This is a genomic window from Blautia sp. 210820-DFI.6.14, from assembly GCF_020558815.1.
Lineage (GTDB): Bacteria > Bacillota > Clostridia > Lachnospirales > Lachnospiraceae > Blautia_A > Blautia_A obeum.
In genome coordinates this window covers 1-88,544 of record NZ_JAJCKS010000013.1, presented here as the reverse complement: position 1 = coordinate 88,544, position 88,544 = coordinate 1, and the positions used below count along the sequence as shown (strand labels likewise).

General features: G+C 41.5%; 79 protein-coding genes, 4 pseudogenes and 1 riboswitch. Of the genes and pseudogenes, 65 read left to right on the top strand and 18 right to left on the bottom strand.

All coding sequences use genetic code 11. The features are described from left to right. Positions 1-203 precede the first annotated feature (203 nt). The 12 genes from LI112_RS10950 to LI112_RS10895 all read left to right on the top strand — a co-directional run bounded on the left by LI112_RS10950 (position 204) and on the right by LI112_RS10895 (position 17,515). Positions 204-1,754, top strand: a complete 1,551-nt coding sequence (locus LI112_RS10950; RefSeq protein ID WP_117593103.1) for a polysaccharide deacetylase — start codon at positions 204-206, stop codon at positions 1,752-1,754. Between the two features lie 20 nt (positions 1,755-1,774). Continuing rightward, a complete protein-coding gene (locus LI112_RS10945; RefSeq protein ID WP_055066251.1) occupies positions 1,775-3,121 on the top strand; it encodes a polysaccharide deacetylase family protein in 1,347 nt (448 codons plus the stop codon). Positions 3,122-3,147: 26 nt separating this feature from the next. Continuing rightward, the gene (gene tig / locus LI112_RS10940; RefSeq protein WP_227190703.1) at positions 3,148-4,449 is read left to right on the top strand and encodes a trigger factor; all 1,302 of its coding nucleotides are present in this window, start codon (positions 3,148-3,150) and stop codon (positions 4,447-4,449) included. After that, positions 4,446-5,549, top strand: coding sequence for an N-acetylglucosamine-6-phosphate deacetylase (gene nagA, locus LI112_RS10935; RefSeq protein WP_227190702.1), 1,104 nt, complete (start codon positions 4,446-4,448; stop codon positions 5,547-5,549). Before tig ends, nagA begins: the two co-directional genes overlap by 4 nt. A 138-nt stretch (positions 5,550-5,687) precedes the next feature. Next, a complete protein-coding gene (locus LI112_RS10930) occupies positions 5,688-7,148 on the top strand; it encodes a polysaccharide deacetylase family protein (protein ID WP_227190701.1) in 1,461 nt (486 codons plus the stop codon). Between the two features lie 235 nt (positions 7,149-7,383). Beyond that, entirely contained in the window at positions 7,384-9,270 is a 1,887-nt protein-coding gene (gene glgB / locus LI112_RS10925) for a 1,4-alpha-glucan branching protein GlgB (protein WP_227190700.1), read from the top strand. Between the two features lie 189 nt (positions 9,271-9,459). Next, complete coding sequence (locus LI112_RS10920; RefSeq protein WP_022387919.1) at positions 9,460-9,693, top strand: hypothetical protein; 234 nt, start codon at positions 9,460-9,462, stop codon at positions 9,691-9,693. Positions 9,694-9,879: 186 nt separating this feature from the next. After that, positions 9,880-11,067, top strand: coding sequence for a CobW family GTP-binding protein (locus LI112_RS10915; RefSeq protein WP_117628044.1), 1,188 nt, complete (start codon positions 9,880-9,882; stop codon positions 11,065-11,067). Between the two features lie 21 nt (positions 11,068-11,088). Then, positions 11,089-12,042, top strand: coding sequence for a GTP-binding protein (locus LI112_RS10910; protein WP_005426265.1), 954 nt, complete (start codon positions 11,089-11,091; stop codon positions 12,040-12,042). An 18-nt stretch (positions 12,043-12,060) separates the two neighbouring features. Further along, entirely contained in the window at positions 12,061-12,639 is a 579-nt protein-coding gene (gene pth / locus LI112_RS10905; RefSeq protein WP_005426267.1) for an aminoacyl-tRNA hydrolase, read from the top strand. After that, a complete protein-coding gene (gene mfd, locus LI112_RS10900) occupies positions 12,636-15,962 on the top strand; it encodes a transcription-repair coupling factor (RefSeq protein WP_117639175.1) in 3,327 nt (1,108 codons plus the stop codon). Before pth ends, mfd begins: the two co-directional genes overlap by 4 nt. 140 nt (positions 15,963-16,102) lie before the next feature. Next, complete coding sequence (locus tag LI112_RS10895) at positions 16,103-17,515, top strand: FKBP-type peptidyl-prolyl cis-trans isomerase (protein WP_227190699.1); 1,413 nt, start codon at positions 16,103-16,105, stop codon at positions 17,513-17,515. 139 nt (positions 17,516-17,654) lie between these two features. Here LI112_RS10895 and LI112_RS10890 read toward each other — a convergent pair whose 3' ends face one another. Beyond that, positions 17,655-18,800, bottom strand: coding sequence for a DUF4317 domain-containing protein (locus LI112_RS10890; protein WP_227190698.1), 1,146 nt, complete (start codon positions 18,798-18,800; stop codon positions 17,655-17,657). Positions 18,801-18,816: 16 nt separating this feature from the next. Continuing rightward, positions 18,817-19,203 (bottom strand): DUF6483 family protein, encoded by a 387-nt coding sequence (locus tag LI112_RS10885; RefSeq protein WP_022387911.1) that lies wholly within the window; start codon positions 19,201-19,203, stop codon positions 18,817-18,819. 217 nt (positions 19,204-19,420) lie between these two features. On the opposite strand from LI112_RS10885, the gene LI112_RS10880 reads away from it, so the two are divergent. Together LI112_RS10880 and LI112_RS10875 are read left to right on the top strand one after the other, a co-directional pair. After that, positions 19,421-21,580 carry a diguanylate cyclase gene (locus LI112_RS10880; protein ID WP_227190697.1) on the top strand — a complete coding sequence of 720 codons (2,160 nt, stop codon included), beginning with the start codon at positions 19,421-19,423 and terminating at the stop codon, positions 21,578-21,580. 12 nt (positions 21,581-21,592) lie between these two features. Next, a complete protein-coding gene (locus LI112_RS10875) occupies positions 21,593-21,943 on the top strand; it encodes an Hpt domain-containing protein (RefSeq protein ID WP_227190696.1) in 351 nt (116 codons plus the stop codon). Positions 21,944-21,994: 51 nt separating this feature from the next. On the opposite strand, the pseudogene LI112_RS18525 reads toward LI112_RS10875, so the two are convergent. Then, positions 21,995-22,270 (bottom strand): annotated as a pseudogene (locus LI112_RS18525) (branched-chain amino acid transporter permease); the annotation flags it as partial. A 2-nt stretch (positions 22,271-22,272) separates the two neighbouring features. Next, a complete protein-coding gene (locus LI112_RS10865) occupies positions 22,273-22,971 on the bottom strand; it encodes an AzlC family ABC transporter permease (protein WP_044925879.1) in 699 nt (232 codons plus the stop codon). Between the two features lie 100 nt (positions 22,972-23,071). Between LI112_RS10865 and LI112_RS10860 the strand changes: the two genes are divergently transcribed. The 3 genes from LI112_RS10860 to LI112_RS10850 are packed head-to-tail and all read left to right on the top strand — an operon-like array spanning position 23,072 to position 24,919. After that, positions 23,072-23,389 (top strand): PadR family transcriptional regulator, encoded by a 318-nt coding sequence (locus tag LI112_RS10860; RefSeq protein WP_005426283.1) that lies wholly within the window; start codon positions 23,072-23,074, stop codon positions 23,387-23,389. Beyond that, positions 23,386-23,994 carry a DUF1700 domain-containing protein gene (locus LI112_RS10855; RefSeq protein WP_022387908.1) on the top strand — a complete coding sequence of 203 codons (609 nt, stop codon included), beginning with the start codon at positions 23,386-23,388 and terminating at the stop codon, positions 23,992-23,994. The genes LI112_RS10860 and LI112_RS10855 overlap by 4 nt, the downstream gene beginning before the upstream one ends. Next, positions 23,978-24,919: a DUF4097 family beta strand repeat-containing protein gene (locus LI112_RS10850; RefSeq protein ID WP_005426286.1), complete on the top strand. Its 942-nt coding sequence runs from the start codon at positions 23,978-23,980 to the stop codon at positions 24,917-24,919. Before LI112_RS10855 ends, LI112_RS10850 begins: the two co-directional genes overlap by 17 nt. An 85-nt stretch (positions 24,920-25,004) precedes the next feature. On the opposite strand, the gene LI112_RS10845 is transcribed toward LI112_RS10850, so the two are convergent. The 3 genes from LI112_RS10845 to LI112_RS10835 form a co-directional block, all read right to left on the bottom strand. Then, positions 25,005-25,751 (bottom strand): amino acid ABC transporter ATP-binding protein, encoded by a 747-nt coding sequence (locus LI112_RS10845; protein ID WP_044925881.1) that lies wholly within the window; start codon positions 25,749-25,751, stop codon positions 25,005-25,007. After that, positions 25,738-26,415 carry an amino acid ABC transporter permease gene (locus LI112_RS10840; protein ID WP_334290510.1) on the bottom strand — a complete coding sequence of 226 codons (678 nt, stop codon included), beginning with the start codon at positions 26,413-26,415 and terminating at the stop codon, positions 25,738-25,740. The genes LI112_RS10845 and LI112_RS10840 overlap by 14 nt, the downstream gene beginning before the upstream one ends. Positions 26,416-26,524: 109 nt before the next feature. Then, positions 26,525-27,370 (bottom strand): transporter substrate-binding domain-containing protein, encoded by an 846-nt coding sequence (locus LI112_RS10835; RefSeq protein WP_227190695.1) that lies wholly within the window; start codon positions 27,368-27,370, stop codon positions 26,525-26,527. 258 nt (positions 27,371-27,628) lie between these two features. On the opposite strand from LI112_RS10835, the gene LI112_RS10830 reads away from it, so the two are divergent. The 4 genes from LI112_RS10830 to LI112_RS10815 all read left to right on the top strand — a co-directional run bounded on the left by LI112_RS10830 (position 27,629) and on the right by LI112_RS10815 (position 31,708). Beyond that, positions 27,629-28,498 (top strand): carbon-nitrogen hydrolase family protein, encoded by an 870-nt coding sequence (locus tag LI112_RS10830; protein ID WP_117739504.1) that lies wholly within the window; start codon positions 27,629-27,631, stop codon positions 28,496-28,498. 181 nt (positions 28,499-28,679) lie between these two features. Next, positions 28,680-29,249: a TetR/AcrR family transcriptional regulator gene (locus LI112_RS10825; protein WP_005426300.1), complete on the top strand. Its 570-nt coding sequence runs from the start codon at positions 28,680-28,682 to the stop codon at positions 29,247-29,249. Between the two features lie 27 nt (positions 29,250-29,276). Beyond that, entirely contained in the window at positions 29,277-30,152 is an 876-nt protein-coding gene (locus LI112_RS10820; protein WP_118236153.1) for a DegV family protein, read from the top strand. Between the two features lie 182 nt (positions 30,153-30,334). Then, positions 30,335-31,708 (top strand): sodium-dependent transporter, encoded by a 1,374-nt coding sequence (locus LI112_RS10815; protein ID WP_129795879.1) that lies wholly within the window; start codon positions 30,335-30,337, stop codon positions 31,706-31,708. A 94-nt stretch (positions 31,709-31,802) separates the two neighbouring features. Here LI112_RS10815 and LI112_RS10810 read toward each other — a convergent pair whose 3' ends face one another. Continuing rightward, complete coding sequence (locus tag LI112_RS10810; protein WP_118393282.1) at positions 31,803-32,657, bottom strand: YitT family protein; 855 nt, start codon at positions 32,655-32,657, stop codon at positions 31,803-31,805. A gap of 34 nt (positions 32,658-32,691) precedes the next feature. Beyond that, entirely contained in the window at positions 32,692-33,252 is a 561-nt protein-coding gene (locus tag LI112_RS10805; protein ID WP_022387900.1) for a prolyl-tRNA synthetase associated domain-containing protein, read from the bottom strand. Positions 33,253-33,313: 61 nt separating this feature from the next. Between LI112_RS10805 and LI112_RS10800 the strand changes: the two genes are divergently transcribed. Then, positions 33,314-33,454: a hypothetical protein gene (locus tag LI112_RS10800; RefSeq protein WP_227190694.1), complete on the top strand. Its 141-nt coding sequence runs from the start codon at positions 33,314-33,316 to the stop codon at positions 33,452-33,454. 90 nt (positions 33,455-33,544) lie between these two features. Next, complete coding sequence (locus LI112_RS10795) at positions 33,545-34,321, top strand: sulfite exporter TauE/SafE family protein (RefSeq protein WP_005426316.1); 777 nt, start codon at positions 33,545-33,547, stop codon at positions 34,319-34,321. A gap of 54 nt (positions 34,322-34,375) precedes the next feature. On the opposite strand, the gene LI112_RS10790 is transcribed toward LI112_RS10795, so the two are convergent. Genes LI112_RS10790 through LI112_RS10780 form a run of 3 tightly spaced genes read right to left on the bottom strand, consistent with a single transcriptional unit; the run spans position 34,376 to position 36,731 of the window. Continuing rightward, entirely contained in the window at positions 34,376-34,810 is a 435-nt protein-coding gene (locus LI112_RS10790) for a MarR family winged helix-turn-helix transcriptional regulator (protein WP_118393284.1), read from the bottom strand. A 38-nt stretch (positions 34,811-34,848) separates the two neighbouring features. Next, positions 34,849-36,057 (bottom strand): cell wall metabolism sensor histidine kinase WalK, encoded by a 1,209-nt coding sequence (locus LI112_RS10785; RefSeq protein WP_227190693.1) that lies wholly within the window; start codon positions 36,055-36,057, stop codon positions 34,849-34,851. After that, complete coding sequence (locus LI112_RS10780) at positions 36,054-36,731, bottom strand: response regulator transcription factor (RefSeq protein WP_005426319.1); 678 nt, start codon at positions 36,729-36,731, stop codon at positions 36,054-36,056. Before LI112_RS10780 ends, LI112_RS10785 begins: the two co-directional genes overlap by 4 nt. 238 nt (positions 36,732-36,969) lie before the next feature. Here LI112_RS10780 and LI112_RS10775 point away from each other — a divergent pair, with 238 nt between their 5' ends. From LI112_RS10775 to LI112_RS10730, 10 genes are all read left to right on the top strand, one after another. Further along, entirely contained in the window at positions 36,970-38,130 is a 1,161-nt protein-coding gene (locus LI112_RS10775) for a TlpA disulfide reductase family protein (protein WP_227190692.1), read from the top strand. 51 nt (positions 38,131-38,181) lie between these two features. Continuing rightward, positions 38,182-38,334: a CD1871A family CXXC motif-containing protein gene (locus LI112_RS10770; RefSeq protein WP_117593229.1), complete on the top strand. Its 153-nt coding sequence runs from the start codon at positions 38,182-38,184 to the stop codon at positions 38,332-38,334. Beyond that, positions 38,327-39,187 carry a 4Fe-4S binding protein gene (locus LI112_RS10765; RefSeq protein WP_227190691.1) on the top strand — a complete coding sequence of 287 codons (861 nt, stop codon included), beginning with the start codon at positions 38,327-38,329 and terminating at the stop codon, positions 39,185-39,187. Before LI112_RS10770 ends, LI112_RS10765 begins: the two co-directional genes overlap by 8 nt. A 142-nt stretch (positions 39,188-39,329) precedes the next feature. After that, the gene (locus tag LI112_RS10760) at positions 39,330-40,667 is read left to right on the top strand and encodes a TrkH family potassium uptake protein (protein WP_055066235.1); all 1,338 of its coding nucleotides are present in this window, start codon (positions 39,330-39,332) and stop codon (positions 40,665-40,667) included. 14 nt (positions 40,668-40,681) lie between these two features. Continuing rightward, entirely contained in the window at positions 40,682-41,329 is a 648-nt protein-coding gene (locus LI112_RS10755; protein ID WP_022387926.1) for a TrkA family potassium uptake protein, read from the top strand. A 20-nt stretch (positions 41,330-41,349) separates the two neighbouring features. Continuing rightward, positions 41,350-43,104, top strand: coding sequence for a DUF4118 domain-containing protein (locus tag LI112_RS10750; RefSeq protein WP_022387925.1), 1,755 nt, complete (start codon positions 41,350-41,352; stop codon positions 43,102-43,104). Next, positions 43,097-43,798, top strand: a complete 702-nt coding sequence (locus LI112_RS10745) for a response regulator (protein WP_055055936.1) — start codon at positions 43,097-43,099, stop codon at positions 43,796-43,798. Before LI112_RS10750 ends, LI112_RS10745 begins: the two co-directional genes overlap by 8 nt. Positions 43,799-43,894: 96 nt before the next feature. After that, complete coding sequence (locus LI112_RS10740) at positions 43,895-44,782, top strand: putative ABC transporter permease (RefSeq protein WP_022388930.1); 888 nt, start codon at positions 43,895-43,897, stop codon at positions 44,780-44,782. Between the two features lie 480 nt (positions 44,783-45,262). Further along, the gene (locus tag LI112_RS10735) at positions 45,263-45,718 is read left to right on the top strand and encodes a MarR family winged helix-turn-helix transcriptional regulator (RefSeq protein WP_173898536.1); all 456 of its coding nucleotides are present in this window, start codon (positions 45,263-45,265) and stop codon (positions 45,716-45,718) included. Beyond that, the gene (locus LI112_RS10730) at positions 45,705-47,060 is read left to right on the top strand and encodes an MATE family efflux transporter (protein WP_173898538.1); all 1,356 of its coding nucleotides are present in this window, start codon (positions 45,705-45,707) and stop codon (positions 47,058-47,060) included. The genes LI112_RS10735 and LI112_RS10730 overlap by 14 nt, the downstream gene beginning before the upstream one ends. Here the strand turns inward: LI112_RS10730 and LI112_RS10725 are convergent. Then, on the bottom strand, positions 47,041-48,402 hold the full coding sequence (locus tag LI112_RS10725) for an MATE family efflux transporter (protein ID WP_044925669.1): 1,362 nt from the start codon (positions 48,400-48,402) through the stop codon (positions 47,041-47,043). The two genes, LI112_RS10730 and LI112_RS10725, sit on opposite strands and share 20 nt — an antisense overlap. A 500-nt stretch (positions 48,403-48,902) precedes the next feature. Here LI112_RS10725 and LI112_RS10720 point away from each other — a divergent pair, with 500 nt between their 5' ends. The 12 genes from LI112_RS10720 to LI112_RS10665 all read left to right on the top strand — a co-directional run bounded on the left by LI112_RS10720 (position 48,903) and on the right by LI112_RS10665 (position 61,821). Beyond that, positions 48,903-50,375: an aminotransferase class I/II-fold pyridoxal phosphate-dependent enzyme gene (locus LI112_RS10720; protein ID WP_005424862.1), complete on the top strand. Its 1,473-nt coding sequence runs from the start codon at positions 48,903-48,905 to the stop codon at positions 50,373-50,375. A gap of 2 nt (positions 50,376-50,377) precedes the next feature. Next, the gene (speE, locus tag LI112_RS10715) at positions 50,378-51,232 is read left to right on the top strand and encodes a polyamine aminopropyltransferase (protein ID WP_044925671.1); all 855 of its coding nucleotides are present in this window, start codon (positions 50,378-50,380) and stop codon (positions 51,230-51,232) included. Between the two features lie 3 nt (positions 51,233-51,235). Continuing rightward, the gene (gene speB, locus LI112_RS10710) at positions 51,236-52,093 is read left to right on the top strand and encodes an agmatinase (protein WP_005424870.1); all 858 of its coding nucleotides are present in this window, start codon (positions 51,236-51,238) and stop codon (positions 52,091-52,093) included. A 47-nt stretch (positions 52,094-52,140) separates the two neighbouring features. Beyond that, entirely contained in the window at positions 52,141-53,400 is a 1,260-nt protein-coding gene (locus LI112_RS10705; RefSeq protein ID WP_005424872.1) for a saccharopine dehydrogenase family protein, read from the top strand. Then, positions 53,400-54,614, top strand: coding sequence for a carboxynorspermidine decarboxylase (locus LI112_RS10700; protein WP_005424874.1), 1,215 nt, complete (start codon positions 53,400-53,402; stop codon positions 54,612-54,614). The genes LI112_RS10705 and LI112_RS10700 overlap by 1 nt, the downstream gene beginning before the upstream one ends. A 173-nt stretch (positions 54,615-54,787) precedes the next feature. After that, on the top strand, positions 54,788-56,329 hold the full coding sequence (locus LI112_RS10695) for an ABC transporter substrate-binding protein (RefSeq protein WP_005424878.1): 1,542 nt from the start codon (positions 54,788-54,790) through the stop codon (positions 56,327-56,329). Between the two features lie 74 nt (positions 56,330-56,403). Beyond that, positions 56,404-57,417 carry an ABC transporter ATP-binding protein gene (locus LI112_RS10690; protein ID WP_005424880.1) on the top strand — a complete coding sequence of 338 codons (1,014 nt, stop codon included), beginning with the start codon at positions 56,404-56,406 and terminating at the stop codon, positions 57,415-57,417. Continuing rightward, positions 57,410-58,321, top strand: a complete 912-nt coding sequence (locus LI112_RS10685) for an ABC transporter ATP-binding protein (protein WP_044925672.1) — start codon at positions 57,410-57,412, stop codon at positions 58,319-58,321. Before LI112_RS10690 ends, LI112_RS10685 begins: the two co-directional genes overlap by 8 nt. Next, the gene (locus LI112_RS10680) at positions 58,321-59,325 is read left to right on the top strand and encodes an ABC transporter permease (RefSeq protein ID WP_055066513.1); all 1,005 of its coding nucleotides are present in this window, start codon (positions 58,321-58,323) and stop codon (positions 59,323-59,325) included. The genes LI112_RS10685 and LI112_RS10680 overlap by 1 nt, the downstream gene beginning before the upstream one ends. Next, a complete protein-coding gene (locus tag LI112_RS10675; protein WP_227190689.1) occupies positions 59,322-60,209 on the top strand; it encodes an ABC transporter permease in 888 nt (295 codons plus the stop codon). Before LI112_RS10680 ends, LI112_RS10675 begins: the two co-directional genes overlap by 4 nt. A gap of 476 nt (positions 60,210-60,685) precedes the next feature. Further along, the gene (locus LI112_RS10670; RefSeq protein WP_118393291.1) at positions 60,686-61,264 is read left to right on the top strand and encodes a chromate transporter; all 579 of its coding nucleotides are present in this window, start codon (positions 60,686-60,688) and stop codon (positions 61,262-61,264) included. Next, positions 61,261-61,821, top strand: coding sequence for a chromate transporter (locus LI112_RS10665; protein ID WP_118236042.1), 561 nt, complete (start codon positions 61,261-61,263; stop codon positions 61,819-61,821). Before LI112_RS10670 ends, LI112_RS10665 begins: the two co-directional genes overlap by 4 nt. Before the next feature lie 37 nt (positions 61,822-61,858). On the opposite strand, the gene LI112_RS10660 is transcribed toward LI112_RS10665, so the two are convergent. From LI112_RS10660 to LI112_RS10650, 3 genes are read right to left on the bottom strand one after another with little or no spacing between them, the layout of a single operon-like run. After that, positions 61,859-62,680: a hypothetical protein gene (locus LI112_RS10660; RefSeq protein ID WP_227190688.1), complete on the bottom strand. Its 822-nt coding sequence runs from the start codon at positions 62,678-62,680 to the stop codon at positions 61,859-61,861. 45 nt (positions 62,681-62,725) lie between these two features. After that, positions 62,726-63,355, bottom strand: a complete 630-nt coding sequence (locus LI112_RS10655; protein WP_117593174.1) for an SdpI family protein — start codon at positions 63,353-63,355, stop codon at positions 62,726-62,728. Further along, positions 63,339-63,623: an autorepressor SdpR family transcription factor gene (locus LI112_RS10650; RefSeq protein WP_055066517.1), complete on the bottom strand. Its 285-nt coding sequence runs from the start codon at positions 63,621-63,623 to the stop codon at positions 63,339-63,341. Before LI112_RS10650 ends, LI112_RS10655 begins: the two co-directional genes overlap by 17 nt. A 97-nt stretch (positions 63,624-63,720) precedes the next feature. Here LI112_RS10650 and LI112_RS10645 point away from each other — a divergent pair, with 97 nt between their 5' ends. The 16 genes and pseudogenes from LI112_RS10645 to LI112_RS10575 form a co-directional block, all read left to right on the top strand. Further along, positions 63,721-64,284: a glycoside hydrolase family 36 N-terminal domain-containing protein gene (locus tag LI112_RS10645; RefSeq protein WP_227190687.1), complete on the top strand. Its 564-nt coding sequence runs from the start codon at positions 63,721-63,723 to the stop codon at positions 64,282-64,284. A 228-nt stretch (positions 64,285-64,512) separates the two neighbouring features. Next, complete coding sequence (locus tag LI112_RS10640; RefSeq protein WP_055057085.1) at positions 64,513-65,613, top strand: glycerol dehydrogenase; 1,101 nt, start codon at positions 64,513-64,515, stop codon at positions 65,611-65,613. A 97-nt stretch (positions 65,614-65,710) separates the two neighbouring features. Further along, positions 65,711-66,814, top strand: coding sequence for an ROK family transcriptional regulator (locus LI112_RS10635; RefSeq protein WP_022388150.1), 1,104 nt, complete (start codon positions 65,711-65,713; stop codon positions 66,812-66,814). A 251-nt stretch (positions 66,815-67,065) separates the two neighbouring features. Then, the gene (locus LI112_RS10630) at positions 67,066-68,094 is read left to right on the top strand and encodes a zinc-binding dehydrogenase (RefSeq protein ID WP_005424911.1); all 1,029 of its coding nucleotides are present in this window, start codon (positions 67,066-67,068) and stop codon (positions 68,092-68,094) included. A 32-nt stretch (positions 68,095-68,126) separates the two neighbouring features. Further along, complete coding sequence (locus LI112_RS10625; RefSeq protein ID WP_005424912.1) at positions 68,127-69,503, top strand: MFS transporter; 1,377 nt, start codon at positions 68,127-68,129, stop codon at positions 69,501-69,503. Positions 69,504-69,870: 367 nt separating this feature from the next. Beyond that, positions 69,871-70,080: pseudogene (locus tag LI112_RS10620) on the top strand (MATE family efflux transporter); the annotation flags it as partial. A 272-nt stretch (positions 70,081-70,352) separates the two neighbouring features. Then, a riboswitch (cyclic di-GMP riboswitch) is annotated at positions 70,353-70,428 on the top strand. Positions 70,429-70,586: 158 nt separating this feature from the next. After that, positions 70,587-71,402, top strand: a complete 816-nt coding sequence (locus LI112_RS10615) for an ABC transporter substrate-binding protein (RefSeq protein WP_227190686.1) — start codon at positions 70,587-70,589, stop codon at positions 71,400-71,402. Beyond that, complete coding sequence (locus LI112_RS10610) at positions 71,386-73,548, top strand: ATP-binding protein (protein WP_227190685.1); 2,163 nt, start codon at positions 71,386-71,388, stop codon at positions 73,546-73,548. The genes LI112_RS10615 and LI112_RS10610 overlap by 17 nt, the downstream gene beginning before the upstream one ends. Before the next feature lie 30 nt (positions 73,549-73,578). Beyond that, complete coding sequence (locus tag LI112_RS10605; RefSeq protein WP_227190684.1) at positions 73,579-75,429, top strand: extracellular solute-binding protein; 1,851 nt, start codon at positions 73,579-73,581, stop codon at positions 75,427-75,429. A 5-nt stretch (positions 75,430-75,434) separates the two neighbouring features. After that, the gene (locus LI112_RS10600) at positions 75,435-78,386 is read left to right on the top strand and encodes a response regulator (protein ID WP_227190683.1); all 2,952 of its coding nucleotides are present in this window, start codon (positions 75,435-75,437) and stop codon (positions 78,384-78,386) included. Between the two features lie 143 nt (positions 78,387-78,529). Then, positions 78,530-80,026, top strand: coding sequence for an HD domain-containing phosphohydrolase (locus tag LI112_RS10595; protein WP_227190682.1), 1,497 nt, complete (start codon positions 78,530-78,532; stop codon positions 80,024-80,026). Between the two features lie 106 nt (positions 80,027-80,132). After that, positions 80,133-81,488 carry an MATE family efflux transporter gene (locus LI112_RS10590; RefSeq protein ID WP_055066527.1) on the top strand — a complete coding sequence of 452 codons (1,356 nt, stop codon included), beginning with the start codon at positions 80,133-80,135 and terminating at the stop codon, positions 81,486-81,488. A 19-nt stretch (positions 81,489-81,507) separates the two neighbouring features. Further along, the gene (locus tag LI112_RS10585; RefSeq protein ID WP_044925110.1) at positions 81,508-81,987 is read left to right on the top strand and encodes a GNAT family N-acetyltransferase; all 480 of its coding nucleotides are present in this window, start codon (positions 81,508-81,510) and stop codon (positions 81,985-81,987) included. Between the two features lie 202 nt (positions 81,988-82,189). Next, the gene (locus tag LI112_RS10580; protein WP_005423125.1) at positions 82,190-82,411 is read left to right on the top strand and encodes a hypothetical protein; all 222 of its coding nucleotides are present in this window, start codon (positions 82,190-82,192) and stop codon (positions 82,409-82,411) included. Between the two features lie 171 nt (positions 82,412-82,582). Next, positions 82,583-82,759, top strand: a pseudogene (locus tag LI112_RS18520) (MATE family efflux transporter); the annotation flags it as partial. After that, a pseudogene (locus LI112_RS10575) lies at positions 82,736-83,260 on the top strand (CoA ester lyase); the annotation flags it as partial. The pseudogenes LI112_RS18520 and LI112_RS10575, both read left to right, overlap by 24 nt. Before the next feature lie 231 nt (positions 83,261-83,491). Here the strand turns inward: LI112_RS10575 and LI112_RS10570 are convergent. Then, positions 83,492-83,941, bottom strand: a complete 450-nt coding sequence (locus tag LI112_RS10570) for an Rrf2 family transcriptional regulator (RefSeq protein WP_173904962.1) — start codon at positions 83,939-83,941, stop codon at positions 83,492-83,494. Positions 83,942-84,168: 227 nt separating this feature from the next. On the opposite strand from LI112_RS10570, the gene LI112_RS10565 reads away from it, so the two are divergent. After that, entirely contained in the window at positions 84,169-84,795 is a 627-nt protein-coding gene (locus LI112_RS10565) for a DUF3786 domain-containing protein (protein ID WP_005423133.1), read from the top strand. On the opposite strand, the gene LI112_RS10560 is transcribed toward LI112_RS10565, so the two are convergent. Continuing rightward, positions 84,717-85,364 (bottom strand): TetR/AcrR family transcriptional regulator, encoded by a 648-nt coding sequence (locus LI112_RS10560; RefSeq protein WP_005423137.1) that lies wholly within the window; start codon positions 85,362-85,364, stop codon positions 84,717-84,719. The genes LI112_RS10565 and LI112_RS10560 overlap by 79 nt on opposite strands. 168 nt (positions 85,365-85,532) lie before the next feature. Here LI112_RS10560 and LI112_RS10555 point away from each other — a divergent pair, with 168 nt between their 5' ends. From LI112_RS10555 to LI112_RS10545, 3 genes are all read left to right on the top strand, one after another. Then, positions 85,533-86,303, top strand: a complete 771-nt coding sequence (locus LI112_RS10555; protein ID WP_227190681.1) for an AAA family ATPase — start codon at positions 85,533-85,535, stop codon at positions 86,301-86,303. 85 nt (positions 86,304-86,388) lie between these two features. Continuing rightward, positions 86,389-87,321, top strand: coding sequence for an AAA family ATPase (locus tag LI112_RS10550; protein ID WP_138343773.1), 933 nt, complete (start codon positions 86,389-86,391; stop codon positions 87,319-87,321). Between the two features lie 6 nt (positions 87,322-87,327). Next, positions 87,328-88,500, top strand: a complete 1,173-nt coding sequence (locus LI112_RS10545) for a hypothetical protein (RefSeq protein ID WP_227190680.1) — start codon at positions 87,328-87,330, stop codon at positions 88,498-88,500. The last annotated feature ends 44 nt before the right edge of the window (positions 88,501-88,544 follow it).

The following is an 88,544-nucleotide window of genomic DNA, read 5'->3' as shown; positions in this document are numbered from 1 at the left end:
TGTTCTGAGGGAATTTATTGATCGGGGTGTAACATATGTTTGACAAACCTACAATTCATAAAATTCCATAAAGAACAGGAAAAGTTGTAGCAAAGGTACAGAGAAACAGGTATAATAAATTTACGGTTTTTAGAAAAATCTGAAAGATAAATTTATTTGTGGGTACACTAAGAATTACAGAACAAAGGTCCTGGAGAGTTAGTATGGAGAAGAAAAACGACAGAAATAAAAATACCAGTCAGAATAAACTGTATTCAGATGAAATAAAAGAAATGGAACGTTTGTCAGAAGAGCAGGAAAAGGCACTTCGCGAGAGACGCCAGGCAAGAAAACACCGCATAAAAAAGCAGGAACGAAGAAAAAAATTGATCGTATTGGGAAGCATGGCCGTTGTTACCGTAGTGGTAGCAGTGAGTGCAGTCACCGGAATCGTCAGTTTTGTGACCAGAGAAAGCAGGCAAAGTCAGGTTTCATCAAAAAAATCAGCAGAAAAGGACTCATCGGAGCCGACTTTGACAGATTCGGTGAAACAGAGTCGTTCAGATCTGGAAGTGGATGAGAGAACCCCGGAGGAAATTCTGGCAGATGCGAAGCTTCTCGCGGTACAATATGATTATGACAAGGCAATCAGCCTGCTTCAGAAATACAGTGGCTATAAAAAGAATACAGAAATGCAGGATGCGGTAAAACAATATGAAGAAATAAAAGCTTCCTGTAAGTCCTGGCCACTGGAAGAAGTTACACATGTTTTTTATCATACACTGATAAAAGATCCATCTAAAGCATTTGATGGAGACTATAAAGAAGCTGATTACAATCAAGTTATGACAACGATCGATGAATTCAACAAGATTACAGAGACTATGTATGAGAAAGGCTATGTCATGGTCAGTATCTATGATATGGCTAAGGCAGATGCTGATGGCAATATAACAGAAGGAGAGATCCTTCTCCCGGAAGGGAAGATTCCGTTTGTTCTTTCACAGGACGATGTCTGTTATTATCATTATATGGATGGTGATGGATATGCATCGAAGCTGGTTGTTGATGAGAATGGAAAAATCCGGAACGAATATATAGAGGATGATGGAAGCGTTTCTGTCGGAGATTATGATATGGTTCCGCTGATCGACCGTTTTGTAGAAGAACATCCGGATTTTTCATACAGAGGGGCAAAAGGAATCGTGGCACTTACCGGTTATAATGGTATTCTAGGATATCGTACAGACCAGAGCTATGAGACACGTCCGGATGATCTGGATGCCAATAAGGTTGAATGGCTGGATGCACATCCTGATTTCAGCCTGGCGAAAGAAAGAGAGGGCGCCAAGAAAGTCGCAGATGCCATGAAAGCAGAGGGATGGCTTTTTGCAAGTCACACCTGGGGGCATCAGAATGTAGGGCAGATAGGACTGGAAACACTTCAGACCGATACCCGGAAATTCAAAGATAATGTAGATCCGCTGATCGGAGGTACAGATATCATTATATTTGCGTTTGGTACAGACCTCTGTGGACCGGAGGATTATCACGGCGATAAATTCGAATATTTAAAAGGTGCAGGATACAATTATTTTTGCAATGTAGATTCAAGTAAATATTATGTACAGATAAGAGAGCGGTATTTCCGTCAGGGGAGAAGAAATTTGGACGGATACCGTATGTATTACCACCCGGAGCTTCTGGAGGATCTTTTTGATGTAAAGAGTGTTTTTGATCCGGTAAGACCGACACCGGTGCCGCCAATGGCATAACTGATAAAAGGGGATAAAGAATGAAAAAAAGAGCATTAATACTTACAGCAGTACTTACTGCAGCAGCACTGACAGGGGGAAGTGGTTATCTGCCGGTTACAGACGGCATAAGATCTAAAATGATACAGAACGTTTATGCAGATGCAGAGGATTCAAAAGAATCTGCAGACACAGAAACTTCTGATTCTGTGCTTGATCAGGCAGCGATCATGTATCAGCAGTATAATTATGATGAGGCAATCAAATTGCTGAAAAAGCAGGATGATTTTACAAAAAATAAAGATTACATGGATCTTGCTGCAAAATGTCAGATTGCGAAAAAATCACTGGTTGAATATCCTCTTGAAAAAATCACACATGTATTTTTTCATACATTGATCGAGGACACATCCAGAGCATTTGATGGAGATTCAAAATCCGGAAATTATAATCAGGTCATGACAACAGTCAGTGAGTTTAATAAGATCATTCAGATCATGTATGACAAGGGCTATGTACTGGTAAGTCCACATGATATGGCAACGGTAAATAAAGACGGTACGATGAGCAGGGGCAAGATCATGGTTCCGGAGGGTAAGATTCCGTTTGTCCTTTCGCAGGATGATGTCAGCTATTACCATTATATGGACGGCGATGGCTGTGCATCCAAACTTGTACTTGACGAGAATGGAGAGGTAAAGAACGAATATGTTGATGCTGACGGAAATGTTTTAGTCGGAGATTATGATCTGGTACCGCTTCTGGATTCTTTTATCAAAGAACATCCGGATTTTTCCTATCATGGACGTAAGGGAATCCTTGCGATGACCGGTTATAACGGAGTACTGGGATACAGAACAGACAGTGCATATAAGACCGGCGAAAACCTTCAGGATGACCAGAAGAAATTCCTGGAAGATCATCCTGATTTCGATTATGACCAGGATGTAAAAGATGCGACCAAAGTGGCAGATGCCATGAAGGCAGAGGGATGGGAATTCGCAAGCCATACCTGGGGACATATGAATGCAACAGAGCGTTCTGCTGAGGATCTTAAGACAGACGATGAGAAATGGAAAGCAAATGTAGCCCCGATCCTTGGAGATACAGATATGATCATCTTTGCGTTTGGTGCAGATATTGGTGACTGGGAAGGTTACTCTTCTGATAATCCGAAATTTCAGTATTATAAGAGTGCGGGTTATGACTACTTCTGTAATGTAGATTCCAGTCAGTACTTTGTACAGATCACAGATCAGTATTTCCGACAGGGAAGAAGAAATCTGGATGGTTACAGAATGTATTATAACCCGGATATGCTGAGCGATCTTTTTGATGTATCTGAGGTATGGGATTCTTCCAGACCGACACCGGTACCAGAAATGTGATATGCAGATTTGAAAGGAGTTTTATTATGAAGAAAAAAACAGTTGCAGCGATGTTGGTAATGTGCATGGCTTTATCTGCTACAGCATGTGGCGGATCTGATACAAAAGAAACCAAAACCGAGACAACACAGGATACAGGGAATAAAAAAGATTCTGCATCCTCAGATAAAAAAACATCTGCTTCGGCAGTCAGACTGGTGTCTGTTTCTGATGTTTCAAAATATGTTACGATTGGAGAATATAAGGGACTGACACTGGACAGAGCATCGGTTACTGTAACGGATGATGATGTACAGGCAGAGATCGATTATAATCTTGAAGAAAAAGGAACAGAGGTAAATGACGGAACAGTAGAAGAGGGCGATTCGGTAACGATTAATTTTACCGGAACGATAGACGGAAAAGAATTTGATGGGGGTTCTGCAGAAGATTATGATCTTGTGATTGGCGAGGGCGGAATGATCGATGGATTCGAGGATGGAATCATTGGCATGAAAAAGGGAGAGACAAAAGAACTGGACCTGACTTTCCCGGATGATTACTATGAAGAATCTGTTGCCGGTAAACCGGTTGTGTTTAAAGTTACGCTGCAGAAGTTCGCGCGGCCTTCCGAACTGAATGATGAGTGGGTAGCTGCCAATACAGAATACAAGACAGTTGACGAGTATCGTGCAGCCGTCAAAAAAGAACTCGAAGAAAATGAGACAAAATCAGCAGATTATGATCTTTACAGTAATGCCTGGAGCGAAGTACTCGCAAATTCTGAAGTAAAAGAATATCCGGAAGAAGATGTGGATAAGGCGGTTGAATCATACAAAAAACTCAATGAAAATTATGTCAAAGAAGCAGGTATGGAAATGTCTGATTTCCTTAAGGCTCAGGGAATGTCTGAAGAAGATTATGAGGAAGACTGCCAGCAGTATGCAGAATCCAAAGTGGAACAGAACCTTATTGTTCAGGGAATCATGGATGCAGAAGGACTCAGCCTTGATGATGACGATATACAGACATTAAAAGACGAACTGTTATCAGAATATGGTTATGAGAGTTTTGATCAGCTGGTTGCATATTATGGTGAACAGGAAGTAAATGAATCACTGGCACTGATGCGTGTGGAACGTTTTATAGTGGATAATGCGACAGTAAATGAAACTTCTGCAACAGAAGCTGATGTGGCAAATGAAGATGCAGATCCGGAAAGTGAAGACACAGGAGTTGATGCTGCAGAAGACACTATAGAAGATAATGCGTCAGAGGAAGATAGCAGTGACACTGCAGAAGAAAGTGAGGAAACTGCATCGGAAGATGATGTGGCAAATGAAGGATGATCATAAAAAATGGAAATGTTTTTCAGGAAGATGGAAGTTTTTGCAAGGAAACACTTTATATCAGAAATCACAGACTGACAGAGGCATTTGAAGCAACCGCTGAAGAGGAAGTTATAGATGCCGAGGGTCTTATGGTGATTCCCGGTCTTGTGGATATCCACAGCCATGGAGCATATGGGGAAGATTTTTCTGACGGTGATCCGGAAGGTCTGAAAAAAATCTTAAGATATGAGAGACAAAGTGGAATAACATCATATTGTCCGACTTCCATGACACTTCCGAAGGAACAGCTTAAGAAGATTTTCAAAGGGATCAGGGAAGCAGAAAAGTCCGGCGATGGAGCAACGGTTGCAGGTATCAATATGGAAGGACCGTTTCTGGATCCTGTTAAGAAGGGCGCACATGTCGAAGAATGGATCACGGAACCGGATGCAGATTTTGTAAGGGAATTGAATGAAGTATCCGGTGGAAGGATTAAACTGGTAACGTTGGCACCGAATGTCAGCGGTGCGATGGAATTTATCAGGAAAATGCAGAGTGAAGTACAGATATCTCTGGGACATACAGCGGCAGATTATGAATGTGCGTCAGAAGCAATGGCACTGGGGGCACATCATGTAACGCATCTTTATAATGCGATGCAGCCGTTGGCCCACAGAGAACCGGGACTGATCGGAGCTGCAGCAGATGATCCGGAATGTATGGTGGAACTTATCTGTGATGGTTACCATATCCATCCATCCGTGATCAGAACAACATTCAAAATGTTCGGATCGGAAAGAGTGATTCTGATCAGTGACTCCATGCGTGCAACAGGGATGAAAAACGGTACATATGAGCTCGGCGGACAGGAAGTAACTGTGAAGGACCGCAAGGCAGTGCTGAAAGACGGAACACTGGCAGGATCTGCGACAAATCTGTTTGGCTGTATGTGCAAGGCAATAGAATTTGGTGTGCCTGTAGACCAGGCGATTTTTGCAGCCACGAGAAATCCGGCAAGAAGTATTGGGATTTATGACAGAACAGGGTCTGTTCATACAGGTAAAGAGGCAGATCTTCTTCTGGTAACAGAGAATTTTGAATTAAAAAGAGTTATCTGATATACCTGCTGAAGTATTGAATCATCATTCACAGAATAACTTGATTTAGTTCAGGAATTGTGATTGTATTTCAGAATTAAATGCGTTATGATAATAAATAGACAAAAAAGTTATAGAAAAATACAGCAGGTGGAGTAGATGGATAAAAGGGTATTGCGTGAACGAATGCGCAAAAAGCAACAGCAGATAAGACGTCGTCAGATGATGAAAAAAGGCGCGTATATTGTTGCAATAATTCTCGTATTTGTCTTTGTGATACGAGGAATCATTCTTCCGGTCATTAATCGGGTCGGAGGGAAAAATACAGATAAACCGGCACAGGTACAGGCAGAAACAGATACGAATGCGAATACCAATACGGGAGATTCAGGAACTGAGACACAGATAGAAAAAGACACAAATGCAGCAATCCGTAAACCGCTGAAGGGTGCGAGTGATCTGACAAAGGCTTCACAGCTGACTGCTGGCTGGCATGAGGATGAGAACGGAAAATGGTATCAGAACTCGGATGGTACATATTATGCAGGCGGCCTGCAGGAAATAGATGGTTCTACATATTATTTTGGAGACAATGGTTATACACAGACCGGCTGGGTAAGTGTTGGTTTTGATGACTATTATTTCAGTGATGACGGAACGTATGATCCGAGTCAGCATAAGACAAGAATTGCATTTACGTTTGATGATGGCCCGGGAGAGTATACAGACCAGCTTCTGGACTGCCTGGAACAGAATAATGCACATGCGACATTCTTTATGCTCGGACAGAATGTTGAGAACTGGCAGAGCGAAGTTCAGCGAATGGTAGACATTGGATGTGAGATCGGATCTCATTCCTGGGATCATCTGAATCTGTATGATCTTGATATGGATGCAGTTGCCAAAGAGTTTTCAGATACAGATGCAGCTCTGGAGAAGGCATGTGGACAGAAGGCAAGTGTTGCCAGAGCACCATATGGAAACTGGAGTGATGATATCATTGCTACTGTACAGAAACCATTCTTTACATGGTCGCTGGATTCTCTTGACTGGAGTTATAAGGATGTTGACAAAGACTATAATGAGATTATGAACGGAGATCTTACTGACGGTTCGATCATTCTGATGCATGATATTCATGAGCCATCCGTACAGGCTGCGATCAAGATGATTCCGGAACTTGTGCAGAAGGGTTATAAGCTGATGACTGTCAGTGAGCTTGCAGCAGCCAAGGGAGTTACTTTACAGAATGCAAACTATTCTGATTTCTGGGACAGTTCACTTCAGAAGGGTATCGTTGCAGGATATAACAGTGGTTCTTCTGACGGAAGCAGTGATGGTACAGCGGTATCAGATGGTACTACCTCAGATGACGGTTCTGATGTAAGTGATACAGGCTCTTCGGACAGCAGTGATGTCAGTGATGGAAGTGATGAGAGTTCCGACAGTTCTTCCGGAGATGACAGCTCAGGAGGCGATGACTCTTCCGGGGATGGAAGTTCATCAGATGACAGTTCCGGAGATAACAGCTCAGACGATGGATCTTATGATGACAGTTCCGGAGACGGAAGTGATTATGCAGATGAGGACTCCGGAGATGGGTATGATACAGGATATTAATTCTATATAAAATAAGAATCCACAAAAGAGGACAAGTTCGAAAGCGCAATCGGACAAGTCCTCTTTTTTGTGTACTTGTAATTTCTTATTTTAATTGACGGGAACATTATGGATTGGTATAATATGTCTATAAAAATGCAAAATATCAGCATAATAAATGTGCATAATGCTGATGGGAGGCGCAGAGTTGTGAAGAGTGCCGGAATAAAATAGCTGTTAAGGGAGGTACGTTTGAATGGGAGAGAAGTTGCAGTTTACAGAGCTGGATCAATATCTGTTCGGACAGGGAACCCATTATGACATTTACAGGAAATTAGGAGCCCATCCGACGATACAGAGGCGTAAGAAAGGTGTATATTTTGCTGTGTGGGCACCAAATGCCAGATCAGTTTCTGTTGTTGGAGAGTTTAATAACTGGAATACACAGGCAAATCCAATGAAGAAAGTCGGACCAATTGGGGTATATGAGACATTTATACCCGGAGCAAAGGTTGGAGATCTCTATAAATTCTATATTATCGGCTATCATGGCGAAGAATTATACAAAGCTGATCCATATGGCAATGAAGCAGAACTGAGACCTGGCACTGCATCCAGAATTGCGGACATTTCTGATTATAAATGGAAAGATACTACCTGGATGAAAAGACGTCCGGAATTTGATGAAATCAGAGAGCCTATGGCCATTTATGAGGTACACCCTGGTTCCTGGAAGAAACATGAAGCAAAAGATGAAGATGATCCGGGATTTTATAATTACCGTGAACTGGCACATGAACTTGCTGCCTATGTAAAGAAAATGGGTTATACACATGTAGAACTTATGGGAATTGCCGAGCATCCGTTTGATGGCTCATGGGGATATCAGGTCACAGGATATTATGCACCAACCTCCCGTTATGGTTCTGTTCAGGATTTCAAGTATATGATCGATTATCTGCACCGTAATAAGATTGGAGTTATTCTGGACTGGGTACCGGCACATTTTCCGAAAGATGCACAAGGCCTCGCAAATTTTGACGGTACAGCAGTATATGAACATGAAGATCCGAGACAGGGAGAACATCCGGACTGGGGAACCAAGATTTATAACTATGGCCGTCCGGAGGTCAAAAACTTCCTGATTGCCAATGCACTCTACTGGATTGAAGAGTGTCATGTAGACGGACTTCGTGTTGATGCAGTAGCATCTATGCTTTATCTGGATTATGGAAAGAAGGATGGCGAGTGGGTTGCTAATAAATATGGTGATAACAAAAACCTTGAAGCAATTGAGTTTTTCAAACATTTGAATACCGTTGTACTTGGAAGAAATCATGGAACGGTCATGATAGCAGAAGAATCTACCGCATGGCCACAGGTTACCGGAAAAGCTGAAGATGGAGGACTTGGATTCTCTTTGAAATGGAATATGGGATGGATGAATGATTTTCTTGAATACATGAAATTGGATCCATATTTCCGTAAGGACAATCACAATAAGATGACATTTTCTATGACTTATGCATACAGTGAAAAATATGTCCTTGTCATCTCGCATGATGAAGTTGTACATTTGAAATGTTCTATGGTTAATAAGATGCCAGGCTATCCGGAAGAAAAGATTCGTAATTTGAAAGCTGCGTATGCATTTATGCTGTTCCATCCAGGCAAAAAACTTCTGTTTATGGGACAGGAATTTGGACAGCTGCGTGAATGGAGTGAGGAGAGGGAGCTTGACTGGTATCTTCTGAATGAAAAACCACATCAGGATCTTCAGGAGTTTGTAAAGACGCTTTTACATATGTATACAAAGTATCCTGCATTGTATGCAGGGGACAACGATCCTGACGGATTTGAGTGGATCAATGCAGACGATGCATACAGAAGTATTTTCAGTCTGGTAAGAAAATCTCCTACAAAGAGAAATAACCTTCTGTTTATTGTAAACTTTACGCCGGTTGACCGCCCGGATTATCGTGTCGGTGTTCCAAAGAAAAAACAGTATAAACTGATCATGAATGAACATGGACTTTTGGAGAAACCGGAGGTATTTAAAGCAGAGGTACAGGAATGTGACCACAGAGAGTTTTCGTTTGACTATCCACTGCCAGGATATGGTGTTGCGGTGTTTACTTATTGATAATTTCATTGTGAGAATTAACCAATTTTGCGCATCGATAATTATATAAATTTAACAAATAAAATCGTTGCAATTTAAGAAAATATAGGTTATACTGAACGCGACTGAGGAAAATCATTTGGAAACTCAGTATTTACATGAAATGCAGTAAGTTGAACATAAAAAAAAGATTTTGAAAGGAGATTTACAATGAAAGTATCTAATATTAAAGACATCGAGAAATTTTTTGAAGTAGTAGACAGCTGCCAGGGCAAAGTTGAACTGGTAACAGGTGAAGGTGACAGACTGAACCTCAAATCCAAACTGTCCCAGTACGTATCTCTTGCAAACATCTTCTCCGGCGGAGAAATTCCGGAACTTGAGATCGTAGCATATGAGAAAGAAGATATCGACAAACTTCTCAGCTTCATGATCAACGGTTGATTTTAGAGAGTATAGAGTGGGGACGTGACTGGTTCATGTCCCCATTACCCATATAAAGGGATAATAACCAGGGGGTATTTTATGCCTCCTGGTCAAATTGCGTTATAAGTTAGCGGTATAAAACAAATAATATAAAGTAATTTAGCAATCATTTTGCCCATGGGCAGAAAGAGAGGAAATGCAATCATGGAAAAAACTAAAATTGACATTATCTCCGGTTTCCTTGGAGCCGGTAAAACAACACTAATCAAGAAACTTCTGAAAGATGCCTTTCAGGGGGAACAGGTCGTACTGATTGAAAATGAATTTGGTGAGATCGGCATTGATGGAGGATTTCTGAAAGAAGCCGGAATCCAGATCCGTGAAATGAACTCAGGATGTATCTGCTGTTCACTGGTTGGTGATTTTGGTGCATCTTTGAAAGAAGTTATCAGCAAATATCACCCGGACAGAATTCTGATCGAGCCATCTGGTGTCGGCAAATTATCTGATGTCATTAAAGCAGTACAGGGCGTAGAGGAAGAAACAGGACTGGTTCTGAACAGTTACACTACTGTTGTTGATGCAAAGAAATGCAAAATGTATATGAGAAATTTCGGTGAATTTTTCAACAATCAGGTTGAATATGCCGGAGCGATCATCATGAGTCGTACAGATATTGTTGACGAAGCAAAAGCACAGGCATCACTGGAACTGCTTCGTGAGATTAACTCCAAAGCAGCGATCATCACAACACCGATCGAGAAACTGGAAGGTAAAAAACTTCTGGAGGTTATGGAGCATCCGGTATCTCTGGCAGATGAGCTGATGGAAGAAGAGGAGGTATGCCCGGAATGCGGACATGTGCATGAACATGGCGAACATCATCATGACCATGATCATGAAGAACATGAGCATCATCATCACGATCATGATGAAGAATGCGGATGCGGACATGACCACGCTCATGAAGAACATGAACATCATCATCACGACCATGATGAAGAATGCGGATGCGGACATGACCACGCTCATGAAGAACATGAGCATCATCATCACGACCATGATCATGAATGCGGATGTGGACACGACCATCATGACCATCACCATCATCATGCAGATGAAGTATTTACAAGTTGGGGTCGTGAGACAATTAAGAAATATACAAAAGAAAATCTTGAGAAGATGCTGGAAGCTCTTTCTGCATCTGATGAATATGGAATCATTCTCCGTGCAAAAGGAATGCTTCCGGCAGAAGATGGAACATGGATTTATTTTGATATGGTTCCGGAAGAAACAGAAATCCGTGAAGGCGCACCGGAATATACAGGTCGTCTCTGCGTGATCGGATCTAAACTGAATGAGGACAAACTGGCTGAGCTTTTTGGCCTGTAATCATAGAGGAGAATACAGACAATGGATGAGATCAAAGTACCGATTTATTTAATGACCGGTTTCCTGGAAAGTGGCAAGACTTCTTTCCTGAGTTTTACCATACAGCAGGATTATTTCCATACGGATGGAAAGACACTTCTGATCCTCTGTGAGGAAGGGGAGGAAGAATACGATCCGGCAATTCTTGAAGCCAATAATACTGTTGTGGAGGTAATTGAAAATGAGGAAGACTTTACAACAGACAGACTGGTTGCCATGGATATTCTTCATCAGCCGGAGCGTGTTATCATAGAATATAATGGCATGTGGCTGGTAAGCAATTTTGAAAAAACGCAGCTGCCGACAGGCTGGGGAGTAGAACAGCAGATTACCTGTGTAGATGGAAGTACTTTCCAGATGTATATGGCGAATATGAAATCCATTTTTATGGATATGATAAAAAATACAGATATGGTTATCTTCAACCGTTGCAAAAAGGAAGATCCACTTCCGACTTATCGACGTGGAATCAAGGTCGCAAATCAGAGAGCAGAAGTTATCTTTGAGGATGAAGAAGGCGAGCTGGGTGATATTTTCCAGGATGAAATGCCATTTGATATGAATGCGCCGGTTATCGAGATTCTTCCGGAAGATTATGGCATCTGGTTTGTGGATGCAATGGATCATCCGGAAAATTATGAAGGCAAAACAGTCAAGTTTAAAGCAAGAGTCATGAAACCTCGCGGAATGGGAAGTAAATTCTTTGTTCCGGGACGTACAGCCATGACTTGCTGTGCAGATGATACTACATTTCTTGGTTATGTATGTAAGAGCGCATATGCGCCGAAACTGACGCCGGGAGAATGGGTAGAAGTTACAGCCAAAGTCGGCATTGAGAAACGTAACGAATACCAGGGTGAAGAAGGTATCGTACTTGATGCGGAGCATGTAGAGCAGTGTGATCCACTGGAAGACGAAATGGTTTATTTTAATTAATACAGCGAGGAAATTCTGATGTATCTGATCGTAGGTTTGGGAAATCCCGGAAGGCAGTATGAAGCCACACGCCATAATATGGGATTTGATGTGATTGATAAGCTTGTGGAGGAATATAATGTTCCACAGTCTGGCGTGAAATTCAATGCCATGTACGGAAAGGGAAGAATCGAAGGACAACCTGTCATTCTGATGAAGCCGCTTTCTTATATGAATCTCAGTGGTGGTCCTGTCCGGGATATGGCAAACTACTTCAAAATCGATCCGGAGACAGAGATGATCGTTATTTATGACGATATTGATCTGGAACCGGGACAGCTTCGTATCCGTAAGAAAGGCAGTGCCGGTGGGCACAATGGAATCAAGCATATCATTCAGCAGCTTGGTACACAGACGTTTGTTCGTATCAAGGTTGGTGTCGGAGCCAAACCAAAAGGATGGGATCTGGCAGATCATGTACTTGGCAGATTCGGAAGCAATGAACGTAAGCTTGTGGAAGAGGCGCAGGAGAGAGCCTGCAAAGCTGTAGAGATGATCCTGGCTGACAGTGTGGATGCGGCCATGAACCAGTTCAACAAGAAAATGGAGAATGTATGAAGACATTTTTGCAGCCTCTGCAGAATCTTGCAGAGATGGAAGAAATACAAAAACAGGCAAAAAAGAATCGTGGAATTCTGGAGATCAGTGGTTGTATGGAGTCCCAGAAAGCTCATCTTATGTATGGGCTTTCCGGGCTTTTTCCATGTCATCTGGTAATTGCCGCAGATGAAAAATCTGCGAAAGAACTGTATGAAGATTATCGTTTTTATGATAAACGTGTTTATTACTATCCGGCAAAGGATCTTCTTTTTTTTCAGGCAGATATACATGGGAATCTGCTGATTCGTCAGCGAATGCAGGTGATTCGCGCTCTTCTGGAACGTGAGGATGAGATTACGGTCGTTACCAGTATTGATGGCTGTATGGACTATCTTGCACCTCTGGAAAAAATAGAAAAACAACTGATTCATTTTCGCAATGACAGCACCCTGGATATGGATAAACTGACAGCTGCGCTTGTCCATATGGGGTATGAACGCGTTGGACAGGTAGAGATGCCAGGACAGTTTTCCATCCGTGGAGGAATCATTGATATTTATTCTCTGACAGAAGAGAATCCCTGGCGTATTGAACTTTGGGGAGATGAAATTGATTCGATCCGCAGTTTTGATGCACAGAGCCAGCGTTCTCTTGAAAACCTGGATGATGTTACAATTTATCCTGCAGCAGAACAGCCAATGGAGAAAAATGGTGTCTCATTTCTCGATTATTTTAAAGAAACTGAAACTCTGTTTTTTTTGGATGAACTTAATCATCTGGAGGAAAATGCAAAAGCTGTGCAGGAGGAATTCCAGCAAAGTTGTGAGAATCGAAAGGAAAAGGGCGAGATCAGTCTTTCCGGTGACTGGATGTGTACATGGGAGGAATTGTGTCATAAGATAAATGACAGAAATTGTGTTGCCATGTCTTTGCTGGATCCGAAGAAATCTAACTGGAAAATTTCAGGTCAGTTTAATATCACAGTAAAATCTATGAGCTCTTATCAAAGCAGTTTTGAACTGTTGGTAAAGGATCTGAAACAGTACAAAAAAGAAGGATATCAGATCGTTTTGCTGTCCGGTTCCAGAACCCGTGCAGAACGTCTGGCAAAAGATCTTCAGGAAGAAGGTCTGAACGCATTCTACGGACAGGATTCTGATCGCATTCTGCAGCCGGGGGAGATCATGGTGGCGTATGGCCATGCACGGAGGGGATTTGAATATCCGCTGGTTAAATTTGCAGTCATCACAGAGACAGATATCTTTGGAAAAGAGCAGAAAAAGCGTAAAAAGAAAAAAGAATACAATGGAAAGAGAATCCAGGACTTTTCGGAACTTTCCATTGGAGACTATGTAGTGCATGAAAAGCATGGACTCGGCATTTACAAAGGTATTGAGAAAGTTGCAGTAGATAAAGTTGCAAAGGATTATATCAAAATCGAATATCGTAATGGAAGTAATCTGTATATTCTTGCAACACAGCTGGATGCACTGCAGAAATATTCTGGGGCAGAAACAGCAAAACCGCCGAAACTGAATCGGCTTGGTGGGCAGGAATGGAAAAAGACGAAATCCAGAGTCCGCGGTGCCGTGCAGAATATTGCAAGGGAACTTGTGGAGCTTTATGCAGTCCGCCAGGAAAAAGAAGGTTATGTCTGTGGACCAGATACCGTCTGGCAGCGAGAGTTTGAAGAGATGTTTCCGTATGAGGAAACAGAAGATCAGCTGGCTGCGATCGAAGATACTAAGAAAGATATGGAGAGCACCAAGATTATGGACCGTCTTGTGTGTGGGGATGTCGGATATGGCAAGACAGAGGTTGCGCTGCGAGCTGCGTTTAAAGCAGTTCAGGAAAGCCGCCAGGTTGTTTATCTTGTACCGACCACGATTCTTGCACAGCAGGTGTATAACACCTTTATTCAGCGAATGAAAGAGTTTCCGGTGAGAGTAGATCTTCTTTGCCGGTTCCGTACGGCTGCGCAGCAGAAAAAGACGATCGCAGATCTGAAAAAAGGTCAGGTGGATATCGTAGTCGGTACACACAGAGTACTTTCGAAGGATGTGGAATATAAAAATCTGGGACTTCTTATCATCGATGAAGAACAGCGTTTTGGTGTGGTTCATAAAGAAAAGATCAAACAGCTGAAAAAAGATATTGATGTACTGACGTTAACGGCAACACCGATTCCGCGAACACTCCATATGAGTATGATCGGTATCCGCGACATGAGTGTCCTGGAAGAGCCTCCGATGGATCGTGTTCCGATTCAGACATATGTTATGGAGTATGATGAGGAAACGGTAAGAGAGGCAATCAACCGTGAGCTTCGAAGAGGCGGTCAGGTTTATTATGTTTATAACCGCGTGAATGATATTGCAGATGTGACGGCAAGGATCGCGAAGCTTCTGCCGGATGCGAGAGTGGATTTTGCCCATGGACAGATGAGTGAGCGAGAGCTGGAAGCAGTCATGTATGCATTTATTAACGGAGATATAGATGTACTGGTTTCTACAACGATCATTGAGACCGGACTGGATATTTCCAATGTCAATACGATGATCATTCATGATTCTGACCGATATGGACTTTCACAGCTGTATCAGCTTCGTGGAAGAATCGGACGTTCAAATCGGACTGCTTATGCATTCCTTATGTATCGCAGGAATACGATGTTGAAAGAGACTGCAGAAAAAAGACTTTCTGCGATTCGAGAATATACAGATCTGGGAAGTGGATTCAAGATTGCAATGCGTGATCTGGAACTCAGAGGCGCCGGAAATCTTCTGGGAGCAGAACAGCATGGGCATATGAATGCAGTAGGGTATGACCTTTACTGCAAGATGCTCAGTGAGGCAGTCAAGGAGGCAAAGGGTATCCATACAATGGAAGATTTTGAGACAACGATCGATCTGAATATGGATGCATTTATACCGGATTCTTATATCAGCAATGAGTATCAGAAACTGGATATTTATAAGAGGATTGCCGGAATTGAGACACAGCAGGATTATGATGATATGCTGGAAGAATTGCTGGATCGCTTCGGTGAAATGCCAAAAGCAGTTCTGAATCTTCTTGTGATCGCCAGAATGAAAGCACAGGCACACCGATGTTATGTGGTGGAGATCAAACAGATCGCTGGGGATATGAAGATTACATTGTATGAACGGGCCAAACTGAATCCTGCAGGTATTCCTGTACTGATGCAGAAATATAGAAGAGGGCTGCAATTCAAGAATGAACAGGAACCCAAATTTATTTTCACTCCGGAGGGAGCTGGAAATACACTGACAGCTCTGACAGATTTTCTGACGGAACTGGAATCACTTGTAGAAGAATAAAATCCATATAGTCTGATTAAGAGGAGAATCTGTGAAATATCCGTGAAAAACGGCTATTTTTATGATTCTCCTTGCTCTTAAAGGCAAAAAAGTTTATACTCTTATTTATATGCTAGAATTGTAAAGCAATGGAGGAAGAGATGAAAACAATGACAAAGAGAACAGCTGTTGCAGCTCTTACAGGCGTAATGGCAGTGGGGATGCTCACAGGCTGTGGAGAAAAGAAATTAGATGGAACAAAAACAGTTGCAACAGTGGATGGAACAGAAATCCCGCTTGGAATCGTGAGTCTTTCTGTAAGAGAAGGACAGGCACAGACAGAAGCAATGTATAAGAGCTTTATGGGCGGACAGGATTATTCTATCTGGAGCATGGATGCAGAAGACGGAAAGACCTATGGAGAACAGGCAGTAGAACAGTCTCTGAAAGATGTAGAGCTGATGTACATCATGAAAGAAAAGGCTGCAGACTATAATGTAGAAGTTACAGATGATGATGAGCAGAAGATCGCAGATGCAGCAGCAGCATTTATGGCTGCCAACAGTGAAGAGACACTGCAGGAGCTTGCGGTAAGTGAAGATCAGGTCAAGACATATCTGGAGCTTCAGACTTATAAGAGCAGAATGCATGATCCGCTCATTGCAGATGTAGATAAAGATGTTTCTGATGAAGAAGCACAGCAGTCATCTTTTGATTATGTAAGCATCAGTACAGCAGATCTCAGCGATGATGAGATCAAACAGAAAAAAGAAGATGCACAGAAGATCTTGGATGATCTGAAAGCAGCTGGTTCCGATGGAGATCTGAATGAAATTGCAAAATCAGTGGATGATTCTTATTCTTCCGTAAGTGGTACTTTTGATGTGAATGAAGATGCGGCAAAAGAAGATTCTGATGAAGAGTCCGACAGCAGTTCTTCCAGCAGTGCATATCCGGATGAGGTTATGAAAGTTCTCAGAACTCTGAAAGACGGAGAAATCGGTCCGGACGTTATTGAGACAGATACTTCTTACTATGTAGTAAAACTTGATAAAGTAAATGATGAAGAAGCTACAGAGACTAAGAAACAGTCAATTATCTCGACAAGAGAGAATAAGCTTTATACAGACACAACAGAAAAATGGCTGGATGATGCAGACATCAATGTTGAGAAAAAGGTTCTCAAGACTCTGAAGGTTACGGATAATCACAAATTCTCAATCGCAACTGCAACACCTGAACCGACAGAAGAGGCTGCAGCAACAGAAACACCGGAGATTACAGAGGCAGCAGAAGAAACAGAGGCAACGGCTACTCCGGAAGCTACAGAGGAGACTGAGGCTACAACAACTCCGGAAGTTACAGAAGCAGCTTCCTATAATACAGATTCTTCTCTTGAAGTTACAGATGGAAACAAGGTCAATATTGATTATGTAGGAAAGATTGACGGAGTTGCATTTGATGGTGGAAGCACAGATGGTAAAGGAACAGATCTGGTAATCGGTTCCGGTACATATATTGATAATTTTGAAGAGCAGCTGATCGGTGCACATCCGGGAGATAAAGTAGAATAACTGTTGTATTCCCAGATGATTATCAGGCAGCAGATCTTGCTGGCAAAGAAGCAGTATTTGATGTTACTGTAAATGGAATTTATGAATAAATGACATGTAATAAGCCCTCGCATTTGCGGGGGCTTATTGTTTGGAAATCTTAGGATTCTGTACTTTCGCTGTTTCCACTGGAAACATGGATACCATTGATCTCTACATCACCTTCCATTGGAATAACAATGCATTTACGCCCATCGATCACCTGCGTTTCGATCAGCGCGGCACGATCAGGATCAATGTGAATTACAACATCCGGTGTTTTGATCTCAGTACGTCGTGTATTGGTAATATTGGCAGCCATAAGTGAAGCGTTTTCACCGGCAATTGTTTCATAGGTCTGATCAAAAGTTTCGAGTTTTTCATCTTCAACACCGCATTCTTCAAAGAGACGTTTCACTTCCGGTTTAGTCAGTACAGCAGGATCCGGGGAATCCTTCTGAGAATCTACCCATTCATTCAGTTTCTCATGGATATTCATGACAGTATCGTAGGCACAGTCCTCACCAAGGGTTTCTTCTACAAGTGCGTTGAAAGAATCGCGCTGGCCGCCGGCAGAAAGTGGAGTGGTACAGCCAAACATTTCATCTACGAAAGCACTTCTGAGTTGTTCGGCATTTTTAGTGTAATAAAGAAGACTGTGAATATCCGTGCTACGGTCATTAAATACCGGGAACAGGAATCCCAAATCTGGCATTTCTACGATCCAGTCACGGATACGGTCTTCGATGTTGTTGGTTTCTGCGTTGTAGCACAGGCCGGCTTTGGAAAGATTGACCGGACAGATGCTGCAGAGGATATGGTCATAGATTTCATCGGATGCATCGAACATCTCCTGACCATCGGAAGACTTTCCGGGAATATCGTAAACGGCATGAATGAGAATGATATAGTAATTCTCACCATAATCATAATTTTCGATGATCTTATCATAAAATTCCTCAAGTATAGCATTATCCTGAAGTTTACTGCCACGGAGTTTCATGAGAAATTCCTGGGTACCACCTTCTTTTTCCTGTTCAAGCGGAAAGTCCATGTTGATCAGATTTTTTCCAATTGTGCCGGATAAAGTCTTCTTGAAGATTTCAAAGTATTTAAACATTTCTTCTTCCGAAAGAGAAAGAAATGCTTCTTTCAGTTCTGTTTTTTTATTTTTCTCGCCATCCACATAACAGCCGCAGATTCTGGTGATCGCACAGTTGTTTGGAGAAAACTGTTTCTTAATTTCTGAGATTTCTTTTTTGTTCATTATGTAATGCTCCTGTTTACAGAATTTCTGTACGGAATGCTTCTGCGATTCCACTTAAATTGTAACGCTCTGCAAGGTCCTGAATTCCCATCATGATCTCCTCGCGGCTGAAATTACTGGCCTCCAGAAATTCATCGTCTTTGCCATTAAGGTGGTAGTAGAACAGAAGACCAATTTCAAGATTCTGACGGTCACCATCGCAGGTCATTTCGTATAACTGATTTTCTGCCTCGTCAATTTTACCATTGTCTGCCAGATCTGTAAGATTTGTAAGTATCTGTCTGGCATCTGTATCTTCAATCACATCAGGTGTCAGTTCGACTGCACTTACCTGGAACAGCATTTTCATGACTGCACGTACCATTTCGCGTATCTGACGCAGTATATAATCATCCTGAAGCATTTATATTCTCCCTTCCAAATTCATGATTCTGAACAATAGAGTACCACAAAAAAAGAGTTTCTTCCAGATAGAAATCTGCACTTTTTTGGTTATTGTTGTGAATATTAAACTTTACGCAATATGCGCAGAATGCTATAATAAAAACATTAAATAAGTTACGTTGTATATCGGCTGTAACGGGCAGCAGTGGCTGGCAGCGCAGGAAGGACATGAATGAATGACGAATGATACTGCAATGACAAAGCAGGAATCCGAGGTAATGATAGAGCAACTCAAAAAAGTATTTGAAGTGGTTCGGTTATTGGATGTGGATACACTGGAAATGGGAAATCTGAAAGGTGTAGAAGATGTGGATGGATTTCCTTGTAAATGCTATGATTTCTGGAAAAAAGGTACACGTTGTAAGAACTGTACATCCAGAGAAGCATTACAGAAAAAAGAAAAAGTACTGAAGCTAGAATATCTGAATTCCAATATCTACCAGGTAATTTCCAAATATATAGAAATAGACGGCAAACCGTATGTGATTGAACTGATCAATGCCATGAAGTCAGATGCGATCATGGATGATGATGGACGTACGGAACTGATCAAACAGCTTTCAGGCTATAATCGGGAATTATATACAGATGCGCTTACCGGAATCTACAACAGACGCTATTACGAAGAACGAATCAAAAATTCTGATATGACAGCAGGCATTGCAATGATCGATCTGGATGATTTTAAGATATACAACGATACATTTGGACACGATGCAGGTGACCTGGCACTGACGACAGTTGTAGGAATCGTAAAGGCGAATGTACGTCGTACTGATATGCTGATCCGAATGGGTGGTGATGAATTCCTGCTCGTGATGCCGGATATTACGGATCAGATTTTTGCAGATAAATTAAAGCAGATTCAGGAAAAAATTCATGATACGAAGGTTCCGGGATACTCACAGCTTCGTCTGTCGGTGAGTATCGGAGGTGTGCTTTCCGCTCCGGGAAGTACTGTGGAGAATGCAATCCATAAAGCAGATCAGTTCATGTATCAGGCCAAAACATGCAAGAATATGGTAGTGACTGAACATGATGAAGAAGTTCAGGACAAAGCAGAGGGCGGTGAAACATCCAAAACCTACAAATACAGAATTCTGATCGTTGATGATTCTGAGATGAACCGTGCAATTCTGTCAGAGATCCTCAGTGAAGAATATGATATCGTGGAAGCTGACAGTGGTGAGTCCTGCATCGATAAACTGAGACAGTACGAACGGGAAATTTCGCTGGTTCTTCTGGATATCGTCATGCCGGGAATGGATGGATTCGGAGTTCTTAATTATATGAATCGTCATCACTACCTTGAGGATATTCCGGTTATTATGATTTCCAGTGAGGATTCTACTGAAGTCGTCAGACGTGCATATGAAATGGGTGTTTCGGATTACATTAATCGACCGTTTGATGCAGGAGTTGTGCATCGAAGAGTCTATAATACGATCAAGCTTTATGCAAAGCAAAGACGCCTGATCACTCTGATCACGAATCAGGTTTATGAAAAAGAAAAGAACAACCGTATGATGGTTGAAATCTTAAGTCAGATCGTAGAATTTCGTAATGGTGAAAGTGGAAGCCATGTACTGAACATCAATATACTGACAGGAATGATTCTGGAGAGTCTTGTACAGAAAACAGATAAGTATAATATCACATGGTCAGAAAGACTGCTGATCACAACAGCGTCTGCATTACATGATATCGGCAAGATTGGCATTGATGATAAGATCCTGAACAAGCCGGGCAAACTGACTGATGAAGAATTTAAGATCATGCAGAATCATACGATCATAGGAGCCCGTATTCTTAAAAATATGGAAGGATATGAGGATGAGGAACTGATGATGGTTGCTTATCAGATCTGCAGATGGCATCATGAGAGATATGATGGCAGAGGATATCCGGACGGGCTTAAGGGAGATGAGATTCCGATTTCAGCGCAGGTAGTTTCTCTTGCAGATGTGTATGATGCACTTGTGGGCGAACGAGTTTATAAGAAAGCATATTCCCATGAGAAAGCGATTCAGATGATCCTGAATGGAGAATGCGGTGCATTTAATCCGATTTTGCTTGAATGTCTGATCGATATTCAGGACAGGATCAAACGCAAAGTAAAAGGCAGTACACAGGAAAACAACCCTCTGAAGAAGAAAGAGAAATCAGCAGAACTCAAAGAGTTTGAAAATGCAAAAGAAGATTTTATGGATTCTGTTTTCAAAAATATGGAAAAAGAATATACGGACCTTGGAAATCCGGAAAATGCCGATTTTTCCAAGGGGGGGGGCAAAGCCAAAATGCTGATGAATGATATGAGAAAAAAGTTTTTTGAATAGGAGATAAATGATATGACGGTCAGAGAATGTTATGAAGAATTAGGATCTGATTTTGATAAAGTACTGAGCAGACTGGTGAGTGAAGCGCTTGTAAAGAAATTTGTGCTTAAGTTTCTGGATGATCCGAGTTTTGGACAGTTGGAGACAGCACTGGCAGATAAAGATGCAGAGACAGCATTTCGTGCAGCACATACACTGAAAGGTATCTGCCTGAACCTTGGATTTGATAATCTTTTTGCACCAAGTCAGGAACTGACAGAAAAACTTCGTGGAGCGACCACGATAGAAGGTACGGATGAACTGTTTGCAGCAGTAGAAAAAGAATATGACAGAACATGTGAGGCACTTCGAAAGATTGCCTGACAGATTTGAAAGAAAGAATTTAAGATAAAATCCCCTGTACTTTGTTTTTGTAACAGAGTGCAGGGGATTTTTTTTCCACTTGTGGAGCAGTACGATGAAAACAATTGCAATTGCTTCAGGAAGTCCATGTGTACTGCTTGCAGGGACATCTTTCAGACAGTAGATGACAAGAAGTCCGATTGCCGCATACGGAAGTACGGTTCCGAGATATTTGATAAATTCCGGTGGATTTTTACCCTCCGGGAAAATAATGAATGGGATAAAACGCGTTGCCATTGTTCCAAGGACAACTGCCGCAATGGTGATGATAGCTTGTGTTGTTGTCATAGTCATTTTGCAGCCACCTCCGGTTTCTTACTGAATCTGCGCTCGGCTGTGAAGGCCACGATGATAAAGATCATGGACGGAACAATAAAATTGCTGCTTCCGAAGATCAGAAGACAGATGGCAGAACAAATCAATCCTACCAGAGCTGGAAGATGATCTTTGGATTCTTCCCATTGGTTCAGGAACATAACGACAAACAGTGCGGTCATGACAAATTCGATTCCGGTTGTATCAAAATGAATCACATATCCTAAGAGTGCACCCGCTGTAGCAGCGAATACCCAGTAAATCTGGTTTAACAGGTTGACAAAAAACATAAACCATCCACGGTCTACATCATCTGGCGGTGTTACTGTACAGTTGACAGTAAAAGATTCATCACACATGCCAAAGATCAGGTAGAACTTCTTCCAACCGGTATTTTTATATTTATCCAGCATAGAAAGGCCATAAAATAAATGTCTGGCATTGACCATCAGTGCCAGAAAGAAAGCTGCAACCGGACTGAATGCCGACAGTAGAAGATTTGCCGTTACGAATTCCATAGATCCCGCAAAGATAAACATACTCATAAAGAATGGATACCATACAGAAAAGCCCTTACTCTGCATCATAAATCCATAGGACATTCCCAGGAAAAGAAAGCCTATACCAATAGGAATCGTGTATGGAAACGCGGCTTTGAATGCTTTTTTCTTCATTTGTGAAAAACTCCTTGACTTTTAGAATGAATATGTATATATTTTATATATAAAATTTTTATATATAATTATTTTACATATCATTTATGGAGGTGATCGGATGTATTATCCCGTATCAGCATTACTTATAGAGTTTCTGATCCTGTCCGTAGTAGAATCACAGGATTCCTACGGATATGAGATCAGCCAGACCGTCAAGATCGTGGCTGATATCAAAGAATCCACTCTATATCCCATCCTGAAGAAACTCGAGAAAAACGGTTATCTCACAACCTATTCTCAGGAATTTCAGGGACGTAAACGTAAGTATTATTCTATCACCGATTCCGGTAAAGAACAACTGGTGTATCTCAATAAAGAATGGATTTCCTACAGAGATACAATTGACGGAATCATTGAAGGGAGGATCCGAAATTGACCAGAGAAGAATATATGACTAAATTGCAGAAATATCTTCGCAAACTTCCGAAGCAGGATTATGAAGACGCAATTGAGTATTTCAATGAATATTTCAGTGATACAGATGAGGAAGGTCAGCAGAGACTGATGGAGGAGCTTGGAACTCCGAAGGAAGCGGCTGCGGACCTGATGTATAACCTTCTGGATCGGAAGATTCAGGAACAGGATGAGAGTGGTGAAGAGAAAAAGAGTAAAAAAGGAATCACGCTGCTGGCTGTTTTAGCTATCATGTCAACACCTGTGACTGTTCCACTTTTTATCGCAATGCTTGCAGTGCTTCTGGCGGCAGCAATCTGTGTTGTCTGTGTGATCTTCAGTGACTTTATTGCAGCATTCAGTATTTTACTGGTGGGTGGCAAGCTGTTGCTCAGAGGACTTGTTTCCTTCCCGTATTCTTTATCGGGTGCACTGATGATCACAGGATGTGGTTTACTTGGAATTGGATGCGCAATCCTGCTGTATCTTCTTGGAATCTATCTCTGCAAATGGACTGGTATGCTTCTTGTTATGCTTGCACGGAAAATAGCTGGAAAGAGGGGTAAGAATCATGAAAAAAACAAATAAACGTTTGCTGGTTGCTGGTGGTATCCTCTGCGCAATAGGAGTCCTGTTTTTGGGAGTTGGTGTTGCATCCGGTGGTAAAAATTATGTAAAAACAGCGGATCTGAACAGAATCAGTGGAAACGCAATGATGGATTCCAGTGACAGCCATGTGATTTTAAGCAAGACAAAGATCAATTCATTTTCTTCTGTGAATGTTGATCTTCGAAATCTTGATCTGGATGTAAAAGAATCTGACGATGAAAACTTTTACATTGCATACAATATTGAGACAAATAAAGGAATGCTGCCTCTTTCCTATCAGGTACAGGATGATACTCTGAATCTTGTAGAGAAAAAGGGAAATGAGTCATATTCATATATTCATATCGATATCAATTTCCTTCAGGAAATGCTCGGTCAGAGCCATGTGATCGAAAATTCAAATAAAGTAACTGTTTATATTCCGAAGGAAAACGACATGAGTAGTTTTTCCTGCAAGATGGGATATGGTGACTTAGATATTGAATCATTGAATGCCAAACAGGCAGTGATTCAGAATGACGATGGCGATGTTAAAATTGTGAGAGGTAGATTTAAGAATCTTGAGTTGAAAGATGATCTCGGTGATCTGAAGATTAAAGATGTTATATTTGCCAATAGTCAGATTGAAATGGCTGATGGTGATATACAAGCCGAGAATGTTACATTTACCGGTAAGAATGAGATTCGCAGCAGCCTTGGTGATATTACACTCAGTATTCCGGAAAAAACACTTGCAGATCTTTCTGTAGAGGCAGAAGCAAGTGAGATCAATATTCCGGAGAAACTTGGCAAAGTCATGACGGATGAAGACGATGAACAGAGCGTTGATTCTGGAAATAAGGCACAGAATTCCCTCGAAATTAAGAGTGAGGATGGGGATATAACGATCAAAGCTGCGAAATAATTATGTACAAATTGTTATTGAAAAAAGAGAACTTGTAGCATATAATATGAGCCGCTGCATTCGCAGCGGCTCATTTTATCTTTATCTACAGTACTTTATTCAGAAAATCGATAGTTCGAGGTTCTTTTGGATTCAGAAGTACTTCCTGTGGAGTACCTTCTTCTACGATGTAACCACCGTCCATGAAAAGAACACGATCAGCAACTTCTCGTGCAAATCCCATTTCATGAGTTACAATAACCATTGTCATGCCATCAGCAGCAAGCTGCTTCATAACCTGCAGAACTTCACCGACCATTTCCGGGTCGAGGGCACTGGTAGGTTCATCAAAGAGCATGATATCAGGTGTCATACAGAGTGCACGCGCAATTGCTACACGCTGCTTCTGACCACCCGAAAGCTGTTCCGGATAAGCTTCTGCTTTATCATCCATGCCGACCTTCTTCAGCATGTGGATGGCGCGTTCCTTAGCTTCCTCCTTGGTTGCTTTTTTCAGCTCAACGGGTGCAAGCATAAGATTCTGTGTGACATTCATATGTGGAAAAAGGTTAAAATGCTGGAAAACCATACCTACATTTTCGCGTACTTTGTTGATATCAACATGTTTATCTGTAAGATTTTTGCCGTCTACGATAACTTCACCGTCTGTGATTTCTTCCAGTTTGTTCATACAACGGAGAAAAGTAGACTTTCCGCTTCCGGAAGGTCCGATGATAACGACCACTTCGCCTTCGTGAATGTCGGTGGAGATATCTTTTAATACTTCCAGGGTACCGAAGCTTTTCTTTAAATGTGATACGTGAATTTTGACATTCTCTTTATTTACGGCCACGGTTCAGTCTCCTTTCTACGATTTTTGCTACTTTTGATAAGATCGTGATTACGATCAGATACATAACTGCGACAATACCCCATGTCTGGAAGGACATAAAGGAATTGGCAACAACGTTTTTGGCAGTATTGACCAGTTCCGGGAAACCGATAACAGAAAGAATAGAGGTATCTTTCAGTGTGATGATGAACTGGTTGATGATACTTGGAATCATGGTGCGGATTGCCTGTGGAAGTACAACACGGATCATGGCACGCGAATATGGAAGACCAAGACTTCTCGCTGCTTCCATCTGTCCGGAATCAACAGACAGGATACCTGCACGGATGATCTCTGCCATATAAGCACCACAGTTAAGGGCGAGGCAGACAGTACCGGCCTGGAGTGCTGTAAGTGTGAAATTAAATCCCATCATATTGTTCAGGCAGTACGGAACACCGAAATAAATAAAATATGCCAGAACGATCATTGGGACACCGCGGATTACGTCAACAAAAATAGAGGATATGATCCTGCATGCTTTGTTTTTCAGTACACTTAAGAGCCCAAAAAACATACCCAGTATACAGGCAAAGAACAGACCACACAGTGCAAGTAGTAAGGTCTGTCCCATAGCAAGAAGCAGCAGGTTTCCATATCTGGTTATAATCTGGATCATGGAAATCTCCTTTCAAAAACAAAGCTGCCACAAAATGCAGCAGCCCTGTAATTCGTGTAGTGTTTTATCTCAGTCAGAGTTTTGAATGTAATCTGGTTAGAACTGAGTCTTAAAATTATTCAGCAGCTTCTTCATCAGCAGCAGGGGTTTCTGTTGCATCAGCCTCTGCTTCTTCAGTTGGAACGGCATCTTCACCAAGGTATTGGGCGATGATCTTGTTATATTCGCCGCTGTCTTTGATGTCTTTCAGACCAGCGTTGAACATATCGAGAAGTTCCTGGTTGTCAGCGTCGAAAATAGCGAATCCGTAAGGAGATCCTTCATTTGCAGTGTCTTCCAGGATCTGGAGTGCAAGGTCCCCATCTTTGATAGAGGATGCCATGATCGGTGTATCTTCGAAGCATGCAACTACCTGTCCGCCGAGAACAGCCTGATACATTGTCGGTGAATCTTCATAATAGGTGATGTTGAATCCGTATTCATCTTTCAGGCTTTCTGCATAGGTAGCACCCTGAGTACCAGTCTTAACACCAACAGTCTTGCCTTTCAGGTCATCGAATCCTTTGATATCGGAATCTTTCTGTACAGTCATAGACTGTGTAGCATTATAATATCCGTCAGAGAACAGCCAGCCGCTGTCTTTTCTTTCATCTGTAATAGAAGCACCGGCAATCATACCGTCAGCCTGTCCAGCCTGGCAAGCTGCGATGGAAGCGTCCCATCCAAGGCTCTTCAGTTCATATTCAAATCCCTGGTCTTTCGCGATAGCATCAAGTACATCTACATCAATTCCTACGAAGTTGCCATCATCATCAGTATATTCAAATGGTTTGAAGACGGTATCGGTAGCGATAACCCATTTTTTATCAGATGCAGAATCAGCATCAGAAGCTGCAAATACAGGAACAGTAAGACTTCCTACAAGTAATCCCATAGTTAATAAATAACACATCTTTTTCATGATTAAAGCACTCCTTTTTTGTTTAATATCGAAAAAAGGCGCAGTTTCCAAAAAAACTGACGCCTTCGCCGCTTTTTTCAATTTTATCATTGTAAAAATACACTGTCAATGGAAAAATTTAACTTTTTACCATATTAAAGGAATTGTCCTATAGAAAGTAGAAACGCTAATTGTTGAAAAATCTGGCAATGTATGTAAAATAGTGAATAGCATGAAAGAAAATATCGTTTCAGAGGGAAATATAAAAGGAGTAACGTGATGGAAAAAATAAAGATTGCTGCCATACAGATGCCGACAGTAGCAGATAAAATGGAAAATGTAAGAACTGTTAAAGCTTATCTCGAAAAAATAAAGGATGAAAAGCCGGATTTTGTGATTCTTCCAGAAATGTTCTGTTGTCCATATCAGACAGAGAATTTTCCGATTTATGCGGAAGAAGAAGGTGGCCCGATATGGCAGCAGTTATCTGCATACGCAAAACAGTATGGAGTTTATCTGATTGGGGGCTCCATGCCGGAGAAAGATGCAGAAGGAAATGTTTACAATACATGCTATGTTTTTGACCGTGAAGGAAAACAGATCGGGAAACATAGAAAAGTACATTTATTTGACATTGATGTCAAAGGTGGTCAGACATTCAAAGAATCCGATACGTTAACAGCAGGTGATAGTGATACGGTATTTGATACGGAATTTGGTAAAATGGGAGTTATGCTCTGTTTTGATATTCGTTTTCCAGAATTATCGCGTATGATGGTAAATGATGGTGCGAGAATTGTTTTTGTTCCGGCTGCATTCAACATGACAACGGGACCGGCACACTGGGAATTGTCTTTCAGAACTCGGGCACTGGATAATCAGATTTATATGGTTGGTTGTGCTCCGGCACGTGATGTATCGGCAGGTTATATTTCCTGGGGACATTCTATTGTCACAGATCCGTGGGGTAGAGTGACAGGCATGCTGGATGAAAACGAAGGAATTCTTCTGGCTGAGTTGGATATGGACTATGAAGAGCAGGTAAGAGAAGAACTCCCATTATTAAAGAGCAGACGTAAGGATATATATCAGTTAGCGAAGAATCTCATCAATAGTGGAAACAGTACTGAAAGTTCCCCTGTTCTTTGAATTTTTTGTTCAATAGTCATCATCTCCTGAGTTGTTTTATTTTGTAATAGACATTAACAGACAGGAGAAGAGATGTCCATTGACCTGAAGGAGAAAAAGAGAAGAAAATTTCTTCATTTGTTGACATATTTTTTAACGAGTGATACAATACAGTTCTTTGATGAAACAAAATGTAACATGAATGAATCGAAATGCAACGGGGTGTAACAAACAGATTATGAACAAGAAAGAAAATCATTCTGCGAAAAGTGAGATAGAGCAGGCATTTCTGCGGCTTATGACACAAAAATCCTACATGGACATTACAGTAACAGATATTGTGCAGGAAGCAAACGTTGCAAGAGTTTCTTTTTACAGAAATTTTGCATCGATTTCGGAAGTACTGGACAGTATTGCAGACGCAACAGCGGAGAAGCTGAATATAGAGTTTCTTCCATTATTAGATACATCTGATGAACGAAAACTGCGGGAATATCTGTTCAATTATTTTTATCAGATATCGTTGAATTATAAAGAAATGTGGGCGATTCGCGGGTTGAATATGGATCTTTTTACGAAAAGACTCGGGGAGAAAATTCATGAAAAGAGAAAAGCAGTCGAATCCGCAGATTCTGATATATCAGAAAAATATGGATGGGTTGTAAAACTCTGTGTACTGGACGGTGTTTCGAGACGCTGGATCATGGACGAAATGAAAGAAACACCGGAAGAAATCATTGATTATGTGATGCCAATCATTAAAACATTATAAAAACAGAATACAAAGGAAGAAGTTATTATGAAGAAAACAGGAATCATGACAGACAGTCATAGCGGGATTTTAAACGAAGAGGCCGAAAGACTTGGAATCAAAGTGCTTCCAATGCCATTTTATATCGAAGAAAAGGTATATCGTGAAGGCGTAGATTTATCCAGAGAAGAATTTTATGATATGCTGCGCAAGGGAACGGATGTATCTACATCGCAGCCGTCACTGGTAGATGTTGCGGAGATGTGGAAAGAAATGTTGAAAGAATATGAAGAAATCGTATATATTCCGCTCAGCAGTGCATTAAGCGGTTCCTGTATGGCAGCAATGGCAATGGCAAATGAAGATGAATTTGCCGGAAAAGTCTTTGTAGTTGACAATGGTCGTGTAGCGACTCCGATGCACCGTTCGGTTCTTGATGCAGTAGAAATGACAGAAAAAGGTTACAGTGCAGCTGAAATCAAGAAAATCCTCGAGGAAACCAGAGAAAAGATGACGATTTACATTGGACTCAGCACCCTGGAATATCTGAAAAAAGGTGGAAGAGTCAGCTCAGTGACAGCCCTGGCAGCAGATGTCCTGAATATTAAACCAGTCATGCATTTCAGTACAGGAACACTTGATACTTATCAGAAATGCCGTGGTATGAAGAAAGCACGCAAGGTCATGATCGATGCGATGAAACATGAACTGGAAACTAATTTCCGTGAAGAATACGAGGCAGGAAATGTATATCTGATGGCGGCTTCCAGCAGCACTGATGAAGTAACGGCAGAATGGATGGCTCAGATTAAAGAAAGCTTTCCGGGAATGGATGTTATGTGTGATAAACTTTCCTTTGGTCTGTCCTGTCATATCGGTCCGGATGGGCTGGGAATCGGCTGTACCTGCAAACCTGTAGAATAAACGAAACATATGGAAAAATCGTTGTGAAAAGTTGCAGTAAATATTTAATACATTAATGCGGTGCAAATTTACAGCGATTTTTTATTGATTGCTGTCATCTTAAAACCATGATATTATCAAAGAAGCTGAAATTATTTATGAAGGTTTGAGCAAAATATATGGATGGGGGAAAGGGTAATTTTATGGAGCAACATCATCATGAAAGAAGTACGTTTTCCGGGAAACTGGGATTTGTATTGTCGGCTGCCGGAGCATCGGTTGGCCTGGGAAATATCTGGAGGTTTCCATATCTGGCAGCCAAGTATGGCGGAGGAATTTTTCTGCTAATCTATATTATTCTGGCAATGACATTTGGATATTCCATGATCGTAGCAGAGACAGCACTTGGACGAATGACAAAGAAGAGTCCGGTAGGTGCATTTGGAAAATTCGGAAAATCAAAATGGCTTTCTTTTGGGGGCTGGATCAATGCGATCATCCCGATTCTGATCGTGCCGTATTATTCCGTTATCGGCGGATGGGTAATCAAATATCTGGTTGAATATGTAAAAGGAAATACTCAGAATCTGGCAACGGATGGTTATTTCTCAGAATTTATTTCAAATGGAGTATCCACAGAGATCTGCTTCCTGGTATTTGCATTATTTACAGTAGGGATCATCTATGCAGGTGTTCGAAATGGCGTAGAGCGTGTGTCTAAATTTATGATGCCGGTTCTGGTATTTTTATCAATCGTGATCACGGTTTATTCAGTGACAAGACCTGGAGCTCTGGAGGGCGTTAAGTACTTTCTGATTCCAAATCCGAAGAATTTTTCATGGATGACAGTAGTAGCTGCAATGGGACAGATGTTCTATTCACTTTCTATTGCAATGGGTATTCTGGTGACATTTGGTTCCTACATGAAGAAAGACGTGTCTATTGAAAGTTCAACAACTAATGTAGAGATCTTTGATACTGCAATTGCAATTATGGCAGGCTTGATGATCATCCCGGCAGTATTTGCATTTTCTGGCGGAGATCCAAATACTCTGCAGGCTGGTCCGGCGCTGATGTTCATCACGATCCCGAAGGTCTTTGCAAGTATGGGACTTGGAACACCGATTGGTATTCTGTTTTTTGTATTGGTGCTCTGTGCGGCACTGACAAGCTCCATTGCCCTGACAGAAAGTGCAGTATCTACCTTCCAGGATGAACTGAAATGGTGCAGACAGAAATCCACACTGGTTGTTGGTGCGATCATGATCGTCCTTGGCAGCCTGTCATCCCTTGGCTATGGACCACTGGCATGTGTGAAGATCATCGGAATGCAGTTCCTTGATTTCTTTGACTTCCTGACTAACTCCGTGATGATGCCGATCGCAGCAATTGCTACATGTCTTCTGATCTCCAGAGTGATCGGACTGAAGAAGATAGAAGACGAAGTTGTTCTCGGTGAAGGAACCTTTAAAAGAAAGAAAATCTTCAATTTTATGATCAAATATCTTTGCCCAATCTTTGCAGCGATCATTCTGCTCAGCTCTGTGGCAAACGCATTTGGATGGATTTCCATGTAATAAAGAAATAATAAAACCGCGGTATTCTGTATATAAAAAATACAGGAAGCTGCGGTTTTTATGTGCTAAAAAAGTGCACAGGTCTGGCATCGAATCAGACTTTAGGCTGATAGTGCATATCAGATACATTATAAACTGTGATGAAGGCGAGAGGATCCTCATGGTTGATGAAATTCATTAGCTTCTGATATTCTGTTTTATCTACGATCGTGATGATCTCGTTTCGTTTCTGCATATTATAGGCCCCGTATGCTTCATAAACAGTAGCACCGCTGTGCAGTTCATGAATGATGAAGTTACGAAGTTCTTCTTCTTTTTTGGTAATGATACATACACGCCGTTTGATATTGTGGTCAAAAATAAAATGATCCAGTACGATACCATTGAAGTATGTACCAAGAATACTTAAAACAACAGTTTTCTTGTCATAGACCAGAGCAGCGGAAAGTGCAACACACATACCGGAAAGGGACATGGCCTTTCCAAGTTCCATATGCAGGTATTTATTCATGATCTTTGCGACAATATCCAGTCCACCGGAAGAGGCATTCCGGTTAAAGAGAATGCTCAGACCTACACTGACGACCAGAATATAGCAGAGAACATCCAGTTCCTGACTGTTGGTCATAGATTCGAAATTCGGGAAGATTTTTTCAAATAAACCAAGAAAAACAGGAAGCATGATACTGGTATATACGGTTTTTACACCAAATTCCCGACCGCAGGTAAGAAAGCCGATAATCAGAAGTATGACATTCAGAATCATCGTGATCGCAGACAGCGGAAGTGGGATGAAGTTGGACAGTACGATTCCAAGACCGGAGATACTGCTGACAGAGGTATGGCTTGGTACCAGGAAAAAATATACCGCAGCAGCAATGATCGCGACAGCAACGGTCAGTATGACTGTTTCCATAAAGATTTTTGCGTAATTCAGTTGTGTTTTCATAAAAGAAAATCCTTTTTCATTTTTAAAGTGTTATTTAATTCTGAGCTTCCGGATTTGGAAGATTTACCATGAGCGGTGCGTGTTCAAGTTCAGGAATGATCTTGTTTTTGAGGTCTTCAGTCGTGAATTTGAGACTTGAAGTATTGATACAAGGATGACATCCGAAGTAAGGATTTTTCATGACATCTTCATCAATCAGCAGCTGTACTTTCTTATCATGATCGTTCATCAGTCCCATCACACTGACAGATCCCGGAGTGATGTCCAAATATTTTTCCATATATTCCGGTTTAGCGAAGGACAGGCGGGCAGAGTTGATCTGTGCTGACAGATCCTTGGTCTTAAATGGCTTGTCACCTGGCATCAGAAGAAGGTAAAAGTTTGTCTCCTGCCGGTTGCAGAGAAAAAGATTTTTACATATAGTAGTGTCATCGCCCAGAATACGGTCAACTTCTTCGCAGGCTTCCATAGTCATAGTTGCTTCATGGTCTACACGCTGGTAAGTTATGCCAAGTTTATCCAACAGATCATAGACACGAATTTCTTTATCAAGTCTTCCTGATGTGGTTTCAGGTCTTCCATTCTGTAATTCCATTTTTGTGACTCCTTTTTTATTTCATATCTGTGAGTGTACCCCTTTTATATGGAGATTGTCAATGAGATGTGGCTTTGTGATCATTAAAAAAAGTCTTTGCAAACCACATAAAATGCAGACAATCCAGCCGAATAACTTCAGTGCTCTTACAAAAGATTTCAAAGTGGTGCTGCCAGAAGAATTCCTTTATGAAAAAGAATAAATAGAGGTTGGTTGCAATATTCTCTCCTTATGCTATAATGATTCAAAATTGAACTATTCAAAAAAGAATTAAATAAAGGAGAGAAAAAACATGCAGATTTTATGGACGGTGATCGTCACATTTTTTGCAGGAATGGGAGCAGGGCTTGGAACGGGCTTTGCAGGTATGAGTGCTGCAGCTGTGATCAGTCCCATGCTCATCACATTTCTTGGGATGGATCCTTATATGGCGGTAGGTATTGCTTTGTCATCGGATGTACTGGCAAGTGCGGTATCCGCGTATGTATATGGAAAGAATAAGAATCTGGATATTAAGAACGGTGTGATCATGATGATCAGTGTACTGACCTTTACCGTAGTTGGAAGTTACGTATCGAGTCTTGTACCGTCAGCCACGATGGGGAACTTTTCAGTATTCATGACCTTCCTTCTTGGAATCAAATTTATTGTAAGACCGGTCATGACAACGAAAGAGAGCATGCAGAATGTATCAGCAAAGAAACGTGTAATTCAGTCAATCGTGTGTGGAGTTCTGATTGGATTTATCTGTGGATTTATCGGAGCCGGTGGTGGAATGATGATGTTGCTGATTTTGACATCTGTGCTTGGATATGAGCTGAAAACAGCTGTAGGAACCAGTGTGTTTATCATGGCTTTCACGGCATTTACCGGAGCGGCATCTCATTTTGCGATCGGTGGAATGCCAGATGTGACCGTATGGATTCTCTGTATCGTATTTACCTTTATCTGGGCAAGGATTGCTGCTGTATTTGCAAATAAGGCATCAACGAAAACGCTCAACCGCGCGACTGGCATCATACTGGTCGTACTTGGAATTGTAGTGATGTTATTTTCTTTATTGTCATAAAAAATTACTTTATAAAGTAAAAGTATCAGTAGAACGCAAAAGGAGAAGCCATTTTCAGGCTTCTCCTTTTAGTATGTTGTCAAGATTCTGATCCATAATATTCAGAATCTCGAGAAATTTCTGTCGCGTTTCGTTATCAAGGCCGGTCAGGATCCGGTCAATAAAATCCTGCTGAAGCTGTCGGCCCTTTGCAATGATTGGTTGAGCTTTTTCTGTACAGAGCAGTTCGGTCTTACGGCGGTCACTTTCGATCGCATGACGTTCCAGATATCCGTCACAGACAAGCTTGTCTACATTGACGGAAACTAGGTTTGCCTTTAATTTACGGACTTCGACAATATCCCGTGCAGTGCAGAATTCGGGATTATTTGCCAGAAACATAAGAATGTCGAATGCCGTCTGCGGCAATTTCAGTTCCTGACAAAGCGATTTACAGGTTCTGTTATATGCAAGAGAAGTTTTTCTTGCGAATTCAATGTTTATATCCATAAAAAATCCTCGATTATAGAAAGTATAAATATGATAGTTCAAATTGCAATTAATGGTGAATTTATGGGCAGCATGAGTGCGATCGTGCTGCCTTTTTTGCTGCTCGCCAGAACTTTTACCTGGCCGCCATGTTGTCTGGCAATCTCGGCTACCAGGGCAAGGCCAAGGCCGGCGCCGCCCATGGCACGGCTTCTGGATTTGTCCACGCGGAAAAATGGATCAAAAATTTTTTCCTGAAATTCAGGAGAGATACCAATTCCGGTGTCTGTTACTTCAACTAAAGCATAGTCTGCTGGTTTGGAATGCGCAGCAGGCAGATCTTTTTTCTGAGATATTTTTACCGTTACTTTTCCACCAGAATGATTGTATTTGATGGCATTTTCCACAAGATTATAAACAGCACGGTAGAGAAGAAGATAGCTTCCGGTAACGGTGCAGTCACCCTCTTCCTGGATCAGTTCCACTTTTTTCTGGTCAGCAATGGAGGCAAGATCGCAGCAAACTTCATCGGTGAGTTCTGCCAGTGAAATAGAATCAGAGCGTTCAACGGATTGTATCCCGGTCATATCGAGAAGGACCTCAGATAGATGAGAAAGTCGTTCGGTCTGATTCTGGATCATTCCAAAGATGTCCTGATATTCTTCTATTGTCGGAGTTTTCTTGCGTGCAAAAACTTCGAGGTTTGTCTGCATGACAGCAAGCGGAGTTCTCAGCTCATGAGCGGCACTGGCAGAAAATTGCTTCTGTGCCGTAAACGCATCATCCAGTCGGGAAAGCATCTTATTAAAAGAGCCTGTAAGACGAGAAATCTCATCGTTTGTATCTGGAACTTCAAGAGACTCAGAAAGATTCTGGGCCTCTATTTTATTGACTTCGTTACTGAGTTTTCGCAGAGGCAGCAGTGCACGGCGGCTGATAAAATATGTACCGACACTGCTCAGGAGAATAATGATTGCAGTTGCAATGATACTTCTGGTGTGGAAAAGGTCTTTGGTTTCCTGTACCTGATCGGAAAGACCTGCAAACAGAGTGTTTGGATTAATGTTAAAGGTGATTGGCGTGGAATCAGTTTCATTGATCTTTACGACATAATCACCCAGATTTTCGATTCCGGTAACAGCGGAGTTACTAATAAAAAAATACATCAGGACACAGGTGACAGTCATCAGGAGCGTGATGATCAGTGTCAGCCTCCACTGCAGAGAGAGTTTTTTCAGAGGATTTTTTGTTGTATGTTCTTTTTTCATTTCAGATCCTCCATGAGAATGTAACCCTGTCCAACCTTGTTCTGTATCGGATCGTTTCCCAGAGCTGCGCGCAGCTTCTTGCGAAGGGAAGAAATGTGGACACGGATGGAATTACTGAAGCTGTTTACACTGCCGTCCCAGATATGTTCAATCAGTTCTTCCGGGCTGATGATACGATTCTGGTGGAGCATAAAATACTCCAGCAGAGCACTTTCCTTTCGGGTGAGAGAGAGTTCTTCACTATCAATGTGTGCTTTTCTGGTGCGGGTGTCAAAGCTGATGTGGCCGCACTTCAGGCAGACATTCTCCTGAATAAATCTGCGCCTGGTCAGGCTGCGGATACGCGCTTCTAGTTCCTCAAAATGAAATGGTTTTGTCAGATAATCGTTTGCTCCAAGGTCAAGTCCTTCTACTTTATCCTCAATCTGGCCACGGGCTGAGAGAATCAGAACTGGTGTGGAAGAATTTGTCTCACGGAACTGCCGCAGGATATCCAATCCGTCAATGCCAGGAAGGTTCAGATCCAGAAGAATCAGATCGTAGTTTTCAGTCGTACATAATTCCAGCCCTTCGTCTCCGTCTAGGCAGGTATCGGTTTCATATCCATCCATACGCAGCCCCTCTGCGATCGAACGGCAGAGCTGCTCTTCGTCTTCTATTATTAATATGTGCATATTCGTTCTCCTTTGGGGACGGTGTTTGTGGCTTTTTTAGTGTCCCCCTTTACTTTCCTATATACTATCACATCAGATATAAAATTCGTGTAAAAAAATAAATCGAAAGAATTTTGATTTTCGTGTTTTCTTAACACAAATTTTATAGCTATGGTGTTATAATTGCGACTATAATAACCGAGTCAGGGGGACAGACAAAAAGCCGCAAACACCGTCCCCAATCGAAAGGAGAAAACTTATGAAATTTACAGCGCTTATGGCAGCAGCAATATTAGGGGTATCTACCCTTGGAAATGTATCCGTAATGGCAGCAGAAAGTACAGAAGCAATGGCGGTTCCGGCAGATCAGGCGGGAATGGTGGTTGATGGAGATGCAGCTGCAGCAGATGGTGACGCAATCCCATCTGATTTTATACAGGGTACTTTTAAACCATCTGAGACAACTGTGCAGGCACAGGATTCTTATGAGTATCCATTCCTTGGACTTACAATGAAGCTTCCTGAAGAACTTCTTAAACAGATTAAAGAGCAGACCATCGCGATGATCACTAATGAGGGATGGAATGACAATGCGGATGCAATCAAATATGCATATATAAGCTGGAGCGAAATGACCGAGGAGCAGAAAGAGGCCGAGGTTGACAAGCTTGGAACAGCATATGATGACTGGTGCAAAAGCCTCGCAAAAATTGGAGTGATCGGAATTTATGATGAAGATTCTGAGAAAGAGCTGGATGAGCTTACAGGCTGTACCGAACATAAAGAAATTGGAAGCAGCAGTGACGGAAAATACAAGTATTATCTGAGTACCAACAAAGATGCAGATGAATCCCTGAAAAAAGAAGTGGAAAAAATTGATGTGACACTCACTGAGATGACACCATTCCAGCAGCTTTCTGCGTTTGACCAGCCACAGGATACCAGCAATGCAGGCGATTCCACAACGGTAGGTAAGTTTGAGACAAAAGGTGTTGACGGAAAAGATTATACAGAAAAAGTATTCAGTGACTATGAGCTGACTCTGGTAAATATCTTTACTACCTGGTGTTCTCCATGTGTCAATGAGATTCCGGAACTGGAAAAACTCTATGAAGAGATGAAAGAAAAAGGTGTTGGCGTTGTCGGTGTTGTTCTTGATACAGTAGGAGATGATGGCAAACAGGATGATGCTGCAGTGAAAAAAGCCGGTGTCCTTCAGGAGAAAACAAAAGCATCCTATCCTTTCCTGATTCCGGATTCAACAATGATGAATGGACGTCTGAATGGCATCTCTGCTTTCCCTGAAACATTCTTTGTTGACAAAGAAGGAAACATTGTAGGAGAAACATATTCCGGAAGCCATAGCCTGGATGAGTGGAAAGAAATTGTAGAAAAAGAACTTGCGAATGTTTCAAAATAACAGAGCTGAATAGTAGAAATACCAGATTCTGGAAGAAAGATAAATATGATTATGATAAAAAAATTAATAGAAACAAAATGGACAGGAGTTGTTTTGGCAATTATTGGAATCCTTCTGATGGTTTTTGGAATCTACAGAGGTGAGATGTCCGTGGTTTTTACAAAAGCAATTAATATCTGTATGGAGTGTATTGGAATTGGATAAGAAAAAATTAAAGATAAATGAGTGGCCACGGCATGGAATCCAGGCATTGTGGGCACTGCTGACAAACAGCCATCTGTCCGGATTTGTGACCGGTAAGATCTATACCGGAAAATTAAAAAATGTCTGTGTTCCTGGACTGAACTGTTATTCCTGTCCAGGAGCGACAGGAGCTTGCCCGATCGGCTCTCTTCAGGCAGTGGTCGGAAGCTGGAACTTTAAAATGGCATATTATGTAGTGGGCTTTCTGATCTTTGTCGGGGCATTGCTTGGCAGACTGGTCTGCGGATTTCTTTGTCCATTTGGCCTGATTCAGGACTTGTTGAATAAAATTCCGTTTCCAAAGAAGATTCGGACGTTTCGTGGAGATAAACTGCTTCGTAAATTGAAATATGTCATTTTTATAGTATTTGTAATTCTTCTGCCAATGTTTGTGGTAGATATCATGGGACAGGGAGCACCGTATTTCTGCAAACTGATCTGTCCGGCAGGAACGCTGGAGGGCGGTCTTCCTCTGGTTCTGCTGAATAAATCCATGCGAAGTGCAGTGGGATGGCTTTACCTCTGGAAAAATGTGATTTTGGTAATCACGATTCTTCTTGCTATTATGATATATCGACCATTTTGCAAATATATCTGCCCGCTGGGAGCTTTTTATTCGATATTTAATAAAGTATCTGTATTTCGCTATCGTATAGATCAGGAGAAATGCGTCCACTGTGGAAAATGTGCAAAAGCATGCCAGATGGAAGTGAACCCGGTGGATAACCCGAACAGTGCAGAGTGTATTCGTTGTGGACGATGCAAAAAAGCCTGTCCAACGCAGGCAATCCATTGTGGAATTAAAAGAAATTAAAATCTTTATAAAATCTTAATATCAAGTCTGATAATCTTATACTATCTTTGAACTCTGGCATATATAATAAATGCAATGTAACTGTGAGGGTACTGAACAGTTACATTGCAAACTATATTATTAAAAGGAGCAGAAGTTATTTATGCCAGAGCATTTACATAAAAGAAAACATCTGACATCATTTCAATTAATTATTTTAGGCTTTGCGGGGGTGATCCTTATAGGAGCCCTCATTTTAACTTTACCTGTTTCATCTGCAAGTGGAGTTGTAACGCCGTTTGATCAGGCACTTTTTACATCAACTTCAGCGGTATGTGTGACAGGACTTGTTGTGCAGGATACAGGCAGTTACTGGTCTGTTTTTGGACAGGCAGTTATTTTGGCACTTATACAGATTGGAGGTTTGGGAGTTGTAACCGTTGCAGTATCAGTATTTATGCTGTCAGGACGAAAAATATCGCTCATGCAGCGTAGTACGATGCAGGATGCTATTTCGGCACCAAAAGTAGGAGGTATTGTCCGACTGACAAAATTTATTCTGAGAGGCACCTTTCTGATAGAAGCGCTTGGAGCAGTATTATTGCTTCCGGTATTTTGTCGTGATTTTGGAATAAAAGGAATCTGGATGTCAGTTTTTCACTCTATCTCAGCCTTTTGTAATGCAGGATTTGATATACTTGGTACAACAGACCATACTTTTGTATCGCTGACCGGATACAGCAGAAATATCTGGCTGAATATAGTTATTATGCTTTTGATCATAACTGGTGGTATCGGATTCCTTACATGGGAAGATTTTTATATAAATAAATTTAAATTTAAACGTTACCGCATGCAGAGTAAAATCATTTTAATGACTACAGCGATACTGATTTGTTTGCCGGCGATTTTCTTTTTTACCAATGATTTTAAAATGTTTTCAGGAGAAGAGCGAACTTTACTTTCATTTTTTCAGTCAATAACGACGAGAACAGCCGGTTTTAATACGGCAGATATGGCATTGATGACAGAGTCGGGGAAAGCAGTTATGATCTTTCTTATGTTGATAGGAGGATCGCCAAGTTCGACTGCCGGAGGTATGAAGACAACAACATTTGCTGTTTTGATATTAAATGCGTTTGCAACATTTCGAAACCGTGAAGACGCAGGCGCTTTTGGACGAAGATTTGATGGGCAGGTAATAAAGAATGCGGCTACTATAGCGATGCTGTATTTTATGCTGCTTTTCTTTGGGGGGATAACGATCAGTGTTTATGAAGGCCTGCCGGTACTGACTTGTTTTTATGAAGCAGCTTCCGCAGTAGGAACAGTAGGACTTACATTAGGAGTTACACCGGGACTTCACATAATATCACGTTTGATATTGATCGCACTTATGTATTTAGGTCGAGTAGGAGGAATGACATTAATATACGCGGTATTTTCCGGAAAGAACAATAATGGTGCAAGAATGCCATTAGAAAAAATAACAGTTGGATAAAAGGAGTAAAAAAAATGAAAAATATTTTACTTATTGGTCTGGGACGTTTTGGGAAACATATTGCAATGCAGCTAAACCAGATGGGGCATGAGATTATGGCAGTGGATATTAATGAGGAACGGGTAAATAAAGTCCTTCCTTTTGTTACGAATGCTCAAATTGGAGACAGCACGGATGCTCAATTTTTGGAATCTCTTGGAATAGGGAATTTTGATATTTGTTTTGTTACGATTGGTGAAAGCTTTCAGAATTCACTTGAGACAACATCGCTATTAAAAGAACTGGGAGCAAAACTGGTAATCTCCAGAGCTGAGCGAGATGTACAGGAAAAATTTCTGTTACGTAATGGTGCAGACAAAGTGGTTTATCCTGAAAAACAAGTGGCAAAATGGGCATCTATCCGTTATACAGACGATCATATTCTTGATTATATGGAAGTAGATGCTTCTCATGCAATATTTGAAGTTGAAGTTCCCCGTGAGTGGATTGGAAAAACAGTAGGAGGACTTGATATCAGAAGAAAATATGATATAAATATTCTTGCAGTAAAGAATGAGGGAGAAGTCAGTATAGCGGTATCGCCGAATACGGTTCTTATTGCCGGGAGTACGATTCTCGTGCTGGGAGATTATAAGGCAATTCAAAAATGCTTTCATATCTAGGGACAAGAGGTGATAAATGAATGGCAAAGACAGTTCTGGTATTGATCGTACTTGTGATGTTCAGTATAGGGCTTTTTATAGTATCTAAAGTTGGTGTTTTTCTTAAAGAGAGTAAAAAAGAAGCTTCTGATGAAAGAGAAGGAGTACAATTAGTAAAAATACTGGAAGGAATACCAGGTGAAAGAACAAAAGTGAATATGAATATTCAAGATAGTGCGTGGACAAAAAGACAGAAAAATCATCATCCCATATATATTGAAAAACCATCGATAAAAGATTATTTGTTGACATTTTCAATATTTGTAGGTTGTACGGTGATCGGTCTGGTTTTTCAGAAACTTCATTTCACAGATATCAATATTGTTACAGTGTATATTCTTGGCGTGCTGGTCACATCTATTGTAACGGATGGTTATCTCTGCGGTCTGGTGGGATCGTTTTTAAGTGTTGTTCTTTTTTGTTTTTTTCTTACGGAGCCACGAATGTCCTTTCAAACATATGCAGTTGGCTATCCGGTGACATTTTTAATAATGTTGATATCTTCAGTGCTTACCGGAACTCTTGCTGCCAAATTAAAAGATCATGCCCGGTTATCTGAGCAACAGGCATTTCGTACACAGATCTTATTTGATACGGACAGATTACTTCAACAGGCGAAAAACAGTGAAGAGATTCTTTGTGTTACCTGTAAGCAGCTGGTACGTTTGTTGAATCGAGATATTGTTGCATATATTGTGAAAAATAATGATTTATCAGAAGGAAAGATGTTTTTTAATAATACTAATAAAAGAAATGGAGAATATCTGACATCTGAAGAACAGTGTGTTGCAAGATGGGCATATGAGAATGGACAGCGCGCTGGAGTAACAACAACTCATTTTAGCAGTGCAAAATGTTTGTATCTTTCAATCCGTAGTGGAGAAAGTGTCTACGGAGTGATTGGAATACCAGTTAAAAAAGATGCAATGGATTCTTTTGAATATAGCATTTTACTTTCTGTGATCAATGAATGTGCGCTTGCAATGGAAAATTCACAAAATGCAATAGAAAAAGAAAAAAATGCTATTCTGGCGAAAAACGAACAGCTGCGGGCAGACCTTTTGCGAGCAATTTCTCATGATCTGAGAACTCCGCTTTGCTCTATTTCAGGAAATGCTGATATGTTGCTGAATAATGAGAGATGTTTGGATGATATAACAAAGCAACAGATATATACAGATATTTATGATGATGCAGAATGGCTTATTGGTGTTGTAGAAAATCTGTTATCTGTCACAAGATTAAATGATGGAAGATTGAAAATAAAATTCACAGATCAGCTTCTCGATGAAGTTATTGCAGAATCCCTGCGACATATCAGCCGAAAGCATGATGCTTATAAGATTCAGGTGGAATGTGAAGAACTGATTCTCGCACATATGGATGTTCGACTTATCATTCAGGTTCTTGTTAATTTGATAGATAATGCGATAAAATATACACCGCAAGGTTCAACCATATGTATTCGTGGATTAAGAACAGATGGCAGAGCGCAAATAAGTGTAGAAGATAATGGACCGGGGATTGCGGATGAAATGAAATCGCATATATTTGAGATGTTTTATACCGGAAAAACTACGATTGCTGACAGTCATCGTAGTTTGGGGCTGGGCCTTGCATTATGCCATTCGATTATTGAAGCACATGAAGGGGAATTAACACTTAAGGATAATTATCCTCATGGCTGTATTTTTGTTTTTACATTACCGTTAAGTGAGGTAACACTAAATGAATAAAACATCAATTCTTATTGTAGAAGACGATCGCCCTATACGAAATCTGATCGTAACAACATTAAAAACACATGAGTACAAATATCTTACAGCAGAAAATGGGAGAGAAGCGATTTTGGAAGCATCTTCACACAATCCGGATATCATTTTACTTGATCTGGGGCTTCCGGATATGGAAGGAGTAGATGTGATAAAAAAAATTCGTACCTGGTCCAATATGCCGATTATTGTTATCAGTGCCAGAAGTGAGGATTCTGATAAGATTGAGGCTCTTGACGCAGGTGCGGATGATTATATTACAAAACCTTTTTCAGTTGAAGAATTGCTTGCACGTATACGTGTTACACAGAGACGGCTTGCGGTTATTCAGACTGGTGAGATACAGAAGACGGCTGTTTTTATTAATGGAGAACTGAAAATTGATTATACTGCCGGCTGTACTTATATGAGAGGGGAGGAGTTACATCTCACACCTATTGAATACAAACTTCTTTGCTTATTATCTCGTAATGTAGGTAAGGTGTTAACACATACTTATATTACACAACAGATATGGGGAAGGTCTTCAGAAAATGATGTTGCATCTCTTAGAGTTTTCATGGCAACTTTGCGTAAAAAACTTGAATCAGATAAGAATGAAATTCAATATATTCAGACACACATTGGGATTGGGTATCGAATGCTGCGGATAGAGTAAGTAACCTTTGATTATTTAAGATATAGATAGGTAAATACAGAATTATCTGATATAATGAAGCTACTTGTATTGAAAATGAAAGAGGAGGAATAAGCAGTGATTTGTGGAATGACATATTTTCAGATATGCCTGTATTTCCTGGTCTATTCTTTTGGAGGATGGGTAGTTGAAGTTATTTTTCATGCAGTTGCGCTTGGAAAAGTAATAAACAGAGGATTTCTGAACGGACCGGTCTGCCCGGTATATGGCTTTGGTGTGCTCTCTGTTTTTGCCCTGCTTAATACGATTCAAAGTGGTGGACATCAGATGAGTGAAGGAATGATCTTTGTATTTGGATTTGTTCTTGCTACAGCGGTTGAGTTGATCGCAGGATGGCTGCTTGATGTGTGTTTCCATGCAAGATGGTGGGATTATTCAGATAAACCGTTGAATTTTCATGGATATATCTGCCTGGAGTTCTCTCTGATCTGGGGCCTTGCAATCGTTATGGTAGTAAAGGTTTTTCAGAAATATGTAGAAAATCAGGTGTCTCATACACCGGCAACCTGGGAGTGGGTTGTGATAGCAATCTTATATGCAGTGTATCTGACAGACTTTATTGTAACAGTAGCAGTTATCCGTGGATTGAATAAGAAACTTACCAGATTGGATAAAGTCAGCTCAGATCTGAGAATTGTGAGTGATAAGCTTAGTGATACACTGGCAACGACTACGATTGATACAGCGCAGAAGGTTGGAGAAGGAAAAGTTCAGGCAGCACTTGCAAAAGCCGAACTGCTTGAGACGACAGCTGCCCAGAAAGAAAAAACTGTTGAAATGCTCCGTATGAAAAAAGCAGAACTTCAGGCACAGTTTGACGAGTTATCCAGTTCCATCACAAATCATACTGTATTCGGTCAGGGACGACTTCTTAAAGCTTTCCCTGAGATGAAACACAGAGATTACTTTGAGCTGATTCAGGAATTGAAGAAAAAACTGAAATAAAATAAAAACAGTTTTATGATAAGAAAACGAAACAACATAGTTGTATTATAGAAAGATTAACAGGCACTCGCCCTATCTCTCCATAACTCTCCATAAGTGATACCCGTATTACCTTTTGGGGATTTCAACTTTCCCTAACTCGGTCTATCACACCATATCACGCCGTAAGTTTAGTATTACGATAGTATAAAGAAAAGCCTTAACCATTTGTTTCGTGGTCAAGGCTTTTGTTTTTACTGTATTTCTTCTATTTCGCCAGTATCTTTGTTCACATGATATTCTTTGAGAAGTTTACCACTGAAAAGCAGTTTTGCATCATGTTCTTCTTTGTCAACATATTCATATTCAGAAAAAAGCAGAACCCGGCAGTAATGCAGAGTTCTGTTTTTTGTTACAGCGAAAGAGAGAGCTTGACAATTTCTCCAACTCCTATATAATTAACAATGGTAATTATCAAAGATAACTATATAGGAGCTTTTTATGACAAACGAAAAAGTTAAGAGAATGCTTGATGCATGTTATCAGGCAAAACGAATACGGGAATTACTTCCTCCACTTCCGCAGGGAGTCATGCCGTCTTATATTCAGTATATGGATACGATCCAGAAACTGGAAAAGCAGGGAGTTCAGGTAAAGATTTCGGATATCAGTGATGCAATGAATCTGCCGCGCCCGGGAGTGACCAGAACCGTAAAAGAGATGGAAGCGAAGGGCTATCTTCATAAGTTTGCATCCAAGGAGGATGGACGTGTCACATACATATCCATCACCGAAGAAGGAAAGAAACTGTCCCGGAAATATGATCAGGACTATTTCAGTGAACTGGCTTGTTCTCTTGGTGACATTTCTGAGGAAGATGCGGATTGTATGATCCGTACGATTGAAAAGTTCTATCAGATTATGTGCGAGAGGAGAAAAGAATATGACAAACGATAAAGCAGATTTTACACAGGGAAGCATCCTGAAAAAACTGGTTGCATTTATGATGCCGGTTCTTGGAGCCTTGATCCTGCAGGCTGCGTATGGTGCAGTTGACCTCCTGGTCGTAGGTAGATTTGGTTCCACATCAGGGCTTTCAGCAGTTTCCACCGGAAGCCAGGTGCTGAACCTGGTAACCTTTGTAGTAGTTCAGTTTGCAATGGGAATTACGGTCCTGATCGCCCGTTATCTTGGTGAAAAAAGACCGGAAAAAATTGGAGCTGTCATAGGTGGCGGCGTTGTTGTATTTACGATCATCTCCATAGCATTGTTTTTTGTAATGGTGTGCTTCGCACGTCCGATTTCTGTACTGATGCAGGCACCGACTGAGGCAGTTGATCTTACCTCCAGTTATGTACGGATCTGCGGTGGCGGAATCTTTTTCATTGTAGCTTATAATCTGCTGTCAGCAATTTTTCGTGGGCTGGGAGACAGTAAGTCACCGCTGCTTTTTGTACTGGTTGCATGTATCGTAAATGTAATCGGAGATATGGTTCTGGTAGCCGGATTTCATATGGATGCAGCAGGCGCTGCAATTGCAACGGTTACAGCACAGGCGCTCAGCGTTGTATTTGCCGTGCTTCTTCTTATCAAAAAAAATCTGCCGTTTACGATCAAAAAAAGTGATTTCAGACTGAACCCACAATGTAAGAGATTTCTTCAGATTGGTTTGCCACTTGCATTGCAGGAGTTCCTGACTCAGCTTTCCTTCCTGGCACTCTGTGCCTTTGTCAACCGACTTGGTCTGGAAGCCTCTTCTGGATATGGGGTGGCCTGCAAGATCGTTAACTTTGCAATGCTCGTACCAAGTTCACTGATGCAGTCCATGGCGTCCTTTGTATCCCAAAATGTAGGTGCAGGAAAGAAAAAACGTGCAAAACAGTCTATGTTTACCGGAATCGGAGTGGGACTGGTGGTTGGATGCCTGGTATTTGTGCTTGTGATGTTTAAAGGGGATGTAGTCGCAGGTATTTTCTCAACCGATGCCTCAGTTATCCAGAATGCCTTTGATTATCTGAAAGGTTTTGCACCGGAGACAATCGTAACTGCAATTCTGTTCAGTATGATTGGTTATTTCAATGGAAATAATAAGACCGTCTGGGTTATGATCCAGGGACTGGTCCAGACACTTCTGGTTCGACTGCCGTTGGCATACTATATGAGTATCCAGCCAAATGCAAGCCTGACCAAGATTGGTCTGGCTGCACCGGTGGCAACTGTGACAGGAATTATTTTGAATGTGGGATTCTTTATTTATCTGAATCGCAAAGAAAAAGCAGTTACTTCTCCATCTTCTTAAGTTCGGGCAGTACAGTACAGAGCATGGTCACAAAGCAGATGCTTCCGCCGATCACATTTGACACAGGTTCTGCCAGGAACACGCCTTTGGTTCCCATGTGCAGGGCATATGGCATCAGGTAAGTAAGCGGAACTACAATGAATACCTTGCGGAGCAGAGAGAAGAAGATTGCAAATTTCTTCTTATTCAGAGACTTAAATACAGTCTGTCCGATATACTGCAGATCCATAAAAATAAATGCAGCGAAATACTGTTTTAATGCGATCACTGCATCTTTCAGCAGCACGGTATCGGAGCTGAAGATTCGGATCAAAAACTCCGGGATCAAAATGATCATACTCCATGTAACAGCGGTATAGACGAGAACCATGACCGACAGTATAGCACCGGCTTTGCGTACGTGCTTTGGACGACATGCACCATAATTATAGCTCAGAATCGGAGAGGCTCCCTCGTTTATGGCATGAAGAGGTGTCTCTACCAGCTGGCGTACACTGGAGACGATAGTCATAACAGAGATATAGATATCTCCTCCGGTAACAGATAGTACATTGTTGCAGCAGATCGTTACCAGGCTGTTTGTCAGCTGCATGATAAATCCGGCAGAGCCAAGACTTACAATATCTTTGGCGTAACCGGTACATTGCGGAACTTCATTTTTCCTGAGAAGACGGACTCTTAATTCTGATTTTCTGGTAAGGAAAAACAGTACAAAAGCTGCGGATAAAGTCTGAGAGAGTATGGTGGCAATCGCAGCTCCCTGTACTCCAAAACCAAGGACAAAGATAAACAAAGGATCCAGCAGAAGGTTTGCAACAGCTCCGATGGCAACAGAAAGCATACCGATAGTTGAATAACCCTGGGCGTTGATAAAAGGATTCATTCCGATGGAGATCATAGACGGCAAGGTTCCAATCAGGTAGATCATTATATAAGGATAAGCATAAGTAAGGGCATTCGAAGAAGCACCGAATACGACCAGGATTGGACGGGCAAACAGAAAGCCGATGAGCATCAGGAAAACACCGCAGATGCAGAGCATGGAAAAAGAAGTATCCATGATCTGGACGGCAGTGTTTTCCTGTTTTTTTCCTCTGTAAATGGAGAACAGCGGCGCACCGCCACTTCCGAACAGATTAGAGAAGGCCGTGATGATCACGATGATGGGAAAACAAAGTCCTACTGCGCCAAGTGCAGTAGTTCCTACTTTGGGGATTCGTGCGATATAGACACGGTCAACGATGTTATACAATAAATTTAAAATCTGAGCGACTAGCATGGGCAGAGTTGCACCTAAAATATTTCCGGTCACGCTTCCGTTTTCAAAGTCAATTCTTTTCATTTTATTCATGTCCTTAGAGTTATTATTGTAACTGAGTATAGCATTTTATTAAATATATGTAAAACGCAGTGAAGTGGTGAATTAAGTAATCATTGACAGCGTTTTTTTTACGTGTTATGATAAATTCGATTTTGAGAGACGAAGATGCAGAGTAACAGACAGAGTCTTTTCAAAGCAATTGTTTTGGACCACCCATCAGGGTTAAGGCCATACGGACAGCCGGGTCCACTGCCGATTATGGTAACTTTGGTTACCTTATTGATTGAGTTAAAAGCTCAAATTTTATAAGTAGGTTCCTTTGATAACCGAGATGCGCCCAAAGCGCAGACTTGTGAAACGATCAATAAGAGTAGTAAAAGTATGATTGCTATATAGACTCTGATACGCATGCGGATATAGATCAAACGCAGGTTTGTGGCTTAGTGCCCTGACCTGCTTTTTTTATTCAGTCTGTGGAATGTAGATTAAGGGTTGATACAAAGGAAACTGGAATTGGAGGAATGATGAAAGGAAGTCGTTTTAAATTAAACCAGAATCATGCACCAATACATGAAGCTCTGGAGACTTTCCGTCGTATGAGGGTTGTACCATTTGATGTACCTGGCCATAAACGAGGAAGAGGCAATCCGGAACTGACAGAATTTCTGGGACAAAAATGTGTAGGTGTCGATGTTAACAGTATGAAGCCACTGGATAATCTCTGCCATCCGGTATCAGTAATACGGGAGGCAGAAGAACTGGCAGCAGATGCTTTTGGAGCAGCACATGCATTCTTGATGGTAGGAGGCACGACAAGTTCCGTACAGACGATGGTCCTGACTGCCTGCAAACGTGGAGATGAGATTATACTGCCTCGTAATGTCCACAGGAGTGTTTTGAATGCACTTGTTTTATGCGGTGCGATTCCTGTTTATGTAAACCCGGAGGTGGATCAGCGGCTCGGAATTTCCCTTGGAATGAAAAGGGAACAAGTGGAGAAAGCAATAAAAGAACATCCAAAGGCAGTTGCAGTACTGGTAAACAATCCGACTTATTATGGAATATGCAGTGATCTGCGTGCAATCGTCAAGATGGCCCATGATGCAGGAATGCTTTGCCTGGCAGATGAGGCACATGGAACGCATTTTTATTTTGGAGGAGGTCTTCCGGTTTCTGCCATGGCAGCAGGTGCAGATATGGCAGCTGTGTCCATGCATAAGAGTGGAGGAAGTCTTACACAGTCAAGCCTTCTTCTTACTGGTCCGGACGTACACGCAGGATATGTGCGCCAGATCATCAACTTGACACAGACGACCTCAGGAAGCTATCTTCTTATGTCAAGCCTTGATATTTCAAGAAGAAACCTTGCACAGCGCGGCCGTCAGATTTTTCACCAGGTAGCCGATATGGCAGAATACGCCAGAGAGGAAATCAATGCGATCGGCGGTTATTATGCGTTTGGCAAAGAACTGGTAAACGGAGATTCCGTTTTTGATTTTGATATAACGAAACTGAGTGTACATACGCTGGATATCGGACTTGCTGGAATCGAAGTGTACGATATTCTGCGTGACGAATATGATATTCAGATAGAGTTTGGAGATATCGGTAATATTCTTGCGTATCTTTCCATTGGAGACCGTGCGCAGGAAGTAGAGCGGCTTGTGAGCGCGCTCGCAGAGATACGCAGACGTTTTCAGACAGATGGTTCAGGACTTCTGAGCCAGGAATATATTGATCCACAGGTAGTGACCAGCCCGCAGGATGCTTTTTATGCGGACAAATGCAGCCTGCCGCTTCGTGAAACCGAGGGTAAGGTCTGCAGTGAATTTGTAATGTGCTACCCGCCTGGAATTCCGATTCTAGCACCGGGAGAACGTATCACAGCAGAGATCCTGGATTATATTGAGTATGCCAAAGCAAAGGGCTGTAATATGACAGGACCGGAAGATCCAGATATTTTGAGACTGAATGTTCTGACAGGGAGGGAATGACAATGGAAATGTGGTTTTCAGAATTTCATACACCGGATGTGAAACACAGTATCCGGGTAAACCGCCAGCTTTATTCCAGACAGAGTGAGTATCAGAGAATTGATATTTTTGAGACACCGGAATTTGGTCGTGTTCTGACTCTGGATGGAAATGTAATGCTGACAGAGCGTGACGAATTTATTTATGATGAGATGATCACGCATGTGCCGATGTCGGTCCATAAAGAAGCAAAAGATATTCTGGTGATCGGTGCCGGAGATGGCGGCGTTGTCCGTGAACTGACCAGATATGACAGAGTACGTCACATTGATCTGGTAGAAATGGACCCGATGGTTGTTGAGGCCTGTCGTGCCTATCTTCCGGGAAATGCCTGCAGACTGGATGACCGAAGAGTACATCTTCATTATGAAAATGCGCTGAGATTTATCCGAAGGTGCGAAGCAAAATATGATCTGATCATCGTGGATTCTTCTGACCCGTTTGGTCCGTCTGAAGGATTGTTTACCCGTGAATTTTATGGAAACTGTTACAATGCACTGAAGGATGACGGGATTATGGTAAACCAGCAGGGAAGCCCGTTCTACGCAGAAGATGCACATGCCATGCAGCGCAGTCATAAAAGGATTGCCAGCACCTTCCAGATCAGCCGTGTTTACCAGGCACATATCCCAACCTTTGCTGCAGGTTACTGGCTGTTCGGATTTGCAAGTAAAAAATATCATCCGGTGGATGACCTGGATGCAGAGGCATGGAATGCATTAAATCTCCGTACACGTTACTATACGACCAGACTCCATAAAGGGGCATTTTATCTTCCGGCTTTTCTGGAAGACATGCTGAAAGAAGTGGAGGATTAATTTATGATCTTACCTAATATAGAAACTTTTATCGGCTGCGAAAGCAGTTTTGAGGAAGCATCCATTGTTCTTTATGGTGCGCCGTTTGATTCTACAACAAGTTTTCGTCCGGGTGCCCGCTTTGGTCCATCAGCCATGCGCCATGAGAGTTTTGGCCTGGAGACCTACAGTCCGTATCAGGATAAAGACCTTATAGACATCAGCGTATTTGACAGCGGAGATCTGGAGCTTTGCTTTGGAAGCAGTGAAATAGCACTTTCAGACATTCAAAAGAGAGCAGAAGAAATTTTGAAAGCAGGAAAATTCCCACTGCTTCTGGGAGGAGAACATCTGGTAACATTGGGAGCAGTGCGTGCCGCAGCTGCAAAATATCCGGATCTTCATATTATTCATTTTGATGCTCATGCAGATCTGAGAGATGATTATCTCGGAGCAAAATTAAGTCACGCCTGTGTTCTTCGAAGATGCCATGAAATTGTGGGAGACGGCCATATCCATCAGTTCTGTATCCGAAGTGGAGAGAGAGAAGAATTTCAGTTTGCTTCCAGACACACAGATTTTCATCCGTTTACTTTTGAAGGACTGGAAGAAACAGTCAGAGAGCTGAAAGAGAAACAGGTTCCGGTGTATTTTACGATTGATCTGGATTGTATGGACCCGTCAGTATTTCCGGGAACAGGGACTCCGGAGGCAGGCGGCGTGAGCTTTTTAGAGCTTCTTAAAGCAATCCGCATTGTTTCTCAGACGAACGTGGTAGGAGCAGATGTCAATGAACTGGCTCCTATGCTGGATGTGAGTGGTGTTTCAACTGCAACAGCCTGCAAGGTTCTTCGTGAACTGCTTCTGGCAATTGCAAAATAATATTAATAGAAAACAGTAATATATCAACATAAAAAAGGAGAAAAATTATGAGTAGAGTATTAGTGATCGGCTGCGGAGGAGTAGCCAGTGTGGCAATTCAGAAATGCTGCCAGGTTGATGAGGTATTCACAGAAATGTGTATTGCAAGCCGTACAAAGGAAAAATGTGATGCACTTGTAGAAAAACTGAAAGGAAAGACAAAAACCGTTCTTACTACAGCTAAGGTGGATGCAGATGATGTGGATCAGCTGATCGAACTGATCAACAGCTACAAACCAGATCTGGTAATGAACATCGCACTTCCTTATCAGGACCTGACGATCATGGATGCATGTCTGGCATGTGGTGTAAACTATATGGATACAGCAAACTATGAGCCGGAAGATACCGATGATCCGGAGTGGCGTGCCATCTATGAAAAACGCTGCAAAGAAGAAGGATTTTCCGCATACTTTGATTATTCCTGGCAGTGGGCATACCGTAAAAAATTCGAAGATGCAGGACTTACAGCACTTCTTGGATGTGGATTTGACCCGGGTGTTACACAGGCTTACTGTGCCTATGCATTAAAGCATGAATTTGATCAGATTGATACCATCGATATCCTGGACTGCAACGGCGGTGATCATGGATATGCATTTGCAACAAACTTTAACCCGGAGATCAATCTTCGTGAAGTAAGTGCACCGGGAAGTTACTGGGAAAACGGACACTGGGTAGAAATCCCGCCGATGGATATCAAGAGAGAATATAACTTTGACCAGGTTGGAGACAAGGATATGTATCTGCTCCACCATGAGGAGATTGAGTCTCTTGCAAAAACAATCCCGGGTGTAAAACGTATTCGTTTCTTCATGACTTTTGGACAGAGTTATCTGGATCATATGCGTTGCCTTGAAGATGTAGGAATGCTTTCCACAACACCGATTCAGTACAATGGACAGGAAATCGTTCCGATCCAGTTTTTGAAAGCACTGCTTCCGGATCCTGCAAGCCTTGGACCACGTACAAAAGGAAAAACAAATATTGGATGTATCTTTACAGGTGTAAAAGATGGAAAAGAAAAAACCTACTATATCTACAATGTATGTGATCATCAGGAATGCTACCACGAAGTAGGAAGCCAGGCAATCAGCTATACAACAGGTGTTCCGGCAATGTGCGGAGCACTTATGATGCTGACCGGAAAATGGATCAGACCAGGTGTGTATACTGTAGAAGAATTTGATCCAGATCCGTTCCTGGATGCACTTGACCGTTATGGTCTGCCACGCAGCGAAAGCCACGATCCAAAGCTGGTAGACTGATGGAAGGGTTGGATAAAAGAGCTCCGTTTACAGCCACCGGCGGAATGATCCCGCCGGAATTCCAGAATCTAAAAACACCCTGCTACATCCTAGATGAAAAAGCACTCATAAAAAATGCAAAACTGCTCGGTGAAGTGTCTGAGCGAACAGGCTGTAAGATGCTCCTGGCACAGAAAGCATTCAGCAATTATGACTGCTATCGTTTTTTTGAGCCGTATCTTGCAGGTACGGAGGCCAGCGGACTGTTTGAGGCACGACTCGGAGCAGAGGAAATGCCGGGAAAAGAGGTTCATGTATTCTGTGCAGGCTACCGGGCCGATGATTTTGAAGAACTTCTTCAATATGCGGATCATATCGTGTTTAATTCACCATCGCAGCTCCTTCGTTTTGGTGCAAAGGCAAAAGTAGCAGGAAAGAGCGTCGGATTGCGGATCAATCCGGAATGTTCTACTCAGGAAGGACATGATATCTATGATCCCTGTGCTCCGGGAAGCCGTATGGGTACGACAAGAGCACAGTGGGATGAAGCATTTCAGAAAAATCCGGAACTTTTGGATTTACTCGATGGCCTTCACTTCCATACTCTCTGCGAGCAGGATTCCGATGATCTGGAGACAACTCTTGTTTCAGTAAAGAAGCATTTTGGTGATCTCGCTTCCAGAGTAAAGTGGATCAATTTTGGCGGCGGCCACCATATCACAAGACCAGGTTACGATATTGAAAGACTGGAACGTTGTATCCGGATGGTACAAGAGGAATGGAAGGCAGAGGTTTATCTTGAGCCCGGAGAAGCGTGGGCATTAAATGCAGGATTCTTGCTGACCAGCGTGTTGGATGTTCTGAAAAACGGAGAGACACAGATTGCAATCGTGGATGCCAGCGCAGCCTGTCACATGCCGGATGTACTGGAAATGCCTTATCTTCCGCCACTTTTGGGAACAGATGAGACAGAAGAGGGTGGAATCACTGTTCGCCTTGGAGGGTCGACCTGCCTGTCAGGAGATGTGATCGGAGAGTATAAATTCCGACAGCTTCCGGAATATGGAGATCTTCTGATGTTTGGAGACATGGCCATCTATACTACATGTAAAAATAACACCTTTAACGGAATGTCATTGCCGAATATCTGGCTCAGACATGCTGACAATACGATGCAGCAGCTTACAGAGTTTGGTTATATGGATTTTAAGGAAAGACTTGGAAGTCGTGAATAACGGCTTCCTTTTTTTATGTCGAGAGCATATCATCGGATTAAATATGTTGAAATGGAATATGTACGTCATAAATAGGAATACATCAATATCCCCCTACAGGGCTTATGGATGCCAGACCGTTTTGGTATCATTGAGTAAGTTAAGTTACCAAATAAAAAGCGAGGGAACAGATAATGAAAAAGGGGATTTTAACAATTGCCGGAATGCTTCTGACTGTATCACTGGTCAGCGCCGGAACCACAGTGCCTGTACTGGCAGATGAAGAAACAACACTGGTATACGGAAGCGGAGATTATACCAGAATCAACCCGGCCATGGACGAACATGGCGAGATCAATATTCTGATCTTTAATGGATTAACTGCACATGACGGAGACAATCAGGTAGTTCCGGGACTGGCAGAAAGCTGGAAATTTGATGATGCAACAAATACCTACACATTCCACATGGCAGAAGATGCTAAATGGCAGGATGGCGAACCTGTTACAGCAGACGATGTTAAATTTACGATCGAAGCTATCATGGATCCGGAAAATGGTTCTGAGAATGCACCAAACTACGAAGACGTAGAAGAGATCAACGTGGTTGATGACCATACAGTTGAATTCAAACTCGAGGACAAAAACGTTGCATTTCTTGACTATATGACAATGGCAGTTCTTCCTAAGCATCTGCTTGAGGGAGAGGATATGCAGACATCTGATTTCTTCCGTAACCCGGTTGGAACTGGCCCATACAAAATTGAATCCTGGGATGAAGGACAGGCTATCACACTTGCTAAAAATGATGATTACTTCAAAGGTGAGCCTTCTATCGATAAAATCGTATTTAAGATCGTACCAGATGACAATGCAAAAGCTCTTCAGTTAAAATCCGGAGAACTGGATCTGGCTCTTTTAACTCCAAAGGATGCAGCAGCTTTTGCCGGAGACGATGCTTATACATGTTATGATATGAAGACTGCTGATTATCGTGGAATCATGTTTAACTTTGGAAACGAATACTGGCAGAAAAACCGTGACCTGATCCCGGCAGTATGCTACGGACTTGACCGTCAGGCAATCATCGACGCAGTTATCCTGGGACAGGGAATGCCTGCTTATGGTCCTCTTCAGAGAAATACCTACAACTGTGAAGATGTTGAGCACTATGATTACAATCCGGAAAAATCAAAAGAAATCCTTGAAGCTGCCGGATGTGAAATGGGTGATGATGGATTCTACTACCGCGACGGCGAAAAAGTAGGTTTTGTGATCAGTGTAAGTGCCGGAGACCAGGTACGTATTGACATGGCTCAGATCGCAGCACAGGAACTGAGGGAAATCGGTATGGATGTATCTGTAGAAATCCCGGCACAGACAGACTGGGCAGGACAGATGGCATTCCTGATCGGATGGGGAAGCCCGTTTGATGCTGACGATCATACATATAAAGTATTCGGAACAGATAAGGGAGCAAACTACTCCAGCTACTCTAACGAGGAAGTTGACAAATATCTGACAGAAGCAAGACAGTCCGATGATCCGGAGGTTCGTAAAGAAGCTTATGCTAATTTCCAGAAAGCTCTTGCAGAGGATCCGGCTTATGCGATGATCTGCTATATTGATGCAAACTATGTTGCAGACAGCAATATTAAGGGGATCGATCCTGATACCATTATGGGACATCACGGAGTTGGTATTTTCTGGAATGTTGCAGACTGGACTATTGAATGAATAAAACGAGATAAGGGTTGTGACGGGGGCACGCGGAGTGCCCCCTTTTTACACGAGCGGAAAAAGGGTTGAAAATGGAACATTTATTAGAGGTCAAAAATCTTTCAGTCAGCATAGATGGTCCTTCGGGAGAGGTCCAGGCGGTAAGAGATGTCTCTTTTTCGTTAAAAAAGGGAGAAGTGCTGGCTATAGTTGGAGAATCCGGATGCGGAAAGAGTGTACTTTGCAAAAGTATCATGAAGCTTTTGCCGCCAAGGGCCAAGATAAAAGAGGGCAGTATCCATGTAAAGGGGCAGGATATTACCTGTTATCGGGAAAAAGAGATGCAGAAGCTTCGTGGAAGAATTTTTTCCATGATCTTTCAGGATCCTATGACTTCCCTGAATCCAACGATTAAAATTGGAAAACAGATTGCGGAAGCAGTGTTGATACATAATAAGAACTATACAAAAGAACAGGTAAACCAAAAGGTTCTGGAGCTTATGGAACTGGTTGGTATTTCGCATCCAAAGGAACGTTATCATCAGTATCCGTGGCAGTTCTCCGGCGGAATGCGTCAGAGATGCGTTATGGCGATTGCTCTGGCAGCAGATCCGGATATTTTATTCGCCGATGAGCCGACCACGGCACTGGATGTGACCATTCAGGCACAGATTCTGGATCTTCTGCGCGAAATCCAGATGAAGTTTGGAACAGCCACCATACTGGTATCCCATGATCTGGGAGTAGTTGCCCGTGTTGCGGACAGGGTAGCGGTAATGTATGCTGGCAAGATCGTGGAGATTGGCACAGCGGAGGAAGTCTATTATGATCCGCAGCATCCATATACCTGGGGCCTGATGAGATCACTTCCGGCATTTGCAAAAGGAAAAGAAAGCCTGTACACGATTCCTGGAATGCCGCCTACATTGATCAATCCACCTAAAGGGGATGCTTTTGCATGTCGAAATGAATATGCGCTGAACATTGATTATGAAGAAATGCCGCCTATGTTTAAGATCACAGACACGCATTATGCGGCAACCTGGCTGTTGGACCCAAGGGCACCACAGATCAAATCACCTATGGGAGGACAGTGCAGTGAGTAAAGAAGTATTATTAGATGTCAGGCATCTGAGCCAGCAGTTTCATCTGACGAAAAAGATCAAAGTAAAGGCTGTGGATGATGTCTCTTTCCAGATTCATAAAGGTGAGATCTTTGGGCTGGTAGGAGAATCCGGTTCCGGAAAATCTACCGTAGCCAGATGTCTGATGAATATCTATCAGCCGGCGCAGGGAGAAATCTGGTACAAAGATGTAAATATCTGTGACAAAAAAGAATTCAGAAAGAATAAAAAAATGCTTCAGACCAGACGACAGATGATCTTTCAGGATTCTGCCTCCAGTCTGAATCAGAAGATGAAGGTGTCAGATATTATTACGGAACCAATGAGAATCCAGCATATTACACCACCTCGAGGAAGCTATATAAAAGAAGCAGCCTTTCAGATGGAATATGTAGGACTTGAGAACAGTTTTCTGGATCGTTATCCATCCGAATTGTCCGGCGGTCAGAGACAGCGCGTGGCAATAGCCAGATCCTTATGTATGGAGCCGGAATTTCTGGTAGCGGATGAACCAATCGCTTCTCTGGATGTTTCCATACAGGCACAGATCGTGAACCTGTTCCGCCATCTGCAGGAGGAGCACGGATTTACATTCTTGTTTATTGCTCACGACCTGGCTATGGTTGAATATCTCTGTGACCGTGTTGGGGTAATGTATCATGGAAAACTGGTAGAACTGGCACCGTCGGAGGAATTGTATTCCAATCCGGTGCACCCTTATACAAAAACACTGCTGTCTGCAATTCCTGTGCCGGACCCGATCAGAGAAAGAAAAAGAGTCCTTCAGTATTATGATGGCGAAGGAATGGAAAACAGTGTGTGGACAGAAGTGTCACCAGGACATTTTGCAATGCTCCCGGCTGATGGAAAGGGGTGCAGCATATAATGAGACAAAAAAAGTTAGTCTACTATGGTAAAAAATGTCTGATATTCCTGATTTCAGTATTTATTCTGTCTGTTGCAGTGTTTTATGTAGCACGTCTGGCACCGGGAGATCCTCTGATTTCCTATTATGGTGACCGTACAGAAAAGATGAGCCCGGAAGAACGTGAATGGGCGATGGAAAAACTGGGACTGAACGAGCCAATTTCTGTGCAGTATGTGAAATGGGTAAAAAATGCTTTTCATGGAGAATTTGGTATTTCATTTAAATACAAACAGGATGTATTGGAAGTAATTGGCGGTCGTATTGGCAATACGCTTTTGCTGGGAGGAATCGGATTTGTCATTATGTTCGCGGGAGCATTGCTTCTGGGAATCCTGTGTGCCTGGTACGAAAACCGGCTGGCAGACCGGATTTTATGTAAACTGGGTACGATATCCAGCTGTATCCCGGAATTCTGGATGGCGTTGGTGCTGATCCTTATCTTCTCTGTAAATCTCAAGATCCTGCCAAGCAGTGGCGCATACAGTACCGGAAAGGCAGGAGATGTCGGAGACAGGGTGATTCATCTGATCATGCCATTGACGATCGTAGTTCTGGAGCATCTGTGGTACTACGCTTATATGATCCGAAATAAGATTCTTGAAGAGGTTCGTGCGGATTACGTGCTTTTGGCGAAGGCCAAGGGACTGGATAAGAAAAAGCTTATGTTCAGACACTGTGTTCGAAACGTAATGCCTGCTTACTTAAGCATCATGGCTATTGCAGTTCCGCATGTACTTGGCGGAACTTATGTTGTAGAAAGTGTATTTTCGTATCCTGGAATAGGAGCTCTGTCTTATGAGAGCGCCAGATACCGTGATTACAATCTGCTGATGCTGCTTTGTATGATGTCAGGAATCCTGGTTATTTTCTGTAATATCGTCAGTCAGACTATCAATGAACAGATTGATCCTCGTATGAAGGATGAAGTGATAACCGAGAAATCGGAGGTGGTGGAAGGATGACGAATCATTCATTTGAACTGGCAGGAATCAGAAAAACAGAAACTGTAATTTCAAAATCAAAGAAAAAGTGGTACGAAGGTAAACCAGTTGTTTCAGCAGTAATATTGATTCTTATCATCCTGGGCTGTCTGGGAGCAGAACTGATCATGACAAAGGATCCTGCTTATATGGATCTTCTTAATTATAATAAGGCTCCAAATGCGGAGTTCCTTTTTGGAACAGATACCATGGGAAGAGATATCTTTTCCATGATCTGGTATGGGGGAAGAATTTCAATTCTGATCGGTGGCCTGGCCACGGTAATCTCTACGTTTATTGCGGTGGTAGTTGGCGCCTTCAGTGGTGTGGCACCGGCGTGGCTTGATGAAATGATCATGCGATTTACAGAAGTTTTTTTGAGTATACCAACACTGCTTCTGATCATTTTACTGCAGGCTATCCTGGGAAATGCGAACATCCTCAGCCTGTCGTTTGTAATCGGCGTGACCAGCTGGACCAGTATTGCAAAAGTAGTACGTACCGAGGTTCGACAGATTCGAAACAGCGAGTACATCATCGCAGCAAAATGTATGGGAGCAGGGTTCTTCCGTGTTTTGTGGAAGCATCTGGTACCAAACTTCTTCTCATCGATCATGTTTATGGTAGTCATGAATGTAAGAACTGCAATGATCTCTGAGGCTACATTGAGCTTTATGGGAATTGGTCTTCCAATAGAAGTTATAACCTGGGGAAGTATGCTGTCTCTGTCAGATAAAGCACTGATGACAGGATCCTGGTGGATCATCCTGATCCCGGGACTTTTCCTGATCGCAACAGTACTTTGCCTGACAAATATAGGAAATGTCTGCAGAGAGCAGACAAACAGAAAAGAGAGTAATTTCTGATAAGAAAATATTGAGTAAGAAAACACGAGACCGCCATTGGCGGTCTTGTTGTGGTTTAACATACAAACAAAAGCATTTTTTCGGGCTTTATGGGAAATCTATAGGAAGAAAGTATCTACAATGGCAATTTTTCTGGTGTTGCAGATACAATTTATTGGGAGAAAGTATCTACAATAGTGATTTTAGGTTATTGCGGATGAATTTTATTGTAAGAAGGTATCTTTAAATCGAGAATTATATTAGTCAAGATGAATTTATATGTGATAATAAGTTTAATAGTATCTTAAAGTCTAAATAAATGTAAATTGAAGATGTAATCGGTTGTAAAAAAGTATCCTCGGATATAGAATTACATAAAGAGAAGATATATTAGTGTCCTAAATGTATCTGTGATAACTGAAAAAAAGAAAATTAAGATGCATTAGATGATAAAAATACATCTGTAATAGTGGGAGTAGAATAGTGGAGGATGCAAAATGAAAGAAGAAGCTAAGGGCAAAGGAGATGTATTACGAAAGCTGTTTTTTTCATGTTTATATCTCAGCACATTTACATTTGGCGGCGGTTATGTGATCGTGACGCTGATGAAAAAGAAATTTGTGGATGATTATCATTGGATTGACGAGAATGAAATGCTGGATCTGGTTGCAATTGCCCAATCTTCACCAGGGCCGATTGCAGTAAATGGTGCAATTGTTGTTGGCTATAAACTGGCGGGGATTTTGGGGGCTATGACTGCAATCCTGGGAACGATCATTCCGCCGTTCCTGATCATTTCGGTGATATCAGTCGGATATCATTCATTTAGGGACAGCTATATTATCAGTCAGATACTTGAAGGAATGCAGGCAGGTGTTGGAGCGGTGATCGCATCTGTGGTTTATGAAATGGGTGCGGGGATTGTGCAGGAAAAAGACAGGATTTCTTTACTGATCATGGCCGGAGCATTTGCCGGGTCCTGTATATTTAACATCAATGTTGTATATATAATCATTGCCTGTGGAATGATCGGCGTGATCCGAACTTTCCTTTCAAAGAAGGGAGGAGAGAAATGATCTATTTATATTTGTTTGTAAGTTTTTTGCAGGTGGGAATGTTCAGCTTTGGGGGTGGATATGCGGCAATGCCGCTGATACAGGAACAGGTGGTGACGATTCATCACTGGCTGGATATATCAGAATTTACAGATCTGGTCACAATCTCTCAGATGACTCCGGGTCCAATCTCAATTAATGCTGCGACTTTTGTTGGAATCAAAGTTGCTGGGATTCCGGGAGCAGTTGTAGCTACAGGTGGATGTATCCTGCCATCCTGTGTGGTCGTTATAATCATTGCGAAAGTATATTTGAAGTATAGAAAGATGGGAATGCTGCAGGGAATATTGAATGCTTTAAGACCGGCAGTCATAGCGATGATCGCTTCAGCAGGTATATCAATTTTAATAACCGCATTCTGGGGGAATGCAGTTATTAAGTTGATAAATACAAATTGGAGCCTGGTGATAATTTTTGTGATATGTTTTATACTTTTGCAAAAATTTAAGAAGAATCCCATAGGGGTTATGGTTTTGGCGGGGATTATGAAACTGGGTCTTTCACTAATAAAAAAATGATTCAAGAATGCCAAAAGGCATTCTTGAATCTGTGAATTCAGTCAGCGTTTGTGCTGGTGCCCTGTTCAAAAATGGCAACCGCTTTTTCATTTGGTGCAGAAGTAAGTTTTGCAACAATAATAGCTACTACAAGGCTTCCAAAGAATCCCGGAACAATTTCAAAGATACCCGTGGAAGCGGTCATACCAGTTAACAGCCAGCCCAGATCGATTACAAATCCGGAGATGACATCGGCTACAGCACCCTGATAATTAAATCGTTTCCAGAACAGAGACAGCAGGATGGTAGGTCCGAAGGAGGCACCAAAGGCACCCCATGCATTTTCGACCATATCCATGATAGCCTGTGCACCGCTGCCCTTGGAATTAGCAATTGCAAAAGCAATCAGTGGGAGAACAAGTACACGTCCTACGAACAGAGTCTCTTTCTCGGTTGCTTTTTTGCGGAAGAAAGGCTTGTACAGGTCAGCAGTGAAGGAACTGGAGGCAACTAATAACTGGGAGTCTGCTGTAGAAATAGAGGCAGCAATAATTGCAGCCAGCAGCAGTCCGCAGATACCAGTCGGGAAGAATCTACGTGCCATTGCAATGAAGACGAGCTTCTGATTTCCCTGAGTAAGCAGTTCAGCACCCATGACCATTCTTCCGAAATAAGCGATCATTACAGCGGAAAATAATGAAATGATTACCCATACGATCGCAACAATCGAAGATTTTTTAATCATGGAAGGTTTTTCAATGGACATGAAACGAACCAGGATATGTGGCATACCGAAGTATCCGAGTCCCCATCCGAGACCGCTGAGGATGTCCTGCCAGCTTGTATTGAAAATACCGCCGCCGAATGCACACTGTGTCACAGTTCCTGTGGCTGCATCAGTATATTCATATACAGTGGTAAAGAATCAGGATTTGCGGTAATACAGATAAGAATAGATCGCTGGCAAAAGGCAGGGAACGATTGCAGCGGCAAGCAGTATCCACATGTTTTGCAGTGGTGAGGTAAGGATCATAATGATTCCTCCGATTACCATGCATTTTCCACCGAAGCGATGAGTGTGATACCAGTTATCAGGATCATTTAATGTCCATGGAATACGAAAACCAATCGTATAGTTTGGCTTTACTGTAGGGAGAAAATTTCCAAGAACAAGATAAAGAACTCCAATGAGGATCCCACATAGATAAGACATATCAAAATCATATCCTAAACTGTATCCGTAGATTACAGTGGAGACAAACAAGGAAACCAACGGGCAGATCCATAATAGAACCCTGAATATTTTTTTATTAATATCTTTTGATTTGGGATCAATGTTTGTTGCGACCACACATACTAAATGAACTGCCAGCAGAATCAGAGGCAGGCCAAATACTGCAAAGGCTTTGGATGAATATCCGTCCGGCTGATTGTTTAGTCCAAAATGTGTTGCAACAGAATCTGGTAATTGATTCCACAAAAACAGACCAATAAAGACTGGAAGCAGTGTTATAACGGATGTAAGTAAAAGTAATTTTTTATTTTGTCTGATCATAATCATTCCCTCCTTTTAATTCACTGATCCATAAGAGGATTTCCTCGAGTACGGTAGCATTGAGTTCGTAATAGATAAATTTTCCTTCTCGTTCGTTACGAATCAGATCTGCATCTTTTAAAACAGACAGATGACGAGAAATGGCGGCACCGGAAATAGAAAAATGATTGCTGATCTCGCCGGCTGATAATCGAGACTGTTTGAGAAGGTTAAGTATTTCACGTCTTGTAGGATCGGCAAGGGCGTGAAGAGTGTCCTGCATACCCAAAGTCATTCCCCCCTTCATTTAATATTTAACTTAAATGTTAAATGAATTATAACACAACATTTCTTGTTGTCAAGAGTTCCCCGGTTTATTCTGATGTTTGTGGAAAAGTGTACAAAAACGGGATAGAATTATATGGAAAAGCGGAAAAACTTATGAAGCAGGAACCGATAAGACATTTTCCCTGGATACTCTTCCTCAGGAATATACAGCATATGGAAATGGTGACTATCGTGTCAATGGTCTTGAGACAGAGCAGGCGGACGGAAGTGACACTGCAAACCTGAAGTATGAATGCTATGAGATCTCAAAAGGCAAATACAGCCTCAAGGGACTTCCGGAAATGTTTGCAAAGGAAGATGAGGCAGAAACACTCGAAATTGTTCTGAAAGACCATGCCAGCGGATTACGTGCTCATCTTCTTTATGGTGTATTTCCACAGCTTGATGTGATCACAAGAGCAGTACGTCTGGAAAATACAGGTACCGCACCGGTCACAGTAAAAAAAGCAATGTCTATGGAGATGGACTATGAATACAGAGAACTGGATGCGGTTCATTTTTATGGAAAACATAATATGGAACGTCAGATGGAAAGAACGCATCTAGGTCATGGAAACTGGTCCGTAGGAAGTATCCGCGGTACCTCCTGCCATTACCACTGACAACAGGCGATTACCAGCCGATCAAATTTACATTCAGGGCAGTTGAAAAATAAGTTGAAACGCAAAAAAGAATGTGCGAAAGAAGCCGGAATGCCGGCAGAAGTGGCAGATGAAAAAGATGTGGAAGGCTGCATAGAATTGATTGCACAATTCCTTGCAAAGTGTGTATAATAGGGGTGGGAAACCAGTAAAAAGTGTAACAATAGAAACGTAGAAAGGAGAATCTCAATGGCAAAAATCTTAATCAGCCCTTCCAAATATGTGCAGGGCGCAGGAGAAATGAAAAACATCGGCAAATATGCCGCAGCAGCAGGAAAAAAAGCACTGGTTCTGATCAGCCAGGGTGGTTATAAGAGAATCGGCAAAATGATCGAAGATAGTTTTGCTGAAAATAACTGTGAACTTGTTTTTGATTATTTCAATGGTGAATGCAGCACCAATGAAATCGACAGACTGCTGAAAGTAGTTAAAGACAAAGGTTGTGATCTTACAATTGGTATTGGCGGCGGCAAGATTTTTGATACAGCGAAAGCTGTTGCGCATTATGCCGGAACACAGGTGTTCATCTGTCCGACGATCGCGTCCACAGATGCTCCTTGCAGTGCTTTGTCTGTAATCTATACGGATGAGGGCGTTTTTGAAAAATATTTATTCCTTCCGGCTAATCCAAATCTTGTTATGATGGATACAGAGATCATTGCAAAATCTCCAGTCAGACTTACGGTAGCCGGTATGGGAGATGCGCTTGCAACTTATTTTGAGGCAAGAGCATGCCAGAGAAGTGAAGCAACTTCCTGCGCAGGTGGAAATACAACAGGTGCTGCAATGGCACTGGCAGAACTCTGCTTTGATACCCTGATGGAAGAAGGCGTGAAAGCTAAAATCGCTCTGGAGGCTGGTGTATGTACTCCGGCAGTGGAAAAGATCATTGAGGCAAATACTCTGCTTTCCGGAATTGGATTTGAAAGTGCTGGACTTGCAGGAGCTCATGCAATCCACAATGGTCTGACAGTACTGGAAGAATGCCATCATATGTATCATGGTGAAAAGGTTGCATTTGGAACCCTGGCACAGCTAGTACTGGAAAATGTCCCACATGAAGAATTGGAAGAAATTATTATGTGGTGTATAGAAGTGGGACTTCCGGTTACACTTGAAGAACTTGGAGCAGGTAACGTAACAGATGAGCAGCTTATGGAAGTTGCAAAGGCTGCAAGTGCAGAAGGTGATACTCTCCAGAATATGCCATTTACAGTTACACCGGAGAGTGTATTTGCAGCGATCAAGGCAGCAGACGCATATGGCAGATATTATCTAGGAGAAGAATAAGCGGAGTATAATGTTTTTTATACAAAAGTGACTTTACAAATCCATCCGGAAAAGGTAAGATTCTTTTATAAAATACTTTATAAAAGGAAACTTTGAGATGGCTGGAACGGAAAAGAAAAACAGTACAAAATTTCAAATTATCAATTATATTATAAATCATAAGGCAACGTCTAAAGTGGAATTGTCCAGAAATCTGAATCTCAGTATGCCAACGGTCTTGTCTAATGTAAATGAGCTGCTTGCCAGTGGAATTGTAGTTGAAATGGGAGAGTATGAATCTACAGGCGGACGAAAAGCAAAAATGATCAGTATAAATCCTGCTTATCGTTATGCAGTTGGAATTAGAATTACTGCAAAACATGTAGGGTTTGTGCTTGTAAATCTGAAATCCGAAATTGAAAAGTATGAAAGAATCCGGCTGGAATTTTCAACAGAAGCTTCTTATTATTCACGGCTCAGAGAAGAACTGCATCATTTTCTTGCAGATGTAGAAAATCAGGACAGAATTCTTGGAATTGGTATTTCTGTTCCGGGAATTATAAAGCCAGGTGATGGAATACTGATCAAATCACATGCGCTTCAATTAGAAAACTATAGTCTTGGTTTTCTTGAGCAGACATTCTCGCTTCCTGTATATTTTGTGAACGATGCAAATGCAGCAATGATGGCAGAAGATTTAGACAGATATAAAAATGCACTGTATCTGTCTCTGAATAATACTCTTGGTGGAGCATTTTGTATTGATGGAAAATTAATACAGGGAGAGAATCAGAAAGCCGGTGAATTTGGGCATATGATTCTGGTCCCGGAAGGAAAGCAATGTTATTGCGGAAAGCTGGGATGTGCGGATGCTTATTGTGCAGCGAGTGCATTGACAGATGAAACATGCCAGACGCTGGAACAGTTTATGAAGAGTTTGGAAAATAAGGAAACCAAAGCAGAAGACCTTTGGCAGGAATATTTGAAAAATCTGGCAATTTTGATATCAAATTTACGAATGGCGTATGATATGGATATTATTCTTGGAGGTGAAGTTGGAGGATATCTTACAGAGTATATGATTCCATTAGGAGAAAAAGTAATGGAATATAATGGTTTCGACCATGATGTGAGATATCTGAAAATGTGTTCTTACAAGAGAGAGGCATCTGCAGTGGGGGCGGCAAAGCATTTCCTGCAGGAATTTATAAAAAATATGTAATTATGATGTCAGCATCATAAATTTAAAATCCAGAGAGAAAACACAGAAAAGAGTGTTTTCTTTCTGGATTTTTGTTTTGTTGAAAATTACTTCTTAATATTGTAGTAAAAATGCATAAAATCAACGGAACAAACTTGTGCAATAGGCAGAAGTGAATAAAAGGATATTGACAAATACTGGCAAGTGAATAATAATGTAATTACTTTAATAAAACGTTTAATAAAAGACAATAAAAAAAGGAGGAATTAATTATGTTACAGCAGGTAATGACAAATCCAGGAGAAATTATTTTTAGAGAAGTTCCGGTTCCGGAAATAAAAGATGATCAGGTATTAGTCAAGATCATGAACATTGGAATCTGTGGATCGGATATTCATGTATATCATGGAAAACATCCATTTACCAAATATCCGGTCACGCAGGGACATGAAGTATCAGGAGAAATCGTAAAAGTAGGAAAAGATGCTTCAGGTTTACGTGAGGGACAGAAAGTAACAATTGAACCGCAGGTTTATTGCGGACACTGCTATCCATGTCGTCACGGAAAATACAATCTTTGCGAAGAATTGAAAGTTATGGGATTCCAGACAACAGGAACTGCTTCGGAGTATTTTGCAGTAGATGCATCCAAGGTAACACCGATTCCGGAAGAGATGTCTTATGAAGAAGGTGCAATGATCGAGCCTCTTGCTGTAGCTGTACATGCTGTGAAGCAGATGGGCGATGTAAAAGGAATGAACATTGCAGTTCTTGGTGCTGGTCCGATTGGAAATCTGGTTGCACAGGCTGCGAAAGGGATGGGAGCAGCAAAGGTTATGATTACTGATGTCAGTGATCTTCGCCTGGATAAAGCGAAGGAATGCGGCATTGATGTATGTGTAAATACAAAAGAGAAAGATTTCGGGGAGGCAATGGTTGAAGCATTTGGACCGGATAAAGCGGATGTGATCTATGATTGTGCAGGAAATAATATCACAATGGGACAGGCTATCAAATATGCAAGAAAAGGAAGCGTGATTGTTCTGGTAGCTGTATTTGCAGGCATGGCATCAATTGATCTTGCAGTCGCAAATGATCATGAACTGGATATCAAGAGTACTATGATGTATCGTCATGATGATTATATCGACGGAATCACACTTGTAAATGATGGGAAGGTGCATTTAAGACCTTTGATCTCCAAAACATTTGCATTTAAGGATTATCTGAAGGCATATCAGTATATTGATGACAACCGCGAGACTACCATGAAAGTTATCATTAACGTTCAGGAAAAATAGAATTCCAACAACATTCTGACAGGGAGGAAGATATGGGGAACGAAAGTAATAATGGGAAAGTGCCACTGATCAGTAAGATCGCATATGGATTTGGAGATGTAGGCTGTAATTTCAGCTGGATGTTTGTCAGTAATTTTCTGATGATCTTTTATACAGACGTGTTTGGAATCAGTATGGCTGCAGTGTCAGCCCTGATGCTCTTTTCAAGATTCTGGGATGCGATCAATGATCCAATCGTAGGCGGTCTGACAGATAAGACTCATACAAGATGGGGCAGATATCGCCCATGGCTTCTTGTAGCTGCGCCTATTACAGCGATTCTTCTGGTGCTTTCTTTTTGGGCACACCCGGATTGGTCAAATACAGCGAAGATTATCTATATGGTGATTACCTATTGCCTGCTGGTATTAGGTTATACCTGTGTAAATATTCCATATGGAACACTCTGTGGTGCTATGACACAGGATATTGATGAGCGTGCCAAGATTAATACTTCCCGTTCTGTGTCAGCAATGATTGCGATAGGAATCATCAATATTGTGACAGTGCCGCTGATCAGTAAGCTGGGAAGCAGCAGTGCAAAGAATGGTTATTTGTTTGTTGCAATTATTTATGGATGTATCTTTGCTGCCTGTCATTTCTTCTGTTTCGCAAAGACAAAAGAACAGGTAGCAATTCCTGAGAAAGAAAAAATCTCAATAAAAGTACAGTTGAAAGCAGTTATGCAGAACAAACCATATCTTCTGGCTTTGGTTGGACAGGTGTTGTTTGGATTTACATTATATGGAAGAAATGCAGATATTTTATATTATTTTACTTATGTAGAGGGAAATGCTTCTTATTATACAACATATTCTATGTGTATTATCATTCCGTCCATTATTGGTGCAGCATGCTTTCAGCCAGTATTTCGGAAGCTGAATAATAAAGGAAGAACTGCATCGATCTTTGCACTGCTCACAGGTATTGCAATGCTGGCAATGTACTTCTTCAATGTAAAAGAATCACCAGTTGCATTTTATGCGCTCGCCGGGATTACACAGTTCTTTTTCTCTGGGTTTAATACAGCAATTTATGCAATTATTCCGGATTGTGTGGAATATGGCGAATGGAAGACGGGACTTAGAAATGATGGATTCCAGTATGCTTTTGTTTCTCTTGGAAATAAAATCGGAATGGCGATTGGCACAGCGCTTCTCGCAGCATTGCTTGGAAAATATGGTTATGTAGCAAACCAGGCACAGAATCCGGAAGTAATCGCAATCATGAAACATGCATTCTCGACAATTCCGGGAATCCTGTGGATCGTTACGGCAATTGTTTTATTCTTTTATCGATTAAACAAAAAACGCTATAACGAAATCGTAGAAGATTTGAAAAAAGGAAAAAGTCATAGTAATAATGCCTAAAAACAGAAGGCTCATTTTAGTAAAAATCACTTTTGAAAGAAAAAGAATATTGAGGATATAAATCCATGTGGAGGAGAACAATACAGTAAAAAAACATTGATCGAGGCAGAAGCAGCCAGCCCGGAAGCTTATGTAAAAGAAAACGGAAGATTTCCTATCTTGGAAACCACAAGTAACGAGAATGGAGACGTTGTAATAGTAACAGGTGATAATAACGGCTCTTTTGTACGATATACATTTACGGAATAAAAGTGCCGGTAAAATATAATATTTGCAATGAAAAAGTGTGTAGCCTGTGAGCGTAAGTCCAGCTTATAAGACAGGGTGTGCACTTTTTTTGTGCCAGAAAAGAGAGGAGTAAAACAAAATGGCGGAAAGTAACAAAATGAAGGATATGCCGGTGAATAAGCTGATGATCCAGATGGGAATCCCGATGATCTTATCCATGGCATTGCAGGCGGTCTATAACATTGTAGACAGCGCATTTGTGGGAAATATGAGAGAGGGCAGTGAAGCGGCATTAAATGCTTTGACACTGGTATTTCCGGTTCAGATGCTTATGGTGGCAGTTGGGATATGATAGATGTGAGAAGATAATTATGGAATGTATTTGATTTGTTTGGATTAGCAAACTTTTGGGTGACAAACGTAACTTTCCGTGATATCATTAAAAACATATAAACGAAAATGACTTTTGCAGAAGCAGGAGAACAGTTCGAATATATACCTATACATATATATCGATTGTTCTCTTTTTTGGTTTTTTATATATTAGTGTGGTGAAGTTTTGCTCACACATAGTGAGATACTGGGATGCTATAAAATTACCTCTTTGTGAAAGCTGTAATAGAAAATAATTGGCAAAGCAGACGAAAGTCTGTGACGCAAAGCTATAGGGCCTGTAAAATGGCAGCCAGTTGCATAAGATGATGATGTGCACTGTCTGTCTGACAGTGCTTTTTTTGAGGAATGACTTATCGGTGGCGGCGGGGGGGCACCGAACCGCAGGTCACTGAAGTGTGATAAATGGTAAAGAAGCTGATATGAGAAAAAAAGCAAAATAACAGTAAGGATGGAAGGAAAATGAAAGGAAAAAGAGGGATCGCAGGCATTCTGCTTGTGGGAATTTTGGCGGTCACCCTGACAGGGTGTAAAAACACAGACAGCAGTAAAAAAGAAACCGAAAAGCCGGTCATCACGCTCGGCAGAGATAACTATCCACCATACAATTATCTGAATGAGGATGGTGTACCGACGGGTATAGATGTAGAACTGGCTACAGAAGCTTTCAAAAGAATGGGATATCAGGTGGACGTTGTCCAGATTGACTGGGAGGAGAAAAAAGAACTGGTGGAGAGCGGAGAAATTGATTGTATCATGGGCTGCTTTTCCATGGAAGGGCGTCTTGATGATTACCGCTGGGCAGGACCATACATAGCAAGCCGCCAAGTGGTTGCTGTAAATGAGAACAGTGACATTTATAAACTAAGTGACCTGGAAGGAAAGAACCTGGCTGTTCAGTCCACAACCAAACCGGAAGGCATCTTTCTGAATCGGACGGATGAGAGAATTCCCAAACTGGAAAATCTGATCAGCCTTGGACACAGAGAGCTGATCTATACGTTTCTTGCGAAAGGATATGTAGATGCAGTTGCCGCACATGAGGAATCTATTGTCCAGTATATGAAAGATTATGATGCAAGCTTCCGTATCCTGGAAGAACCACTGATGCTTACCGGAATAGGTGTTGCTTTTGCCAAAGATGATGACAGAGGAATCTGTGAGCAGATGGAACAGACGCTGGAAGAAATGCGTCAGGATGGCACGAGCTTGAAAATCGTTGAAAAATATCTGGATGATCCCCAGAAGTATCTGGAGGTGGATGATCTTGGATATTGAGAGAAAGAAAAAAGAAAAACGAATCCAGCTGGTCGGCGGTCTGATTGGAATCTGTGTGGCTACAGTCGCACTGTTTTATTTCTTTTATGCGGAAAAGGCAGAAGCAGAGAAAAGAATGGTGGAGATTGTAAACTATGTCAAAGTGCAGTGCTCCACCTATACCCATTATAATGAATCTTCGGAATCCAAAAGTCTTCTTCGGGCGATTGAAAGTGCCAGACAAATGAGTACAAATATCGACATGGAAACAGAAAACGGTGGTCAGCTGAGCCAGGAGTTCCTGAAAGGAAACCTGCAGACTCTCTGGGTGGATGGTATCATTGTACTGAATGCAGAAGGAAAGACGGACTGTGAATACAGCACGGATGAATCTCTGACCGATGAGATTACGGAATACCTGCAAAAAAATATTATTATAGATTTTGCCGGATATGAAGAAAGATCTTATTCGGAACGATTTACCAGAGAAGACGGGTCACGTATCGACATTGCAGCCTGTGCCAGAAAAGATGCACCGGGGATTGTTGCAATCTACTATTATACATCTCCCGAATTTGTCAGAAACTATACCCTGACGATACAGGGCCTTTTAAACGGCTATAGTGTCCAGAAAGATGGAACAATTATTGTTGCAGACAACGGGACAGTTGTTGCCAGCAATGATGAGAGTCTGTTGGGGCAGAATACAGCCGACAACGAAGTTGTTCAGGCAATGAAAAAGCATACAGACAGTCAGCACATTTTTCACTTGAAAAACGAAGGAACCGGATGTTATGGAATTATGCTGAAGCAGCGTGATTATTATATTTATGCATATCTTCCGGATACGGAAGTATTTCATAATCTTCCATTAAGTGTGATAAGCATTATTTTTCTTTATTTTCTGATATTCAGTATATTCTGGCTCTGGACATATAAAACCAATCTGACACACCAGAAGCTGGAACAGGAAAAAGATGAAAAATATAAAGCAGAACTTCTGATAGCTGCAAAAAAGGCAGAAGCCGCCAATGAGGCAAAAACCGAGTTTCTACAGCGAATGAGCCATGATATCCGGACTCCGATCAATGGAATCTGCGGCATGGTAAATATGGCAGATCATTATGCCGATGATATAGAAAAGCAGAAGGAATACAGGACAAAGGTGAAAGAGGCATCCAATCTGTTGCTGGAGCTGGTAAATGAAGTTCTGGATATGAGTAAGCTTGAGTCAGGCGAAGTCGTTCTGGAAGAGGTTCCATTTAATCTGATCAAAATCTCTGAGGAAGTGCTTGTTGTGATCGAACAGATTGCTGCAGAACAGAATATCCGGATTGTATGGGAGAAAAAAGAAATCACACACCGGGATCTTATTGGAAGTCCAAGGTATGTGAAACGTGTGATGATGAATATTCTGTCGAATGCGGTGAAATATAACAGAGAAAACGGACAGATTTATATCAGCTGTATGGAAATTTCATCCGAACAGCCAGAAACGACGACAATGGAATTTGTCTGTCGGGACACAGGAATCGGAATGACTGAGGAGTTTCAGAAATGTGTGTTTGAACCATTTGCACAGGAACACACAGGAAGCCGCACAAAATTTGCGGGAACAGGACTGGGAATGCCAATTTCAAAGAAGCTGGTCGAGAAAATGGGTGGAACCATTACCTTTGAAAGTGAAGAAGGCGCAGGAACTACCTTTGTGATCCGGGTTCCGTTCCGGATTGATACAGACAGGGAAAGCAAAGCTGAAACTGAGGCAAAGACAGAAGCTTCCATCCGCGGACTGCATATTCTTCTGGCAGAAGACAATGAACTGAATATGGAAATTGCAGAGTTTATGCTTCAGAATGAAGGCGCAGTTGTGACAAAAACATGGAATGGACAGGAAGCTGTTGAGATATTTGAAAAAAGCAGGCCTGACGAATTTGATGTGATTCTTATGGATATCATGATGCCGGTCAAGAATGGTTATGAAGCAGCGAAGATGATCCGCTCTATGGACAGAGAGGATGCAAAGACGATACCGATCATTGCAATGACAGCAAATGCGTTCACGGAGGACAGAATAAAAGCAAAAGAAGCAGGAATGGATGAACATATCTCTAAGCCTATTGATATGAAACTACTGGTAAAGATAATTCATGAATTGGTGTACTAGTGGGAAACAATCTCAGAGGGGGGATTCGTAATGAAAAAGAAAAAATGGAACAGAGTGCTGGCTGTACTTTTAATGATGGTGATGAGCATATCACTTCTTTCAGGCTGTGGCGGTAAAAGTACGGAAAAAGAAGATGCAGAAACAATCACGGTGTACTTATGGAGCACAAACCTGTATGAAAAATATGCACCATACATCCAGGAGCAGCTTCCGGACATCAATGTTGAATTTGTCGTAGGTAATAACGATCTGGATTTCTACAAATTTCTGAAGAAAAACGGTGGACTGCCGGATATTATAACCTGCTGTCGTTTTTCACTGCATGATGCGAGTCCACTGAAAGACAGTCTGATGGATCTCTCCACAACCAATGTGGCAGGTGCTGTCTATGATACCTACCTCAGCAATTTTATGAATGAGGATGGAAGCGTAAACTGGCTTCCGGTGTGTGCGGATGCGCATGGTTTTGTAGTGAACAAAGATCTTTTTGAAAAGTATGATATCCCTCTTCCAACAGATTATGAAAGCTTTGTCTCTGCCTGCCAGGCATTTGACAAAGTGGGGATTCGTGGGTTTACAGCAGATTATTATTATGATTATACCTGTATGGAAACACTGCAAGGTCTGTCAGCATCAGAACTGTCTTCCGTGGACGGACGAAAGTGGCGTACTGCCTACAGTGATCCAGATAATACAAAGAGAGAAGGTCTGGACAGTACTGTCTGGCCAAAGGCTTTTGAACGTATGGAGCAGTTCATCCAGGATACCGGTCTGAGTCAGGATGATCTGGATATGAATTATGATGATATAGTTGAGATGTATCAAAGTGGCAAGCTTGCCATGTACTTTGGAACCTCTGCCGGTGTAAAAATGTTTCAGGATCAGGGCATTAACACAACTTTTCTTCCATTCTTTCAGGAGAACGGTGAAAAGTGGCTGATGACTACGCCATACTTCCAGGTGGCTTTAAACCGCGATTTGACACAGGATGAGACACGTCGAAAGAAGGCAATGAAGGTGCTGAGCACAATGCTTTCAGAGGATGCGCAGGAGCGGATCATTAGTGATGGACAGGATCTGTTAAGCTACAGTCAGGATGTGGATATGCAGCTTACGGAATATCTGAAAGATGTGAAATCCGTGATCGAAGAAAATCATATGTATATCCGCATTGCATCAAATGACTTTTTCTCCGTTTCCAAGGATGTGGTTTCAAAGATGATCTCAGGAGAGTACGATGCAGAGCAGGCATATCAGTCGTTTAATTCTCAGCTTCTTGAGGAAGAAGCTATTTCGGAGAATATCGTGTTGGATTCGCAGAAATCCTATTCCAATCGTTTTCATAGCAGTGGGGGCAATGCGGCATATTCAGTTATGGCAAACACTCTGCGCGGCATTTATGGATCAGATGTGCTGATCGCAACTGGAAACAGCTTTACGGGAAACGTGCTGAAAGCTGGATATACTGAAAAAATGGCAGGCGACATGATCATGCCAAACAGTCTGTCGGCTTACAGCAGCAAGATGAGTGGAGCTGAACTGAAAGAGACGGTTAAAAATTTTGTAGAAGGCTATGAGGGCGGATTTATTCCGTTTAACCGAGGCTCATTGCCTGTGTTCAGCGGTATTTCCGTGGAAATCAAAGAAACAGATGATGGCTATACATTGAGCAACGTTACAATGGATGGAAAAAAAGTTCAGGACAATGATACTTTTACAGTAACCTGTCTTGCAATACCAAAACACATGGAAGCTTATCCCACAGATGAAAACATTGTATTTGATGGAGGAGATATTTCTGTGGATGATACATGGACAGCATATGTTTCAGATGGTGATGCCATTCTTGCAGAGCCAGAAGACTACATGACTCTGAGGTGAGAAGAATGGATATTAGGAAACATAGTAAAGACAGAAAGAAATCTGTCATGAGAAAACGATTAAAGATAGCTGTCTTTATAGCTGGTTTTGTGTGCATTGCTTTGATGGTTTTCCGATATTTTGGATTTGTGTCGAAAACTGTTTATGAGGAAAGTGTTTCTCATCTGACGGAAGTTTTTCATCAGTCTGATAATATGCTGAGGGAACTGACAGAGAAAAACCTGACCTATCTTCATATGTGGGGAGAGAATCTGCAGAATACATCCAGTGAAGATGAAATTCGTGATTATATAAAGAAAGCGCAGGAGGATACCGGCTTTTTGGAATTCTTTTTTCTGTCAGCCGACGGGAACTATAAGATGCCAACAGGGGAAACCGGGTACCTTGGATTACAGGAAAATATTGAAGAGGAGATCCGGCAGGGAAATGATGTTATTGCGAATGCATCAGTTCCCGGAAAATCTCAGCTGCTTGTTTTTGCCACTCCTAAGGCTCACGGAACTTATCAGGGATTTGAATATGATGCCATAGCCATTGCTTATGAAAACTCTGATATCGTAGATGTACTGGATATTTCTGCTTTCGATGGAAATGCCCAGAGTTTTGTTGTTCATCCGAATGGCCGTGTTGTGGTCGATCATTCTTCTGAAACATGGGGGAATGTGTATAATTTTTTCGGTGTTCTGAGAGAGCATTCTGATATGTCTGAAAAAGAGGTCAATGAACTTTCAGAGAAGTTTAAAGCAGGACGTACCGACGCGATGCTGCTGGATCTGGATGGAAGAAACTATTATCTGGTCTATGAAAAATCGGATATCCAGGACTGGATATTTTTGGGACTTGTCCAGGCGGATATCGTCAATGCCAGTATGAACAGTCTGCAGCGTAGTACAATGCTTCTTGTTGGTGTGGTGGTGCTCTGTATTGCTGCTTTTCTTATCAGTCTTATTATTCAAACAAACAGAACCAATCTCAGAAGAAAGGATACGGAGATCCTGTACCGTGATGAGCTGTTCCAAAAGCTTTCAATGAACGTGGATGACGTCTTTCTGATGTTGGATGCCAAAACATATCAGGCAGATTACGTCAGTCCAAATGCGGAAAAGCTGCTGGGGATTACGGCAGAGCAGATTCGTAAAGATATTCGTGTTCTGGGAAAACTGCATCCGGCAGAACATGAAGATCTAGAGAAGAATTATCTGGAGGAAATCCAGGTTCATGAACAGAGGGAAGGGGATTTTAAATATGTTCATCTGAAGACAGGGGAAAAACGCTGGTTCCATAATATTGCAATGGGCAGTGAGGTAAACGGGAAAAAGAAATATATCCTGGTTATGTCAGACCGTACCTCTGACTGGAAAATGAACCAGGCACTTTCTGAGGCAGTACGTGCGGCAGAGACAGCAAACAAGGCAAAGAGTACTTTCCTTTCCAACATGTCTCACGATATCCGGACACCAATGAATGCGATCATCGGTTTTACCACACTGGCAGTAAGCAATATTGATGATAAAAAAAGGGTTCAGGATTATCTGGGTAAGATACTTTCATCCAGCAACCATCTGCTCTCACTGATCAACGATATACTGGATATGAGCCGGATTGAGAGTGGAAAGATCCATCTGGAAGAAACGGAGGTCAGTCTGTCGGAGGTGCTTCATGACCTGAAGACGATCATCAGTGGTCAGATCCATGCAAAGCAGCTGGAACTTTATATGGATGTAATGGATGTTACAAATGAGGATGTCTATTGTGATAAGACGCGGCTGAACCAGGTGCTGCTGAATCTTTTGTCCAATGCAGTTAAGTTTACACCTGCAGGAGGAACCGTTTCTGTTCGGATCAGACAGTGTCATGGAACACAGAAAGGCAGTGAGCTGTACGAAATCCGGGTTAAGGATAATGGAATCGGTATGAGTCAGGAATTTGTACAGAAGATTTTTTCTCCTTTTGAGAGGGAGCGTACTTCCACAGTCAGCAGGACTCAGGGTACAGGACTTGGAATGGCCATTACCAAGAATATTGTGGATATGATGGGCGGTACTATTGAGGTTCAGACAGAGCAGGACAAAGGCACCGAATTTATAGTCCGTCTGCCATTTCGAACTCAGCCTGAGCATCAACGCACAGAGAAGATCGCAGAACTGGAAGGACTTAAGGCATTGGTTGTAGATGACGATTTTAATACCTGTGACAGTGTGACAAAAATGCTTGTGAGGGTTGGAATGCGCTCAGAATGGACACTTTCCGGCAGGGAAGCTGTTCTCCGTGCACGGCAGTCTATGGAACTGGGAGATGCCTTCCATGCGTATATCATTGACTGGCGTCTGCCGGATATGAATGGAATTGAAGTTACGCGTCAGATCCGCAGCCTTGGTGACGATACACCGATTATTATCCTGACTGCTTATGACTGGTCAGATATCGAAGCAGAAGCCAAAGCAGCAGGGGTGACTGCTTTCTGTGCGAAACCTCTGTTTATGTCAGATATCCGAGAAACCTTGATGACTGCTATCGGTCAGAGTCAGGCTGGAGCAGAAGATTCAATTCTTCCGGAAGCAGGTTCGGATTTCAGAGGCAGATGTATATTGCTTGTGGAAGATAATGAGCTGAACAGCGAAATTGCGGTGGAGATCCTTAATGAATATGGATTCCTGGTTGATACTGCCAAAAATGGAGCAGAGGCAGTGGAGAAAGTTAAGAATTCGACTCCGGGTAATTATGATCTGGTGCTGATGGATGTGCAGATGCCGGTAATGAATGGATATGAAGCCACTAAGGAAATCCGTGCTCTGGATAACCCGGCGCTGGCGGGGATTACAATCCTTGCCATGACTGCCAATGCCTTTGATGAGGACAGAAAGAAAGCCCTGGAATGTGGCATGGATGGATTCTTATCCAAGCCAATAGTTATTGAAGAATTGATCAGTACCTTACACGACAATCTGCTGGGTTAGGCAGCAGATGTACGTTTTGACAGCCGAGGACAGTTCGCAGCATGAAACTGTCAAAGCCGGTTGTGCCGGAGAAAGTGATAAAAACAATTTCAGGATATGTTCACTAAACTATATTAATGAAGGTATAAGAGGAAGGGATCATAATGGATAAAAGACAAAAAATACTTATTGTGGATGATGCGGAATTTAACAGGGTTATATTGAAGGAGATTCTCGGAGAAACTTATAATTATCTGGAAGCTGAAAATGGAAATCAGGCAATCCAGATAGTGGAAGAAAATCCGGAGATTGACCTGATGTTGTTGGATATCAACATGCCACAGATGAATGGTTTTGGAGTCCTGGAATGGATGAACCGTTTCCAATGGATCGATGAAACTCCAGTTATTATGATCTCCTCTGAAGAATCTGTTGATACTATGCGTAAAGCCTATGAGATGGGTATTACCGATTATATTACACGGCCTTTTGACTCTGTTATCGTAAAGAAAAGAGTCCAGAATACACTGGCACTTTATGCGAACCAAAAGCGTCTGGTAAATGTGGTTGTAGACCAGGTTTATGAAAAAGAAGAAAACAACAATATTATGATCGGAATTTTGAGTAATGTACTGGGATTTCGCAACAGCGAAAGCAGTGAGCACATTCTGCATATTAAAACAGCAACGGAAATGATGTTAAGAAAATTGGTAAAAGTAACAGATGCTTATCCTCTGACAGAGGCAGATATTGCTTTGATCACAACTGCATCCTCCCTTCATGATATCGGTAAAGTGGGTATTCCGGAAGAAATACTGAATAAACCGGGCAGGCTGACGGATGAAGAGTTTAAGATTATGAAAACCCACAGTGAGATAGGCGCATCCCTGATCCGGGATATGCGCTTCCCAAAGGATAAACCATTGGTGCATACTGCATGGGAAATTTGCAGATGGCATCATGAAAGATGGGATGGAAAAGGTTATCCGGATGGACTGAAGGGTGAAGAAATACCGATTTCTGCACAAGTTGTATCGATAGTCGATGTTTATGATGCACTTACCAGTGAAAGATGTTATAAGAAAGCATTTGATCATGATACAGCAATCCGAATGATCCTGGATGGGCAGTGTGGACAGTTTAATCCAGTTCTTCTTAAATGTCTGAAAGAACTCAGCCTTCAATTTTCCAGAATGTTTACTAATAAACCAGATGATAATAAACAGTATTATGAAGCGCAGAGACTCTCTGATGAAATACTTAGGGAAAAGTCTTTACCCCGTAAAAATTATTCCCAGCGTGTCATTGAGCTTATGCAGGAAAAGATTGAGTTTTTTAAAACGAATAGTGGAAAAACCTCCATTGAATACAATGTCATTTCAGGTCAGCTTAGTATAATGAATGAAAAACAGCAGATAATATGTCAAAGAAATGATCCGAAGTACGATATATCTAATGTGTTTGAAGTAAACAGAGAAGATATACGGCAAGTCAGTAATCTATTGGATCAGACATCAATACAGAATAAAGAGGTTTCATTGCACGTAATGGCAAAAGTAGGGAACAAAAGGCAGATGTGTGCTCTGAAGCTGCACACCCTATGGTCTCCTTTAAAGAAAGATGGTTATATAGGAATTGTTGGATATTTTGAGAGTATATAGGTTCCTGAAAAGTGGTAGTGCTGATTTTTTCCACCATATTAACGTATTTTCTGAAGGAGTATGATACAATTGGTTATGAATACTAAGAACTAAGGAAAAACCATGTATGTTAAATAAAAAAGATTTCTTGAAATATGCATCAAAACTAGCTTTTCCGATCATGATCCAAAATCTGATCGGAACACTGGTAAATATTGCCGATACGGTTATGCTTGGGTATGTAAGCCAGACTGCTATGTCGGCTTCATCCCTTGCGAACCAGTATACTTTTATTCTTTTCTGTTTATATTATGGCATGGCCACGGGTGCTTCAGTTTTATGTGCACAGTACTGGGGAAAAGGTGATAAAAAGACTGTAGAAAGAATTCTCGGCCTGGCGGAACGAATCTCACTGATCGTTTCCCTCGTGTTTTTCGTGATCTCCTTTTCTATGCCAACTACGATCATGAAGATCTTTACAAGCAGTCCGGATACGATTGCTGCCGGCAGTGAATACTTAAGGGTAATTTCATTTTCATTTATGTTTATGGGATTTTCTCAGGTTTTTATGAGTGCCCTTCGAAGTATCGGAAAAATAATGCTGCCATCTGTCACGTACATTGTTTCGCTTTGTGTCAATGTAATTTGTAATGCGACCTTTATCTTTGGTCTGTTTGGACTTCCAAAGCTTGGCGTTACCGGTGTGGCTCTTGGTACTGTCATTGCCAGAATCACAGAAGTACTGATCTGCCTCATCTATTCATTAAGAAGTTCCGATGTCAGATTCCGGATCAAATACTTCTTTACGAAATCAGGTATTCTGTTCCAGGACTTTATGAAAATTGCCACCCCGGCTGTAATAAATGATGTTGTCTGGAGTTTTGCCAGCTCAGCATTCGCAGCAATACTCGGCCATATTGGCGATGATATGGTTGCCGCAAATGCAGTTGCTGTCATGGTGGTAAATATTGGTGCGATCGCCTGTCGTGGTTTTGCCAATGCGACTACCATCATTGTCAGCCAGGAACTGGGTAAAGATAACATTGATACAGCAAGAGAATATGGAAAGCGCATGCTCAGGATAACAATGGTTGTAAGTCTGGTCGGATGCGTTATTATTCTGGCACTTCGTCCTTTGATACTGGATTTCTATCGGGATAAACTGACAGAGACGGCCATTTATTATCTTGGCATTTTTATAATTATGACAACCTGGCGTCTTGTGGGAGAAGGTATCAATACCTGCCTTATCTGCGGATGCTTCAGAGGTGGCGGTGATTCCAGATTTGGAATGATCATAGATTCCATATTTATGTGGCTTGTTGCAGTGCCGCTTACTTTCCTTGCCGCATATGTTTTAAAATTGCCTCCAATCTGGGTGTACTTTGTAATGACTCTGGATGAGTTCGAAAAAATGCCTGTGGTATTTATTCACTATTTCAGAGGCAAATGGCTCACAAATATTACCAGAGATTTTGATTGATTTAATGGAGGAGCGAAACATGATTATCAGAAAAGCTAAAGAAAAAGATATTCCAAGAATTATAGAGCTATTAGGACAGGTGTTGCAGATCCATGCAGACATAAGACCTGATATTTTTATTCCCGATACAACAAAATATACAGTGGAAGAATTAACAGAGCTTTTGAAAAATAAAGAAAAACCGATATATGTTGCAGTGAACGAGTCTGATGTTTGTGTAGGGTATGCCTTTTGTCAATTGCAGGAACAGCCCTTCTCAAATAATATGGTACAGTTTAAATCGCTTTTTATAGATGATCTATGCGTTGACCAGCAGGCACGAGGTCAGCATATCGGTGAAAGCCTGTTTGAGCATGTAAAAAAAGAAGCCAGGAAAATGCACTGCTATGAAGTGACATTAAATGTATGGTCAGGAAATACTTCAGCAGAAAAATTCTATGAAAAAATGGGAATGAAGACAAAAGAGAGGCAGATGGAATACATTCTGGATGATTTATGAAAAAAGCATTTAAGAGATTTAGAATCGTATTCTGCTGTGGTAATAATGACTAAAAACAGAAGGTGCTTTTTTAGTAAAAACTGCTTTTGCAACCAGAATAAAATAGTTTTATAATAAAGATAGTGGCGAGTGGCGTAATCATGCAGAAAAGCAAAATATACGTTACTCGCCTTTACAAAATTAATTTCAGGAGGAAGCAGATATGCATGAGTATGAAATTTTTATTGAGGATATAAATCCATGTGGAGGAGAACAATACAGCAAAAAAACATTGATAGAGGCAGAAGCAGCCAGCCCGGAAGCTTATGTAAAAGAAAATGGAAGATTCCCGATCCTGGAAACTACAAGTAATGAGAGTGGAGACATTGTAATCGTAACAGGAGATAATAACGGCTCTTTTGTACGATATACATTTACGGAATAAAAGGGACGGTCAGTAAGTTTAAAATATAATATTCGTCATGAAAAAAAGTGTGTAGCCTGTGAGCGTAAGTCCAGCTTATAAGACAGGGTGTGCACTTTTTTTGTGCCAGAAAAGAGAGGAGTTAGAACAAAAATGGCGGAAAGCAACAAAATGCAGGCAGTCAAGAACATATTTATCGGTGCAATGAGGGTGATTTCTTTAAGTTTCTTGTTTGCCGGAATCAATGTTGCTTATCAGAGAATTTATCAGGCACTGGATGGAGGTATGGAATCACTGGTTATTTCACTTTTGAGACAGCTTGTAATCATTTTACCATTGGCGGGAATTTTTTCTATATTTGTCAGAAATGCACAGAAACCAGGACTTATCAAAGATCCATATATTTACAAACCGGATTCCATCATGCTGGATATGGAAGATGCAGTAGCAGAAAATCAGAAAGATGCAGCACGTTTTTCACTCTATCATGCACTTAAGACGATTAATTATCGTGTTTGTGAACGAGTAGTCAGAATCAACGGACTGGACAGCCCTTACTGGAAAGAAGACATTCGTTGTTCAGTAGCCGGTGGATGTGATTCTATTCGTATTCCTAAGACAGAAAGTGCACAGGATGTGCAGCTTGTAGAGCGTGAGATCATTTCAGCAGAAAAAGAATTTGGACTTCCGGAAGGAAGTGTCCTGATCATGGCAGCTGTTGAATCAGCAAGAGGTGTTATGAAAGCTCTTGATATCTGTGAATCCAGCGAGAGACTTTTCGGTATCGCACTTTCCGGTGGTGATTATACAAAAGACCTCCAGACACACATCACAGGAACCGGAATCGAGCTTATGGGTGCAAGACAGAACGGTTGAATGCAAAAGTTATTGCAACCCGGGGGGGGACGTTTTCTTGGACTAAATTGCTATTCCTAAACTACGTCTATATTGAAATGGACTCATTCCACCCAACGATAATGACATCCTCGATCAGAATGAACTAGAGGATGCTCTGAAGGATCAATTAATATTTTTTTCCGCCATAATATAAAAAATGGTGGCATTTCGTATTTGCTGAAGGTACATGAAAGTGTTCTCCTGTTAAATAATATTCTGTAAGTTATTTTCTATAGATGTCCGCTGATAGTAGGTATCTATGATATCCTGTAAAGTAATCGTATTCATTTTTTCTTCAGCAGTTTTTTGAATTTCATTGTAAAATCCCTGCAAAGATAACTGAATATTAATGCCAACGCCACACTCTGGATTGGTATGAGTATCTAAATGAAGCAAAGGTTTATCACCTTCAACTGCTTTATAAATATCCAGCAATGTAATCTGTTCTGCTGGTTTTGAAAGAGAAGGACGGGCATGTCCGGCTACACTGGTCATAAGTTCCGCTTTTTTTAGTTTTAACATAAGCTGGCGCACAAAGCCGGGATTTGTATGGACACTTTCTGCAATTGAGGCACTGGAGAGGGATTTTTCCTGGTTGATAGCAATCAGAACCATCACATGAACAGTATCACTTAATTTCGTTGAGTATTTCATGATAAGAAGCTCCTTGTAGTATGATATAATAATCTTGTTTTCACGTTTTGGGGTGAAAATATTTTTGGTTTGTTTAAAACGTCCTAAGTTCTCAACAGTTCTTTTTAATGTGTTGATAAACTGTACATTTTTTAATGTTTGATGATTGTAAATAATATAATTACAACTATAATGGGGATTAAAGGAAAAGTCAACACAGTAATGAAACTTACGGCAAAGGAGAGTTTATGGAATACAAAAATCAAACAGAAAATCGTGCATTTCAGGAAATGTTGCAGGCGGCAGTAAAACGGCTGCAAAATCGTTCTGGAGAGGATATTGCTGCAAAAAGTGGGGCTGTTTTTCATAGCAGCCGGAATGCGCTTGAAGTACTGAGTTTTTATGAAACGATTGAAATTCAACTCCCTGAGTTTCGTATTAACTCAAATATGGATGAATGGCATTATCTGATATTGCTGCATTATCTGGATATGGCCGATGGAACAGAAGGTTCACAGAAGCTCATTACTTTTGGTAACCTGAAAGATGGATTGATTCGAGGAACCAAGTTTGACCGGACTGCAGAGCAGAAACTGGAAAAACTTTTGCAGGACAAAGAGCCTGAGAAAATTCAGAAAGCATGTACAAGTCTGGGTGCAGAATTCACAGAGACAAAGGCGGATCTGTGTGCTGTTTTTCCAGTTCTGCCAAGATATCCGGTAACTTTAAAGATATGGTTTGCGGATGAAGAATTTCCTGCATCGGGAAAACTATTTCTTCAAGATCATGCCGATCATTATCTGAGTGTAGAAGATGCGGTAACAGTTGGAGAAATTTTACTGCAAAAATTATCGGAAGCATTTTCTTCCCTCTGATCATGAATCAGAAAACTTTCCAGTCCGGCTTTGATAAATTTGTCGATTACTGTCTGAATCTGTTTCCAGTCATTACAGTGATTGCGGAGCATCAGTCTGTTGATGGAAAGGCAGCCGTTCATTTGAAAATAAAAAACCGATTCTGCCTGTTCAAAGGTCAGGAGGCTGTGTGACATAAGCCAGGTCACATAGCCTTCTTTTGTATTTTCTGCTATTTTTTCCAGAAGAATAGGGGCAATTGCATCATCCAGAAACAGTGCCCTGTATTGTGATTCCATCTGTATTTTCTGACAGAACGGATAGGAACAGCTTTTTTGATTTAGACAGAATAAATGATCTACAGTTGTTAACATATCCTGAGTCATATCATTAAAAATATCTGATAATACATCATGGATATCGTAGTAATGAAGATAAAAAGTGCCACGGTTGATTTCAGCATTTTTGCAGATCTCTGTAACTGTAATTTTCGTAAAACTTTTCTGCGTTAACAATTCTAAGAACGTATTTTTTATGGTTTGCCTGGTATAGCGGGTACGGCGATCTTGTTTTCTGGTTTTTTCTGACATTATATACTCCTGTATTATTTGGTATCGTATGATTCCTCAACAATTTTTCTGATGTGTTGAGTAGCCATACAAATCTCAAAGATTGATTATTGTAATTTATATAGTAACAACTATAATGGGGTTTAAAGAAAAAGTCAACAGATTGTTCAGAATATTAGGAGGAAAAACATGGGACATGTAATTGCAATATCAGGAAAAGGCGGCGTAGGAAAAACAACACTTTGTGGATTATTGATCCAGTATTTGTGTGAAAGTGGGAAACGTCCGGTTCTGGCCGTGGATGCAGATGCGAATGCCAATTTAAATGAAGTGCTTGGTGTGGAGCCGGAGATCACACTTGGAGAGCTGAGAGAAGAAATTGAGCGGGCAGGCGTAGATCCACGATATCAGATCCCATCCGGTATGACGAAACAGGCATATCTGGAAATGCGTCTTTCTGATGCGATTGCGGAAGAAGATGATTATGATCTGATGATAATGGGGCGAACCCAGGGACAGGGCTGCTATTGCTTTGTAAATGGTCTTGTACAGACCCAGGTTCAGAAACTGCAAAGCCATTATCCATATATTGTGGTTGATAACGAAGCGGGTATGGAACACATCAGCAGAGGAATCCTGCCAATGATGGAAGTTGCGATTCTTGTGAGTGACTGTTCCAGAAGAGGTGTTCAGGCAGCCGGACGTATTGCAAAGCTGATGAATGAATTAAACTTTAAACCACAGAAAACTGGATTAATCGTGAATCGTGTTCCAGATGGAAAACTGGATGCCGGAACTCTGGAAGAAATCCGAAATCAGGGATTGGAACTGTTAGGGGTTGTACCACATGATGACCAGGTATATCAGTATGACTGTGATGGAAAGCCGATTATACAGCTTCCGAAAGATTCTCCTGTAAGAAATGCACTGGGAGAAATTGTAAAGAAGTTAGGATTGTGAGTTGGAGGATTGAAAGTATGAAGATTGAGTAAACAGAAATATTATCTGATTTGATATAACCAATTGCAAAGAAAGGAAAATCTTCATGAGAAATCATTGGACAGAAATAGAAAAATATTTAGAAGACCAGAAGATAGCGCAGGAACTGATTGGAGAACTGAGAGATTTTCACATGCGTTATGAGGTAGAGAATCAGGTAAAGGAACGGGTAGAAAAACCGGATATCTTATTTTATGGGAAAAAGATTCTGGAAATGTCAATAGCAGCGCTTCTTCAGGAAGATAACCTGTTACTTTCCGGTGCGAAAGCTACAGGAAAAAATGTACTATGTGAGACACTGGCATGGATATTCGGAAGACCGGAATACGACATTTCTTTTCATGTAAATACAGACAGTGCCGATCTGATTGGAACGGATACCTTTATAAATAATGAGGTTCGCCTTCGGAAAGGCCCCATCTACCAATGCGCGGAATTTGGAGGATTTGGAATCCTGGACGAAATCAATATGGCAAAAAATGATGCGGTCTCTGTACTGCATGCCACACTGGATCATCGGCGCAGAATCGATATTCCAGGATATAACAGGATTTTACTTCATCCGGCAACACGATTTATCGGCACGATGAATTATGGTTACGCAGGTACCAGAGATCTAAATGAAGCATTGGTTTCAAGGTTTATGGTAATTGATATGCCTGAAATGGATGAGGATAGTGTCCTTTTTGTATTAAGACAACATTTTCCAGAGGGGAAAAAAAGTGCATTGAAAGCTTTTGCAGGACTGTTTCTGGATTTGCAGATCAAAGCTTATCATGGAGAAATCTTAACAAAATCTCTCGACCTGAGAGGATTGGTTTCTGCTGTAAAAGCAACAAGAAGCGGACTTTCTCCAATTGAAGCAATCCAGATGGGGATCATAAATAAAAGTTTTGATGTATTTGAAAAAGAGATCGTAGAAGATGTGGTTTCTACCAGAATCCCATCTTCCTGGACCGGAAAAGACATATGGGGGTAAACTTGTATGGAGGATGTCAGATGGCCGGCGGAACAACTGGAAGAACATCGTCTGGAGGTCAGCAATCGTATCAGAAATCTTTTTTGGACAGTTAGTGGTGATTATGATATAGAATTTGAACCGGACACAGAAAAATATGTTTATTCAAAACAAACGGTTCTATATGAGGCAGTGAAGCAGGGTGCCTTTGCACGATATTTTGATCAGAAGAAACTTGGCATGTATTTGATGAAAAAAATACATTTTTCTGCTGGAGAAGATATGCTTTTGCCTCTTGCTGGATTATGCATGGATGCTGCAGTGAATCGTTTTATCATTCGAGAACGTTTGGGAACAAAGGAAATCAGAGAACAGGCATTCGGAGAATTGGAAAAGGCCGAGGAAGAGCAGATATCAGATAATGCTGGAACAGACCTGATTCACAGGATTAGGCTTTTGTATATAAGGCATGTTCTGGAGAACACAGACGATGAGGGAATGGATCCACAGGCAGAGATTGCATTGTACAAGATTCTTTCTCTGAAGGATGCGGAAAATACGGAAGATGTCATAAACGTGATAGATGAGATTTATAATCATGTTCTGGATCCCTCTTTTGAAAAAAGGAATGGAAATCTGGAGAAGATTCTGAATTTACCGGATATGGCATTAGCCAATGACGCGTGGCAGGAATGCATGACGGATGAACAGATGGAAGACATCATTCAAAAATATCTTTCTAATCTCAAAAAAAAGATGATGAGTCTGGATATCAGAAACAAAAAGAAAAAAAGATTTTATTTCTCTCCGGAAAATGAAGAAGTTCCGGAAAGCTCGGAGAATATAAATCCACAGGCAGTGCGACGGATACGGGAATATGTGGAACTGAATTACGGGAAATCGTATCTGAGTGAATCGGAGCAGGCCAGAATCAACCGGAAATTTTGTACAGGAATCCACAAAAACTGTATCCTGTATCTTACAGATGGAATTTTACAGAACCCTGTCATAAAAAATAATCAATACCGTTTTTCTCAGCTGCAGTTTGAAAAAAATAAAGCCTATTATGGAAATAATCACTGGATCATCAAAAGAAATATTTCTGTGTTGGCAGAGTCACTGAAACGGGCATTTATAATCCGAAAGGATGATTCTGTCAGCAGATCTGATGCAGGGCAGCTTGTTCCTGAAGGCAGATAATCATCCAGATATTCAGGATGTTCAAGAAAAGCACTCCCCGGCAT

Excerpts from the sequence above, each read along its gene's own strand:
- LI112_RS10950 (WP_117593103.1), top strand. The coding sequence starts at position 204 with ATGGAGAAGAAAAACGACAGAAATAAAAATACCAGTCAGAATAAACTG.
- LI112_RS10945 (WP_055066251.1), top strand. The coding sequence starts at position 1,775 with ATGAAAAAAAGAGCATTAATACTTACAGCAGTACTTACTGCAGCAGCA.
- tig (WP_227190703.1), top strand. The coding sequence starts at position 3,148 with ATGAAGAAAAAAACAGTTGCAGCGATGTTGGTAATGTGCATGGCTTTA.
- nagA (WP_227190702.1), top strand. The coding sequence starts at position 4,446 with ATGATCATAAAAAATGGAAATGTTTTTCAGGAAGATGGAAGTTTTTGC.
- LI112_RS10930 (WP_227190701.1), top strand. The coding sequence starts at position 5,688 with ATGGATAAAAGGGTATTGCGTGAACGAATGCGCAAAAAGCAACAGCAG.
- glgB (WP_227190700.1), top strand. The coding sequence starts at position 7,384 with ATGGGAGAGAAGTTGCAGTTTACAGAGCTGGATCAATATCTGTTCGGA.
- LI112_RS10920 (WP_022387919.1), top strand. The coding sequence starts at position 9,460 with ATGAAAGTATCTAATATTAAAGACATCGAGAAATTTTTTGAAGTAGTA.
- LI112_RS10915 (WP_117628044.1), top strand. The coding sequence starts at position 9,880 with ATGGAAAAAACTAAAATTGACATTATCTCCGGTTTCCTTGGAGCCGGT.
- LI112_RS10910 (WP_005426265.1), top strand. The coding sequence starts at position 11,089 with ATGGATGAGATCAAAGTACCGATTTATTTAATGACCGGTTTCCTGGAA.
- pth (WP_005426267.1), top strand. The coding sequence starts at position 12,061 with ATGTATCTGATCGTAGGTTTGGGAAATCCCGGAAGGCAGTATGAAGCC.
- mfd (WP_117639175.1), top strand. The coding sequence starts at position 12,636 with ATGAAGACATTTTTGCAGCCTCTGCAGAATCTTGCAGAGATGGAAGAA.
- LI112_RS10895 (WP_227190699.1), top strand. The coding sequence starts at position 16,103 with ATGAAAACAATGACAAAGAGAACAGCTGTTGCAGCTCTTACAGGCGTA.
- LI112_RS10890 (WP_227190698.1), bottom strand. The coding sequence starts at position 18,800 with ATGAACAAAAAAGAAATCTCAGAAATTAAGAAACAGTTTTCTCCAAAC.
- LI112_RS10885 (WP_022387911.1), bottom strand. The coding sequence starts at position 19,203 with ATGCTTCAGGATGATTATATACTGCGTCAGATACGCGAAATGGTACGT.
- LI112_RS10880 (WP_227190697.1), top strand. The coding sequence starts at position 19,421 with ATGACGAATGATACTGCAATGACAAAGCAGGAATCCGAGGTAATGATA.
- LI112_RS10875 (WP_227190696.1), top strand. The coding sequence starts at position 21,593 with ATGACGGTCAGAGAATGTTATGAAGAATTAGGATCTGATTTTGATAAA.
- LI112_RS10865 (WP_044925879.1), bottom strand. The coding sequence starts at position 22,971 with ATGAAGAAAAAAGCATTCAAAGCCGCGTTTCCATACACGATTCCTATT.
- LI112_RS10860 (WP_005426283.1), top strand. The coding sequence starts at position 23,072 with ATGTATTATCCCGTATCAGCATTACTTATAGAGTTTCTGATCCTGTCC.
- LI112_RS10850 (WP_005426286.1), top strand. The coding sequence starts at position 23,978 with ATGAAAAAAACAAATAAACGTTTGCTGGTTGCTGGTGGTATCCTCTGC.
- LI112_RS10835 (WP_227190695.1), bottom strand. The coding sequence starts at position 27,370 with ATGAAAAAGATGTGTTATTTATTAACTATGGGATTACTTGTAGGAAGT.
- LI112_RS10830 (WP_117739504.1), top strand. The coding sequence starts at position 27,629 with ATGGAAAAAATAAAGATTGCTGCCATACAGATGCCGACAGTAGCAGAT.
- LI112_RS10825 (WP_005426300.1), top strand. The coding sequence starts at position 28,680 with ATGAATCGAAATGCAACGGGGTGTAACAAACAGATTATGAACAAGAAA.
- LI112_RS10820 (WP_118236153.1), top strand. The coding sequence starts at position 29,277 with ATGAAGAAAACAGGAATCATGACAGACAGTCATAGCGGGATTTTAAAC.
- LI112_RS10815 (WP_129795879.1), top strand. The coding sequence starts at position 30,335 with ATGGAGCAACATCATCATGAAAGAAGTACGTTTTCCGGGAAACTGGGA.
- LI112_RS10810 (WP_118393282.1), bottom strand. The coding sequence starts at position 32,657 with ATGAAAACACAACTGAATTACGCAAAAATCTTTATGGAAACAGTCATA.
- LI112_RS10805 (WP_022387900.1), bottom strand. The coding sequence starts at position 33,252 with ATGGAATTACAGAATGGAAGACCTGAAACCACATCAGGAAGACTTGAT.
- LI112_RS10800 (WP_227190694.1), top strand. The coding sequence starts at position 33,314 with ATGAGATGTGGCTTTGTGATCATTAAAAAAAGTCTTTGCAAACCACAT.
- LI112_RS10795 (WP_005426316.1), top strand. The coding sequence starts at position 33,545 with ATGCAGATTTTATGGACGGTGATCGTCACATTTTTTGCAGGAATGGGA.
- LI112_RS10790 (WP_118393284.1), bottom strand. The coding sequence starts at position 34,810 with ATGGATATAAACATTGAATTCGCAAGAAAAACTTCTCTTGCATATAAC.
- LI112_RS10785 (WP_227190693.1), bottom strand. The coding sequence starts at position 36,057 with ATGAAAAAAGAACATACAACAAAAAATCCTCTGAAAAAACTCTCTCTG.
- LI112_RS10780 (WP_005426319.1), bottom strand. The coding sequence starts at position 36,731 with ATGCACATATTAATAATAGAAGACGAAGAGCAGCTCTGCCGTTCGATC.
- LI112_RS10775 (WP_227190692.1), top strand. The coding sequence starts at position 36,970 with ATGAAATTTACAGCGCTTATGGCAGCAGCAATATTAGGGGTATCTACC.
- LI112_RS10770 (WP_117593229.1), top strand. The coding sequence starts at position 38,182 with ATGATAAAAAAATTAATAGAAACAAAATGGACAGGAGTTGTTTTGGCA.
- LI112_RS10760 (WP_055066235.1), top strand. The coding sequence starts at position 39,330 with ATGCCAGAGCATTTACATAAAAGAAAACATCTGACATCATTTCAATTA.
- LI112_RS10755 (WP_022387926.1), top strand. The coding sequence starts at position 40,682 with ATGAAAAATATTTTACTTATTGGTCTGGGACGTTTTGGGAAACATATT.
- LI112_RS10750 (WP_022387925.1), top strand. The coding sequence starts at position 41,350 with ATGGCAAAGACAGTTCTGGTATTGATCGTACTTGTGATGTTCAGTATA.
- LI112_RS10745 (WP_055055936.1), top strand. The coding sequence starts at position 43,097 with ATGAATAAAACATCAATTCTTATTGTAGAAGACGATCGCCCTATACGA.
- LI112_RS10735 (WP_173898536.1), top strand. The coding sequence starts at position 45,263 with ATGACAAACGAAAAAGTTAAGAGAATGCTTGATGCATGTTATCAGGCA.
- LI112_RS10730 (WP_173898538.1), top strand. The coding sequence starts at position 45,705 with ATGACAAACGATAAAGCAGATTTTACACAGGGAAGCATCCTGAAAAAA.
- LI112_RS10725 (WP_044925669.1), bottom strand. The coding sequence starts at position 48,402 with ATGAAAAGAATTGACTTTGAAAACGGAAGCGTGACCGGAAATATTTTA.
- LI112_RS10720 (WP_005424862.1), top strand. The coding sequence starts at position 48,903 with ATGATGAAAGGAAGTCGTTTTAAATTAAACCAGAATCATGCACCAATA.
- speE (WP_044925671.1), top strand. The coding sequence starts at position 50,378 with ATGGAAATGTGGTTTTCAGAATTTCATACACCGGATGTGAAACACAGT.
- speB (WP_005424870.1), top strand. The coding sequence starts at position 51,236 with ATGATCTTACCTAATATAGAAACTTTTATCGGCTGCGAAAGCAGTTTT.
- LI112_RS10705 (WP_005424872.1), top strand. The coding sequence starts at position 52,141 with ATGAGTAGAGTATTAGTGATCGGCTGCGGAGGAGTAGCCAGTGTGGCA.
- LI112_RS10700 (WP_005424874.1), top strand. The coding sequence starts at position 53,400 with ATGGAAGGGTTGGATAAAAGAGCTCCGTTTACAGCCACCGGCGGAATG.
- LI112_RS10695 (WP_005424878.1), top strand. The coding sequence starts at position 54,788 with ATGAAAAAGGGGATTTTAACAATTGCCGGAATGCTTCTGACTGTATCA.
- LI112_RS10690 (WP_005424880.1), top strand. The coding sequence starts at position 56,404 with ATGGAACATTTATTAGAGGTCAAAAATCTTTCAGTCAGCATAGATGGT.
- LI112_RS10680 (WP_055066513.1), top strand. The coding sequence starts at position 58,321 with ATGAGACAAAAAAAGTTAGTCTACTATGGTAAAAAATGTCTGATATTC.
- LI112_RS10675 (WP_227190689.1), top strand. The coding sequence starts at position 59,322 with ATGACGAATCATTCATTTGAACTGGCAGGAATCAGAAAAACAGAAACT.
- LI112_RS10670 (WP_118393291.1), top strand. The coding sequence starts at position 60,686 with ATGAAAGAAGAAGCTAAGGGCAAAGGAGATGTATTACGAAAGCTGTTT.
- LI112_RS10665 (WP_118236042.1), top strand. The coding sequence starts at position 61,261 with ATGATCTATTTATATTTGTTTGTAAGTTTTTTGCAGGTGGGAATGTTC.
- LI112_RS10655 (WP_117593174.1), bottom strand. The coding sequence starts at position 63,355 with ATGATCAGACAAAATAAAAAATTACTTTTACTTACATCCGTTATAACA.
- LI112_RS10640 (WP_055057085.1), top strand. The coding sequence starts at position 64,513 with ATGGCAAAAATCTTAATCAGCCCTTCCAAATATGTGCAGGGCGCAGGA.
- LI112_RS10635 (WP_022388150.1), top strand. The coding sequence starts at position 65,711 with ATGGCTGGAACGGAAAAGAAAAACAGTACAAAATTTCAAATTATCAAT.
- LI112_RS10630 (WP_005424911.1), top strand. The coding sequence starts at position 67,066 with ATGTTACAGCAGGTAATGACAAATCCAGGAGAAATTATTTTTAGAGAA.
- LI112_RS10625 (WP_005424912.1), top strand. The coding sequence starts at position 68,127 with ATGGGGAACGAAAGTAATAATGGGAAAGTGCCACTGATCAGTAAGATC.
- LI112_RS10615 (WP_227190686.1), top strand. The coding sequence starts at position 70,587 with ATGAAAGGAAAAAGAGGGATCGCAGGCATTCTGCTTGTGGGAATTTTG.
- LI112_RS10610 (WP_227190685.1), top strand. The coding sequence starts at position 71,386 with ATGATCTTGGATATTGAGAGAAAGAAAAAAGAAAAACGAATCCAGCTG.
- LI112_RS10605 (WP_227190684.1), top strand. The coding sequence starts at position 73,579 with ATGAAAAAGAAAAAATGGAACAGAGTGCTGGCTGTACTTTTAATGATG.
- LI112_RS10600 (WP_227190683.1), top strand. The coding sequence starts at position 75,435 with ATGGATATTAGGAAACATAGTAAAGACAGAAAGAAATCTGTCATGAGA.
- LI112_RS10595 (WP_227190682.1), top strand. The coding sequence starts at position 78,530 with ATGGATAAAAGACAAAAAATACTTATTGTGGATGATGCGGAATTTAAC.
- LI112_RS10590 (WP_055066527.1), top strand. The coding sequence starts at position 80,133 with ATGTTAAATAAAAAAGATTTCTTGAAATATGCATCAAAACTAGCTTTT.
- LI112_RS10585 (WP_044925110.1), top strand. The coding sequence starts at position 81,508 with ATGATTATCAGAAAAGCTAAAGAAAAAGATATTCCAAGAATTATAGAG.
- LI112_RS10580 (WP_005423125.1), top strand. The coding sequence starts at position 82,190 with ATGCATGAGTATGAAATTTTTATTGAGGATATAAATCCATGTGGAGGA.
- LI112_RS10570 (WP_173904962.1), bottom strand. The coding sequence starts at position 83,941 with ATGAAATACTCAACGAAATTAAGTGATACTGTTCATGTGATGGTTCTG.
- LI112_RS10565 (WP_005423133.1), top strand. The coding sequence starts at position 84,169 with ATGGAATACAAAAATCAAACAGAAAATCGTGCATTTCAGGAAATGTTG.
- LI112_RS10560 (WP_005423137.1), bottom strand. The coding sequence starts at position 85,364 with ATGTCAGAAAAAACCAGAAAACAAGATCGCCGTACCCGCTATACCAGG.
- LI112_RS10555 (WP_227190681.1), top strand. The coding sequence starts at position 85,533 with ATGGGACATGTAATTGCAATATCAGGAAAAGGCGGCGTAGGAAAAACA.
- LI112_RS10550 (WP_138343773.1), top strand. The coding sequence starts at position 86,389 with ATGAGAAATCATTGGACAGAAATAGAAAAATATTTAGAAGACCAGAAG.
- LI112_RS10545 (WP_227190680.1), top strand. The coding sequence starts at position 87,328 with ATGGAGGATGTCAGATGGCCGGCGGAACAACTGGAAGAACATCGTCTG.